The sequence below is a fragment of the Rhodococcus sp. AH-ZY2 genome, from assembly GCF_030916465.1.
GTDB classification, from domain to species: Bacteria; Actinomycetota; Actinomycetes; order Mycobacteriales; family Mycobacteriaceae; genus Rhodococcus; species Rhodococcus ruber.
On sequence record NZ_CP126458.1, the window covers coordinates 3,083,598 to 3,195,610 of the forward strand.

The window sequence follows — 112,013 nt, forward strand, 5'->3', positions numbered from 1 at the left end:
CGGCGACGAGTTCGTCGACCGGCCGGCCGGACAGCGCGGCCTGGATGGTGAGCAGGTTGCTCACGCCGGGCTTGTTCTCGGGGTCGAAGCGGATCTCGCGCTCGTTGTCCGTCACCGCCGACTTGATCTTCTTGGCCGACACCTTCGGATCGTCGAGCAGGTTGATCAGGCCGGCCGGGGTGGCCGCGGACTTGCTCATCTTCGCCGTGGGGTTCTGCAGGTCGTAGATCTTGGCGGTGCCCTTGATGATCTGCGGCTCGGGAACGACGAACGTCTTGCCGAACCGGGTGTTGAACCGCTGCGCGAGGTCACGGGTCAGCTCGAGGTGCTGACGCTGATCCTCCCCCACCGGCACGCGCTGCGGCCGGTACAGCAGGATGTCGGACGCCATCAGCACGGGGTAGGTGAACAGACCGACGCTGGCGTGCTCGGTGCCCTCCTTGGCGGACTTGTCCTTGAACTGCGTCATCCGGCTCGCCTCACCGAAGCCGGTGATGCAGCTCAGCACCCACGCCAGCTCGGCGTGCTCGGGTACCTGGCTCTGGACGAACAGCACCGACCGGTCCGGATCGATGCCGACGGCGAGCAGCTGAGCGGCCGCGCGCAGAGTGCGCCGTCGCAGCCCCTTCGGATCCTGCGGCACGGTGATCGCGTGCAGATCGGGGATGAAGTAGTAGGCGTCGAATTCGTCCTGCAACGGAACCCACTGCTGCAGCGCGCCGAGGAAGTTCCCGAGATGGAACGAATCGGAGGTCGGCTGGATACCCGACAGCACCCGCGGCCGGGCGGTCGGCGTGGTGGTGTTCTGTTCTGCAGTGCTCGCCATGGTTGTCGATACTTTCACGTGCGTGGAGGGACACTCCCGGGAGGTCGGCTCCGATCGCGGGGTCCGCCCGGGTCAACGGAACTGCACGGTGACCGGGGCGTGGTCCGACCAGCGCTCGGCATAGGTGGCGGCCCGCTCGACGCGGGCCTCCTTCGCCCGGGCGGCCAGCCCGGCCGTTGCGAGGTGGTAGTCGATCCGCCAGCCGGCGTCGGTGTCGAACGCCTTGCCGCGGTAGGACCACCACGAATACGGGCCGTCGACGTCCGGGTGCAGGGCGCGCACCACGTCGACCCAGCGGCCTTCGGCGAGGAGGGCATCGAGCCAGGCGCGCTCGCCGGGCAGGAACCCGGACTTCTTCACGTTGCCCTTCCAGTTCTTGATGTCACGCTCGGTGTGGGCGATGTTCCAGTCCCCGCACACCACCATGTGCCGGGCCGCGGCCTCGGCCTCGGCGGCGCGGTGGTTCAGGTGCGCCGCGAACGACGCCATGAACCGCTCCTTCTCCTCCTGCTTCGGGGTGCCGGCCTCCCCGGTGGGCAGGTACAGACTGCCGACGGTCAGATCGCCGAAGTCCGCCTCGACGTACCGTCCGGAGGCGGCGAACTCGTCCTCGTCGAACCCGACGCGCGAGGAGTCGGCGGGGCGCCGGGACAGGATCGCCACCCCGGCACGGCCCTTGACCTCCGATTCGGCCGACACGACGTACCACCCGGCATCGAGGGCCGGCGCGATCGCCGCGTGGAACTGCTGCTCGGTGGCGCGCACCTCCTGCAGGCACACGATGTCGGCGGGCTCGGTGGCCAGCCAGGCGAGCAGACCCTTGCCGGCGGCGGCACGGACACCGTTGACGTTGACGGTGGAGACGACATGAGGCACGCCGGTCACCGTAGCGGACGGTCCCGACCCGGAACGACGACGGGACGCCCCCGGCAGGGGCGTCCCGTCGTGTGCGGTCCGTGCGTCAGGCGCGGGCCTTCTGGAGGTTCTCGTCGAGCGCGGCGAGGAACTCCTCGGTGGTCAGCCATGCCTGCTCGGGCCCGATGAGCAGGGCGAGGTCCTTGGTCATCTGGCCGGCCTCGACGGTCTTGATGACGACGTCCTCGAGCTGCTGGGCGAACTCGATCACCTCGGGGGTGTTGTCGAGCTTGCCGCGGTGCTCGAGACCACGGGTCCAGGCGAAGATCGACGCGATCGGGTTCGTCGACGTCGGCTTGCCGGCCTGGTGCTGCCGGAAGTGCCGGGTGACGGTTCCGTGCGCGGCCTCGGCCTCGACGGTCCTGCCGTCCGGGGTCATGAGCACGGAGGTCATCAGGCCCAGCGAACCGTAGCCCTGCGCGACGGTGTCCGACTGGACGTCACCGTCGTAGTTCTTGCAGGCCCAGACGTAGCCGCCCTCCCACTTGAGCGAGGAAGCGACCATGTCGTCGATGAGACGGTGCTCGTAGGTGAGTCCGGCGGCGTCGAACTCCGCCTTGAACTCCTCCTCGTAGATCCGCTGGAACTCGTCCTTGAACATGCCGTCGTAGGCCTTGAGGATCGTGTTCTTGGTCGAGAGGTAGACCGGGTAGTTCTGCTGCAGGCCGTAGGACAGCGAGGCCCGCGCAAAGTCCTGGATGGACTTCTTGTAGTTGTACATCCCCATGACGACGCCGCCGTCCTCGGGAATCCGGCACACCTCGTGCTGGATCGGCTCGGAGCCGTCCTCCGGCGTGAAGGTGATGGTGACGGTGCCCGGGCGGTCGACCTTGAAGTCGGTGGCGCGGTACTGGTCGCCGAAGGCGTGACGGCCGACGATGACCGGCTTGGTCCAGCCCGGCACCAGGCGCGGCACGTTCGAGATGATGATCGGGGCACGGAAGATGGTGCCGCCCAGGATGTTACGGATCGTGCCGTTGGGCGAGCGCCACATCTTCTTCAGGCCGAACTCCTCGACCCGGGCCTCGTCGGGAGTGATGGTCGCGCACTTGACGCCGACGCCGTGCTTCTTGATGGCGTTGGCCGCATCGACGGTGACCTGGTCGTCGGTCGCATCGCGGTGCTCGATGCCGAGGTCGTAGTACTCGAGATTCACATCCAGGTAGGGATGGATCAGCTTGTCTTTGATGAACTGCCAGATGATGCGGGTCATCTCGTCGCCGTCGAGTTCGACGACCGTTCCTTCAACCTTGATCTTGGACATGTGCGCTTCGCGTCCTCCTAGGAAGTGTCCCTGGTCCCAAGTCGATCCCACTTTGTGGGTGCGATCGTGGTCGGCTCAATGAACCATTTATGGCGTGCTCACACGTGCGGAACACGGTCCAAACAAGACGAGCGTACTGCTATCGCCCCGGTCCGCCAAGCGCACCCCCGGCTACCCGCGGGTAACTTTCACCTGCTCAGGCGCCCTCTCCCGGCAGGCACGGGTCGCCTACCGAAGCGTCCGTCCGAGCCGCTAGACTCGCGCCAGGTCATGAGTACCAGCGTGAAGCCCCGGCTTGCTGGTCGGCAACCCTCCGGCCAGGGTGGGGTGCTCCGGGTGATGACCCGGTCGTCCGGCGACACGCCGCACGACAAGCCGGTCCGATGGAGGTATTCGTCATGAGGGTTGTGATCATGAGCTGTCGTCACTAGCCGCCCCGACCTCCCGACCACGGCCAGTAAGGACATCATGACCGACAGCGAGAACACCCGGCGCGAAGACGGCTGGAGCTTCGAGACCAAGCAGATCCACGCAGGACAGCCCGCCGGCGGCGACACCCGCGCCCGCGCCCTGCCGATCTACCAGACCACCAGCTACACCTTCGACAACACCGACCACGCCGCCGCCCTGTTCGGCCTCACCGAACCCGGCAACATCTACACCCGCATCATGAACCCCACCCAGGACGCGGTCGAACAACGCATCGCCGCCCTCGAGGGCGGCGTCGCCGCCCTGCTCCTCGCCTCCGGCCAGGCCGCCGAGACCTACGCCATCCTCAACCTCGCCGCCGCCGGCGACCACCTCGTCGCCAGCCCCTACCTCTACGGCGGCACCTACAACCTGCTGCACTACACCCTGCCCCGCCTCGGCATCGAGGTCACCTTCGTCGACGACCCCGACGACCTCGACCAGTGGCGCGCCGCCGTCCGCCCCACCACCCGCGCCTTCTACGGCGAAACCATCGCCAACCCCAAAAACCACCTCCTCGACATCCCCGGCGTCGCCGCCGTCGCCCACGAGCACGCCCTGCCGCTGATCGTCGACAACACCGTCGCCACCCCCTACCTGATCCGCCCCCTCGAGCACGGCGCCGACATCGTCGTGCACTCGGCCACCAAATACCTCGGCGGCCACGGCACCGCCATCGCCGGGGTCATCGTCGACGGCGGCACCTTCGACTGGACCGCCGCCGGACCCGACGGCACGGCCCGCCACCCCCAGTTCACCACCCCCGACCCCAGCTACCACGGCGTGGTCTACGCCGACCTCGGCGCCCCCGCCTACGCCCTCAAGGCCCGCGTGCAACTGCTGCGCGACCTCGGCGCCGCGGTCTCCCCGTTCAACGCCTTCCTCATCGCCCAGGGCCTCGAGACCCTGAGCCTGCGCATGGAACGCCACGTCGCCAACGCCGGCAGGGTCGCCGACTTCCTCGCCCGCCGCCCCGAGGTCACCGCCGTCGCCTACGCCGGCCTCGACTCCTCCCCCTGGCACCAGCGCGGCCGGGCTCTGGCCCCGCGCGGGACCGGCGCGATCGTCACCTTCGAACTCGCCGGCGGCGTCGACGCCGGCAAGAAGTTCGTGAACGCGCTGACCCTGCACAGCCACGTCGCCAACATCGGCGACGTGCGCTCGCTGGTCATCCACCCCGCCTCGACCACCCACTCCCAGCTCACCGCCGCCGAACAACTCGCCGCCGGCGTCACCCCCGGCCAGGTCCGCCTCGCCGTCGGCATCGAACACATCGACGACATCCTCGCCGACCTCACCACCGGCCTCGAGGCGGTCGCGTCTTGACGGCGCGCGTCGACCGGCGCCACGTGGAACTGCCGCCGGAGGACGGCCGTCTCGGGACCGTCGACATCGGGCCGCTGACGCTCGAGTCCGGCGCCACCCTGCCCGACGTGACGGTGGCGGTGCAGCGATGGGGCCGGCTGTCGCCGTCACGCGACAACGTCGTCCTCGTCGAACACGCCCTCACCGGGGACTCGCACGTGACCGGGCCGGCCGGACCCGAACACCCGTCGCCCGGCTGGTGGACCGGGATGGTCGGTCCGGGCGCGCCGATCGACACCGACACGTGGTGCGTTGTGGCGACGAACGTGCTGGGCGGCTGCCGCGGCACCACCGGACCGGGTTCGCCCGCCCCGGACGGCAAGGCGTGGGGCTCCCGGTTCCCCGGCATCACGGTGCGCGACCAGGTCGCCGCCGAGGTCGCGCTCGCCGATGCGCTCGGCATCGACAGGTTGGCGGCCGTGACCGGCGGGTCGATGGGCGGCATGCGGACGCTCGAGTGGATCATCGGGTATCCGGAACGGGTGCAGGCGGCCCTCGTCCTTGCCGTCGGGGCCCGCGCCACCGCCGACCAGATCGGCACCCAGACCACGCAGATCGCCGCCATCACCGCCGACCCGGACTGGCAGGGCGGGGACTACTACGGAACCGGACGTGTGCCGCGGACCGGGCTGGGCATCGCACGGCGGATCGCGCACCTGACCTACCGGACCGAGGGCGAACTCGACACCCGCTTCGCGAACTCCCCCCAGGGAAGCGAAAACCCCTGGAACGGAGGGCGATACGCGGTACAGAGCTACCTGGAGCACCAGGCCGACAAACTCGTCGCGCGGTTCGACCCCGGTACGTACGTCGCGCTCACCCAGGCCATGAATCGGCACGACGTCGGACACGGGCGGGGCGGTGTGGCCGCGGCACTCGGCTCCACCCCGGTACCGACGATCGTCGCCGGTGTGGATTCCGACCGCCTGTATCCGCTGCGCCTGCAACAGGAGATCGCCGACGGCCTGCCGGGCTGCGACGGGCTGCGCGTCCTCGAGTCCCGGGACGGTCACGACGGTTTCCTCACCGAGGCCGGCGCCGTCGCCAAACTCCTGACCGAGCTCGTCACCCTCGCACGAGGCTGAGGGCCGCGCGCCGCCGGGCCGCCGCGGCCCGGCGGCTCATCCGGTGCCGAGCGGATCGATCGAGACCGCCAGCGCGATGACGAGTCCGCCCACGACGAGGAGCGCGGACACGTCGAAGGCCCGGCTGCGCACGGCGAGCACCCCGACCTCGTCCTCGGGGACCCACAGGCGCAGCAGACCGGCGAGCAGGGTGGCGCTGCCGAAGACGAACGCGCCACGACGCCACCGGTCCGCCACCACGAGGATCACCGCCGCAGCGATGACGACCGTCACCGCCAGCAGCGGCAGGTTCCGCCGGGCCAGCCGCAACCAGCGCTCCGCGCCGGCCAGGTGCACCACGGGCTCAGCGGCCGGCGAGCTGTTCGGCTCGCTCGACCACGTTCGCCAGCAGGAACGCACGGGTCAGGGGTCCGACGCCACCGGGGTTGGGCGAGAGGAACCCGGCCACGTCGCCGACGTCGGCGGCCACGTCGCCGCGCAGGCCCTCCGGGGTCCGGCTCACCCCCACGTCCAGGACCGCCGCACCCGGCTTGACCATGTCCGCGGTGATCAGTCCCGGCACACCCGCAGCGGCGACGACGATGTCCGCACGCCGCACCTCCGCCGCGAGATCCTTCGTGCCGGTGTGGCAGAGGGTGACCGTCGCGTTCTCGCTGCGGCGGGTGAGCAACAACCCGATCGGGCGGCCGACGGTGACGCCGCGGCCCACCACCACCACGTGGGCACCCGCGATCGGGACCTCGTACCGGCGCAGCAGATGCACGATGCCGCGCGGCGTGCACGGCAGGGCCGCCTCCTTGCCGAGAACCAGGCGGCCGAGGTTGATCGGGTGCAGACCGTCGGCGTCCTTGTCGGGATCGATGCGCTCGAGCGCGGCGTTCTCGTCCAGGTGCTTCGGCAGCGGCAACTGCACGATGTAGCCGGTGCAGCCAGGGTCGGCGTTCAGCTCGTCGATCACCGCGTCGAGCTGCTCCTGCGTCGTGTCGGCGGGCAGGTCGCGGCGGATCGAGTTGATGCCGACCTTGGCGCAGTCGTTGTGCTTGCCGCGCACGTACGCCGCGGATCCCGGGTCGTCGCCGACGAGCACGGTGCCGAGCCCGGGGGTGATGCCCTTCGCCTTCAGCGCGGCCACGCGGGCCTTCAGGTCCTCGAAAATCTCGTCGCGGGTCGCTTTGCCGTCCAGGATCGTCGCAGTCACGACCACCATTGTCTCAGGTCGCCCGGCAACGTCGGACGCAGCCTCACCGGCGGAGGTGCTCGCGTACCCGGACAGCCGCGCGTCCGGCACCGCACGGCCGTCCGCCCCGGGCGTGGACGGTCCCCGGCGGCACCGCCGGAGGTGCGGCTGGCAAGCTGAATCGGTGTTCCGAGTGATGTTCTACGAGCCGCGCATCCCACCCAACACCGGTAATGCGATCCGCATGGTGGCCGGGACCGGCTGCGAGCTGCATCTGGTGGAGCCGCTCGGATTCGATCTCTCCGAGCCGAAACTGCGGCGTGCGGGCCTGGACTACCACGATCTGGCGTCGGTGAGCGTGCACGAGGACCTCGAGACCGCGTGGGCCGCGCTGCGGCCGGAGCGGGTGTACGCATTCACCGCACATGCGAGCGTGTCGTATGCCGCGCTCGAGTACCGGCCCGGCGACGTGTTCCTCTTCGGGCCGGAACCCACGGGACTGCCCGACGAGGTGCTCGCCGATCCCCACGTCACGACCCGGGTGCGGATTCCGATGCTGCCGGGCCGGCGCTCGCTGAACCTGTCGAACGCGGCGGCGGTGGTCACGTACGAGGCGTGGCGTCAGCACGGTTTCGCGGGGGCCGTCTGAACCGGCCGGGCAACGGACCCATCCACGCCGGGGACGGCCCCGAATCCCCTTCGACGCCGCGCGGAGCCTCGTCGTGGGGAAACGCCGCAACTGTGGGAACGTGGAACGGGGAGGTGGAGACGTCGTGACTCTTGTCGTGCTGGTCGACCGCGACGGTCGGGAAGTGGGAACGGCCGAGAAGGTGGCAGCCCACCGCCCTCCGGCTCCGCTGCATCGCGCATTCTCGGCGTTTCTGCTCGATGCCGACGGCAACGTCCTGCTGCAGCGCAGGAGCCTGGACAAATACCACTTCGCCGGCCTGTGGGCCAACAGCTGCTGCGGGCATCCGCTCCCGGGTGAGAGCGTGCTCGAGGCCGCGGCCCGGCGCAGCTGGGAGGAACTGGGTGTGCACCCGTCGGGCCTGCGAGAGGTGGCCTCGGTCGTCTACTCCGCCCACGATCCGGGTTCGTCGCTCATGGAGCACGAATTCGACCACGTCGTCGTCGGACGCGTGCACACGGCGCCCCGTCCCGTCCCGAGCGAGGTGGCCGAGGTGCGGTTCCAGTCCCTCACCGAGGTCGTGCGCGACGTGGAGCAGTCCCCCCAGGTGTTCGCGCCGTGGATGCCGCACGTCCTCGGCGCGGTGCTACCGTCGCTGGCCCGGTAGGCCGGCGGCTCCGTCCCGGGCGACGGCCCGGACGTCGGTGTCCCGCCTCTCGTTGCGCTGCACGAAGAACGGACTCCGCATCGAATCGTTATACGTCGTTATCATTTCGTGATTTTCCCGCGTCGGCCGTGACACCGGCGCCGGGGACTCTCGGTATCCGGACCGATTCCGGGGCACCCGGCGACGCGCTCGCCGCCCGGCAGTCGGACGAACGACTCGGAGAACAGACATGGCGGCACCACATCTTCCCCACCGTCCGAAGAATCCGTCGGCACTGCTCGAGGATCCACACGCAGGCGTCGCCCTCACGGGCGTCCTCACGGTCGTGGGTGCGCTCGTCGCCGTGGCCATGGTCGGTTCCGCGCTGCTGGCCGTCGCCCTCGCCGCCATCGTGGCAGGCGCCGTGGCGATCGTCGCCGCCGCGATCTGACGGCAGGCCGGACGCTCCCGTGCGAGCGCGCCCGGTCAGACCCCGACTTCCACGTCGCGGCCGGACTGCTGCCAGGCCACGGTTCCGCCGGTCACCGACACGGCGTTGATGCCACGTCCGACCAGATAGCCGGCGGCCTGCGAACTGCGTCCACCGACCGCGCAGATCACGTAGACCGTGTCCGCGTCCGGAATCTCGTCGGCGCGGGCGACGAACTCGCTGAGCGGGATGAGCGTCACCCCGGGCACCCGCACCTGCAGGTACTCGTCGCGCTCACGGACGTCGATGACGGGGGCACCGGCGGCGAGCGCGGTGTCCAGGGTGGCCAGGCCGACCTCACGCATCCTGGTCGTTCCTCTCCGGGTTCGGGACTGGTTCCGGTCTGCCCCGCCGCGCGACGAGCCGGACGACCACGTAGACGACGGCTGCGCACACGGCGAGAAACCCCACCCACGGTAACGCGACCCCCAGAGCGACCACCGACCCGGCCAGCGCCGAGCGCAACGCACCCCATCCGGCGAGGACCCCGTCCACGAAACTGTCCCGGTCCGCCCGGCGCTCCGCCGAGATCTCCACGGTCAGCGTGGACAGCTCGATCTGGTCGGCGAGGTAGCGCTGCTGGGCGACGAGACCGTCGAGTTCGCTCTGACGCTGCGCCAGCGCGTTCTCTGCCTCGATGAGGTCGGCGGTGGTCGCGGCCGAGGCCATCAGCGCGCGCAACCGGTCCACCGACGACTGCAGGGCCGCGATCCGCGCCTCGAGATCGGTGTACTGGAGCGTGACGTCCTCGCGGGTGGTGGTCAGGCTGGTCACGTCGCCGAGCCCGCGGATGTCCTCGATCGTCCCGGTGAGCCGGTCCGCCGGCACCCGGACGGTCAGCACACTGGCGGCGCCCGGCTGCTCGGTGACCGAGTCCACCCGGCCGCCGGCCGCCTCGACGAGCGTCACCACCTGTCGTCCGGCAGCGACCGGATCGCCGGCACGCAGCACCAGGTGCCCGGTGACGATCTCCTTGCGCGAAGTGGGCTGCGCGTCCGCAGGTGCCGATTCGCGGGTGCCGTCGGACAGGGACGGCTGCGGTGGTGCGGCCGCGGTTCCGTCACCCGCCCCCTCGCCGCCTCCGGCGCATCCGGCGAGGAACAGCAGGGCGAGCAGGATCACCAGCGGGCGTCGCATGCCGCAGGATGCTAACGGAAGTCGCGGGACTTTCCGGTGATGCGCAGATCCATGCGCTGCAACCGGTCCGCGACCACCGTCACCGCTCCCTCCGCGTTCTGCACCCGTCCGCGTACCAGCAGCGCCGGTGCGGTGTGCGCGAGCGTGCGGTACCGCGCCCACAGCCCCACGGAACACACCACGTTCACCATCCCGGTCTCGTCCTCGAGGTTGAGGAAGGTCACGCCCTCGGCGGTCGCGGGTCGCTGCCGGTGCGTGACCGCGCCCCCCACGAGCACCCGCGCCCCGTCGGCGACCTGCAGCAGCTGCGCCGCCGGCACGACGCCGAGCGCGTCGAGCTGCGGGCGCAGGAACTGGGTGGGATAGCTGTCCGGGGAGATCCCCGTCGCCCACACGTCCGCGGCGGCCAGCTCGACATCGCTCATGCCGGGCAGTGCGGGGGCCTGCGTCGACGCGCCGACGCCGGGCAACCGGTCCGGCCGTTGCGCCGCAGCCGCGCTCGCCGACCACAGCGCCTCCCGGCGGGTGATACCGAGGCCCCCGAGGGCTCCCGCCGTGGCGAGGGCCTCGGCCTGGACGGTGCTCAGCTCGACCCGCCGGGACAGTTCCGGGAACGACGCGTAGGGGCCGTGCGCCGTGCGCTCGGCGACGATCCGTTCGGCGAGCGCGTCACCGAGGTGGCGGACCGCGCCGAGGCCGAGACGCACGTCCCGGCCGCGGTTCTCGGTGGTGGCATGGGCGAGGCTCACGTTCACATCCGGTCCGTGGACCACGACACCGTGACGGCGGGCGTCGGCGACGAGGGACTGCGGGGAGTAGAACCCCATCGGCTGCGCGCGCAGCAGGCCCGCACAGAATGCCGCCGGATGATGCAGCTTGAACCACGCCGAATAGAACACCAGGGCCGCGAAGCTCTGCGAATGACTCTCGGGGAAACCGAAATTCGCGAAGGCATAGAGCTTCTCGTAGATGCGGTCGGCAACGTCGCCGGTGATGCCGTGCCGCTCGCGCATGCCGTCGTAGAGCCGGCCGCGCAGCCGTTCCATCTTCGCGGTCGAACGCTTGGCCCCCATCGCCCGGCGCAACCGGTCGGCCTCGGCCGCCGTGAACCCGGCGGCGTCGACAGCCATCTGCATGAGCTGCTCCTGGAACAGCGGCACCCCGAGGGTGCGTTTCAGGGCCTTCTCGAGGCAGGGATGGTCGTAGGTGACGGGTTCGAGCCCGTTGCGGCGCCGGATGTACGGGTGCACGGACCCGCCCTGGATGGGACCCGGCCGGATGAGCGCCACCTCGACCACCAGGTCGTAGAAGACGCGTGGCTTCAAGCGCGGGAGGGTGGCCATCTGCGCGCGGGACTCGACCTGGAAGACCCCGACGGCGTCGGCGCGGCGCAGCATCTCGTACACCCCTTCCTCCGCGAGATCGAGACGAGCGAGATCCACCGTGACTCCTTCGTGCTCGGCGACGAGGTCGATCATGTAGTGCAGCGCGGACAGCATGCCCAGCCCGAGCAGGTCGAACTTCACCAGTCCCGCGGCGGCACAGTCGTCCTTGTCCCACTGCAGCACGGTGCGGCCCGCCATCCGGGCCCATTCGACCGGGCACACGTCGGCGACGGGACGGTCGCAGATCACCATCCCGCCGGAATGGATGCCGAGGTGGCGCGGCAGTCCTTCGACCTGTGCGGCGAGTGCGAGGACGGACGGGGGGATGTCGGTGTCGGTCTCCTGTTCCACGCCGTGCCACCTGGTGACCTGGCGACTCCAGGCGTCCTGCTGGCCCTGCGCGTAGCCGAGGGCCCGCGCCATGTCGCGGACGGCGGACTTGCCGCGGTAGGTGACGACGTTCGCGACCTGAGCGGCGTGGGTCCGCCCGTACTTGGCGTAGACGTGCTGGATGGCCTCCTCCCGCCGGTCGGACTCGATGTCGATGTCGATGTCGGGGGGTCCGTCGCGTTCCGGGGACAGGAAGCGTTCGAAGAGCAGCTCGTTGCGGACCGGGTCGACGTTGGTGATGCCGATGGCGTAACAGACGGCAGAGTTGGCGGCCGAACCTCGCCCCTGGCAGAGGATGTCGTTGTCCTTGCAGAAGGTGACGATGTCGTGCACCACGAGGAAGTAGCCGGGAAAGTTCAGCCGGCCGATGACATCGAGTTCGTGCTCGATCTGCCGGTAGGCCGCCGGATCGTCCTCGGGGGTGCCGTAACGGTGCCGCGCCCCGTGCAGGGCGAGTTCGCGCAGCCGGCTGAGTTCGGTGTGCCCCTCGGGTACGTCGAACGGGGGCAGGTTCGGGGCGATGAGCCGCAGGTCGAACGCACAGTCCCGGGCGAGTTCGGCGGCCCGGCGGACCGCACCGGGGTGGGCGGCGAACAGGTGCGCCATCTCCGCGCCGGAACGCAGGTGGGCGCCCCCGGTCGGGAGGAGCCGGCCCGCGGCTTCGTCGAGACTCTGCCGGTCGTGGATGGCGGCCAGCGCTGTCGCCAGTCGCCGGCGGTCCGGCGTGGCGTAGTGGGCCGCGGTGCTGGCGATGCACGAAAGACCTCGGCGATCGGCGAGTTCCGCGAGCAACGCGTTGCGTTCGCCGTCCTCGGGGAGGCCGTGGTGCGTGAGCTCGACCGTGACCCGGTCGGCGCCGAAGCGCTCGACGAGGTCGCACAGGGCCGTCTCGGCCGCCTCGGGGCCCCCGACCTCGAGGGCTCGGCGGACGTGCCCGCGGCGGCAGCCGGTGAGGATCTGCCAGTGCCCGCCGGCCGCATCGGTGAGCGCGTCGTAGTCGTAGCGCGGCCGGCCCTTCTCCCCACCGGTCAGATGCGCGGCGGCGATCTCGCGGGACAACCGCCGATACCCCTCCTGCCCGCGCGCGAGGACCAGGAGGTGCGTCTCGTCCGGCGCTCCGGCGGCGAGGGAGAGTTCGGCGCCGAACACGGTGCGCATCCCCAGTTCGCGGGCAGCTTCGGCGAAGCGCACGACGCCGTAGAGACCGTCGTGGTCGGTGAGCGCAACGGCTTCGAGGCCGAGACGCACCGCCTCCTCCACGAGTTCCTCGGGACCGGAAGCACCGTCGAGGAAGCTGAACGCCGAGTGGGCGTGCAGTTCGGCGTAGGGCACGACGGGCCCGTCGGGCGGCCGGACGCGCGGTTCGTACTCTCCGCGGGTGCGCGACCAGGCGGGACTGTCGCTGCCGTCACCGGGGAATTCCACGTCGCGCCGGGGCCGGCCCGACAACACGCGTTCGAGCTCCGACCAGGTCGGCGGCCCACTCCCCCAGCCCATCCCCGCACCGCCTTCGGCTCGACCGTCCTCGCTCATCGTACATATGTTCGAATTGCGCGGCCCGCCGGGCGGGACGGTCACCGCCGCAGTTCCGCCGACGTTCCCAGCCGCCCCAGCTTGTGGGGGTTGTTGACCGCGTAGAGGCGGGTGATCCGGCCGTCCTCGACCACCAGACTCACCGCAGCGGCTGCGCCCTCCACCTCGAAACGTGCGCCCGGCATCCCATTGAGCCAGGCACCGGCCGCCACGAAGCCCGGGGCCTGGGCGAGGCGGATCAGCAGCGCCGCCAGCTTCTCGGCTCCGGCGATCGGCTTCCGGGCCGCCGGCACCACCCCGCCGCCGTCGGCGATCGCCACCACGTCCGGGGCGAGCACCTCCATCAGGCCCTGCACATCGCCCGTCGCGAGGGCCGTCATGAACTTCTCGACCACCGCCAGCTGCTCGGCCGGCTCCACCCGCATCCGCGGTCGCCGCGCCGCGACGTGCCGGCGGGCACGGTGGGCGATCTGCCGGACCGCGGCCGGGGTCTTGCCCACCGCCTCGGCAATCTCGTCGTAGGGCGTATCGAACATCTCACGCAGGACGAACACTGCCCGCTCGACCGGACCGAGGGTCTCCAGCACGGTGAGCATCGCGATCGAGACGCTCTCGGCGAGTTCGGCGTCCTCGGCCACGTCGGGAGTCGTGAGCAGCGGCTCGGGCAGCCATTCCCCGACGTACTCCTCGCGTTGCCGCGCCAATGCCCGCAGCCGGTTGAGCGCCAGCCGGGTGACGATCCGCACCAGATAGGCCCGCGCGTCCCACACCTGCGTCCGGTCCACGTCCGCCCACCGCAGCCACGTCTCCTGGACGACGTCCTCGGCGTCGGCGGCAGAGCCGAGCATCTCGTAGGCGACGGTGAAGAGCAGGTTGCGGTGGGCGACGAACGGGTCGTCGGTCACGACTTCGACGCTACGGCGAGCGGCTCGAGATTGCAGGCGGCGGACAACCCCTGCGACTCGATGCCGAACGCGGTGTTGGAGCGGGTCATGAAGTTCGTCAGCGCGATGTAAGCGGTCAGCTCCACCATCGCGGCCGGGCCGAGTGCCTCCAGCAGCCGGGCCGACAATTCGTCGGTGACCGTCGGCGGCGTCTGCGTCATCGCCTCGGCGTACTCCATGACGTCGCGCTCCAGCGGCGTGAAGACATCCGACTCACGCCACCGTGGCACCTCACGCGCCTTCGCCACGTCCAACCCCTTGTTGTGGGCATGGAAGTAGCCGAGATCCAGGCAGAAACTGCACCCGACCAGGCTGGCCACCGCCATATGGGCGAACGACTTCAGGTTCTCGTCACACCGGTCCCACTTCTGGATCCGGCGACCGACCCCGAAGCCGAAGTTCAGCACCTTCCGGTTGTGCCACATCACCCCCACCCCCTCGGGCACGTCCCCGAGCATCTTCCGGGACATCCGCTCGACGAGCGCGCCGTAGATGCCGGTCAGCTCCGCCTTCGGGATCCTGGTGCTGCTGGTCATGATTCCTCCTTCGGTTGCTTGCTCTCTCGGCATGGAGACACCGGCCACGAATCGAATGTGACATTCGAGCCGGCAGCCACTCCGGCCGCTGCGAATCCGCCGTCCGAGGCTCCCGCGGTCGGGCGCCCGGCCCAGCAGCGCGCGATCCGGACCCGACAGCAGATCCTTCTCGCCGCCGCGCGGTTGTTCGCCGACAACGGCGTGCACGGCACGGCCCTCGCCGAGGCCGCAGCCTCGGCCGAAGTGACCAAGGGAGCGCTGACCTTCCACTTCCCCACCAAGGACGCCCTGGTGCAAGCGTTGATCAGCGAACAGCAACAGCGCACCCGTGCCGCGATCGGCACCGTCCTGCACGCCGACGGCCCCGCCCTCGAGCAGCTGGTCGCGCTCACCCATGCGCTCGGACGGTTGTTCAGCGAAGATCTGATCGTCCAGGCCGGACTGCGGCTGACCGGCGAGTACGAACGCGCCGACCGCGAGGCCTACCGAAGCTGGATCACGGTGTTCGAAGCCCTGTTCCGGCGTGCGTCGGACGAAGAGGAACTGAGCGCCCGACTGGACCCGGCCGCGCACGCCCGGTTCCTCGTCTCCTCCGTCGCGGGGGTGTACCTGCTGTCGATGGTTCTCGCCGACCGCGCGGACCTCGAGGCCCGCCTCGACCAGATGTGGGAGCTGTTGCTCCCCAGCATCGTCCGGGCCGATCGGCACGATCGGATCCCGGCGATCCGCTCTGCGCGCTGACGGGTCCCCTGCCGGTTCGCGACGAGAAGGCGGTTCCCGCGGCACCGGCCGAGCCTCGGGCCCGGCAACCACCCGCTCGTCAGAGGAACCCCCCCGTTCGGTCCGCCGGGAGCACCCGCGCACACCGGTCCTTTCGGGGTTGTCCCCCAGTCCGATTTCCGGTGTGTGCCCGGATGTGCCGCCCCGCCCGCCGCAGCAGTATCGATCTCGTGAAGCGGGTCCTGCTGCAACTCTCCGGCGCGCTCGTCGCCGTGATCGTCGTCCTCACGGCGATCGCGGGCGGCCTCGTCGCGCACGCGTGGAACTCGGCGGTGGTCGACACCACCGGCCGGGTCACCTTCGACCGTGCGCTGCGCATCCCGCCGCTCGCGACGAGCACGATCGCACCCGACGGGGTCCGCGTGTTCGACCTGACCATGCAGCGCGGCACCACGGACCTCGGGCACGGTCCCGGCACCCGGACCTGGGCGTGAACGGGTCGTACCTCGGGCCGACGCTGCGTGCCGGCCGCGGCGAACAGGTCCGGGTGAACGTCACCAACGAGCTCGACGAGGCGAGCACCCTGCACTGGCACGGCATGCACCTGCCGGCCGCCGTGGACGGCGGCCCGCACCAGCCGATCGCCCCGGGGGCGACGTGGAGTCCGCAGTGGACAGTCGACCAGCCGGCCGCGACGCTGTGGTACCACCCGCACCCGCACGGCACCACCGCCGACCACGTCTACCGCGGGATCGCCGGACTGTTCCTGCTCGACGACCCGGCCGGCGGTCCACCCCTGCCCGACCGGTACGGGATCGACGACATCCCACTCGTGGTGCAGGACAAGCGGTTCGACCGTGACCAACTCGCCACCGACGGCGCGATGTTCGCCGCCGTCGGCCTCCTCGGCGACGAGATCGTCGTCAACGGCACCCCGCGGCCCTACCTCGACGTCACCGCCGAGCGGATCCGGCTGCGGTTGCTCAACGCCTCCAACGCTCGCGTGTACAACTTCTCCTTCGACACCGGTCTGCCGTTCCTGCTCGTCGGCACCGACGGCGGCCCGCTCACGAATCCGGCACCGATGCGCCGCATCCAGCTCTCCCCCGGTGAGCGCGCCGAGATCGTCGTCGCGCTGCCCGCGGGCGCGACGACCGTGCTCCGCAGTACCCCGCCGGACCTGGGTGCGGACTTCTGGCAGACCAGGTTCTCCGGCGGTGACGACGAGTTCGACATCCTCGAGCTGCGCGCCGCGCGCACGCTCACGCCCAGCACGCAGGTGCAGGGGGAACCGGTCACCCACGAGGATCCCGGTCCCCCCGCCGTCACACGGCACCTGGACCTCACCGGCTCCGGCACCATCGACGGCCGCGAAACGGACATGTCCCGGATCGACCAGACCGTCGCCGCCGGCGCCACGGAGGTGTGGGAGGTCCGCAACAGCAGCGGCACGATCCACAACTTCCACGTCCACGGGACGAGCTTCCGCGTTCTCGGTGACGGCCACCCCGCCCTGTCCGGCCCGAAGGACACCGTCTACATCGCACCGGGGCGCACCGTCCGGCTGCTGATGCGGTTCACCGGTCACCCCGATCCCGCGGCGCCGTACATGTACCACTGCCACCTGCTCCGGCACGAGGACGACGGCATGATGGGGCAGTTCGTCGTCGTCGACCCGGGTGCGGCGCCGCCACCCGAACCGCCCGCCCACACCGCCGTCCACGAGTAGCGTGCGTCCCATGACGTCCGCGATCCGGATCGAGGGACTGGTCAAGCGATTCGGACGCTTCACTGCGCTCGACGGCCTGGATCTGGAGGTCGCCGCGGGCGAGGTGCACGGCTTCCTCGGCCCCAACGGGGCCGGCAAGTCCACCACGTTGCGGGTCCTGCTGGGTCTGCTCCGGCCGGACGCCGGGCACGTCGGGCTGCTCGGCGGCGACCCCTGGCGCGACGTGGTGAGCCTGCACCGACGGCTCGCCTACGTGCCGGGCGACGTGAGCCTGTGGCCCGGAATGACCGGCGGCGAGGCGATCGATCTGCTCGGCCGGTTGCGCGGCGGACTCGACCGGCGGCGCCGCGCGGCCCTGCTCGACCGGTTCGAACTCGACCCGACCAGACGCGGCCGCACCTATTCGAAGGGCAACCGGCAGAAGGTGGCGCTCGTCGCGGCCCTGGCCTCGGACGTGGAACTGTTGCTGCTCGACGAGCCGACCTCGGGGCTCGACCCGGTCATCTCCGCGGTGTTCCACGACGAGATCACCCGGGAGAAGCGGCGCGGGCGGACGGTCCTGCTGTCGAGCCACGTGCTCAGCGAGGTCGAGACGCTCGCCGACCGGATGAGCATCATCCGCGACGGCCGGGTCGTCGAGACCGGCACGCTCGAGGACATGCGTGCGGATCTGCGCTCGACGATCGACGCTGTCCTCGCCGCCCCCGTGGCCGACCCGGCGGCACTGACCGCGCTGCCCGGGATCCACGACGTGCGCATCGACGGCCCGCGCGTGCACTGCGCGGTCGAGCACGGCCACGCCGGCCCGGTGCTCGCGGCTCTGGGCCGCAACGACATCCGCAGCATCACCGTCTCGCCACCGTCCCTCGAAGAGTTGTTCCTGCGGCACTATCACCGGCACGGCCGCGACGGGCAGGCCCCGACGTGAGGGCCTCGTGGGCGGGGATGCGGCCGCTGCTGCGGGCCACCGCCGAGCAGGACCGCGGCAACGTCGCGCCGTGGATCGTGCTCGTCACGGCGCTGTCGGTGTCGTCGGTCCTCGCCTACGGCTGGGTGTTCCCGGACGCGGCGAGCCGCCGCACCCTCGATGCCACCCTCGGCGCGAACCCGGCGCTGCGGGTCGTGTTCGGCCCGGCGCGCGACCTGACCTACGCGGACGGATTCAACGCGTGGCGGGCCGGGGCGCTCGGCGCGTTCTTCACGGCCCTGATGGCGATCCTGGCCGTCATCCGCAACAGCCGCGCCCACGAGGATTCGGGTCAGGCCGAACTCGTCGCCTCGGGCGTCGTCGGCCGCCAGGCCCGGCTGGCGACGGCCGTCGCGTGGTCGTCGCTGGCCTCCGTCGCGCTCGGTGTCGTCTGTGCGGGCGCGACGATCCTCGTCGGCGGCGGTGTCGCCGACTCGGTCACGCTGGCCGCGACGTTCACCGCGTCCGGGCTGGTGTTCGGCGCGCTCGCCGCGGTCACCGCCCAGCTGGGGTCCTACGCGCCCACCGCCACCACCCTGGCGATCGGGGTGCTCGGAGCCTGTCTGCTGGTCCGCGCCTACGTCGACGTGGTCGCCCCCGACGGGTGGGCGATCTGGACGACCCCGCTGGGCTGGGTGCAGCAGGTTCGCCCGGCGGCGGGAAACGACTGGTGGCCCCTGGCGGCCTGCCTCGTGCTGACCGCGGTACTGCTGTTGATCGCGTTCGTCCTGCAGGCCCGGCGCGATTTCGGGGTCGGTGTGATCGCGCCGTCGCCGGGGCCCGCAGAAGGCGGGGCGGGAACGAACGTGTGGGGCCTGGCGCTGCGTCTGCACCGCGGCGCGCTCGCCGCGTGGACGACGGTGTTCGTGGCGCTCGGGGTGGTGTTCGGTTTCATGTCCACCACGTTCACGGAGGTCTTCGCCGACAACCCGGCGCTCGGCTCGCTGCTCGGGAGCGGACGCGGCTCGCTCGTCTTCGGTTTCGTGGTGACGATGCTGCAGCTGATGGGCATCGTCGCCGCCGTGTTCGGGGTCCAGGTGATGATGCGGCTGCGCGCCGAGGAACTGGCGCTGCGCGTCGAACCGGTGCTGGCCGGGGCCCTGACCCGGACCCGGTACTTCGCGTCGCACGCGGGAATCGCGCTGCTCGCCCCCGCGGCGGCGCTGCTCGTGGGGGCGACGCTGTTCGCGTACGTCTCGTCGGCGCGGGGTGGACGGATCGCGGCCGGGGATCTGATCCGCCAGGCGCTCGTGACGATTCCCGCGGTGTGGGTGCTGGTCGGGTTCGCGGTCGCGGTGATCGGCGCCCGGCCCCGGGCGCGGATGCTCGGCTGGCTCGGTGTGGTCGCCGCCTTCGCGCTGACGATCCTGGGCCCGCTGTTCCGGTTGTGGAACTGGATTCTGGGAATCAGTCCGTTCCGGCACGTGCCCGTGGTGACGGCGGCACCACCGCAGTGGCTCGGGCTCGCCGTGCTCACCGCCGTGGCCGCCCTGTTCGCCGCGGTGGGGTTCGCGGGGTTCCGGCGCCGGGACGTCGGCTGAGGACCGGTCGCACTACAGTCGCGGAGCATCGGGTCGTCACCGGGAACGGAGCACCGCATGAACCGTTGGGCCGCATTCGTCGTCGACCGGCGCTGGTGGGTGCTCGGGTTGGCGGTCGTCGTCGTCGTGCTCGCGGGCGTCTGGGGCACCGGGGTGTTCGGCCGACTCTCGCAGGGCGGGTTCTACGACCCCGGCAGCGAATCGGCCGAGGTGCAGCGCATCGTGGACGACAATTTCGGTCCCCAGACCGCCGACATCATCGCGATCTACACCCCGCCACCCGGGCGCACCGTCGCCGACATCGGACCCGAGGTGACCGCGGTGCTCGATCGGTTCGCGGCCGAGGTACCCACCCGTTCGGTCGACTCCTACTGGTCGGCCACGCCACCGGCGAAGCAGCTGCTGCTGTCGAAGGACGGCGGCAGCGCGGCGGCGGCCGTCACCCTCGAGCCCGGCTCGGAGATCACCGTCACGACGTTCCAGGGTCTGCTCCCGAGACTCGAGGTCCCCGGTGTCGACGCGCAGTTCGCGGGGAACTCGGTCGTCGGCGTCGCGTTCACCACCCGGCTCGAGCGCGATCTGCTCTTCGCGGAGGCGATTGCTCTTCCGGTGACGCTGGTGCTGCTGGTGTTCATCTTCGGCGGTCTCGTCGCGGCGGCGGTCCCGGTGTTCGTCGGGGTCCTCGCCGTCCTCAGCGCTCTGGCGACGCTGCGTCTGCTCACGATGTACACGGAGGTGAGCTCGTTCGCGCTGAACGTCACGTCGCTGATCGGTCTGGGCCTGGCGATCGACTACGGCCTGTTCATCGTCAGCCGTTTCCGGGAGGAACTCGACTCCGGCGCCGACCCGGCCTCCGCGACGCGTCGCACCGTGCTCACCGCGGGCCGCACGGTCATGTTCTCGGGGCTGTTGCTGATGTGCGCCTTCGCCGGAATGCTCGTGTTCCCGCAGGCACTGCTGCGGTCCCTGGGTCTCGGTGCGATCGCCGCCGTGCTCAGCGCGGCGGTGCTCTCGCTCACCGCGATTCCCGCGCTGCTGGCGATACTCGGGCACCGCATCAACGCGCTGACGTGGCGTGAGGGCGCCGCGCGGCGGGGCGAGGCCCGGGCCCGGCGCTTCTGGGGGTCGGTGGTGACGAAGGTGATGCGCCGGCCGGCCCTGGTGGCGGTGACGATCACCGCCGGTCTGCTGCTGCTCGCCACGCCGCTGCTGCGCGCCTCCTTCGGCGAGATCGAGTACACCGCCCTGCCCGCGGGTGACCCGGCGCGTGCCGCCACCCAGACACTGCTCGACGAGTTCCCCTCCACCGGCAACGGCGTCACGCTCGTGCTGCGGGGCGACGACGGTTCCGCACCCGCCGCGGTCGCGGTCACGGCGGTATCCCGCGCGGCGGCGGACGTGGACGGCGTCGCGCAGACCGTCACCGTCGCCGCGCGGAACGACGTCGTGGTCCTGCAGGCGCTGTACGCCCAGGGGGTGGAGGAGACGCCGCAGGCGAGCGAGATCGTCCGGGAGCTACGGGATCTGCCGCCCCCGCCGGGCACCGACCTGCTCGTCGGCGGCGGCCGGGCGATGGTCGACGACAGCAATGCCGCGATCGCCCGCTCGATGCCCGCGATGATCGCGGTCATGGTGCTCTCCACCCTGGTGCTGCTGTTCCTGGCATTCGGGTCCGTGGTGCTCCCGCTCAAGGCGGTGGCGATGGCGGGTCTGAGCCTGGCCGCCACGTTCGGCGTGCTCACCTGGGTGTTCCAGCTCGGCAACGGAGCGGAGCTGCTCGGCGTGACCCCCAGCCCGCTGGAGCCGAGCTTCGTGGTGCTGATCCTGGCGGTGGTGTTCGGCCTGTCCACCGACTACGAGGTGTTCCTGATGTCGCGCATGGTGGAGGCCCGGGCCGCCGGGGCGAGCACGGAGGAGGCGGTACGGTTCGGCACCGAGCGCACCGGCCGGGTGGTGACCTCGGCGGCGTTGCTGCTGATCGTGGTGACCGGCGCGTTCACGATCTCGGGACTGTCGATCATGCGGTTCCTGGGGGTGGGGATGATCCTCGCGCTGATCATCGACGCGACCGTGGTGCGGATGCTGCTGGTGCCGTCGCTGGTCAAGCTGATGGGCGAGGCGAACTGGTGGGCGCCGGCGTGGATGAAGCGGGCGCACGCGAAGGTCGGCATCGGACACTAGAATCCGTTCTTACCTTGCAGTAGGTTCGGGTCATGGCCACGTACCTCGTCACGGGCGGGACCGGTTTCCTCGGCACGCACGTGCTCGGCCGACTGCTCGGGACCCGGCCGGACGCCGACATCCATGTGCTGGTCCGGCCGGCGTCGCTGCCGAAGTTCGAGGCCCTCCGCAGGCGTCTGGACGGTGGGTCCCGGTTGCACGCGCTGCTCGGCGATCTCACCGAACCGGGACTCGGACTCGACCCCGCCACGGTGCCGCCGGCCGAGCACGTCCTGCACCTCGGCGCGATCTACGACCTGACCGTCGGCGAGGAGCAGGCGACCACGAACGTCGCAGGTACGCGCGCGGTGATCACGCTCGCACTGGAACTGGGCGCGACCCTGCACCACGTCTCGTCCGTCGCTGTCGCCGGTGATCACCGCGGCACGTTCGCCGAGGACGACCTCGACCTGGGCCAGCGCTTCCCGTCGCCGTATCACCGCACCAAGTTCGAGGCCGAGAAGGCGGTCCGGGCGAGTCCGGTGCGCCGGCGCATCTACCGGCCGTCGGTGATCGTGGGCAGTTCCACCACCGGCGAGATCACCAAGATCGACGGTCCCTACTACTTCTTTCCCGCCCTGGCCGCGCTGGCGGCGCTGCCGTCCCGGCTGCCACTGGTCCTGCCCGACCTCGGCGACACCAACCTGGTGCCGGTCGACTACGTCGCGGCCGCGATCGTCGAACTCATGCACCGTCCCGGATCGGACGGGCGCACCTTCCACCTCGTCTCGCGCCCACAGCCGGTGCGCGAGGTGTTCGCGGCGCTGGCCGCCGCGGCGGGAGCCCCCGTTCCCGTCGCCGGTGTGCCCGGCGCGCTGGTGCGTCCGCTGTTGTCGAGCAGCGCGCTTCCCGGCCTGGACGCCGTCCGTCGTCTCGTGCTGCGCCGGGCGGGCATCCCCTCGGTCGTGCTCGACCAGCTGACCTTCCCGAGCCGGTTCACCGACCGGAACACCCGGGAGGCCCTGCGCGGCAGCGGGATCACGCTGCCCGAGTTCGCCGGGTACGCCCCGCTGCTGTGGCGCTACTGGCGCGAGCACCTCGACCCCGACCGGGCCCGCCGCGACGATCCGCGCGGACCGCTCGTGGAACGGCACGTGCTGATCACCGGTGCCTCCTCGGGGATCGGACGCGCCACCGCGATCGCCGCGGCCCGCGAGGGTGCCGTGGTCTTCGCCCTCGCCCGTCGCGCCGAGGAACTCGACGCGGTCGTCGCCGCGATCCGCGCGGACGGCGGCAGTGCGTACGCCTATCCGTGTGACGTCACCGACTCGGCTGCGGTCGAGCACACCGTGCAGGCGATCCTCGCCGAGCACGACTGCATCGACATGCTGGTCAACAACGCGGGCCGCTCGATCCGGCGCGGGCTGTACCACTCGACGGACCGACTGCACGACTTCGAACGCACCATGGCGGTCAACTACATCGGCGCGGTGCGGGCGACCCTGGCCCTGCTGCCGCACATGCGGGCGCGCCGCTTCGGACACATCGTGAACATCAGCACCGCGGGGGTACAGGCCCGCACCCCGCGATACGCGGCGTACATCGCCTCGAAGTCCGCGCTCGAAGGATTCGCGGACGTCGCCGCCTCCGAGACGCGGGACGACGGAATCACGTTCACCACCCTCCACATGCCTCTCGTGCGGACCCCCATGATCGAGCCCACCGGGTCGTACAACCCGGGACCGGCGATCAGCCCGGAGGACGCCGCGCAGATGGTGATCCGGGCCCTCGTCGAGCGGCCCAAACGCATCGACGTGCCGATCGGCACCGTCGGTGAGTTCGCCGGTCTCTTCGCCCCGGCTCTGCGGGATCGGATGTTCGCGCTCTACTACCACGCCTACCCCGACGCGCCCGCCGCACGCGGCGAGAAGTCCGACACGCCCCCGCAGCTGCGGACGCTGCCCCGTCCGATGCTGCCGAACCCCGCGGTGCTGCGCCGGGTCGGCCGGTTGCTGCCCGGCGTGCACTGGTGAGGCGGCTGCGCCGCCGGTGTGCCGTTTGGGCGGCTGGGACCGCCCAAAGGGCACACCGCTAGAGAATCGCCACCAGTGGTCGCACCGGCTTCGGATCGGCGCCGCAGCTGACCGGGCGTGGCGGCAGTTGCCGGGCCTCGACCCGCACGCGCCAGTGACGGCCGTCGCGGTGCCGCACCACCGTTGCGGCGTCGCTCTCGTCGACGACGAACGCATCGGCGTCCGCGGTCACCCGTTCGCGCACCGCGATCTCGGCGACCTGCCCGGCCGCGGACCAGCTGCTGCGCCCCCGCAGCCCCGGCAGGTACACCTCGCCGCGGGCGGCGGCCGCCATGGCGTCCCGGCTCTGCGCGACGTCGAGCCGGCCGTAGGTGTAGCCCGTGGGCAGCAGGATCAGCGAGGGTGCGAACCGGTGCCCGCCGGTGTGCGAACACTCCCACACATCCTCGCCGAACTCCGCGGCCAGCGCCGCCGCCACAGGACGCCCCAGCACGGCGCAGCACCGGTCCCGCTTGCCGTGGGCGCACACCAGCGCGACGGGCCGGCTCACCGCGCGGCCGAGGCCGGGTGCCGGACCGGCGACGACGCGCGGGATCAGATCGAGCAGTTCCTTCGGTTCCCCGACCTCGAGCCGCTCACACCAGCTGCTGCCCGGATCGGACCGGGCCAGGAACACGGTGCGGGCGCCGCCGGGACGCGACGTGTCGCGTCCGGGTCGCCGGATGAACAGCAGCCGCACGCCGGCGGCGTCGGCCGCGGCCGAGAACTCGCCGGCGAGGTCGGGACCGAGAGCGGTACCGTCGAGGACGTCGCGCCCCCAGCCGGACGGCATCTCGAGGCACACCCAGCCCGGAGCGGTGGCGGCGGTGCCGGGCAATGGCTCGTCGAGCGCAGAGGCCGCGGAGCAGGTGGGAGGAAATGCAGGGCTCACCCGCTCATTGTGTCCGTCCGGGCTGATCGTGGAAGCGACGGCCCTCGGCAAGTTGCCGCACGAAGGCCTCGATGCGGCGTGCACGGGTCTCCGGGCGCTTCGCGGCCTGCAACCGATAGACGATCGCGTAGCGGTTGCGACCGTCGAGCGTGTCGTAGAAGGCCCGCGCGGCGGGATTGCCCGCGAGGGCGTCGAGGAAGTCCTGCGGCATCTGCGCGGTCGCCTGGCCGGGGTAGGCGCGCTCCCAGCGACCGTCTGCGCGGGCGCGGGCGACTTCCGCGGCCCCGGCTGCGCTCAGCCGGCCCTCGGCCTCGAGGCGCTCGACGAGTTCGCGGTTGCGCTGCGACCACGGGCTGCGGGCCCGGCGCGGCGTGATGCGCTGGAGGCGGAAGTCGTCGTCGAGCCTGCGCGCCTGACTGTCGATCCAGCCGTGGCACAGCAGTTCCTCGACCACCTCGGCGTAGCTCACCGACGGATGCGCCGATCCCTTCTTGGCGAGCGCGACCCAGATGCCCGGCGAATCGGTGTGGTGCTCACGCAGCCAGGTGGCGAAGGACTCCCGGTCGGGGAAGTACTCGACGGGCAACTCGTCGGCCATGGTCATCTCCCCAGCCGGCGCAGGCCGGACCGCGTCCACAGACCGAGGAAGCTCTGGGAGAGGTAGGCGAGAGAGCCGAGCGCGAGCACCCACTTCACGGTGCTGACCGTTGTCGCCGCCCGGACGGTGGTGTCGGTGATGCGGTCCCGGTGGTCGAGCAGGTACAGACCCGCGACGTTCTCGACGTAGTCCGCGGACGCGGCCACCGCCGGGGCGAGGGCGAGGGCGCGGCGGATGCGCGCAGGAACGGGCCGGTGGTCGGCGAGCGATCGCGCCCCGGCCCGCAGTGCGATGGCAAAGATCAAGGGATGCACCAGGTCCCAGTAGTAGTGTCGGCGATACCGCGCGACAGCGTCCGCATCGAGTCCGTCGAGAACCCGGCGGTACGCCGCTGCGGAGAAGGCGGTCTGGATCCGTCCGACTGCCGGCGCGGCGGGGCCGAGCACTCGGGCGATGTTGGCCTGCGACACCGCGAATACCGCTGCGGCGACCAGCAGGCGACGGTCGTGCGCGGTCCGTGCCATGCGGCGATCCTAACGTCCGGCCGGCAGCGCGGTGCCCGGTCGGACCGCTCGATCGGTCCGGCCGGGCACCCGCTTCACGTGGTCGGCGCTCAGCGCGCTCGCGCTGCGGGGGCATCCGTCACAGGCCGGCGGAGCCGCTGGTGATCGGGTTGCAGCCGCGGATTGTCGTCTGGTGCCACGTGCCGATATCCATGTAGTCCTGCTCGGGCCCGAGGATCATCCGGTACTTCACGACGTGCGAGTCCGCCAACGGATTCGGCAACGTCGGAAGCTGCTCGACAGTACCGAGCCGCACGTTGTGGGTGACGGTGCCATTGGGGACGGACTTCAGTCCGGCGAGGCGACCGGTGGGCCCGGTGCCGTAGTCCGTGCCGGTGGGCACCTCGTCGTCGACGACGAAGTCGATGGTGAAGTTCTCGAGGGCCGTGTCGTTCTCGATCGTGAAGTCGACGGAGCAGTCGTCCTTACCGTCGGCCCAGTACCGCACCGGCCCATCGTGCTTTCCGCCCTCGGGCGCGGCCGCGGCCACACCGCCGCCGAGCCCCACGCCGACACCTTCAGCGATCACGGTGGCAGCGAGTCGTTTCGTCGTGCTGCGCATGTGCGCTCCTCTCGTCGAAGAAGTAGGTGTTTCGGACGGTATCAATCATCTTCGGCCGTGCAACCCGTCGTTGCCAATCGCCGCCGGAGCCGGGGGGACGGCAACCAGACACCATTCCCGCCGTCCGCGGGAGTCAAACCGTTGTCGGCGAACCGACACCGCAACGATGCCTCGACAGCGTCCTGTCCTGCGGATTCCGTGCCGCCGGTGGCGCAGCCGGCACCCCGGAGGACGCGACTGTGATTTGCATCACACTGACTGCGTCTGCACTTCACCCGGCCGACGGCTCGTGGGTGCCCCGTCCCCGCCCTCCCCGATTCGGATCAGCACGTGGTGATGAACCGTGCCGGCGTGCACCGTGTCCTCGTGCGTCGTGCAGGGCTGCTCCGTGTGCGGGACTCGAACCCGCTGCGCTGCCCTCCGCGCGCCGGAGGATACAGACGGGTCGATTCACCGCGACCCACGGCGTGTGCTCGCTTCCGATCCGGGTACCTGCTGCCCACGATCACTCGTCGATCAGATCGACCTCCCAGTTCACGCGCTGGATCTCGAGGTCCACCCGCCGGATCCGGCGAGCCAGATCGTCGGCGGTGCGCCGCAGGTCCCGGACCGACAGCGCCGAGACGTATGCCAGTTCGGACCGGAGCTGTCGCCCGTATCGATCCTTGCCACCCGAGGCCGCGTCCGCGGCCGCGGTCAGCGCACGGTGCCGCGTCTGCAGAGCGTCCCGTTCGGCCAGGGCATCGGTGAGGGTCCGGTCTCCGACGGGGGTGGCGGTGTTCGTCTTGTTGATCCGGGCGATCAGCAGAGCATGCCGATCGACGGCGTCGGTGAGTTGTTCGAGAAGCTCGCCGGCATTCTCGGCGGGCTCCTCCCCTTCCTGATATCGGGCATTGGCCACGATCCGGGCGCCGAGCTGCTCGATCCGCCGTTTCAGCTCGCCTCGTTCGGCGAGTGCCTCCGCCAGCCGCATGACGTCGAATCGTAGACGAGCGATCGAGTTCATGCGTACCCGGTTTCCGGCACCGCCGAGACCACCCATCCGGGCGGAAAAACCGTGTCCCACGTCCCGGTCCGCGAACGGCTCTGCCACGTCGGCGTGCCCGCGGGTGAGCTGCGGTACAGGCCCCGGGCGGCGGCAAGGGTGCGGTCGTACTGGGTCGGCCAGCCGATGTCGGCGGCGAGCTGCTCGAGAACGACGCGATCCCGGCTCAACGCCCGTTCGGTGTGGGCGAGTGCGGGCAGCGAGTCCCGCTTGTCGGTGTTGCACCTTCCGCAGGCGAGTACGAGATTCGCCAGTCCGTCGAGGGGTACCCGGGACCACGGTAGCACGTGGTCGACCGGGCTACCCTCGGAAAGTATTGCCGCACAATAGAAGCAAGTCGCTCCGAACGCCTCACGAAGCGCCACCCGGGGCTTCGTGAGCGAGACGCGCTCGCGACCGAACAGGTGCCCCGCAATGTCGGGAACGTCGAGAAAGGCGTTGTACCGGCGCACGTCCTGTACCCACAGGATCTCCAGAGTCGGAGTGAGCAGACCGGACAGGCGCGCCAGGGCCGCCGCAACTCCCGGAAACAGACGGATCGCGCCGCCGTGCCGGACGATCGCCGCCCGGGTGATCCCGGAGTGCAGCCAGGAGTCGTCGTAGAGGAACGGTTCACCGCGTCCGCCCGGCACCCGCTGCAGCCGGTACAGCGGCTGTTGCGCGAGCGTGAGCGCGACCTCCGCGACGGTCTCGCGGTACAGGTCCGGCTTCCGCGATCTCGCGCGGGACAGACCGGCCACCCCGTCGGCGTTCACGGCGCCGCGCAGTGCCTCCACGGCCGTCAGGATCCGAGCCCTGGGCTGCGACGACTGCCGGAGCCGATGCCCGTCGAACGGGCGGACCTGGGGCCAGTACAGGTCGATCACACGCTCGGCGAGCGCGTCGATCGGCACGTCGAGTGCCGCGGCCGGGTCCGCCGGCAGGTGTTCGACGCAGAAGCCGACCAGCGCCGACAGGACAGCCAGCTTGTAGGTGGCGGTGCGCGCACCGGTCTCGAGGACGGCGACGACGCGCTGACCGAGCGCGAGAGGATCCGTCGGTGGTCCGGTACCGTCCACCCCGCGACGGTAGCGCAGCGGAAGGAACCACGATGGGCAAGCTGGTCCGCGACCGGATTCCCGAGATCATCGAAGCCGACGGTCGGGTGGCGCACACTCGGATACTCGATCGGGACGAGTACCGCTGCGCCCTGCTCGACAAACTCGTGGAGGAAGCGCACGAACTCCGGCACGCGCGGGGCGACGACGAGCGGCTCGGCGAACTCGCCGACATGCACGAGGTGTTCACGGCTGCGCTCTCCGCATTCGGGATCACCGCGGACGAGGTGGTTGCCGCGGCTGCCGCCAAGCGCGCCGAACGCGGCGGCTTCGATCGCCGCATCTGGCTGGAATAGCTCTGTCGTTGCGGAACGAGTGCTCAGGTGAGGAACGGCAGCACAGTGGCCTCGAACTCGCGGTGCCGGTCGCGGTGGATGCTGTGGCCACAGGTGAAGTCGTGGACCGCGACGTCGCCGAGGACGTCCACCGCGGCCGTGAGCCGGGTCGGATCGACCATGCTGCCGGGCCCGCCCCGCAGAATCAGCGTCGGCGCGGTGATCTGCGCAAGACGTTCCCACCACATCGGATTCGGCGCGCGGAACTGGGTGATGGCCGAGCCGGTCATGGAGCGGTCGAAGGCGAAGGTCGCGCGCGGATTGCGCAGCAGGCTCGTCGAGGCGTGCCACAGTTCGCCCGGCGACGGCAGACGCCCACCGAGCACCGGCGGCGGATCGCCCGGACGCAGCGGCAGCGGGGCCTCCTCGAGCACGAGCCGGCGCACCAGGCCCGGGCGCTGCTGCGCGACGAGGGATCCAGTGTGCCCGCCGAGGGAGTGCCCGACGAGGTCGACCGTCTCGAGGCCCAGGTGCTCGCAGAGTCCGAGCACGTCGGCGCCGAACTCGTCGAAACGGTAGGACGCGGCACGGGCACTGCGTCCGTGGCCGCGCAGGTCCACCGCCACGACCCGCCGGCCGGCCGCGAGCAGTGACCGGGCGAACCGGTCCCACGTGCGGCCGTCGCCGCCCATCCCGTGCACCAGCAGCACCGGCACGGGGTGGTGGCCCGTCCTGGGAGCCGAATCCCGGTAGGCGATCGCCACCCCGTTCGGCGCGGCCGTCAGCACACTGGTCTCCACGTCCATCGAGCGTACTCACTCGTAGACGCCCTCCACATGCCAGTGCTCGTCGACGTGGATCACCAGCAGGGCCCGGGACTCCTCGAGCCGCACCTGCAGCCGTGCCACCGCCCGCGCCGCCGCCGGATCCCACCAGTACTCGTCCACCGGCCACGGCCCGGCCCACCCGCGCACCCGCCAGCTGCGGCTGCCCCAGCTCAGCCGGTCGGGATCGCCGCTGAGCAGACCACGCTCGGTCACCGTCACCGGGGTGCCCGCCGCATCCTCGAGCGCAACGGGAGGCAGGGTGGTGAGCACCACAGCCGGGGCGGGCGGCGGTAGCCGGCCCGGCCACGGCGCCGACGGATCCGTCGCCGGCACCGACTCCTCCCCCAGCGGCACGAGGGTCACCCGTTCCACCGGGCCACGTCCACCACTGAGCACCCCCACCAACACGGAATCGGCACCGAGCAGTCCCTGCACCCGCACCAGGGCGCGCCGGGCCCGCTCGTCCTCGTCGCCGACCCCGCCCCACAAACCCAGCTGCAACGATCCCGCCGCCACCACCTCCACCGGTTCGAGCCGCAGCAGGACGATCCCGGCGGTGGGGCGGGCCGCACTGTGCCCGGTGAGCCAGCCGTCGAGTTGCCAGCGCACCCGATCGGCGGTGCCGTCCGGGGTCAGCGGCTCGGCGCAGCGCCACGTCCGGGCCAATTCCTCACCGTTGCCGGTGCGGGCGGCCACCAGCAGCCGGGTGCAGGCCACGCCCGCCGCGGCCAGCCGGGTGTGCAGCACCGCGGCAAGTGCCCGGCCGGCGAAGGCGGCCGAGTCGACCCGTTCGAGCGGCGGATCACAGGGACGTTCCACCACCAGATCGGGCGGCAGGGCACGACCGGACGGCGGCCGTTGCGGCCGTGCCCGTGCGTCGCGGTGCGCGGCGACGGCGTCCGGGCCGAAGCGGGAGGCGACGTCGGTCGGCGACAGCGCGGCGAACGCCCCGATCGTGCGCAGACCGAGCCGTTTCAGCAGGTCCACCAGGTCGACGCGCTCAGGGGCCGCCAGGGACGGCTCCAGACAGATCTCCGAAATACCCAGAGGCGCAAGGAATTCCTCGTCCCCTCCGGGCGGGACGAGGCGGGCGTGGCGGGCGGCGAGCACCGCGGTGAACAACTCGTCGGCGATCCCGACCTGGCATTCGACGCCGGTGGCGGCCACCTCGTCGATCAGCCGCTCGGCCGCCGCCTCCTCGGAACCGAACCAGCGCACGACGCCGCGCGCGGCGAGCACCACCAGACCGGGACGCAGCACCTCCACGCCCGGCGCCGTCGCATCGATCGCCGCCGCCACCGGTTCGAACAACCGCGCGTCGCGACCCGGATCATCCTGGGCAACATACAAATCCGGACACCGAGCCTGAGCCTCCCGGCGCCGCAGGCCCCGTCGCACGCCGGCGGCCCGGGCCGGTGCGGAACAGGCCACCACCCGGTTGGCCGAGATCACCGCCACCGGTGCCGTCGGCGGCAGGTCGGCGGCCGCGGCGGCAGCGATCGCCGGCCAGTCCGGGCACCACAGGGCCACCACCCGGGCCGGGCGGGGTTCGCTCACAGCGCCACCTCGGCAGGCCGGGGACTGCCGACCTGCGCCGGTCCGCCCGGCCGCCACTCCACCCCGGTTCGACCGGCGCACAGGTCCATTCGCGCCGACCGAGGCTGGAAGGACCGTCCCTGGGCACGCACGGAGAACCTGGTACCGCACAGTCTGCCCCGGGCCGGGGCCGACAGCCCCCGGTAACCGTGCACCGCAGCCTCGAGCCGCACGTGCGCTCCGTCCCACCGGCCGTCGGTGACCACCAGGGCTGCACCCTTGCTCCGGGCCCGAGCCACCACCGCCCGGGCCCGCGACGGCGGCACCACGACGCCCCCGAGACCGAGAACGACGAGGTCCATGCCGTCGAGCAGGACGGCGGCCACCTCCACCGGATCCGGCCCCGGGTGGGGGATCAGCGCGATCCGGCTCAACTCGGCCCCCATCTCGGCGGCAGCCAGCAGACCCAGGCGGCGATGGCCGACGACGGCGGCATGCCCACCGGCGGCGGTGGCCGAGGCCAGCACACCGAGCAGCAAAGACGTTGCTCCCGAAAAGCTTACGACGGATCCACGAGTCAGGCCGCCGTCCGGGAGCAGCCGGGCGAGAGGCTCGGGCACCGGGAGCAACCGATCGGCCGGCACCGGAGACGCGGCGGGTTCTGCCGGGCGGGGACGGGCGCTCTCCCCCCTCGCGGGGATCGCGGCGATCTGCCGACGCAACGCCTCGAGCCGTTCCTGCCGGGAAGGACCCACCGGATCCTGCGACCCACCCTCGACCCGAAACTCGGCCACCTCGCCCACACGAACTCCCCTCGCCCTGCGCCGGCCGCGTATAACACGGCCCACCGACAAACCGCGGGGAAGACGCGGTTGTTCGAACATGTATTCGAACAGCTTCAGTAGACCCGATTCCGGGGGCGCCCGTCAAGCGCTGTCCCCCGCGGCATCCACTACCCTCGTGAAGGTGTCGGAACAGGAGCGAGCGGCAAGCGTCGTCGGCCCGGATCACTTGGTGGCCGGACGTTATCGGCTCGTCTCCAAACTCGGCGGCGGTGGCATGGGGGCGGTCTGGCTCGCCCACGACACCCTGCTCGATCGGGACGTGGCCGTCAAACAGGTCACCTCGACCGTGGGCCTGCCCACGGGGGCCGCCGAGGAGATCCGCCGCCGCACGCTGCGTGAGGGCCGGATCGCCGCCCGCCTCACCCACGAGCACGCGATCGCGATGTACGACGTCGCCCTCCATTCCGGCGAGCCGTGGCTGGTCATGGAGCATCTTCCCTCCCGCAGCCTCGCCCAGGTGATGAACATCGCCGACACCCTGCCGCCGCTCGAGGTGGCGCAGATCGGCGCACACGTCGCCGATGCGCTCGCCGCCGCCCACGCAGCCGGGATCGTGCACCGCGACATCAAGCCGGGCAACATCCTCGTCGCCGAGCGCGGCCGCGAGCTGGGCACGGTCAAGATCAGCGACTTCGGCATCGCCCGCGCGAAGGGCGACCACGACCGGTCCGGCGTGATCACCGGCACCCCTGCCTTCTTCGCACCCGAAGTGGCCCGCGGTAGCGATCCCACCGAGGCCAGCGACGTCTTCTCCCTGGGCGCGACCCTCTACACCGCGATCGAGGGTCAGCCGCCGTTCGGCATCGATCCCGACTCGATCGCCCTGTTGCACCGTGTCGCCCGCGCCGAGATCATCCCGCCTACCCGCACGGGCCCACTGACCGACGTCCTGCTCGCGATGCTGGAACCCGACCCCGCCCGTCGCCCGACGATGGAGCAGGCCCGGGATCGTCTCGCCGCGGTCGTCCTCGGGGCCGACGCCGACCCGGAACTGCTCCGCGGCCGTCCGATCCTGTCCGCCGACGGAACCGTCCCCGTGTGGGCGCGGCGCGCCACCGCCCCCGTCGTGGGATCCCGGCGCACCGCGGGCGCCGGCGGCACCCTCACCGGATTGCCCGCCGCTCCCCAGCCCGTCTCGCTGCGGGGCGTACCCCGCCCCGCGGAGTTGCTGCGCCGGCTGCAGCCCACCGGCCCCCCGCCGCGCACCACACGGGAGAAGGTCGTCGCGTTCGCGCCGATGGCGATGGCGGTCATGGTGGCCGTGATCGTTCTCGCGCTGATCGTGGCCCTGATCGTCGCGGTCGCCGTCAGCTGAGCTTGACCTTCGGGTCGGCCGAAGCTCGATGATGGTGCCGTGACCCCCTCCCCAGACCTGATCACGATCGGCATCATGGCCCGGCTCAGCGGGCTCACCCCCGGAGCGCTGCGGTTCTACGGCGACTGCCGGCTGCTCGTGCCCGCCCTGGTCGATCCCGTCACCGGCTACCGGTACTACACGGTCGACCAACGCGAACGAGCGGTGACGATCCGTCAGCTCCGCGAACTCGACGTCCCGCTCGAGGATGTCGGCCGGATCCTCGACGGCGATGCCGAGTCCGGTGCCGCGCTGCTCGACGAACACGTCGCCGAACTGCATCGCCGGGCCGAGCGCGCGACCCGGCTGGCCTCCGACGTCAAGTCCCGCCTCACCGCCTTCGCGGCACCGCCGGCGGTCGTCGTGCCGGGCCGGCTCCTCGCCGGCACCGTCGAACGCGTTCTTCCGTCCGTCGCCATGGATCCGGAAATTCCTTGCCTGACAGGCGTTCTCGTCGAGGTGGAGGCCGGGGCGGTGGTCCTGACGGCGACGAACCATTACCGGCTGACCACCGGCTCGGTGACGGCCGCGGCCCGCACCGGGGACCCGTTCCGCACCGTCGCCGACAGCTCCGTGCTCCGCGGGACCGCCACGTGGCTGCGGGAACACGAGAACGTCGGCCTGGCTCTCGACGACTCGGGCGCGCTCACCCTCACCGGCGCCGACGGTGAGCGGCACCGCTGCCCGGCCGTCGACGGAACCTTCCCCGACTACCGCAGCATGCTCGGCGCCCTCGCCCCGCCGGTCACGCGGGCGATCGTGCACCGCGACGCCCTGGCCGGGGCCGTGCGCGACGCTGCGGCCGGCCCGATCGACCTTCGCGTGCGGGCGACGGCACTCACCGTCGGCCACCGGGGGCACGACCGCGTGCTGCCCGCCGACGTCACCGGCGCCGACCTGGATCTCGCCTTCGACCGGGACGGGCTGGGAGCCGCCCTCGACACCGCCGTCGGACCGGAGGTGCTGCTGGACATCGCCTCCTACGACCGGCCCGTCGTGATCCGCTCCGCCGCGGCCGGGGACCTGACCACGCTGGCCATGCCCGTCCGCCGGGAGGAACGGCCGTGACCACCGATCCCGACCCGATCATGGCCGCCGTCACCGAGGCGGTCACAGCCGCCCGCTCCGGCGACGACCCCACCGCCCGGACTCGGCTGGTGGCCTTGTGGGCGAGCGTGGGGCCGCACGGCGATCCCCTGCACCGCTGCGCCCTGGCCCACTACCTGGCCGATCTGTACGACGATCCCGCCGTCTCCCTCACCTGGGACCTCCGCGCCCTCGACGCGGCCGCGGCCCTCGACGACGACCGGCTCGCCCGGCACGACGCCGCGTTGCAGGTGCGGGCCTTCCAGCCGTCGCTGCACCTGAATCTCGCCGACGACTACCGGCGTCTCGGGTCCTTCGCGGTAGCCACGGAGCACTTGACGGCGGCCCGCGACTGCGTCGACATCCTGCCCGAGGACGGGTACGGCCGCACGGTACGCGCGGGGATCGAGCACGTCGCCGCGGCACTCGCGACCGGCTCGACCGCGCGGCTGCCCACGCACTGAACTCCGGTCAGTCGATCCGCCGCCGGTGCGCCCACCGGGTGAGGGCGTTGCGGTTGGACTGCTGGGTCTTGCGCAGCACGTTCGACGCGTGCGTTTCGACGGTCTTGACCGAGATCACCAGTTCCTCGGCGATCTCGCGGTAGGTGTAGCCGCGCGCGAGCAGGCGCAGCACCTCGAGCTCGCGAGGGGTGAGGGAATCGAGTTCGGGGTCGAGCGGCGGCTCCGGCACGCTCGAGCGGCCGGTGAACGAGTCCAGGACGAAACCGGCCAGACGCGGGCTGAACACCGCGTCCCCGCCGGCGACCCGTCGCACCGCGTCGGCCAGTTCGGCTCCCGAGATGGTCTTGGTGACGTACCCGCGGGCGCCGGCCCGGATCACGGCGATGACGTCCTCGGCGGCGTCGGACACGCTCAGCGCCAGGCACACCGGCCCGTCGGCGATCCGTCCGAGCACCGCCACCCCGCCCCCGTCGGGCATGTGGACGTCGAGCAGGACCACGTCGGGGCGGGTGGCGTCGATTCCCGCGACCGCTTCCGCGACGGTGCCGGCCTCGCCGACGACCTCCATGTCGCCCTCCCGCCCGAGCTCGGCGCGCACCCCCGACCGGAACACGGCGTGGTCGTCGACCAGGAACACACGGAAACGGCGGGGGGCGTCGAGTGACGTCAAGTGGGCTGCTCCTCTGAACGGGCGTCGGTGCCCTCCCACTCTAGGGTCGTCGTGCGCTCCGCCCCGGTACCGGCACGGGGCATGTGGATGCGGATCTCCGTGCCCTTGCCGGGGTTCGAGCGCACGACGACCCGGCCGCCGCGACGCTCCACCCGGCCCCGGATCGAACGGGCCAGGCCCTGCCGGTCCTCCGGAACCGCGGATTCGTCGAAGCCGACGCCGCGGTCCCGGACGAAGACACTCACCTGTTCGGGTTCGACCTCGACGAACAGGTCCACGCTGTCCACCCGCGCATGCTTGGCCGCGTTGACCAGTGCCTCCCGGGTGGCACCGAGCAGGGCGGTGAACGACTCGGCGGTGAGGTCCTCGTCGTCGCCGGGTACCGCGTCGCCGACGATCACCGGCGCCACCGACACCCCGTACTGATCCTCCACCTCGCCGGCGATGGTGCGCAGCGCCTCGGCCAGGCTGGTGTGCGGGGTCTCGCCACCGCCGAACAGCCAGCGGCGCAACTCGCGCTCCTGGCTGCGTGCGAGGCGCAGCACCTCCTGCGAGTCGTCCGCCTGCTTCTGGATCAGGGCGAGCGTCTGCAACACCGAATCGTGCAGGTGCGACGCGATCTCCTCGCGTTCCTCGTTGCGGACGCGGGCGGCGCGTTCCGCCTCCAGCGCGCGCCACATCCGCACCCACAGCGGGACCGACAGCAGGCCGGCCCCGACCAGTGTCACCAGCACCGCCAGCACCGACGAGCGCAGGGCCGCCACGTCGACCTGCGCGAGGATCACGACGCCGAGCCCGAGCACGATGAGCGAGGCGCCGCCGACCACCCGCGCCCAGGTGAGCACGGTCGGGCGCGCGGGCAGGCCCAGCACCGAACGCGGTCCCTCCGCGTCGAACTCGCGCCAGACCAGCGCGGCGCCCACCGCCACCACGACGACGGGTGCGATCACCGAGCCCACGCCCCCGTTGAGCAGCCACGAAAGCCCCACGGCCAGGCCCACTCCGATGACCGCAAGGCCCAGGGCCCGGCGCCGTTCGGTCGGTGACGGCGGTTCGGTGTCCGAGCCCTGCGGTGTGAGGACCCACAGCAACCCGTAGGCGACGATGCCCAGGCCGGCGAGCGCGGCCAGCACCGTGAACGCCACCCGCACCTTGAGTACGTCGACCCCGAGATGGTCGGCGAGACCGCCGGCCACGCCGCCCACGACCCGGCCACCGACCCGGCGCTCGAGGCGGGGGGTGGGCAGGGGTGGGTAGGGAACCGGCTGCATACCTTCGATACTGGCACGCCTACCCCGTCCCGGGCATCGGGGACGAACCCTGAACCGGCGACCGCCCACCGGCGCGGAAATCAGGGTCGGTCCCTGATGCGCGACGGGGCGGCGGTCCAGAAGGATGTGGTTCATGAACACGCGAAGCTTCCCCGAGCAGCTCTCGGACATGTGGCGCACCCGTCCGGTCCGGCTGCCACGACAGGGCCACGTCGCCGGGGTGTGCGCGGGCATCGGCGTGCGATACGACGTGGATCCGGTGCTGATCCGCGTGGCGTTCGTCGTGTCCACCTTCTTCGGCGGTGCCGGCCTGGTGCTGTATCTGGCGGGCTGGCTGCTGCTGCCGCGCTACGGCGATCAGGTCTCCCCCGCCGAATCCCTCGTCGGCCGCGGCCAGAGCTCCGAATCGAGCACCAAGGTCGTGGTGCTGCTGGTGGTGCTGGCCGTCGCGGCGAGTGCCTTCGGTCCGCTGGGCGCCGGGGTGGGCGGCTCCGGATTCGTCAGCATGGTGCTGATGCTCGGCGGTCTGTGGCTGCTGTACCAACGCCGGCCGGAACCACCGGTCCTGCCCGGGGCACCGCAGCTGTTCCCCCAGAACCCCTTCCAGGCGCCGTTCCAGCAGAGTCAGTACCAGCAGAGTCAGTACCAGCAGAGTCAATACCAGCAGGCGCCCTTCGCGCAGCACACCGGCGCCCCCGGGCCCGCACCGGCGGACCCGGACTTCTGGACGAAGCCGGAACCGGAATCACCCCGGACCGGTGCGCAGTCCCCCGGGCCGGAACCGGCACCCCCGCAGGATCCGTTGCTGCAGCGCCCCACGCCACCGTCGTGGGATCCGCTCGGTGTCGCACCGTTCGCATGGGACCTGCCCGAGCCGACGCCCACGACGGCCGTAGTGCCCGCGAAACAGCCGCGTTCCCGGCTGACCACGACCGTGCTGGGCCTGGCGGTGCTCGCCGCGGCGGCCGCAGGCGCGGTGGCGTCCGCCGGCGAGGTCGCGTGGCTCACCCCCGCGCGGATCGGTGCGATCGCGCTCGCGGTGATCGGACTCGGCCTGCTCGTCGGGGCGTTCCTGCACCGCGGTTACGGACTGCTGGTGGTGACGGGTCCCCTGCTCGGGTTCGTGGTGCTCGCCTCCCTCGTCGGACCGATCGACACCTCGTCGTGGGGGGAACAGTTGTACTCGCCCCGCACCGCCGCGGAACTGCAACCGGCGTACTCGGTGCAGATGGGCGCTCTGCAACTGGACCTGCGTGGACTCGAACTCACCGAGGACGAGACCGTCTCCGTCGAGACCCGATTCGGCGCCACCGAGATCCTGCTGCCGCAGAACCTCGACGTCGACGTCGTCTGCACCGAGCAGGCTTCGAACCCGTGCACGATCCAGGGCCTCGACGGCGGCGACGACGGCGTCGGCGGACCGGTCCTGACCCTGAATCTCGACACCGCATTCGGCAACTCGGAGGTGCGCCGTGGCTGACACCGACTACACCGACCCCACCGAGCCGACGTCCGGCGCCCGGCGACGGGGCCCGTCGATCCTGATGCTGCTCTCCGCGATCGCGGCGCTGGCCGTCAGCGCATGGGCGCTGATCGGGCCGTTCTCCCTCGAGCCGCTCGCGAACGTCGAGTTCCGCTGGCTGCTCGTCGCGCTCGCCGTGGTCGTCGGCGCCGCCCTGGTGTTCGCGCCGGGCAAGAAGAAGCGCTGACCGCACCGTCCCGGAACGCACTGCGCCCTTCGGATCCGATCCGAAGGGCGCAGCCGCGTCTCACTCCCACTCGATGGTGCCCGGCGGCTTGCTCGTGACGTCGAGGACGACGCGGTTGACGTCGGGCACCTCGTTGGTGATGCGGGTGGAGATGCGCTCGAGGGCCTCGTACGGCAGGCGGGTCCAGTCCGCGGTCATCGCGTCCTCGCTGGAGACCGGGCGCAGCACGATCGGGTGGCCGTAGGTACGGCCGTCGCCCTGGACGCCCACGCTCCGCACGTCGGCGAGCAGCACCACCGGGCACTGCCAGATCTGCTTGTCGAGACCGGCGGCCGTGAGCTCCTCCCGGGCGATGGAGTCGGCGCGACGCAGGATCGCGAGCCGTTCGCGGGTGACCTCGCCGATGATGCGGATGCCCAGGCCCGGGCCGGGGAAGGGCTGGCGGCCGACGATCTCCTCCGGCAGGCCGAGTTCGCGCCCGACTGCCCGCACCTCGTCCTTGAACAGCAGCCGCAGCGGCTCGACCAGCGCGAACTGCAGATCCTCGGGCAGGCCACCGACGTTGTGGTGGCTCTTGATGTTCGCGGTGCCGGTGCCGCCACCGGACTCGACGACGTCCGGGTACAGGGTGCCCTGCACCAGGAACTCGACGGTGTCGCCGTGGGCGGCGTTCTCTCCGAGCACCTCCGAGACGGCACCTTCGAAGCTGCGGATGAACTCGCGGCCGATGATCTTGCGCTTGGTCTCCGGATCCGTCACGCCGGCCAGTTCCCGCAGGAACGTGTCGGCGGCGTCCACGGTGACGAGCCTCGCCCCGGTCGCGGCGACGAAGTCCTTCTCGACCTGCTGTCGTTCGCCCTCGCGCATCAGGCCGTGGTCGACGAATACACACGTCAGCCGGTCGCCGATGGCGCGCTGCACCAGGGCTGCGGCGACCGCGGAGTCGACCCCGCCGGACAGGCCGCAGATGGCGCGCCCGTCACCGACCTGCTCGCGGATCTGTTCGATCAGGGCCTCGGCGATGTTCGCGGCCGTCCAGGCGGCGGGGATACCGGCGATGTCGTGCAGGAAGCGGCTGAGCACCTGCTGGCCGTGCGGGGAATGCAGGACCTCGGGGTGGTACTGCACGCCGGCGAGCCGGCGCGCGCGGTCCTCGAACGCGGCCACGGGCGCGCCGGGGCTGCTGGCGGTCACCTCGAAGCCGTCCGGCGCGGCGGTGACTCCGTCGCCGTGGCTCATCCACACGGGCTGCGTCGCGGGCAGTCCGTCGTGCAGGACACCCCCGGTGACGGACATCTCGGTGCGCCCGTACTCGCGGTTGCCGGTGTGTGCGACGGTGCCGCCGAGCGCCTGGGCCATGGCCTGGAAGCCGTAGCAGATGCCGAACACCGGGACGTCCAGGTCGAACAGTTTCGGGTCGAGTTGCGGTGCGCCCTCGGCGTAGACGCTGGAGGGGCCGCCGGAGAGCACCACGGCGAGCGGGTCGCGGGCCGCGATCTCCTCCACCGGCGTGGTGTGCGGCACGACCTCGGAGTAGACCTTGGCTTCGCGGACGCGGCGGGCGATCAGCTGCGCGTACTGGGCTCCGAAGTCGACGACGAGGACCGGCCTGGACTGCTGGGTTTGCGACACCCGAACAGTCTAGAGGTCCGGTCCTCGTCCAACGAACGGCGGTTCGGGTCAGGCGACGCCGGACGCGGACCCGGTGCGAACCTCGACGATCGGCAGCGACAGCGCGCCCGGAGCGCCCGCCGGCACGACCGGCTTGTTCGGGGCGATCGGGTCCAGCCGGCGGTAGCCCTCCCCCTGGCCGGGACGCAGGTCCTGCTCCCCCTTGTTCGGCCACAGCGCCGCCGCGCGCTCGGCCTGCGCCGCGATGGTCAGCGACGGATTGACCCCGAGGTTGGCCGAGACGGCGGCCCCGTCCACGACGCTCAGCGTCGGGTATCCGTACACGCGGTGGTACGGGTCGATGACGCCGTGCTCGGGATCGGTGCCGATCACGCAGCCACCGAGGAAGTGCGCGGTGAGCGGGACGTTGAAGATCTCCCCCCAGGTGCCGCCCGGGACGCCGTCGATCTTCTCGGCGATCCGGCGGGTGGCCTCGTTGCCGACGGGAATCCACGTCGGGTTGGGGTGCCCGTGGCCCTGCCGGCTGGTGACCTTGCGGCGACCGAACAAGCCCTTCTTGGTGTAGGTGACGATCGAGTTGTCCAGGTTCTGCATGACCAGGGCGATGATGGTGCGCTCGCTCCAGTCCTTGACGCTGAGCATCCGGGCCATCTGGACCGGGTTCTTCACCACCTGGCCGAGGAACTTCAGCCAGCGTGGGGTGCGGCCGCCGCCGTCGGTCATCAACGTCTGCAGCAGACCCATCGCGTTCGAACCCTTGCCGTAGCGGACCGGCTCGATGTGGGTGTCGGCAGTGGGATGGAACGACGACGTGATCGCCACACCGCGGGTGAGGTCGAGGTCCGGGTCGACGCTCATCTTCCCGGCGCCGACGATCGACTCGGAGTTGGTGCGGGTCAGATGACCCAGCCGGTCGGACAGTTCCGGCAGGGCGCCGGTGTCCTTGAGGTGGTGCAGGAGATGCTGGGTGCCCCACGTGCCGGCGGCGAGGACGACGTGCCCGGCCGTGTAGGTACGACGGTTCTTCCGCTTCCACGCGCCGGTGCGCTCGGTGTCGACGTCCCACGTGCCGTCGGGGGCCTGGCGCAGGCCGGTGACCGTGGTGAGGGGGACGATCTCGGCGCCGGCCCGTTCGGCGAGCCCGAGATAGTTCTTCAGCAGTGTGTTCTTGGCGCCGTGCCGGCATCCGGTCATGCACTCGCCGCATTCGATGCAGCCCGTGCGGTCGGGGCCGACACCGCCGAAGTACGGGTCGGCGACGGTACGCCCGGGCTCCCCGAAGTACACCCCCACCGGGGTCTGGATGAAGGTGTCGCCCACGCCCATGTCCGCGGCGACGGACTTGACGATCTCGTCCGCGGGGGTCATGTGCGGGTTCTGCACCACGCCGAGCATGCGACGTGCCTGGTCGTAGAAGGGGCTGAGCTCGTCGTTCCAGTCGGTGATGTGTGCCCACTGGCCGTCTTCGAAGAACGGAGCCGGCGGCTTGTAGAGGGTGTTGGCGTAGTTGAGGGAGCCACCGCCGACGCCGGCTCCGGCGAGGATGAGGACGTCGTGCAGCAGATGGATCCGCTGGATACCGAAGCACCCCAGCTTGGGTGCCCACAGGAATCGCTTGAGATCCCAGCTGGTCTTCGCGAAGTCGGCGTCGGCGAAGCGCCGGCCCGCTTCGAGGATGCCGACCCTGTACCCCTTCTCCACGAGCCGCAGGGCCGTCACACTTCCACCGAACCCCGATCCGACGATGAGGACGTCGTAGTCCGTCGCGCGCTGCTCACCCACCGAAACACCTCCATGAAGCTGGTTGTTACTCACCAGTATGCACGGGCTTGCTGTGACCATTGCCACAAGGGTGCCCTAACTGTAACCATGAGTTCCATAAACCGCAGGTGAGGGCTGGAAACGGCTGTGGCCGAATGTCACACCGCTTCGATCGAATCGACGCGATGTGACATTCGGCCACAGCGGGTAAGGGGGTAGCGGCGGGTCAGGCGCGGACGGTCAGGCCGACCTTCTGGAACTCCTTGAGGTCCGAGTAACCCGACTTCGCCATCGCACGGCGCAGACCGCCGACCAGGTTCAGCGAGCCGAACGGATCGTCGGACGGACCGGTGAGCACGCGGTCCAGGCTCGGGCGCTCGTCGTAGGCGACCTGCAGCAGCGCGCCGCGCGGCACGGACGGATGCGCACTCGCCGACGGCCAGTACCAGCCCCGGCCCGGAGCCTCGGCCGATACCGCGAGGGGGGCACCGAGCACGGCGGCGTCGGCACCGCAGGCGATGGCCTTGGCCAGGTCGCCCGAGGTCTCGATGTCGCCGTCGGCGATGACGTGGACGTACCGGCCACCGGTTTCGTCCAGGTAGTCGCGACGGGCGGCGGCCGCGTCGGCGATCGCCGTCGCCATGGGCACTCCGATGCCCAGTACCTCGCTGGTGGTGGTGGCGCCCGCTGTCGAGCCGTAGCCGACGACGACGCCCGCCGCTCCGGTACGCATCAGGTGCAGCGCGGTGCGGTGATCGCTCACACCACCCGCGACGACCGGCACGTCCAGCTCGGAGATGAACGTCTTGAGGTTCAGCGGCTCGCTCTCACCGTGCGCCACGTGCTCCGCGGAGATGATGGTCCCGTGGATGACCAGCAGGTCGAGGCCGGCCTTCACCAGGTGCGGAGTCAGCGCCCGCGCATTCTGCGGGCTGACCCGCACGGCCGTGGTCACGCCGGCATCGCGCACCTGCGCGATCGCGGCAGCGAGTAAATCGGGCTGCAGCGGGGCCGCGTGGAGCTTCTGCAGGTGCGCGATCGCCGCTGCCGGGTCCGGGTCGGACTCGGCGATGCCGACGAGGCGTTCGATCTCGGCATCGACATCGGCGTGCCGGCCCCACAGGCCCTCACCGTTGATGACGCCGAGGCCACCGGCCTTGCCCAGTTGCACCGCGAAGGACGGCGAGACCAGCGCGTCGGTGGGATGGGCGAGCAGCGGGATGTCGAATCGGTACGCGTCGAGCTGCCAAGCCGTCGACACCTCCTTCGAGGAGCGCGTCCGGCGGGACGGCACGATGTTGATGTCGTCCAGCTCGTAGGTGCGTCGGGCGGTTCGCCCCATGCCGATTTCAACCAGGTCGCGCACGCGCGTCCCTTTCTTCTCAGGTAGATGCCCCCACCGGACACTCCGGCGGGGGCCGATCGCGGACTCTTGCTCTACCGAACCACTGCTCTACCGAACCACGTAGTTCGGCGCTTCGGCCGTGATCGTGATGTCGTGGGGATGGCTCTCCTTCAGACCCGCCGCCGTGATCTGCACGAACTGCGCCTCCTGCAGTTGTTCGATGGTGGCGGCACCGGCGTAGCCCATCGCTGCCCGCAGGCCGCCGATCAGCTGGTGCGTGACCTGCTGCAGCGGACCGCGGAACGGCACACGACCTTCGATGCCCTCGGGCACCAGCTTGTCCTCGGAGAGCACGTCGTCCTGGAAGTAACGGTCCTTCGAGTACGACTTGCCCGCGCCCCGGCTCTGCATCGCGCCGAGCGAACCCATGCCGCGGTAGCTCTTGAACTGCTTGCCGTTGACGAGGATCAACTCACCCGGCGATTCGGCCGTGCCGGCCAGCAGGGAGCCGAGCATGGCCGTGGAGGCGCCGGCGGCGAGCGCCTTGGCGACGTCGCCGGAGAACTGCAGGCCGCCGTCGGCGATGACCGGGACGCCCGCGGGCTTGGCGGCGGCGACGGCCTCGAGGATGGCGGTGATCTGCGGCGCGCCGACGCCCGCGATGACGCGGGTGGTGCAGATGGAGCCGGGACCCACGCCGACCTTCACGGCGTCCACACCGGCCTCGATGAGCGCTGCGGCACCCGCCCGGGTCGCGACGTTGCCGCCGATGATCTGGACCCGATCGCCGACCTCGGCCTTGAGCTTGGCGATCATCCCGAGAACACCCGCGGAGTGACCGTGGGCGCTGTCGACCACGAACACGTCCACCCCGGCGTCCGCCAGGGTCATGGCCCGGGACCACGCGTCGTCGCCCACGCCGACCGCGGCACCGACGAGCAGGCGACCGTCGCGGTCCTTGGTGGCGTCGGGGTGCTGCTCGGTCTTGACGAAGTCCTTGACGGTGATCAGTCCGGTCAGGCGACCCTGCCCGTCGACGATCGGCAGCTTCTCGATCTTGTGACGGCGCAGCAACCCGAGGGCGGCTTCGGCGGTGACACCCTCCTGGGCGGTCACCAGCGGCGCCTTGGTCATGACCTCCGCGACCGGGCGGTTCTGGTCGACCTCGAACCGCATGTCCCGGTTGGTGATGATGCCGACGAGCTGGCCCTCGTCGTCGGTGACGGGCAGCCCCGAGATGCGGAAGCGCGCACACATGGCGTCGACCTCGGCGAGGGTGGCGGTCGGCTTGCAGGTGACCGGGTCGGTGACCATGCCCGCCTCGGACCGCTTCACGGTCTCGACCTGCGCGGCCTGCGCCTCGGCGGACAGATTGCGGTGCAGGACGCCCATACCCCCGGCGCGGGCCATCGCGATGGCCATGCGCGACTCGGTGACGGTGTCCATCGCGGAACTGACCAGCGGAACCCGGAGACGGATGTCCCGGGTCAGCTGGCTCGACGTGTCCACCTGGCTCGGGATGACGTCCGACGCGGCCGGCAGCAGCAGCACGTCGTCGAAGGTCAGACCCAGCATGGCGACCTTGTCCGGGTCGTCACCGCCGGTATGCACGTGCCCTCCGGTACTCCTCATGCGGTTCGGACCCTCCATGACGCGTCGATACGGTGCGGGCGGGTGGCCCCCGGCCCGGCATCGGTGATTACGGAACACAATGTCGTGAAAGACAATGGTGCGAGCGGTGCGCACCGTTCCCCGGACGCTCCGAACAACGATGCCCTGCTCGTGAACTATCGTATCGGTTCACCGGGACCGGCACACACGCGCATCCGCACGCGTACACGAAGGTCCGCGGGAAGTCCACGGTGTGACGGCTGGCGCGGACCCCGTCGGACTGCGTACCGTGGAGTCGTGCGTGATCAGTTGCCTCCCGGTCTGCCACCGGACCCATTCGCTGGAGATCCCGACGATCCGTCCGCCGCACTGGACGCCATCGAGCCGGGTCAGCCGCTCGACCCTGCCGAGCGGCTGGCCGTCGAGGAGGATCTTGCCGACCTCGCGGTGTACGAAGCGCTGCTGTCGCCGCGCGGCGTCCGCGGCCTGGTGGTGTGCTGCGAGGACTGCCATCAGGATCACTACCACGACTGGGACATGCTGCGGGCGAACCTGCTGCAGTTGCTTGTCGACGGTACGGTCCGGCCGCACGAGCCGGCCTACGATCCCTCCCCCGATGCCTATGTGACATGGGACTACTGCCGCGGCTACGCGGATGCGTCGATGAACGAGGCGCTACCGGTCGACCCGTACGGCCTCGACTCCTAGAAGAAGCCTCCGCACCAGAAGAAGCCTCCGCACCACGGGAAGGGCCCGCCGGGACACACGTCCGGCGGGCCCTTCTCGTCACGTCTACTCCGAAGGTGCGGGCACCGTGTACTCCGAAGGTGCGGGCACCGCGGTGATCGTCTGGCTGATCGACTGCTGCTCCAGCGAGGTGGACGGCGCCGGTGCCGACGCCGACGGGGTCGTGGTCGGCGCAGCGGTCGGCGCGGTGGTGGGCTCCGGCGTCACCGGTGGGCTCGTCGGTCCGGTGGACGGGGGCGGAGTGACGGGGGACGGTTCCGGACTGGGTGCCGGCTGCGACGACGGCGGCACCAGATCGACGCCGGGTGCCTCAGTGGACGTCGCCGGGGGGACCGTTCCCGTACCGGGTGTCGTACCGGCGATGGTGGGGTCCACGGTCGACGGGGTCGTCGGAGTGGTCGGCACCGGCGCGGGAATCACCTGCGTCGACTGGACCGGGGGCGCGGGCAGCACGGGCGGAGGCGGGGGCGGAAGGAGCTTGCTCAACTCGGTGGTGAGCCGCTGCACCCAGTCACCCAGCTGGTCCCGCTGGCCGGCGTCGGTGACCGATCCGGACCGCTGCTGCGCCGACTGGATCAGTTCCTGCGCGCCTTCCGTGTCGCCGACGGCGAGCCGCTGCTCGGCCTCCTGCAGCGTGGAGGCGGTGTCGATCCGGGCGACCGTCGACTCGGCCTGCTCACTGAAGACGACCTGCTTGACACTCCACAGCGGGTCGCCGGGTTCGGCCTGGTAGGACACGGCGGTCGCACCACCGACGGCGATGGCGATCAGGGCGGCGGCGCCGGCGATGGGCCGGATCAGGCGGAGCTGGGTGCGGGCGCGGGAGCGGCGCTCGGCGAGTGCGTCGCGGGCACCGATCTCCCGGTTGACCGCGGCGACGATCTCGTCGAGATCCGGCTCGGAAGGAAGCGGATCGGCCAGGATCTCGGCACGCCAGCCCGCAAGAAGGGTGGCGAGCTCGTATTCCTCGGTCGTCTCGGTGGGCACCGGTCCGTCCCCGGAGATCGCGTCGATGAGGGCGTCGTCACGGCGCACGGCCGCAATGTCCACGGGGGTGCCGTCGTCGGCGAGATCGGCGAAGAAATCGTCATCCGCGCCGTGCTTCCTACCCATTTCTCTCACCTGCTCTCGTCACTTCCTTCTTCAGTCGGGCGATGGCACGGTGCTGCGCCACTCGAATGGCCCCTGCCGTACTTCCCACCGCTGCTGCCGTTTCTTCCGCGGACAGGCCCACCACGAGCCGCAGGACCAAGATCTCCCGCTGCTTCTCCGGAAGCGTGCCCAGCAGCTGCTTCATCTGCCGGCTCGTCTCCGCATTGAGCGCCTGCTCCTCCGGACTGTCGTCCAGCGACATCGACTCGGGTACCTCCGCGACCGGATCCGCCCGGTTGCGGGCGGCGCTGCGGTGCGCGTCGGCGACCTTGTGTGCCGCGATCCCGTACACGAATGCCATGAAGGGGCGTCCCTGGTCCTGATACCGCGGCAACGCCGTCATCACGGCCAGGCACACCTCCTGCGCTACGTCGTCCGCGGAGAGCTGGCCACGCTCCGCGGCTCCGACCCGTGCCCGGCAGTACCGGACGACCAAGGGCCGGATGGTTCTCAGAACCTGAGCGAGGGCCGTCCGATCTCCCTGCGCAGCCGCAGCGACAGCGGAGTCCAACTCCTCACCCATGACAGTCATCGATTGCGCAAGTCCTGGCGTTACAAAGTGACACGACCCCCCGGCCGGGTGTGCTTCCACTTGCAGTGGAACATCCCCAGACTAGCGACACGACCGGACGGAACGGACGCACGGATGGCTTCTAGACCCGGATCGTTGCGAATCTCCCACCGCGCCGGACGACGAGTGCCGCCGACTCGTCGCGCACGCGCCGAGCCGCCTCCCCGCCCCCGAGCCCGTCCCACAGCATCGCGGCCGCCCAGCGCAGCGGGACCAGACCGAGCGCGGTACTACGGTCGAGTACGTCGAGGCACAGGTCCCGGGCGGGCGTGAGATCGGACTCCCCGGTCCACGAGGCGGCCCGCAGCAGATCGGATTTGACCAGGTGCCGGACCGAGCCGCTGCGTTCGGCCTCGGCCGCGGCCGCAGCCGAACGCCGACGGGCGGTGGCGAAGTCCCCGGAGGCCAGGGCAGTCTCCGCGCAGACCCAGTGCAGGCGCACACGCTGGCGCCGGAACACCGCGCCGTGCACGCCTTCGGCGGCGTCGAGAGCGGCAGCGCAACGGTCCAGCAGCCGGACGGCCGGCCGGATCCGGCCGCACCCGAGCGCGTCCGCCGCCAGCCCCGTGAGGGCGTCGCACCGAGCCTCGACGGTCCACGAGGAATACCGCGGGGCGTCGGCGAGCGCCGCGGCCGCCCGTCCGTCGAGGACGGCGGCCTCGCGGTGCCGGCCGAGCTGACGCAGCAGCGACGCCTCGGTGCTCGCCGCCAGGGACGCGAGCGCTCCGTCCGGACCCGTGGCGCGGCGGAGCCGGGTCAGCTCCGCGCGGGCGGCGGCGTAGCGACCCTGACCGCCCAGGGCGACGGCCCGGTGCCACGACGCGACGCGATCCCCGCCGGGCGGGAGAGGGAACAGGTCCGGCCGGGCACCGAATGCCGCCGAGGCGAGCGTGGACGTGTCGGACGGCAGGGCGGTGACGGGCACGAGGCCATGATCGCACCCCTTCGCCTCCGTCCGGCGGGGAGGTGGAGTGCATTCCGAGAAATATGCACCGACGGCGCATCAATTACTTCCGTGCTTCGGCCGGTTGAACATCCGGTTTACGTTTTGTTAATTACAGACACGGTGTCGGTACGAAAGATGCGCACGCCGTGGCAATTTTCGGCCCCGGCGAACCGGACGGATGCCTTCCGGCACCCAGCGCAGGGCCTATAGTCCCTGATCGGGGCCATTCCGGGAACCGGAGGACGGCACGCACCGTGGAGGCGCACACCCTCAGGACACAATCACGGATCAGCCACGATGTAAATATTTCGGCGGTTAATTCTCGCAGATCGGGATATGGAAATTGCCACTCCGCGAAAGTGTTGACTCCATTTCCTCGCCACCTTTACGGTTACGAAGCCTGAACAACTGCTTTGGGGGGAAAGACCTTCCGCCCACGGTCCGCTCGCCTCGGGCGAGCACGCTGCAAAGGAGTACCCATGCCTGCACCACACCACTTGCCCGGACCGAACGCGGACGTCTGGGATTGGCAGATGCACGGACTGTGTCGTGGGGTGGACTCCTCGATGTTCTTCCACCCGGACGGTGAGCGCGGCCGGGCCAGGGCGCAGCGCGAGAGCCGGGCCAAGGAGATGTGCCGGCAGTGCCCGGTGCTCGTGCAGTGCCGGGAGCACGCTCTGGCGGTGTCCGAGCCGTACGGCATCTGGGGCGGCATGTCCGAGACCGAACGGGAGATGTACGCGCGGCACCGACGACGGCGGATCGCGGTCTGACCGGCCCGCCGGACGACACCACGAGACGACGAAGCCCCGCACGGATTGTTCCGTGCGGGGCTTCGCAGTTCCCGGGTACCCGGCCGACTCCGCGGCCGGGCACCCGGCTCGCTAGTGAGCGTGACCGTGGCCGTGACCGGCCTCGGGCGCCTCCTCCGGCTTGTCGACGACGGCGCTCTCCGTGGTCAGCACCATCCGCGCCACCGAGGACGCGTTGACGACCGCGGACCGGGTCACCTTGACCGGATCCACGACACCGTCGGCGAGCAGGTCACCGTAGGTGAGGGTGGCTGCGTTGAACCCGGACCCGGCGGGGGCCTCGGACACCTTGTTCACCACGACCGACCCGTCGAGGCCGGCGTTAGCGGCGATCCAGTACAGCGGGGCCGCGAGCGCGGCGCGCAGCACGGCGACACCCGTGGCCTCGTCACCCGAGAGCGAGTTCTCGAGCGCGTCCAGCTCCCGGGCGGCCTGCACGAGCGCCGAACCACCACCGGGCACGATGCCCTCTTCGACCGCGGCCTTGGCGGCGTTGACAGCGTCCTCGACACGGAACTTGCGCTCCTTGAGGTCGGTCTCGGTGGCTGCACCCACCTTGATCACCGCGACGCCGCCGGAGAGCTTCGCGAGCCGCTCCTCGAGCTTCTCCCGGTCCCAGTCGGAATCGGTGGCCTCGATCTCGCGACGCAGCTGCGCGACGCGGTTCTCGATGTCCTGTTGCGTACCGGCACCGTCCACGATCGTGGTGCTGTCCTTGGTGACCACCACCCGGCGGGCCGAACCGAGCAGGTCGAGACCGGCATCCTTCAGGGTCAACCCGACGTCGGAGTTGATGACGGTGCCGGCGGTGACGACGGCGAGGTCGTCGAGGAACGCCTTGCGGCGGTCACCGAAGAACGGCGCCTTGACCGCGACGGCCTTGAGGGTCTTGCGGATGGAGTTGACCACGAGGGTGGAGAGCACCTCCCCCTCGACGTCCTCCGCGATGATCAGGACGGGCTTGCCGTTCTCGGCGATCTTCTCGAGCAGCGGCAGGAAATCGGGCAGGGAGCCGATCTTGTCGCGGTAGAGGAGGATGACGGCATCCTCGAGCACCGCCTGCTGTGCGTCGATGTCGGTGATGAAGTAGGGCGACAGGAAGCCCTTGTCGAACTGGACGCCCTCGGTGACGACGAGCTCGGTCTGGAGCGTCGAGGATTCCTCGACGGTGACGACACCGTCCTTGCCGACGGTGCTCAGGGCCTCGCCGACCATGTTGCCGATCTCCTCGTCGCGCGAGGAGACGGTGGCGACCTGGGCGATGGCCTCCTTGCCCTCGACCGGGGTGGCGGCGGCAAGGAGCGCCTCCGACACCTTCTCGGCGGCCCGGCCGATGCCGTTGCCGAGTGCGATGGGGTTGGCGCCGGCCGCGACGTTCTTCAGGCCGGCCTTGATGATGGCCTGGGCGAGCACGGTGGCGGTGGTGGTGCCGTCACCGGCGACGTCGTTGGTCTTGGTGGCCACGCTCTTGACCAGCTGGGCGCCGAGGTTCTCGAACGGGTCCTCCAGCTCGATCTCCCGGGCGATGCTGACACCGTCGTTGGTGACGGTCGGGCCGCCGAACGCCTTGGCGAGCACCACGTGCCGCCCACGCGGGCCGAGGGTGACCTTGACGGCGTCGGCGAGCTGATCGACGCCACGCTCGAGTGCCCGCCGCGCGGTCTCGTTGAACTCGATTTGCTTGGACATGTTCTCCGACTACTCCTGGAACGAAGGATCCGGAACGGACTCCGCCCCGGGTCCGAGGCGGAACTCCGGGGCGGAATGCGTGCGGCTTACTTGGCGACGACGGCCAGCACGTCGCGAGCCGACAGGATCAGGTACTCCTGGCCGGCGTACTTGATCTCGGTTCCGCCGTACTTGCTGTAGATGACGACGTCGCCTTCCTTGACATCGAGGGGGATGCGCTTCTCACCCTCGTCGTCCCAGCGGCCGGGGCCGACGGCGACGACGGTGCCCTCCTGGGGCTTCTCCTTCGCCGTGTCCGGGATGACCAGGCCGGAGGCAGTCGTCGTCTCGGCCTCGTTGGCCTGGACGAGGATCTTGTCCTCGAGCGGCTTGATGTTCACGCTCGCCACGATGAGCCCTCCACTTTCAGGGGTTCGATGGTCCGAGGCCTCTTGTCGTCCTCGGACAGGGTTTGTTCAGTCACCACGGTGACTCCGCGCGTAGTCCCGTCGTCGCGGGTGCCGGAACACGCTCGGCGTCGACTAGCACTCTATACACGCGAGTGCCAGCGCTCAAGGGCAGAGGGTGCTGAATGCGCTCGTGTCGCCTCGGACGCACCACGACCGCGACGAGCGGGCCCCCACCCGGGCGACCTCCGCACGAGTGCACCCCGTTCGTCGGGCTCCGGACCCACCGCGGGCCGCCGACCCCGCACGTGCCCGTCGCGTCCGCAACCGAGGAGACCGAACTGTGACCATTCGTACCCGGAACCGAGCCGCGGGTGCTCCCCTGCCGAGATGACGTCCGTTCGGCACCCGTGCCCACGACGCTCCACTCGCGCCGCCCTCCGAGAGTACGGCTCCGAGCTGGGACGACAGCGGCCGAACGGACGAACCACCCGCGCCCGGCACCGACGTCGGGCGCGTGTGGCGGAACAGGGACGCCGCGCCGCCGCGCCGCCGGGCGGGCCGAGATCGGCGGTTTTCGGCGCGCGCCCGCACACCCCCGTCTGTTACGTTCGGATAACGGAGACCGAACGCGTGACCATTCGGTGACTTTGCGGCTCGACCGCGTCCCTGTCCGCCGGTCACGCACGGGAGGGGAACTATGCGCACGTCGCTGGGAATTTCCACCGGCGCTTCCGGAGTGGGCTCGGCCCTCGTCGTCGAGGGGCCGGGAGAGCACACCACCGAGTACCGATTTCTCGCCGCCGATCCCGAGACCGCCGGCGACCTGGGCGACCTCGTCATCGATGCCCTCTCCCTCATGAGCACCCAGATCGACGGACACGCCGTCCCCGACGCGGTGGCGGTGGCCTATCGAACCTCCGAGCACGCGGAGGCGATCCGCTCCGCGTCGGTGCGCGACGGCCACATCGTCCATCTGGTTCCGGAGACGACGGCCGTGCTCGCCTACCTGAACAGCACCGGGCTCGTCGACACCGCCGACACCCTCGCCGTCGCCGACCTGGGGGCGTCGGGATTCACCGTCTCCGTCGTCGACCGACGGTCCGGGTCGATGCTGCGCTCGGCCCGGACCGGGGACGTCGGGGGCGGAGCCGTCCGTGCCCGCGTCTACGACCACGTGCGCCGCCGGATCGGCCGTACCCGTGGCCGCATCCCGATCGACCCCGCCCTGCTGACGGTGCGCTGTCAGGGCGCACTCGAGGCCCTCGGAGAGGCGTCCACGACCCGGATCGAACTCGGTGACGCCGGACCGGCGGTGCCCCTGACCCGCACGGAACTCGACGAGATGGTGGCCGATCTCAGCGACACCGCGGCGACGTTCACCCGGCGGGTCTGCCACACCGAACCGCGGCCGCAGATGCTGGCGCTCGTGGGCGGCGCAGCGGCGATGCCGGCTCTGGCCGACGCCGTGACCTCGGCCTTCGCCGGCCCCGTCGCGGTGGTGCCGGAACCGGCCACCGCCGCGGCCCACGGCGCCGCGCTGCTCGCCGCGTCGTCACGACTGTCCTCCTATCCGTCGGTAGGTGCCTCGACCCCGACGGCGGGCACCCCCGGCGGCAAGGTCTCCGGTGCCCTCGCCGGGGCGCTCGTGATCGGTGCGCTCGTCGCGGGCTATGCGACCGACCAGATCGCGTCCGACGACACCGCCGTGTCCCCCGCCGGGACCAGCGGCCAGGCCACGACCCAGCCGGCGGCGGCCGTCCCCGACACCGGACACACGCAGATCCCCTCCGAGGATCCCCACGCCGCCGTCACCACGACAGCTGCCGACAACGGCTACGCACGCACGGACACGCCGGTGCCCTATCCCACTCCCACCGTGCCCGAGTCGTCGACGACCACGCCGGCGACGACCACGCCGCCCAGCACACCGGAATCGACGACGAGCGAGCGGCCCGAGTCGCCTGCGGACGTCCCCGGCACCGACCGGCCGTGGCAGTTGCCGGGAACCCTCCCGAGCGTTCCGCTGCCGACCGTCCCGCTGCCGACGCTGCCCGGCACGACGCCGTCCGAGAGCACGACACCGAGCTCGACGACGTCCGCGCCGCCGTCCGAGTTCGCACCACCCGAGACGACGACCGAGACCTCCTCGACCGCGGCCCCGGCGGAGGAGGCGACGAGCACGTCACCGCCTCTCATCGAACCGTCACCGGCCGCCTGATCGCGCCCGCCGATCCCCGCAGCGTCGGGTCAGGCAGGCACCTGGGCGATCTCGACCGGCAGGCCGGGATCGGTGCCGACGGTGAGCGCGGAGGGCTGGGCGCCCCCGGCGATCAGATGCGCTCCCAGCGCGGCGATCATCACCCCGTTGTCGGTGCACAGGCGCGGCCGCGGCACCCGCAGCGCGATCCCGGCGGCCGCGCAGCGCTCCTCGGCGAGCTCACGCAGGCGGGAATTGGCAGTGGCTCCACCGCCGAGGACCAGCGTGTCCACGCCCACGTCCTGCGCGGCCCGCACCGCCTTCATCGTCAGCACGTCGGCGACCGCTTCCTGGAAACCGGCCGCCACGTCCTCGAGCGGGACCGGCTCGCCGGAGCGCTCGCGCGCCTCGACGAACCGCGCGACAGCCGTCTTGAGCCCGGAGAAGGAGAAGTCGTGCCGGGCGTCGCGCGGCCCCGTCATCCCCCGCGGGAACACCACCGCGGTGCGGTCACCGTTCTGTGCGGCCCGGTCCAGCGCGGGACCGCCCGGGAAACCGAGTCCGAGCAGCCGGGCGACCTTGTCGAACGCCTCGCCGGCCGCGTCGTCGACCGTCGTGCCCAGCTCGACGATCGGCTGACGGCCGAGATCCTCGACGTGCAGCAGGTGGGTGTGCCCGCCGGAGACCAGCAGCGCCACGCACGGTGGCATCGGTCCGTGTTCGATGGTGTCCACGGCGACGTGCCCACCGAGATGGTTGATCGCGTAGAACGGCACGTCCCACGCCGCCGCATACGCCTTGGCTGCCGCGACACCGACGAGCAGTGCGCCGGCGAGACCGGGCCCGATCGTCACGCACACGGCGTCGGGCTTGGTGACACCGGCGGCAGCCAGCGCCCGTCGCATGGTCGGAACGATCGCCTCGAGGTGCGCGCGGGACGCGATCTCCGGGACGACGCCACCGAAGCGGGCGTGTTCGTCGACGCTCGAGGCCACCTCGTCGGCGAGCAGGTCGAGCGTGCCGTCGCCGACCCACCGGACGATGCCCACGCCCGTCTCGTCGCAGGAACTCTCGATCCCCATCACGATCACGACTGTGACTCCTTCCGCCGGTCCGGCCGGCACATGGTGTACGCGTCGGCCCCGCTCGGCTGGTAGTACCGCTTCCTCGTCCCGACGATCTCGAAACCCTCCCGGCGGTACAGCGCGATCGCTGCGTCGTTGTCGGTGCGCACCTCGAGGAACACGGGACCGCCCCAGGCGTCGGCCGTCCGCAACAGCTCGGCGAGCAACGCGCCACCGACGCCGCGGCGCCGCTGTCGTGGGTCCACCCCGATGGTGTGGACCTCCGATTCCGGATGAACCGCGGTGCCGAGACGCGCGAGACCGGCGTAGCCGATGAGCCGGCCTTCCTCGTCCCGGGCGGCGACGTAGTGGTTCTGCGGTGCCGCCAGCTCGGCACGGAACGCGTCGGCGCTCCACGGGTCGTCACCGGGGAACAGGATCCGTTCCAGCTCAGCGCACCGGGCGACGTCGGACGGCTGCAGCGCGTCGACGAGGGGACGAGGGTCGTGGGTGGTCATTTCTTCTTCCGGTCCGCCGTCTCCACCGCGTCCGGGCGGCGCAGGTACAGGGGCACCAGGGGCTCGGGCTCCACCCCGGCGAGCAGGTCCGCGACGGCCACGGCGACCAGCCCTGCCGGGGAGGGTGTGGCCACCGAATGCGCGGGCAGCTCGAACAGGTCGACGTGCGGGCGGGATCCCGCGATCCGCTGCGACGGCTCCGCCTTCAGATCCGCCGGCCTGCACACCCCCGGCCCCTCGAGGCGGACGCCGCCGGAGTACCGCGCCCAGTACACCTCGCGGCGACGAGCGTCGGTGACGACGAGAAGATCACCGGCACTCTCGCCGGCTCCCGGCCCCGTACCGTCGGCGTCCGCACCCAGGACGTCGGCCGCGATCGCGTCGAGACTGCACACGCCGTACACCGGCACGTCGAGGGCGTCGCCGAAGGCAGCGGCGGTCGCCATGCCCACGCGCAACCCGGTGAACGGCCCCGGGCCGACACCGACGACGACGGCGTCGAGATCGGCCGGCGTGCGCCCGGTGGACGACAGACACTCGAGGATCTGCGGGGTCAGTACCTCGGCATGGGCGCGTGGATCGTCCGTGACCCGCACGGCCAGCGTCTCGATGCCGGCGGTCCCTGGTTCACCGCGGTCGTCCACCCGGACGAGACCTGCGGTGACGGCGGGGGTGGCGGTATCCACGGCGAGAACGAGCACGAGTATCCAGAGTACCGCCGAGCGCGGCGGTCACCCCACCCAGGACCAGGTGGCGGTGCGCACGTCCGAGTCCGGTTCGCGGCGCAGCCGCACCCGCAGGTGCCGTTCGGTGAGCGCCTCGACCAGTCCCTCACCCCATTCCACGACGACCACGGCGGCGGTCAGGTCGGTGTCGAGGTCGAGAGCGTCGAGTTCGTCGAGGGCGTTCGGTCCGTCCCCGAGGCGGTAGGCGTCGACGTGGATCATGCCCACGGGTTCGCCCTCGGTGCGACCGCCGGGGCGATGCTCGCGGGCGATGACGAAGGTGGGCGAGGTGACCCGGCCCTGCACCCCGAGGCCTGCCGCGATGCCACGGGTCAGGGCGGTCTTCCCGGCGCCGAGCGGTCCGTCCAGCACTACGAGATCGCCGGCGTGCAGCTGTTCTGCCAGGCGCCGGCCCAGTGCCTCGGTGTCCTCGACCGTGGGCAGCTCGGCGCTGCGCTCGGTGTGCGTGCCGGCGGCGAGATCGTCACCCAATTGCGGCGCGCCTCCTGCCGGCGTCGTGGGCGAACCCGCGTTGGATCAGCCGGTCGAGCGCACCGACGACGACCTCGGGGAATTCGAGTTGCACCAGGTGCCCGGCGCCGCGGACCCGCTTGAGCTCGACGTCCGGGAGTGCCGCCGCGAGTTCCTCGGAGCCGGAGAACGGGATGATCATGTCGGCGTCCCCGCACAGCACGAGGGCGGGCACCCGACCCAGCACCGGCAGGGCCGCGGACTCGTCGTGCAGTTCCAGGGTGCGCAGGAAGTTCACGATGGTCAGCACCGAGGTTTCCGCCAGCATCCGGTCGGAGAATTCGACGAGCTTCGGGCTGACCACGGTCCCGTAGGACGCCGCGCGCAGGATCGGCGCGATGATCGCCTTGGCGGCACCGCGGGTGTACTGCACGAAGCCCGGCGCGGTGCGGGCCAGGTGCCGGAATCCGTCGATCACCGGGTTCTCGAGGTTGCGGCCGATGCCGGTCTTGGTCAGGCCGGCCGCGGTGGTGGCGAGCAGTCCGACGCCGACGATGCGTTGGTCGAACAGTTCCGGGCGCTGCGCAGCCAGCGCGATGGTCGTCATTCCGCCCATCGAGTGCCCGACCACGACCACCGGGCCGGTGGGGGCGACCGTGTCGATGACCGTCCCCAGATCGCGGCCGAGTTGGGCGATGGTGCAGGACTTCGACCTCGGCGCGCCGGACTCCCCGTGGCCGCGCTGATCGTAGAACACCATCCGCACGTCCTTGCCCCAGCGCTCCTGCAGGTGCCGCATCTGCAGGTGCCAGGACTGCATGCGCAGGCAGTACCCGTGCACGAACACGATCGTCAGCGGCGCCAGAGCCGAGCCGACCTCGCGCACGGCGAGTTCGACGCCGTCCTCGGTGCGGACGGTGCGCTTGGGCAGCGCGAGCATCGCATCGAAGTCTTCCTCGCCGTAGATCTCGTGCGCGGGCAGGCCCGCGGTGCGCACCGCGTACAGTCCCGCGTTCGAGCCGAGCGTGGCCAGGCTCGCACCCAACAGTCCCAGACTGCCCAACAGCGTCATCGCCGCTCGCCTCCTCCGCCACCGACGTAGGTGCGGACGGTGCGCCCGCCCACGCCGGTGACCACCTCGTAATTGATGGTGTCCAGCAGGTCTGCCCACTCCTGCGCGACAGGCTCGCCGTGACGACCGTCACCGAAGAAGAACGCGGTATCGCCTTCTTTTACTCCGTCCCCGTCCGGTCCGAGATCGACCACGACCTGGTCCATGCACACGCGGCCGAGCTGAGGGCGGCGACGTCCGCCGAGCTGCACCTCGAAGCGGCCGCTGAGATTGCGCCGGATTCCGTCGGCGTAGCCCATCGGCAACAGGGCCACGGTGGTGTCGACGGGCGCCACCCAGCGATGCCCGTACGACACCCCGGACCCTGCACGCACCTTCTTCACCAGCGCCACCCTCGTTCGCAACGTCATTGCGGGCCGGAACCCGAAGTCCCCGACCTCGGGGATCGGGGACAACCCGTACATCGCTATACCCGGTCTGACCATGTCAAAACGCAGGTCAGGACGCGTGACAGTGGCTGCCGAGTTCGACAGGTGCACCACCTCGGGTCTCATGCCGTGGCGGCTCAGATCCGCGACGGCCTCGCGCAACCGGTCCCGCTGGCAGTCGATCTCGGGGTGACCGAGTTCGTCCGCGTGTGCGAGATGGGAAAAGGCGCCGCGCAGCCGGATCGCGCCCTCGGCGCGGGCCCGGCCCAGGTCCTGCAGAAATTCCGGCCATTCGTCGCGTGCCACGCCGTTGCGGTTGAGTCCGGTGTCGATCTTCGCGGTGAGCACCGCGGTCACGCCCGTTTCCCGAGCTGCGGCAACGATCGACGCGAGATGCCGGGTCGACGAAACCCCCAACTCGACGCCGGCGGTGATCGCGGGTGCGAAATCGGCGTCGACGGTGTGCAGCCAGGACAACACGGGCACGTCGATCCCGGCGCGACGCAGTTCGAGTGCCTCGGTCAGGGTCGTCACCCCCAGCTCGCGCGCCCCGGCGGCCACGGCGGCCCGCGCGACCGGGACGGCACCGTGGTTGTATGCGTCGGCCTTGACGACGGCCATCACCGCCGCCTCCCCGGCGAACTCCTGCAGCCGCCGCACGTTCTCGGCCACGGCGTCGAGGTCGATCAGCGCCTCGGCCTGCGGCAGGTCGTGGTGGAGGTGGTTGCGGGGTCGGGGTTCGGCCGTGGTCATGGGTCCCGATCCTGCCACTGCGGGCGAAGTGGCCCGCAGCACGGTCGACGGTGTCGGGTCACGATTCGGCCATGCCCCGCAGACGGCGTACTGCCGTGGGCACCCGGTCGAGGATCGCACTCGCCGACGTCGGCGCCCCGGCGCCGTCGACGCCCCCGCGCGCGGCCGTGTCCGCCGCGAACGCATGGGCCCGCGCACCGGCCGCGGCGGCGAGGTCCGGGGCCATACCGGCGGACATCAGTGCCCCGATCATCCCGGACAGGACGTCGCCCGCCCCGGCGGTGGCGGCCCACGACCCGCCGGCCTCGTTGACGAACACGTGCCCGGCCGGGTTCGCGATCAGCGTCGAGCGGCCCTTGAGCAGTACGTGCACTCCCCAGTCGGCGGCCAGGGCTCGCACCGCCGTCACCCGGTCCGGCTCGGGCCGGCGGCCGGTGAGCCGCGCGAACTCCCCGGCGTGCGGGGTCAACAGCGTCGGGGCGTGTCGGCCGCGGACCAGTTCGGGCTGCCGGGACAGCAGCGTCAGCCCGTCGGCATCGACGAGGACGGGCAGATCCGTCGCCAGCACCTCGCGCAGGGTGTCGGCCGCCTGGTGATCGGTGCCGCCGCCGGGCCCGATCACCCACGCCTGGACGCGGCCCGCCTCGGCGAACGACGGCGCGGCCACCACTTCGGGGAACCGGGCCAGGACGACGGGCGCGGCGCTGCCGGCGTAGCGGACCATGCCGGACGTCGCGGCCACCGCCCCGCCGGCGCAGAGCACGCCGGCACCCGGGAACCGGGCGCTCCCGGCGACGATGCCCACGACGCCCTGGCTGTACTTGTCGTCGTCGGCGCCGGGCACCGGCCAGATCGCGCCGATCTCGGCCGGCTCGGCCGCCACCAGGTGCGCCGGGGACAGGTCGAGACCGATGTCGACGAGCTCGACCCGCCCACAGCGGGCCGGGGCGAGGACGTGGACAGGCTTGTACGCACCGAACGTGACGGTCACGGCCGCGGTGACGGCCGGTCCGTCCACGGCACCGGTATCCGGGTCCACGCCGCTGGGGGTGTCCACGGCGACGATCGGCGCGGTGATCTGCTCGACGACCGCCGCGGCCGCCGGGCGCAGCGGGCCCCGGCCCGAGATGCCGACGATTCCGTCGAGCACGAGATCCGGGTCACCGATCCGCCCGGGATCGGCCGGCACGAGGCGTCCCCCGGCGGCACGCAGCGCCGCGGCCCCCGCCTGATGGGCCCGCTCCGGGTCGAGGAGCAGCGCCGTGACCGCGACCCCGCGGCGACGCAGGAACGCGCCCGCCCACAGGGCGTCGCCGCCGTTGTCGCCCGATCCGACGAGCAGGCTCACGTGCCGACCGGCGACGGAACCGGTGCGCGCATGCAGTTCCGTCGCCGCGATCCGGGCGAGCCCGAACGCGGCACGACGCATCAACGTGCCCTCGGGCAGGGCTGCGAGCAGCGGCGCCTCCGCCGCCCGCACCTGCTCACACGGGTAGTAGCTGCGCATCGGGTCTCCCGCCGGGGTCGCTATTCCACCGTCACGGACTTGGCGAGGTTGCGGGGCTTGTCGACGTCGTAGCCGCGGGTCTGGGCGACCTCGGCGGCGAACACCTGCAGCGGCACGGTCGACAGCAGCGGCTGCAGCAACGTCGGCGCCGCCGGGATCTCGATGAGGTGGTCGGCGAACGGCCGCACCGCCTCGTCGCCCTCCTCGGCGATCACCACCGTCCGCGCGCCCCGGGCCTGGATCTCCCGGATGTTGCTCAGCAACTTCGAGTGCAGCACCGCCCGCCCCTTCGGCGACGGCATCACCACGATCACCGGCAGCCCGTCCTCGATCAGCGCGATCGGACCGTGCTTGAGCTCGCCCGCGGCGAAGCCCTCGGCATGCATGTACGCCAGCTCCTTGAGCTTGAGCGCACCCTCGAGCGCCACCGGATACCCCACGTGCCGGCCCAGGAACAGCACCGTCGACGACGACGCCAGCTCCCGCGCCAGCCGCCGCACCGGCTCGACCGTCTCGAGCACCCGCGCGATCAGGTGCGGCATCGCGGCCAGGTCGGCGTACTCGCGGGCCACCTCGTCCGGATACTTGGTGCCGCGGGCCTGCGCCAACGCCAACCCCACCAGGTAGTTCGCGGCGACCTGCGCCAGGAACGCCTTGGTCGAGGCCACCCCGATCTCCGGCCCGGCCCGGGTGTAGAGCACCGCGTCGGCCTCCCGGGGGATCTGCGCGCCGTTGGTGTTGCACACCGCCAGCACCCGCGCCTTCTGATCCTTCGCGTGCCGCACCGCCTCGAGGGTGTCGGCGGTCTCCCCGGACTGGGAGATCGCCACCACCAGCGTCGACCGGTCCAGCACCGGATCCCGGTACCGGAACTCGCTGGCCAGCTCCACCTCCACCGGCAGCCGCGTCCAGTGCTCGATCGCGTACTTGGCCACCAGACCCGAGTGGTACGCACTGCCGCAGGCGACGACGAACACCTTGTCCACATCGCGCAGCTCCTGATCCGACAGCCGCTGCTCGTCGAGCACGATGCGACCGCCGGCGAAGTGCCCGAGCAGCGTGTCGCCCACCGCGGCGGGCTGCTCCTCGATCTCCTTGAGCATGAAGTAGTCGTGGCCGCCCTTCTCGGCGGCCGCCAGATCCCAGTCGATCTCGAACGGCCGGGTCGCCACGTCGGTGTCCCCGTCGAAGTCCGACACCCGGTACCCGTCGGCGGTGATCACCACCACCTGGTCCTGCCCGAGCTCGACCGCGTGCCGGGTGTGCTCGATGAACGCCGCCACGTCCGAGGCCACGAACGTCTCCCCGTCCCCGACCCCGACCACCAGCGGCGTCGACCGGCGCGCCGCCACGATCGTGCCCGGATGCTCGGCGTGGGTGAACACCAGCGTGAACGCCCCCTCGAGCCGGCGCAGCACCGACAGCGCACTGGCCTCGAAATCCCCCGCGGTCGGCCCCTCGGCATACGCCCGGGCCACCAGATGCACCGCCACCTCGGTGTCGGTGTCGCTGGCGAACTCCACCCCGGCCTTCTCGAGCTCCACCCGCAACGGCGCGAAGTTCTCGATGATGCCGTTGTGCACCACCGCCACCTTCCCCGTCGCGTCCCGGTGCGGGTGCGCGTTCCGATCGGTCGGGCGACCGTGCGTGGCCCACCGGGTGTGGCCCATGCCGGTGGTCCCGGCGAAGTGCTCGGCCCCGACCTCGTCGAGCTCGGCCTCCAGATTCGCCAGCCGACCGGCCTTGCGCTCCACCGCCAGACCACCCGCGCCGTCCAGGACCGCCACCCCGGCCGAGTCGTAGCCCCGGTACTCCATCCGCCGCAGTGCCTCCACCACGACATCGAGAGCCGGGCGGTGCCCGACGTACCCCACGATTCCGCACATGGTTAGCAGGGTACTGGTCCGCGACCCGCCGGTAACAACTCGTCCGTGTCCCCGACGGGTGGCACGCGCGAAGCTGATCATCGGCTAACGTTCACGCCGTGGCGGCGAAACCGAAATCCTTGGCCCAGCGGCTCTCGAAACGCGGACCGCACACGGTATTGCGCGGCAACCTCGCTCTCGCAGGTCAGCCGGGCACCGTCTACACACCCGCCGAGGGGTTCGGCCTGCCCGCCGTCGCGTTCGGCCACGGCTGGATGACCGGCCTCGACAAGTACTCGAAGCTGTTCGAGCACCTGGCCTCGTGGGGCATCGTGGTCGCTGCTCCGAGTACCGAACGCGGACCGATCCCGTCGCACCTCGGGCTCGCCGCCGATCTCGGCACCACCCTCGACATCTGTGTGGGCGTGCGCCTGGGGACCGGCCGGATCAGTGTGCACCCCGATCGGCTCGGCCTGGTCGGCCACGGCATGGGCGCGGGAGCCGCGGTGCTTGCCGCGTCCCGGCGCGAGGTGGCGGCCGTCGCGGCGCTCTACCCGGCTCCGACGTCGCCCCCGGCCTCGGCCCTGGCCGCCCGGGTGCACGCGCCCGGTCTCGTGCTCGCCGCGGAGAAGGACCTCGGCTCGATGGGCAGCGACGCCGTCGCCGTCGCCCAGGCCTGGGGCGGCGAGGTGCTGATGCGGGTCGTTCACAAGGCCACCGACGACGGCATGATCGAGGGCCGACGCCTGCTCGCCTTCCTCGGCGTCGGGGGCGCGCAGCGGAACACCCAGAAGGTCACCCGCGCGCTGCTCACCGGATACCTGCTGTACCGGCTCGCCGGTGACAAGACCTACGCGCCGTTAGCCGATCCCGAGGCGGAGCTTCCCGGCTCCGAGGTGCTCACCGAGCCCGACGCGATCGACCGTGAACTCGGCACTCAGATCAACCAGCTTCTCGGACGGTAGAACTCCTCGTCGGCCGGCTCCGGCGCGCGCATCGTCCCGACCGGGAGCTCGTGCGGATCCCGGACGCACCGTAGGGTCTCGAGGCGGCACGCGACCGCCTCCCGGTGCTCGGCGACGATGCGCTCGAAGCGGCCGGTCACAGCGGCCGTCCCGTCACTGCAGCCGTCCGATCACAGTGGCCCCGCCTCGGCCAGGACCACCCCGTCGCCGGCCTCCTGCTCGGGGTTCGGGTCGGCGCCCTCGGCCCCGGCCGTCCCGGTCCGGCGGGCGGTGTCCGCCCGGGGTCCGGGTATCCCGGCCGGCGCAGGGGGCACACCGTCACCCGACGCACCCGCCCGCTGGGGATCGGGCGGCAGCGGTGCCGCCGACGTGTCGGGTCCCGAAGCGCCGTGTTCCGCAGTGTCGTCTCCCGCAGCGTCCTGCCCCGGAACGACGTGCCCCGGAACGACGTGTCCCGAATCGGCAACGGGTGTGGGCGGTTCCGGTTCCGTGGCTGTGGTCCCGGCCTGTGAGTCGGATGCGTGCGACGGCGCCCGTGCGGGATCCGGCGGCGCCGGTATGGCCGTCTCGACGGCCTCGGTCACCTCCTCCACCACCGTCGCGGCCAGATCGAGGACCGCGCCGGTGAGACCGCCCACAGCGGTCACAAGTCGTAGCCCCGCCGCGACCAGATCCGTGGATGCGCCCGGCGGCGCCCACGGGTCGGTCACCGGACCCACGTCCCGCACCGCCGGATCCGGTGGCGCGAGCATCGTGACGAGTTCGGCGAACACCGCCCGCACCGCGCGGTCGGTGTCGTCGCACAGGGCGAGGAAGGACTCGACCGCCGCCTCCACGCCGGGCCGGTACACCTCGTCACGCCACCGCGCGCACCAGTGCGTGACGGCGGCGCGGTCGAGATCCGGACCCAGCGCCGGATCCCACGCGGCGAGCTGGCGTGCCGTCGGACCGTCGCCGTCCGCGGCGCCGGCCAGGATGGCGTCGATCTCCTCGACGGTGCGTCCGCCGACGGTCGTGTCCGCGAATTCGGCGGCCGCGCGGGCCTTCTCCTCGACGACGGCGAGCACCGCGGCCGCGGCGTCGGTCAGCGCACGGTGGGCGGTGCCCAGCCCTGCCCGCAGGTCCTCCCCCGCTCGCACATGGCGGACGAGCGCGTCGACCGCACCCGCCGCTCCCCCTCCCGTCCACGCCGTCGCCAGGGCGTCGACACCGGAACGCTGCCGCGCGACCTCGGCATCCAGGCCGGTCTCGAGCCGGGCGAAGACGTCGGCGTCCACGAGCAGGACGGCCGGGTCCGTGCCGCGCTGCTCGTCGTAGCGTTCCTCCAGGTGCGAACAGGGCGGCAGGCCGGGAGCGTACCGCTCGGCGCGCGGAAGATGCTCGGCGAAGAAGCGCAACCCGACCCGTCCCCCGTCGAGCACCAGGTCGAGCCGCCGCTCGCCCCCGGTCACCGGGATGCCGTCGGCGGCATGTCGACGCCCCGCAGGACGGAGTCGGTCTCCTGGTCCAGCCACGCGTACCCCCCGGCCGCGCGGCGCAGCGCCGACGCGTGTGCGGCCGTCGCTGCCGACCACTCCACCACCGCGCGATGCAGTCGGTCGTAGCACGCCCGCACCGCTTCGGCCTCGGACCGGTAGCGGTCGTCGACCGCGTCCGGGCCGAAGCCGACGGTGTGGAACGCACGCGCACGGCAGTCCGCGTCGGTGGCCGAGTCCGCCAGTCCGTCGGCGACCGACCGGACCACCGCGCCGTCGAGTCCCATTCCGTCACGCACCGCGCCCCCTCCCTCGTCCCCCGGAGGATTGGACGCAGCGGGCGGCGGTTCGGTTCCCGGGCGGAGAAGCGCCTCAGACGGCGGCGACAGCTCCCGCGAGGCGATCGGCGAGCGCGCGGGCCAGTGCGTCGTCGGCGGCCTCCACCATGACCCGCACCAGCTGTTCGGTGCCGGACGGGCGCAGCAGCACCCGGCCGGACTCACCCAGTTCCCGTTCCGCGGCGGCTACCGCGTCGGCGACGGCCGGTGCCTCGGCAACCGCGGACTTGTCGGACACAGGGACGTTCACCAGCACCTGCGGCAGAGTGCGCATGACGGCGGCCAGGTCCGCGAGGGACGATCCCGTCGCCACCATCCGCTCCATGAGACGCAGACCGGTGAGCACCCCGTCACCCGTTGTGCCCAGCGCCGGCAGCACGATGTGACCGGACTGTTCGCCGCCGAGGCTGAAGGAACCGCGCCGCAGCTCCTCGAGCACGTAGCGGTCACCGACCCCGGCGGTGACGACGGTGATCCCGGCTTCGCGCATCGCCAGGTGCAGGCCCAGATTGCTCATCACGGTGGCGACGAGCGTGTCGTCGTGCAGTTCGCCGGCCTCCCGCATCCCGAGGGCGAGGATCGCCATGATCGCGTCGCCGTCGACGACGGCGCCCGTCGCATCGACCGCGAGGCACCGGTCGGCATCGCCGTCGTGGGCGAGACCGAGGTCGGCGCCGTGCTCGACGACCGCGGCCCGCAGACCCTCCAGGTGGGTCGAACCGCACCCGTCGTTGATGTCGAGCCCGTCCGGTTCCGCATGCAGCGCGACGACGGTGGCCCCGGCCGCGGCGTACGCGGCCGGTCCGACGTGCGACGCCGCGCCGTTGGCGCAGTCCACGACCACCGTCAGTCCGGTCAGCGGCGTACGCAGCGCCGACGCGAGGTGTGCGAGATAGCGATCGGCCGCGTCGGCGGCGGTCCGCACCCGGCCGACACCCGCACCGGTGGGACGTGCGACGACGCCCTCACCGTGCAGCATCGCCTCGATGCGGTCCTCGACGGTGTCGTCGAGCTTGTGGCCGCCGGCCGCGAAGATCTTGATGCCGTTGTCCGGCATGGGGTTGTGCGACGCGGAGATCATCACGCCGAGGTCGGCGTCGTAGGCGTCGGTCAGGAACGCGACCGCCGGAGTGGGCAGCACCCCGACCGACAACACGTCGACGCCGGCCGCCGCGAGACCCGCGGTCACCGCGGCTTCGAGCATCTCCCCGCTCGCGCGGGGGTCGCGGCCCACCACCGCGACGGGGCGCCGCCCCTCGGCACCGTTCGCCAGCACGGTCGCGGCCGCTCCGGCGAGTCGCATCGCCAGTTCGACCGTGAGCTCGGCGTTCGCCAAGCCTCGCACGCCATCGGTACCGAACATCCGACCCATCGAGCAAAGTCCTCCACGTCGAGAAATGCGGCCTGCGCCGCCTGCTGTCGCAAAAAGTACGTCAATGCACGAGAGCAGGCGTCCGGTAGCGAATTCTCTACCGGCGCCTGCTCTCGTGGTCGAACAGGTGCCGAGGCTGACGAGGTCAGCGTCGGCGGCACATCAGCGCTTGGAGTACTGCGGTGCCTTACGGGCCTTCTTCAGGCCGTACTTCTTGCGCTCGGTGGCACGCGGGTCACGCGTGAGGAAGCCGGCACGCTTGAGCGCGGGACGGTCCTCGGCGGTGACCTCGATCAGCGCGCGGGCGATCGCCAGGCGCAGGGCGCCTGCCTGACCCGACGGGCCGCCGCCGTGCAGGCGGGCGTGCACGTCGAACTGCTCGGTGCGCTCGACCGTGACCAGCGGCGACTTGACGAGCTGCTGGTGCACCTTGTTCGGGAAGTAGTCCTCGATGGTGCGGCCGTTGAGCACGAACTTGCCGGTGCCGGGCACGAGGCGGACGCGGACGACGGCCTCCTTACGGCGGCCGACGGTCTGCACCGGGCGGTCGAACACGATCGGCGCAGGAGCGACAGCGGCCTCCTCGGCCACGTACTCGTCCGCGGCGACCTCGACGTTCTCGGTGTCGGTGTACTCGTCGCTGTAGTTCTCGTTCACGTTCTCGGTCACTGCGCCACCTGCTTGATTTCGAACGGCACCGGCTGCTGCGCGGTGTGCGGGTGGTTCGGGCCCGCGTAGACCTTCAGCTTCTTCGCGATCGCGCGACCGAGCTTGTTCTTCGGGAGCATGCCGGTTACGGCCTTCTCCACCAGACGGTCCGGGTTCTTCTCCAGAACCTCACCGACGGTGCGGGAACGGAGGCCGCCCGGGTAGCCGGAGTGGTTGTACAGGAGCTTGTCCTGCTTCTTGTTGCCGGAGACGGCAACCTTGTCCGCGTTGATGATGACGACGAAGTCGCCACCGTCCACGTGGGGGGCAAAAGTGGGCTTGTGCTTGCCGCGGAGCAGGTTCGCCGCCTGCACCGCGAGGCGGCCGAGCACCACGTCGGTGGCGTCGATGACGTGCCACTGGTGGGTCACGTCGCCGGCCTTCGGTGTGTACGTAGACACAGATCTTCCTCGTCTATCGTGTCGCTGCTGGCCCGCGCGTCGTCGATGATCACCCTCGGCGGCCAGTTGGGACCCGAGAAGCGACGTTCGCCGCGCACGAAGCAACGACGACGTACGACACGCCAACGGGACACGATACCGGGGACGTGTCCGCCCGGTCAAAACAGCACTCGACCCGTTCGACACAGCATCCAGCCCGTTCGACACAGCACCCGGCCCGTTCGACACAGCACCCGGCCCGTTCGACACGGCACGACGTCCCGGCGGCCTCTCCACCACCGGGACGTCGCTCGTCACCCGGGTCGTCTCAGGCCTGCCACCTCCGTGCCAGCTCGGATTCGACGCTGCGCATCTCGTCGTTGCCCCGCGCCACGGCGACGGCGATCTGGTCGAGCAGCAGGTTCAGGTCGGCGGACGCCCGATCCCACTTCTGCTGGGTGACGTGGTACTCGGACCGGGCCTGCCCGTCCCAGGTCTGCACCAGCGGTTCGACCTGGGATCTGATCCGGTCGAGCGTGTCGTTCATGCCGCGCTGCAGCCCGACGACGCGCGCATGCAGGTCGTCGATGCCACCGAAGTCCTGCCGGATCACATCGGGTCCACTCATTCGTTCTCCTCGGGTCGGGTCGTGCGGACGGAATCGGGTCCGGTCGGTGCCGGACCTTCGGGGTCAGTAGGTGCCGTGGAGGCTGTCGCCGAGGACGTTCAGCGACTGCGCCTGGGCCTCGACGGTGCCCTCGTACGCCCGGCCGTTGGTGCGGATGCCGGCGACGATCGCGGCCAGCGCCTCGTTGAGCTGAAGGGCACTGCGGTCCCATCGCGACATCACGTCGGTGAACGCCATTCCCGACCGGCCCTGCCACACGTCCGGCGACGACGAGACCGTGGTACGCAGCGCCCCGAGCAGTTGTTCGAGCTCTCCGTGGGAGTCCTCGATCTGCCGCGCCGCCGTCTCCATGGTCGCGACGTCGGTCGCCACCCGATTCGAACTGCCCTGCCCTGGTTGCGTCACGCCTGTCTCCTCTGCAGTTCCGCGTTCCGTGTCCCTTCGGACCCCCGTGGCCGAAGCGGTTCGCGCCTACACCGATTGGACGCAGTGCCGGGCCGTCAGGTTCCCTTCTCGGCGAACGAGGCGATCCGCTACGCGACCGTCACCGTGTGCACGGCCTGCTCGCATTCGTTCTTGATGCCCGACCATTCGCCGGTGAGGAATTGGCATCCGACCGCGACCTGGATGCCGGACTCGACCACGACGAACCAGCGCACGAGCGAGAAGTCGTCCGGCGCCTCCACATAGGCGATCACCGGACGGTCCGCGAAGGTGGTGTCGGCGTCGAGGTCGCGGATCACCTCGCCTCGTTCGGCCGCGCGGCGGGCCAGCACCTCCCCCACGCCGGCCAAGTCCAGATGACGACGAAGAATGCTGTGCACCAGCACTATTCGGCGATCACTCCCGCCCACCGGGACGAGTTCGGCACGGTCGGCACGGGCCGGGCCACGAAGCGCCCACCCCTCCGGCAGCTCCAGCCGGACGGGCCCGAGCACGTGCCGCACCGAAGGAGCCCTCGGCGTGGGAGATCTCGTCCCCGGGGTCACGCCGCCCGCGTCGCCCGCGGCGGGATCGTTCACGATTTCCTCGTGCAGGTCCGCACGGTGCCCGGAAGTCCACACCAGGCCGACAGCTGCCACGGCTGCCACGGCGGCCACGACTGCGACGACTGCGACGACGGCAACGCCCCGACGCATCCGGCCGACCGGCCGGGACGCCGGCTCGGTGTGCAGCCAGCGCGGTGCCGCCGCCGCGTCCGCCGGCGGCTCGGGGCCGGGATCCGGCACCGCGGCCAGCATCTCGGACGCTGCGACCGGTAGCACCCGGATGCCACGGCCGAGCCGCTCGGCGATGCGCTCGCACAGCGGCATTCCGGGTGGCTCGCCCGGACTGCCCGTCACGAGGACGACGTCCGGATCGACGGACCCACACACGTTCCGTATCAGCTCGTCGAGCCGGCGGGCCCCGGCCGGAGAGTCCAGCAGCCCCTCGTCCAGGTCGGAATCCCGGGCGAGCCGGTCGACCTCGCCGTCGGGGGTGGTCAGCGCCGTCGTCGTCACACCGGCGCCGTCGACCTCCACGACCGCGTACCGCTCGCCGTCGCCCGGCGGCGCGGTGCGGCGCGCGGCGACCGCGGCGGTCACGAGGACGGCGTGCCGCGCGACCTGCCGCGCGGCCGTGTGCAGCTGCGCTCGACGACGTTCGCCCCACTCGGTGGGATGCACCACCGTCACGGTGTCGAGATCGTCCGGTGCCCCTGCCGTCGCCGCCGCGTACCCGAGCAGGGCGGCCGGGTGCGCATCGTCGTCCGAACGGGGCTCGGGCGCCGCGGCGGGAATCGTCACGGTCCGATCGGCCCACCGTGCGTGGATCCGTCCCGGGACGACCTGCATATGCAGCGTGCGGACGTCGCTCATTGCGGGGGCAGCCAGGCCGTCTGCACGAGCGTCTCCCCGTCGCGCTGCACGAGGATGCCCCGCCCGGGCGGCATCGGACGCGGACGCGCGGTACCCACGAGTGCACCCTCCTCGCGGTTGCCGCTCATCACGAGACCGGCCGACGACAGTTCCCGCAGCCGCGCGATGACCGGTTCGAAGAGTGCCCGCCCGGCCCCTCCGGAGCGGCGTGCCAGGACCAGGTGCAGCCCGACGTCCTTGGCCTGGGGCAGGTATTCGAGCAGGGGCGTCAGCGGCGACTGGCTCGCGGCGGAGACGAGGTCGTAGTCGTCGACGACGACGAAGACCTCGGGTCCCGACCACCAGGAGCGTTCCCGCAGCTGCTGCTGGGTGACGTCGGGACCGGGCATCCGCCGCTCGAACACCGCCGCTAGGTCGCGGGACATCGCCGACAACGTCACGGCGGACGGTGCGTATCCGCCGAGGTGGTCCCCCTCCACGACGCCGAGCAGGGTGCGCCGGTAGTCCCCGACGATGATGCGGGCCTGCGCCCCCGTGCGGGACTCCAGGAGGCTGCGGCAGATGCCGCGGAGCACCGTCGTCTTCCCGCAGCCCGAATCGCCGAAGACGAGCAGGTGAGGCTGTTCGGCGAAGTCGATCCCCACGGGGGCCAGTTCGGCCTCGTCGATGCCGAGCGGCACGAACAGCCGCCGTTCCCCGGCCGCGCCGCCGCCGGCGGCCCACCGGTCGCCGAGGGCGGCCAGGACGTCGGCGCGATCGACGAGGTCGGGCAGCATCCGGACGACCGGGGCGGGGCGACCCGGTGCGGCCGCGGCGACGGCGGCCACGGCGTCCGCCAGTCCCGCGGCGAGATCGACGGTCTCGGAGCTGCCGTCGACCCGCGGCAGCGCGGCCAGTACGTGCAGCCCGTCACGGTCGATGCCCCGGCCCGGCCGGCCCTCGGGTACCGCCGCCGCCTTCTTACGGCCGTACTCGGAGTCGGCGGGATCACCGAGGCGCAGCTCGAGACGGGTCCCGAGGTGGTCCCGCATCGCCGGTCGCACGTCACCCCAGCGCGGCGCGGTGAGCACCACGTGGATGCCGAAGGACAGCCCCTGGGCGGCCAGCACCGCGACCTGCGGCTCCAGGGCCTCGAAGTCCTGCCGGATGCTGGGCCAGCCGTCGATCACGAGGAACACGTCGCCGAAGGCGTCCACGTCCGCACCCGGCCCGCCGCCGGCCCGGCGACGGCGCAACTCGGCCATCGATTCGAGGCCGAGTTCGCCGAATCGGCCCTCCCGGCGCCGCAGCAGGGCGGTCAGCTCGGCGATCGTCCGGCGGACGCGGTCGGCGTCCAGCCGGTTGGCGACCGAGCCGACGTGCGGGAGGCCGGCGAGGCCGGCCAGCGCCCCGCCGCCGAAGTCCAGACAGTAGAACTGCACCTGTTCGGACGTGTGCGTCATCGCCATCGACAGGACGAGGCTGCGGAGCATCGTCGACTTGCCGGAGCGCGGTCCTCCGACGACGACCACGTTGCCGGCCGAGCCGGAGAGGTCCACCACCAGCGGATCCCGCCGTTGCTCGAAGGGGCGGTCCACGATGCCGATCGGCGTGCGCAGGATGCTCCGCGGCAGCACGTCACCGGTCAGCAACGACCGGGGAAGGAGCCGGTCCAGGCTCGGCGCCGCATCGAGAGGCGGCAGCCAGACCTCGTGCGCGGGTGCGCCGTGGCCGCGGACCTGCGCGACGAGGACATCGAGCACGGAGCGGCTTTCCTCGGCAGGGAGGGGATCGTCGCCGGGCTCGACCGGCTCGGGAACGGGTTCGGGCTGCGCCAGGGGCACTTCCGCGGTGGTGAACAGCCGCGGCCGGGCGGCTGCAGTGCCGTGCCGGGTCACCGACCGGTCCGAGCGGCGACGCTCGTAGGGCCCCGACACGTAGGCGGCAGCGAACCGCACGATCTCCGCCGAGTCGCACTTGAGGTATCCGGCTCCCGGCGAGGGCGGCAGGTGGTAGGCGTCGGGGACGCCGAGAACACTTCGGGATTCGTTGGCCGAGAAGGTTTTCAGTCCAATGCGGTACGACAGATGACTGTCGAGTCCGCGTAACCGGCCCTCGTCGATTCGCTGACTGGCGAGCAGCAGATGCATGTGCAGGGACCGCCCCAGCCGGCCGATCGCGGCGAACAGGTCCGCGAAGTCCGGCTGCTGCGTGAGCAACTCCGAGAACTCGTCCACGACGACGACCAGCGCCGGCAACGGTGCCAGCGCTGCACCGCCGGCGCGGGCGCGTTCGTAGTCGCCCACGTTCGCGAAGTTACCTGCCGCACGCAGAAGCTCCTGCCTGCGGTTCATCTCGCCCTCGAGGGCATCCTTCATCCGATCGACCATGGCCAGCTCGTCGGCGAGATTGGTGATCACCGCCGCGACGTGCGGCGCCGACTCGAGTCCGAGAAAGGTTGCGCCGCCCTTGAAGTCGACGAGAACGAGATTCAGCGACTCGGGGGCGTGCGTCGCGATCAGACCCAGTACCAGGGTTCGCAACAGCTCCGATTTTCCCGAGCCGGTGGCGCCGATGCACAATCCGTGCGGGCCCATGCCACCCTCGGCGGCCTCCTTCAGGTCCAGTTCGACCGGTGTGCCGTCGGTTCCGATTCCGATCGGGACCCGCAACCGGTTGCGCCCCCGCCGCGCCGACCATGCCCGGCCGGGGTCGAACTGTGCGACGTCGCCGAGCCCGAGCAGCTCCTCCCACCGGTCCGGCCGATTCTCACCGGCACCGGACTCGGCGGCCCGGTGGGTGGCTCGGTACGGCGCCAGTCGCCGCGCCGCCGTCTGTGCCTGCGCCACGCTTGCTCCGTCCGGCACCGCGAAGGTCTCCACCCGCTCGCCGGCGCGGGCACCCAGGCGTCCCGGACCGACAACGAGTTCGAGTCCGCGGGAGGCCGCCGCGACGGGCATCGACGCGCACAGGTCCAGGATCGTGACGGAGTCGAGTCCGTCGTCGAGGATCCCCGAACCCGAGCCGTGTACGCCCCCGTCGATCACGATCACCAGTTGGGGCACACCGTCGACCGGGGCCGCGTTGCGGGCGAAGCGCCCGCGCCCCGTCAGGCGGTCGGCGAATGCGGCCTCGAGATCGCGGACCGACCCGAACACGGCGCGGGCGCTACCCGCCCCGTCGACGATCTCGTGGTTCTGCACGTGCGGCAGCCACTTGACCCAGTCCCACTCGTCAGCCGTGTCCGGCCCGCACACGACGGCGATTCGCAGGACCTCCGTGCTGTGGAAGGTGCACAGTTGCAGGAGCATCGCGCGTACCAGATCGCGTGCCGTGCGGCGGTCGCCGCCGAACGACACGGCCGCGAACCCGCGCAGCGACACCGCGGTCGGCAGAGCCGGCACGACCGAGTGCGCGCGCACGAACCGCCGCAGCGACACGGCTGCCACCGGTTCGAGGTCCTCGACGGGACCGGTGTCGGGAGCGATCAGCCGGGTCGCGAGACGTTGGCCGCTGAGCCCGACCCGGACGTGGCAGAAGTCGGCGTCGGTGCCGCCACGTTCCCACATGCGTACCGTCCCCGCGAGCGTCCACAGCACGGCCGGGTCGGGATGCGTCCATTCGAGGGCGCGCCGCTGCCGGTCCGCGGTGTCGTGGACCTCCCGCCGGAGACCGTCGAGATACCGCAGGTAGTCCTTTCGATCCTCGTCCGCCTCCGCCGCTTTCGCTCCGCCTCCGCGGCTGCCCGCGAACATGCCGACCATCGAGACGACCATCATGAGCGGGAAGACGAGCGACATCGGGCTCCGCGCCGCCCCGGAACCGAACATCAGCGCCACCATGCCGATCATCGCCGCGACCATCACGACCGGCAGCAACTTCGCCAGGAGATTGCCCGGCGTCGAGCGCGGAATCTCCGGCGGGGCCTGCATTCCCACCTCGCCCACCGGTACGCGCGGCACCTCGCGCCGCGGCCTGCGCACGAACCGCACTGTCCCCACGAACCGCACTGTGCTCACGAACCCACCCCCACCGCCCCACCACGGCAGCCGTCCTCGCGACGGCCGTCCCCCCACGGTCGACGAAGGGTAACGCACACCGGATGGATCGGCATGCAGGCGGACGCGACGGCGTCTGCGCGAGGCGATGTCGTATCGTCTCCGCGAGGTCCGGGCGGGCGGGCGAGCCCGTCCGGACCGAAGCACGGTCGGGGGACGACGGGGGGATGGACGATGACGGCTGCGCATACCGAACCGGGGCGGATCGACCCACCCGAACTCTGCCGGGTGACCGTGCTGGCACGGCACACACAGGTCGATCTCGCCCTGCCCGGCGACGTGCCCGTCGCCTTGATCGTGCCCGGCGTCGTCGACCTCGTCGCGAGTCACCGCGCCGTCAACGACTTCGACCCCTCCGTCGAGCGGGTCGAGCCCGAAGCATGGGCGCTGGCCCGCCTCGGTTCGTCGCGGCTCGCGGCGGCACTGAGTCTGCACGAGCAGGGCGTCCGCGACGGCGATCTGCTCGTGCTCGAGGACGCGTCGGCACCGGCGCCACCCCCGCTGTTCGACGACGTGACCCACAGCGTCGCGACCGCCGACGAGGCCGGGACGGGCCGCTGGTCGCCGGGCGCGGCGGCGACGGTCGCGGCAGCGGTCACCCTGTCCGCGACGGCGGTCGGTGCGGGGGCTCTGCTGCGCCTTTCCGCGCCGGAGGGACGGCTTGCCGCCGGGGCCGGCTGCGGCGCACTCGCCGTCCTGCTCCTGCTCGCCGGGATCCTGCTCGGCCGGGCCCGCGACGACCGTCGCCCCGTGGCGCTGCTGTGCGCCTGCGCGGTGCCGGCCGCCTTCGTCACCGGAATCCTCGTGGTGCCGGGGGCCTTCGGACCGGCACACTCGATGCTCGGTGCGGTCCTGTCGGGGGCCGCGGCAACCCTGGTCCTGGTCTCGGCCGACGTCGGACGGGTGCCCTTCACCGCGGTTGCCGCCGTCGCCGCGGTGGCGGCGGCCGCCTTCCTCGTCGCCACCTCGGGAATCCCCGCGTCCGCGGTCGGAGCCGGAGTCGTCGTCACGGCGATGCTGACCGTGACGTTCGCTCCCCGGCTCGCCATGAAGCTCGCCGACCTGCCGCTGCCCCCGGTACCCGGCCCCGGCGCGGGAGCACCCCGGATCGAGGACGGAGAGGACGGCCCGGACGGCGAGGACCGGTCCCTGCCCGATCGGGGCGAGCTCGCGGCGGCCGCCGCGCGGGCACGCGACCACCTCACCGGTCTCGTCGGTGCGGGAGCCGTTCTGACCGTCGCCGGTGCGTGGTGCGCGGCAGCCCCGCTGTCCGGGGACGACCCCGTCGGACCGGGCACCGCCCTGGCGCTCGCCGCTGCGGCGGTGATCATGCTGCGGGGCCGCACCTATACCGACGCGCGCCAGGCGACGCTGCTGGTGGCAGGCGGCGCATCCGTGCCGGTAGCCCTGCTCGCCGCGGCCGCGATCAGCGGATCCGTGCCGCCCGTCGCGGTCTTCGCCCTCGCCGCGGGCGTCGCGGCCGCAGCGCTGGTGTTCGGCGTGGCCGCCCCGCGTCGCTCGTTCACTCCGGTGCAGCGGCGCGCCGCCGAGCTCGTCGAGTACGCGACGATCGCGACGGTCCTGCCGCTGGCCTGCTGGGTCACGGGGCTCTACGCCGCCGTCCGCGGGATCTGACGTGGCCCGCGGGGCACGTCTCTTCCTCGTCGCTCTGGTGCTGACGACCTCGTCCTTCGGCACGGCCCCGTTCGCCGGGGCGCAGCCCCCGCCCGCCGATGCCGGGAGCCTGCCTCCCCCCGCGGCGCCCGGCCCCGTCGACGATACCGCGCAACGTTCGCCGTGCACCACCGTCGCCACCGTCGACGACACCGCCTCGATCCCGGAACCGCAACGCCTCCTGGATTTTCCGGCCGTGTGGCCGTTGACGCGCGGCGCGGGCCAGCTCGTGGCGGTGATCGACACCGGAGTGGGCCGGAACGCCAGGCTGCCCGGGCTGGTCCCCGGTGGGGACTACGTCTCCTCGGGCGACGGGACGCAGGACTGCGACGCCCACGGGACCCTGGTGGCGGGACTCGTCGCGGCCCGCCCGGTCGCCGGGTCGGGATTCGCCGGCGGCGCCCCGGACGCGCGGATCCTCACCGTGCGCCAGTCCAGCCGCCACTTCTCGGCGCACCGGCCGGACGCCGACGACCAGGATGCGCGCACGTCACCCGGCTACGGCAACGTGCGCACGATGGCGATGGCGGTGCGCCACGCCGCGGATCGCGGCGCCACCGTCATCAACATCTCCGAGGTCGCCTGCGCTCCGGCCGCAGAAGGGATCGACGACCCCGAACTCGGGGCGGCGGTGCGGTACGCGACGGAGGTGAAGGACGCCGTCGTCGTCGCCGCCGCCGGGAATGTGGAGGAGCGCTGCCGGGGGTCGAATCCGCACGGACTCGATCCGCTCCGCCCGGGCGAGGATCCCTGGCGTGCGGTCACGACCGTGGCCTCGCCGGCCTGGTACGACGACTACGTACTGACGGTCGGTTCGGTCGAGCCCGACGGCTCACCGTCGAGCTTCAGCCTGCCGGGACCGTGGGTGGATGTCGCCGCACCCGGCAGCGGTGTGGTCTCCCTGCATCCCACCGCGGACGGCCTCGTCGACGCCTATCGGGGAGCACAGGGACCGATTCCGGTGTCGGGCACCAGTTTCGCGGCGCCACTCGTATCCGCGACCGTCGCGCTGGTACGGGCACGATTTCCGCATCTCGATGCCCGCGCCGTCGCGCTGCGGATCGAGGCCACGGCGCACGCGCCGGCCGAGGGCTGGAATCCGCGGGTGGGACACGGCGTCATCGACCCGTTCGCGGCGGTGACCGCCCCGTGGACGGAAGAGCGTCCGCAGGTGCCCCGTTCGGTGGCCGTCGCATCCCCGGCACCACCGGCGCCGACGGATCAACGGCCCCGGAACGTCGCGGTCGTCGCGGCGACTGTGGTGCTCGTGATCGTGGGAGCGACAGCGTCGCTGCGACGCCGGCGTCAGCTGCCGGCGCCGACCGGCGCCGGGTCCGGATCGGGTGCGACGCCGTCGTGAGCGACGAGCGCCTCCGCCCGCCCGAGTGCCGGTCCCGGCGCGAACAATTCGACGATCTGCCACGGCGCGGGCACGGGTTCGGAGAATCCCAGGGCGGTCGCGGCGTCCGCGTCGACGATGCCGTACCGCACGCCGGTGTCGGCGACGTAGAAGAGGGCGCCGCGCCGCGCACTGTCCGGCGCGACGGAGGTGGTCTGCACGAACGCGCCGCGGCCGGGCGCGAGGTACGCGCTGTCGGCCTCGGGCCCGCCACCGTCCGCCTGAGCCAGGGACACCGGCACCGCCCCCTCGGGTAGCGGCAGTGCCGAGCCTGCCGACACCTCGACGACGGACCGCGACTGTCCGTCCGCGGCGGCCTCCGGGGTCCACGTCAGGCATCCGACGGGGCGGTCGCCGGCATCGACGACCGTGGGCACGGTCGTGGGGAAGGTGTCCACGTCGAGACCCCGCACGGCCGGCGCGTCCCGTAGCAGATCCGGCGGGACGGCAGGGATCTCCGCGGCGCCCTGCGAATCGGTGAAGTGGACGATCTGTGCCGTCGCCTCGGACACCTCCTGCACACCGTCGCGCAGCACGACGTAGAACTTCTTCCCGTCCGGCACTGCGACGCGGACCACCGAACCGACGGTCAGCGAGCCGATAGGATAGCGGGGCTCGTCGCCGGCGCCGGGGATCCGCGGAGCCTCGAGCCGCGGCACCTCCGGGATGGCGGCGAGCAGGGCCGGACCGACGGGACGCGCCATGCCGGCATCGAGGCCGAGAACGCGGGTGAGCGCGCGGTCCGACAGGTCGACTTCGGCGCGCGATCCGCGGTACACCAGATGGTGCCTGCCGTCGGCCGCGACGAGCAGGGCCTCGTCGTCGGTGAGCGGTCGTGCGCGGTCGCCGTAGGCGGGCTCCCCGGCGGCGACAATTGTGGTGACCGAGCGGCTTCCGTCGGAGGCCACGGTGTCGCACACCGTCCACGACAGCGGTTCCGCGACGTGTGCCAGCGCCGACGGCGCACCGGGGATGCCGACGAGGGAACCCCGTGGGCGCGTCTCGAATTCCTCGTCGGCGACGACGGTGGGCTCGTCGGGCCGCCCGAGCACCAGGCGGGCGGAGGCCAGGTTGAGCACCGGATGGAAGGTGCCGTCGATCGCGACCAGCATCGCGCCGGATTCGCGACCCACCACGATGGTGGCATCGCCGATCTTGTCCTGCGGGCGGAACAGGGCGAGTGCGGCGCAGCCCGCGAGTCCGACACAGGCGAGGACGGCACCCACCGCCAGCGCGCGTGACTGCGACCGCATCGGGTCGTGGATCATCCGCACGTCCCGCCGCACCAGTGCATGCTCCATGCGGCGCACCAGAAACCGGTAGCCGTTGACCTGCCAGCGCGTGGTCGGCTGCGCTCCCATCGATCCTCCCCCGTACGACGCCCCCTCCGCCGCAACACAGTACAGTTCCGGCGGGGAACATCGGGGGGACCGGGCCGTCGCTCGGGGGGAACGGGGGAATCGTCGTGCAGCATGGGGTTTTCCGGCGGCCACGGCGCCGCTCCGCGGCCGGGGTCGTGCGGGCGCAGTGTGCAGCGCTGATCGGGTGGACGATCGCGGCGGCCGCCGGCGCCCCGCTTCCCGCTTCGGTGGTCGTGGCGGCGCTGGCCGCGGTGTCGGTGGTGGTCCCGGTCCGGGGGCGCGACGCCGTCGACTGGTCGCGGGAATGGTGGCGATTCCGGAACCGTCCGATCCGTACCGCCCCGGTGATCGTCGACGTCGCCGCGGCCGGCGACGGACCTGTCGGGGTGTGCTGGGACGGCTCGGCCGTCGTCGCGGTCGTGGAGCTGGTGCCGACGGGCGGCGACCTCACCCGGCTGACACGCGACCGGGCAGATCCCCTGCGCCGGCTTCCGCTGGCGGCGATCGCCGCGTGCCTCTCGCGGCACGACGTCGAACTCGACGGGATCGACGTCGTCGCGCACGGCCGCCGGGCGTGCGACGAGACCGTGGCCGGCGAGGCATACGGGAGCCTGGTCGGTCCGCTGCCCGCCGCCGCGACCCGCACGGTGTGGCTCGCGCTGCGGTTCGACGCCCTCGCCTGCCCGGCCGCGGTGGCGCGCCGGGGCGGCGGGGCCGAGGGCGCGGCACGCGCCGTGAGCATCGCGGCGCGCCGGGTCGTGCGGGCGTTGGCGGAACAGCACCACGCCGCGCGGATCCTCGACGCGGGAGAGATCACCCGGGCGGTGGAGTCCGTCACCGGATGCGCGGATCCGCTACTGCTCGAGGAGGATCGCGACGCGGTACGGCTTCCCGGCGGTCTCAGCCGGGCCTCGGTCGTCGAACCGGGTCACCTCGACCGGGCGACCTTGACCCGCGTCTGGTCGGAGCCGCTGTCGTCGGCGACGATCACGGTGCGCCTGCGACCCGGCACCGAGCCCGGAACCGTGCGGGTGGGGGCGGTGCTGCGCGGAACGAGCCGGTCCCCCGAGCCGAGCCGCCGGATGCCGGGCACTCGGCGGTTGTGGAGTCGCGAACTGGACGGGTTGCTGGCGTCGACGCCGACGGCCGCGGCGGGGCTCGAGGATCTGGTCCCCCTGCGCACCGTGCAGCTCGGCGACGCCGACGCCCTGACCCTGCCGGTGACAGGATGCGGGCAGGTGGTCGGGGCGGACGAATCCGGAGCGGCCGTGTCAGCTCGCGTGACCGGCCGGGGCGTGCGCACCGTCTACGTCGCCGGGGAGCTGTACCTGGCGCAGCAGCTGGTGTTCCGGTCGGTCGCGATCGGCGCGCGGGTGGCGATCCACACCGATCGCGCCTCGGCCTGGCGCCCCCTGCTCGCCGCCGCGGGACCGGACCGGTTGCGCCTCGGTGGCGACGAGCGGGGTTTCGACACGATCGTGTACGACGGTGTGCGCCCGGCGGCGGTTCCCGCCGGGGCGACCGCGATCCACGTGCACGTGGATCCGGATCGGTGGCCGCGTGAGCGCCCGGACGTGTCGATCCTGCAGCCCGGAGCGGCCGGGGATCGGGTGGTGCTCACGGCTGGGGGCCGCCGGGTGTCGTTGTCGCTGGTGAGTGTCGGCGCCGAAGCCGCGTTCCTCGGTCGTCCGCGCGCGGGTGGGCGCAGCCGGGTTCCTCAGCCCGGGTAGGGTTCGGCGCTCTGTCCGGCGCGCACGGTCCGTGCCCACCAGGCGAGCTGGGTCAGCATCCGCTGGGCCGCATCGGCGGCGGCGCCGTCGGTGGTGGTGCCGTCGGCGGCGAAGGCGTGCTTGACGCGGTGGAAGCTGACCGATTCGCGCACGGGAACCATGTGCACCTCGACGACGACCTGCCGGAGTTGTTCGACGGCGCGCAGACCGCCGGAGAGCCCGCCGTAGGAGACGAATCCGACCGGCTTGGTGCGCCATTCGTGTTTGACGGTGTCGAGGGCGGTCTTCAGTGCGGCCGGATAGCCGTGGTTGTACTCGGAGGTGACGACCGCGAACGCGTCGGCCGCACCGATGCGCCGGGTGAACGCCTCGGCCTCCCGGCCGCCGGACAGATCCTGCGGCAGCGGGGTGTCGGCGAGGTCGAGCACGCCGACGTCGAACTCGCGGCGTTGCCGCGCGGCGGCGGCGAACCAGTCGGCGACGACGGGCGCGATCCGCCCGGCCCGCACGCTGGCGACGACGATCTCGAGACGAATCGGGGCTTCGGCGTCCATGGCCCGATGGTAGGCGGGTCAGGCGGTGAGGCCGTGGGTGAGCAGGGCGGCGAGTTCGCGGTAGGCCTGGGCGTCCGGCAGGCCGATGGCCTCGGCGACGTGGCGCTGCTGGATGCGGACCATGACGGCGGCGACGACGTCGGCGACGAACGCGGCGTGCACGTCGCGCAGTTCGCCGGTGGCGACTCCGACGGCGATGAGGTCGCGGACGCGTTCGGCGGCGAGCCGGGTGTTGCGCTCGTAGACCTCACGGGCGGCGGGGGCGGCAGCCATGTCCTCCATGAACTGCGCGGAGGCGGGTTCGAGTTGCCGGCCGACGGCCTCGAGGTAGCCGCGGATGCGGTCGACGGCGCCGCTGCGGCCGTCGAGCTCGGCTTCGACGCGCTCGGTCGCGCCGCGGAAGAAGTGCACGGTGGCGGCCCGGACGAGGCGGTCCTTGCTCTCGGCGAGGGCGTACAGGGTCGACTTGGAGCAGTGCAGGCGGGCGGCGATGTCGTCGAGGGTGAAGCGGGCGAAGCCCTCGGCGAGAAACAGCGCGACGAGCTGGTCGAACAGTTGCGCCTGCCGCGCCGTGCCGCGCCGGGTTCCCGCTCTTGTCATACTGCAGATAGTACTGCAGTATCGTTCTCAGTACTATTTTCCGAGCGAGGAGTCACCGTGCCCGTCGAGCGCCTGCTGCCCACCCCCGAGGCCTACGACCTCATCGAGCTGACCCGCGACGTCGCGGACAAGGTTCTCGCGCCGCGGGTCGTCGAACACGAGCGCAACGAGACGTTCCCCGAGGGCGTGTTCCCCGCCCTCGGCGCGGCGGGACTGCTGAGCCTGCCGTACCCGGAGGAGTTCGGCGGCGGGAATCAGCCGTACGAGGTGTACCTGCAGGTGCTCGAGGAGCTCGGCGCCCGCTGGGCGGCCGTCGCGGTCGCGGTGAGTGTGCACGGCCTGTCGTGCTTCGCGCTGGCCACCCACGGCACCGAGGAGCAGAAGGCCCGGTGGTTGCCCGCCATGCTCGGCGGCGAGACGATCGGCGCCTACAGCCTGTCCGAGCCGCAGGCCGGGTCCGATGCCGCGGCCCTGACCTGCCGCGCGACAGCCGTGGACGGCGGCTACCGGATCTCCGGATCGAAGGCGTGGATCACCAACGGCGGCAAGGCGGACTTCTACACGCTGTTCGCCCGGACCTCCGACGCCGGCTCCAAGGGGATCTCCTGCTTCCTCGTGCCCGCCGGAACCGAGGGCCTCAGCTTCGGCAAGCCCGAGGAGAAGATGGGCCTGCATGCCATCCCCACCGCGACCGCCCACTACGACGATGCGTTCGTCCCCGAGGAGCGCCGCATCGGGGCCGAGGGGCAGGGCCTGCCGATCGCGTTCAGCGCCCTCGATTCGGGCCGCCTCGGGATCGCGGCCGTCGCGGTGGGTCTCGCGCAGGCCGCGCTCGACGAGGCCACCGCCTACGCCAAGGAGCGCAAGGCGTTCGGCAAGAAGATCATCGACCATCAGGGCCTCGGATTCGTCCTGGCCGACATGGCCGCGGCGGTGGACTCGGCCCGCGCCACCTACATCGACGCCGCGCGCCGCAAGGACGCCGGTCTGCCCTACTCGCGGCAGGCGTCGGTCGCCAAGCTCGTCGCGACCGACGCGGCGATGAAGGTGACCACCGACGCCGTGCAGGTACTCGGCGGCTACGGCTACACCCGGGACTTTCCCGTCGAGCGCTTCATGCGGGACGCGAAGATCACCCAGATCTTCGAGGGGACGAACCAGATCCAGCGGCTGGTCATCGCGCGGCACCTGGCGGGCTGACGGTGTGAACTCCCGGCCGCGCCGGGCGCGAACTCCCGGCCGCGCCGGGCGCGAACTCCCGGCCGTGCCGGGTGTCGAAGTCCCGGTCGAGCCGGGGCGCGGGCCCGCAGCGGTGCCGGGGCGCGCGGCCGTCCTCCCCGGCGGCACGCGCACCCCGGCACTGCCGGGATAACTCGTGCCGCGGAATCTGAAACATCCTCCTGTCAGATTTCGCGAACCGCCTGCTACCGTGCGCCGGTGGACAGACATCGTCGACGGGGTCGCAGAGCCGTGGACCGAGTGGAGAGGGCGGCCGACGCCGCGGAGACGGTGGCGACACTCGCCGAGCTCGGCGTCCTGTTCCTGCGGGTCCTGACGCTGCCGTTCCGCGCGCTCGCGGCGCTGCTCCGGATGATCGCGGACTGACCTCGGAACCCTCGTCGTGCCCCGGTATCCTGCGTCACATTTTCTGGGCAAAGCGGACATCCTGTACTTAGATCTTGGTTGGACGTACGTCCAGGATTTGTCCATCGACATCGGAGGTAATCCCCATGCTGCTCGGCTCCCTCGGCTCCCTGGTCGACCACGTGCTCTCCTTCCTCAGCTGGCTGATCTGAGAGAAGCCTCGACGCGCGTAGCGAAAGGGGCGAGGTCACCCGACCTCGCCCCTTGCCGTTTCCGTCGCTCGTGCCGGGCCGCGCTACGCGCCGATCGCCTCGGCGAGAATCGGCCAGGACTCGTGCAGCGCATCCTGCCAGTATCCCCACGAGTGCGTGCCCTCTGCCGCTGTGCTGAAGGTCGCCTCGATCCCGAGTTCGTCGAAGGTCCGTCGCAGCCGCTCGGTGCACTGTGCCGTAGCCGCCTCGATGGATCCGAGGACGAGTAGGTCGACCGGATCCACCTGCCCGCCCAGGGCCGCCTCGTGCGGACCCGGCAGGCCACCGCCGGAGGAGATGTACAGCGTCGTCCCGCGCAACTTCTCCGCGTTCAGCGCCGCGTCGTTGGCAATCCACCCCGGCCCGCCGATCGGGCCCCACATGTTCTCGACCTCGCCGCCCCCGATCGTGACGACGGCTTCGACGTAGCTGCGCCCAGGATCGCTGCTCGTCTGCGCGCACCCGCTGTAGGACGCCACCGCCTCGTACAGTCCCGGCGACTGCTGCGCGAGGGCCAGCACCGAACTGCCCGACATCGACATCCCCGCCACGGCGTTGCGACCGTCGGCGCCCAGTGCCGCGTCCACGACCGGCGGCAGTTCCGACGTCAGGAACGTCGCCCACCGGTGCCGGCCGAGCTTCGGGTCGTCACGGACCCAGTCCGTGTAGTATGAGAAGGCCCCGCCCACCGGGGTGACGACGTTGACGTTCTTGCCGTCGAAGAACTCGCGGACGTCCGTCTGCTCCCGCCAGTTCGCGGCGTCCTCGCCCCCACCCGCTCCGTTGAGCAGGTAGAAGGTCGGCCGGGCAGCGGAAGTGTCGGCGGGCCGGATCACCTCGACCGGGATCACCCGGTCCATGGACGGTGAGTACACGTGCAACACCCAGTCGCGCGCGGTTCGCTCCTCCACGTGATCGACGTAGGCCTCGGCCGGAGCCGGCTCGGCGGCCGCCGGTGCCGTCAGCAGGGACGCCGCGGCGAGCAGGGCCGCCGCGACCGTCGCGCCTCGCCGCCGGATCGCGGGCAGGTCGAGCACTGTGCCTCCCTCTCACATGCCGATCCCCCGGCCGGGCCGGCCGGGGGACGTGCTCGTCGGAACATATCACCGGCGGGTTCGGCCGCGGGTCAGCAGCAGCCGGGACCGACGGGCCCACGTACCTCGCGGGTGGCCGCGTTGCGTGCCGCGAGTTCGTCGTCGGGGGGATAGTCGACGCCGACGAGGCTGAGTCCGTGCGCCGGAGCCACGGCCACGGCCGCGGCGCGCTGCCGTTCGTCGAGCAGCGCGGTCGTCCACTCGACACTGCGCCGCCCCTCCCCTACCGCGAGGACCGCCCCGACGAGGCTGCGCACCATCGACCAGCAGAACGCGTCCGCGCTCACGTGCGCGGTGAGGATGTCCCCTGTGCGCGTCCAGTCGAAGCGTTGCAGTTCGCGGACCGTCGTCGCACCGTCGCGCCGCTTGCAGAAGGCGGCGAAGTCGTGCAGGCCCAGCAGCGACCGCGAGGCGGCACGCATGGCGTCGACGTCCACCGGTTTGGGCCAGGCGACGGTGTCGCGGGCCCGCAGCGGCTCGGCGCCGTAGACGGCGGTGGTGAGCCGGTACTCGTAGTGCCGGCGGACCGCCGAGAAACGGGCGTCGAAGTGGGGCGGGGCGACGGAGATGCCGGTGACGCGGACGTCGCGCGGCAGGAACCGCGCGAGCCGCCGCACCAGGCGGGCGAGGTCGTCCGGAAGGGCAGCGGTGGGGACGTCGACGTGCGCGACCTGACCGGACGCGTGCACCCCGGCGTCGGTCCGCCCGGCGACCGTGAGCTGGACCGGAGTGCGTACGACCGCCCCGAGCTTCTCTTCGATCTCCCCGCACACCGTCCGTCGTCCGGGCTGCCGTGCCCAGCCGGAGAAGTCGGTGCCGTCGTAGGCGATGTCGAGCCGCAGCCGGGTGCTGTCCTCGCCGGCGGCGGACGGGTTCTCGAAAGCAACGGGCCCGCCGCCCCGGTGGGGGGCGACGGGCTCGTTCGCTTCAGCGGATGCCGAAACCAAGTGGACTAGTCCTTCTTGGCCTCGTCGGCGTCCTTGGCGTCGGCCGCGGTGGCGGTCTCGTCCTCGATCGCGTCGACGACGGCGTCCGCGTTCTCGACCTGCGCGTCGGAGGCGTCGGCCTCGACGGCCTCGACGACGTTCTCCTCGGCCGGGGCCTCGGTGGCCGGCGCGCTCTGCGAGGCGGCGACGCGACGGGCGCGGTCGGCCTCGGAGGTGACGGTCTTCTCCTTGACGAGCTCGATGATCGCCATGGGAGCGTTGTCACCCTTGCGCGGCATCGTCTTGACGATGCGCGTGTAGCCGCCGTTGCGGTCCTCGTAGAACGGGCCGATCTCCGCGAACAGCGTGTGGACGACGTCCTTGTTGCGGATGACCTTCAGCACCTCACGACGGTTGGCCAGCGTGCCGGCCTTCGCGTGCGTGACGAGCTTCTCGGCGTAGGGCCGCAGGGCCTTGGCCTTGGCCTCGGTGGTGGTGATGCGGCCGTGCTCGAAGAGCGCGGTGGCCAGGTTGGCCAGCAGCGCCTTCTGGTGCGAGGCCGACCCGCCGAAGCGGGCACCCTTCTTGGGCTTGGGCATGATGAATCTCCTAGTAACGGACCGTGAGCTGCTACAGCTGCTCGGTCTCGGCGTAGTCCTCGTTCCCCTCGGCGTCGCCGAAGGAACCGGCGTCCGTGTCGCTCCAGGTACCGGTCGCGGCGTCGTAGCCGGCGACGGTGCTCGGGTCGAAGGACGCGGGGCTGTCCTTGAGGGAGAGGCCGAGCGAGTGCAGCTTGACCTTCACCTCGTCGATGGACTTCTGACCGAAGTTGCGGATGTCGAGCAGGTCGGACTCCGTGCGTGCCACGAGCTCACCGACGGTGTGCACACCCTCGCGCTTGAGGCAGTTGTAGGACCGGACCGTCAGGTCGAGATCCTCGATGGGGAGTCCGAAGGAGGCGATGTGGTCGGCCTCGGCGGGCGAGGGACCGATCTCGATGCCTTCTGCTTCGACGTTCAGCTCACGAGCCAGACCGAAGAGCTCCACCAGGGTCTTGCCCGCCGAAGCGAGCGCGTCCCGCGCGGTGATCGAGTTCTTGGTCTCCACGTCGAGAATCAACCGATCGAAGTCGGTGCGCTGCTCGACGCGGGTCGCCTCCACCTTGTAGGTCACCTTGAGCACCGGCGAGTAGATCGAGTCGACCGGGATGCGGCCGATCTCGGCGCCGGACGCCTTGTTCTGAACGGCGGGGACGTAGCCGCGGCCGCGCTCGACGACGAGCTCGATCTCCAGCTTGCCCTTGTCGTTCAGGGTGGCGATGTGCAGGTCCGGGTTGTGGACGGTGACACCGGCCGGGGGCACGATGTCACCCGCGGTCACGGTGCCGGGGCCCTGCTTGCGGACGTACATGGTGACCGGCTCGTCCTCTTCCGAGCTGACCACGAGGCCCTTGAGGTTCAGGATGATGTCGGTGACATCCTCCTTGACCCCGGGAACCGTGGTGAACTCGTGGAGCACGCCGTCGATGCGAATGCTGGTGACGGCCGCGCCCGGAATCGAGGACAGCAGGGTGCGACGAAGCGAGTTTCCGAGGGTGTACCCGAAGCCCGGCTCGAGGGGTTCGATGACGAACTTCGAGCGGTTGTCGGCGATGACCTCTTCGCTGAGGGTGGGTCGCTGCGAGATGAGCATGGAGTGCCTCCTTGTGGGCGTCCGCCATATGACGCCCTGGTCGGGATGTGGTGTCCCCCCGGTCCTCGGGAGGACCGGAAGGACACCACGGCGCGAAGCGCCTTACTTCGAGTAGTACTCGACGATCAGCTGTTCCTGCAGCGGGATGTCGATCTGCGCGCGCTCGGGGAGCTGGTGGACCAGCACCCGCAGACGCGGGCCGACGACCTGCAGCCAACCCGGGATCGGACGATCGCCCTGGGTCTCACGGGCCACCTGGAAGGGCAGCGTGCCCAGCGACTTCTCGCGGACGTCGATGATGTCGTACTGCGAGACGCGGTAGCTGGGGATGTCGACCTTCTTGCCGTTCACCAGGAAGTGACCGTGGCTCACCAGCTGGCGGGCCTGACGGCGGGTCCGGGCGAGACCGGCACGGTAGACGACGTTGTCCAGACGCGACTCGAGGATGGTCAGCAGGACCTCGCCGGTCTTGCCGGGCCGGCCGGCGGCCTCCTCGTAGTAGCGACGGAACTGCTTTTCCATCACCCCGTAGGAGAAGCGGGCCTTCTGCTTCTCCTGCAGCTGGAGCAGGTATTCGCTCTCCTTGATCCGCGCGCGGCCGTGCTGGCCGGGCGGGTAGGGGCGACGCTCGAACGCCTGGTCGCCTCCGACGAGGTCGACACGCAGACGACGCGACTTACGGGTAACGGGACCGGTATAGCGAGCCATGATTCAAACCTTCCTTTCCCGTTAGACGCGACGCCGCTTGGGCGGACGGCAGCCGTTGTGCGGCTGGGGGGTGACGTCGGAGATGGTGCCGACCTCGAGGCCCGCGGCCTGGAGGGAACGGATCGCCGTCTCGCGGCCCGAGCCCGGGCCCTTCACGAAGACGTCGACCTTCTTGACACCGTGCTCCTGCGCCTTGCGGGCAGCGTTCTCGGCGGCGAGCTGCGCGGCGAACGGGGTCGACTTGCGCGAACCCTTGAAGCCGACGTGGCCGGAGGACGCCCAGGAGATGACGTTGCCGTTCGGGTCCGTGATGGACACGATCGTGTTGTTGAAGGTGCTCTTGATGTGAGCGGCACCGTGCGGGACGTTCTTCTTGTCCCTGCGGCGCGCCTTCTGGGTCTTCTTGGGACCGGTGCTGCGTGACTTGGGAGGCATTACTTCTTCTTTCCTGCGACGGTGCGCTTCGGACCCTTACGGGTGCGGGCGTTGGTCTTGGTGCGCTGTCCACGCACGGGCAGACCACGACGGTGTCGCAGGCCCTGGTAGCAGCCGATCTCGATCTTGCGACGGATGTCCGCCTGGACCTCGCGGCGGAGGTCACCCTCGACCTTGTAGGTCTCCTCGATGAACTCGCGCAGCTTGGCGAGATCCTCGTCGGAGAGGTCCTTGCTGCGCAGATCCGGGCTCACGCCGGTGGCCTCGAGGATCTCCTTCGAGCGGGTACGGCCGATGCCGTAGATGTAGGTCAGTGCGATCTCCATCCGCTTTTCGCGGGGAAGATCGACACCTGCGAGACGTGCCATGTGGCATTCCTATTCGGTGTGCGGAGGTCTGCTCCCAGCCCGTCCCCTGCGTCGTGAAACTGTGTGGTCCCGCGGCCCGGCCGAAGCCGGAACGCCGGTAGTCCGAAACACAGTGGGGCCCCGGCCTCCGAACCGGGGGTGTATCGCGCGGCTCCCCGACGAATCGGGAATCGTGACCGAACGACTGGTACTGGAAGGTCTTCTCTAGCTTGTTGCCAAGCCGATCCTTCGAAGAGCGGGTGGTCTAGCCCTGGCGCTGCTTGTGGCGCAGGTTCTCGCAGATCACCATGACCCGGCCGTTACGGCGGATCACCTTGCACTTCTCGCAGATCTTCTTGACGCTCGGCTGAACCTTCACGGTGCGTCTGATCTCCTGTGTGTACGCCTGCGGCAGGGCACGAGGCATGCTGCAGACATGGTTCTCCCCGACCGTGCGGCCGGGGAAGCTCTTACTTGTAGCGGTAGACGATGCGCCCACGCGACAGGTCGTAGGGCGAGAGCTCTACGACAACCCGGTCCTCGGGCAGGATGCGAATGTAGTGCTGACGCATCTTGCCGCTGATGTGAGCCAGGACCTTGTGACCGTTCTCGAGCTCAATGCGAAACATCGCATTGGGCAGCGGCTCGATCACGCGACCCTCGACCTCGATGGCTCCGTCTTTCTTGGCCATATCCTCCGCGATCCGTGTTGTTCGGCGTGTGGTTGCATCGGTGTCCGTTACCGTGACGCTCGGCGTGACCGGACTGCGGACACCCGCAGACCGGCGCGCAGGGCGCACCATCGATCTATGTTACGGGAACTTTCCCACCAGGGCCAAATGCCGACATACAGGAGGACAACCGTGCGGGCGTTGGTTCAGCGGGTGACGGGTGCCGCGGTCGCGGTCGACGGCCGCGAGGTCGCGCGGATCTCACCCCCGGTCGGCGGACACGGGCTGCTCGTGCTCGTCGGGGTGACCCACGACGACGACGCGGCCAAGGCCGCGGCGCTGGCCCGGAAGGTGTGGACGATGCGGATCCTCGAGGACGAGAAGTCGGCGTCCGATCTGGCGGCCCCGATCCTCGTGGTCAGCCAGTTCACGCTCATGGCCGACACGCGCAAGAGCCGGCGGCCGTCCTGGTCGGCGGCCGCGCCCCGCGCGGCGGCCGAGCCGCTGGTGGACGAGTTCGCGGCGGCCCTGCGGGAGCTGGGCGCCGACGTGCAGACCGGAGTCTTCGGGGAGCACATGGAGGTGAGCCTCGTGAACGACGGTCCGGTCACCCTCCTGGTCGAGGTGTGAACCGGAGTCGGCGGCCCGGGCGACGATCCCGTTCGGCTTCTCGGGCAGCGAGCGGTGCATTCGCTCGCCGCCACCGCCGCGCTACTCCGGGCGCGGGGTGAGGATGCGCGGGCCGTCCTCGGTCACCGCGACGGTGTGCTCCCAGTGCGCGGCGCGGCTGCCGTCGGTCGTGACGACGGTCCACTTGTCGTCGAGCACCTCGGTCTCGTAGGTGCCGAGCGTCAGCATCGGTTCGATGGCGAGCACCGATCCCACCACGAGGCGGGGGCCCTTCCCGGGCTCGCCCTCGTTCGGCAGGAACGGGTCCATGTGCATTTCGCGGCCGATGGCGTGCCCGCCGTATCCGTCGACGATGCCGTAGTGCCGGCCGTGTACCCGCTCCGCCTCGCGGGTGCCGGTCTCGATGGCGTGCGAGACGTCGGTGAGCCGGTTGTCCGGCAGCATCGCCGCGATGCCCGCCTCCATCGACAGCCGTGTCGCATCGCTGAGATCGACGTCGGCGGCGGCGAGTTCCCCGACGCCGAAGGTCCACGCCGAGTCGCCGTGCCAGCCGTCGAGGATCGCGCCGCAGTCGATCGACACGAGATCGCCCTCGGCGAGGATCTCCGTCGCCGAGGGGATTCCGTGCACCACGCGGTCGTTCACCGACGAGCAGATCGAGCCGGTGAACCCGTGATAGCCCAGGAAGGAGGGGACGGCCCCCGCGTCACGGATGACCGCCTCCGCCACCTGGTCCAGTTCCAGGGTGCTCACGCCCGGCTTCGCCGCCTTGCGCACCGCCACGAGTGCGGCGCCGACGACAGCGCCCGCCGCCGCCATCGCATCCAGTTCACCGGCGGTGCGGAACGGAACCACCTTGCGCTTGCGCCCGAAACCCATTGTCTTGCTCCTGCGTCCTTACTTGCCGAGAGCCGCGAGGGCGCGGGCGTTGATCTCGTCGACCTCGCCGACGGCATCGACCGTGACGAGCACATCGGCGTAGTAGTCGAGCAGCGGCGCCGTCTCCTCGCGGTACACCCGGAGCCGGTTGCGGATGACGTCCTCGGTGTCGTCGGCGCGGCCGCGGGCGAGCATCCGCTCGACCACGACGTCCTCGTCGATGTCGAAGGAGAGGACGCCGTCGAGCTTCGTGTCCAGGTCCTTCAGGATGGACTCGAGTTCGCGGGCCTGCTCCACGCTGCGGGGGAAACCGTCGAGCAGGAAGCCGTCGGCGGCGTCGGGCTCGGCGAGACGGGCGCGCACCATGTTGTTGGTGATCTCGGCGGGTACGAGCTCGCCGGCGTCGATGTACTTCTTGGCTTCGACACCGAGCGGGGTGCCCTGCCCGATGTTGGCCCGGAACAGATCCCCGGTGGAGATCGCGGGGACGCCGAGCTTCTCCGACAGGATGGCGGCCTGCGTGCCCTTGCCGGCACCGGGCGGACCGAGGAGTACAAGTCTCACTTGAGGAACCCTTCGTAGTTGCGCTGCATGAGTTGACTTTCGATCTGCTTGACAGTGTCCAGCGCGACACTGACGAGAATGAGCACCGCGGCGCCACCGAAGATGCTGGTGGCGGTCTGGCTGCCGGAGAGGAAGAAGTTGGGCAGCGTCGCGATGAGACCCAGGTACAGCGAACCTGGCACCGTGATGCGGTTGAGGACGTAGCTGAGGTACTCGGCGGTGGGGCGTCCCGGCCGGATACCCGGGATGAAGCCGCCGTACTTCTTCATCTCGTCGGCCCGTTCCTCCGGATTGAAGGTGATGGCGACGTAGAAGAAGACGAAGAAGACGATCAGCCCGAAGTAGATCGCGATGTAGACCGGGTTGTTCGGATTCACCAGGTACTCGTTGATGATCCGCTGCCACCAGCTCGGGTCGGTGGCCGAGGTGGCCCCGGTCAGCTGCGCGATGAGGTTCGGCAGGTACAGCAGCGACGACGCGAAGATCACCGGGATGATGCCGGCCTGGTTCACCTTCAACGGCAGGTACGTCGAGGACCCGCCGTACATGCGCCGGCCCACCATCCGCTTGGCGTACTGCACCGGGATCCGGCGCTGGCCCTGCTCGACGAACACCACGCCGGTGATGACGACCAGCGCGACGACGAGCACGATCGTGAAGACCAGCCCGCCGCGGGACTCGAGAATGGTGCGACCCTCGGACGGCAGCCGCGAGGCGATGCCGGCGAAGATCAGGATCGACATGCCGTTGCCGACGCCGCGCTCGGTGATGAGCTCACCGAACCACATGACGAGGGCCGCGCCGGCCGTCATGACCAGCACGATCACGACCATGCCGAAGATGCTGTCGTCGGCCAGGATCGGTTCGGAACAGCCCTGCAACAGCTGACCGCGGGCCGCGAGGGCGACGATGCCGGTGGACTGCAGCACGGCGAGCGCCACCGCGAGGTACCGCGTGTACTGCGTCATCTTGGCCTGCCCCGACTGGCCTTCCTTGCGCAACTCCTCGAAGCGCGGAATGACCACCGTCAGCAGCTGGACGATGATGCTCGCGGTGATGAACGGCATGATGCCGATCGCGAACACCGACAGCTGCAGCAGGGCGCCACCGGAGAACAGGTTGATCAGCGAGTAGATCCCGGCGGAGTCCCCGCCGCTGAGCTGATCGATGCAGGCACGCACGTTGCCGTAGTCGACGCCCGGAGACGGCAGCGTCGCGCCGAGGCGGTACAGGGCCACCAACCCGAGCGCGACGAGGATCTTCCGCCTCAGGTCCGGGGTCCTGAGGGCCGAGACGAAGGCGGAAAGCAAAGATCCTCCTGGCAGGGCGAAACGGGAGACTGTGGATCGACGCGCGGGGTCCGACGGTCGACAACTCTTGAACTCTAGCAGCGCGCCCGGAACCGGTGCCGTGGCGCCGGGTCGGGGCCGGCCGTCCACGCGGCAGCCGGATGCCACTGCGCGGTGTCCGGCAGGGCGGGAACGCCGAACGGCCGCACTGCAGCACGTGCTGCAGTGCGGCCGTTCGTGTGCTGTGCGTCACGCACGAGCGAACCGGTCAGGCCAGTTCGGTCGCGGTGCCGCCGGCAGCGGTGATCTTCTCCTTGGCGGAGCCGGAGAACTTGTTCGCGGTCACCTGCACGGCCACCGTGAGCTCGCCCTCGCCGAGGACCTTCACGAGCTGGTTCTTGCGAACCGCGCCCTTGGCGACGAGCTCGTCGACGCCGACCTGCCCCCCCTCGGGGAAGAGACGGGCGATGTCGCCGACGTTGACGACCTGGTACTCGGTGCGGAAGGCGTTCTTGAAGCCCTTGAGCTTCGGCAGCCGCATGTGCAGCGGCATCTGGCCACCCTCGAAGGCCGCCGAGACGTTCTTGCGCGCCTTGGTGCCCTTCGTACCGCGACCGGCGGTCTTGCCCTTCGAACCCTCACCGCGACCGACGCGGGTCTTGTCCGTCTTCGCGCCCGGAGCCGGGCGGAGGTGATGCAGCTTGATTGTCACTTGGAGGCCTCCTCAGCAGTGACTTCCTCGACAACGACGAGGTGACGCACCACGTTGATCAAGCCGCGGTTCTGCGCGTTGTCCTCGCGGACCACGGACTGGCGGATCTTCCGCAGACCGAGGGTGCGCAGGCTGTCGCGCTGGTTCGACTTGGCGCCGATGGTGCTCTTGACCTGAGTGATCTTCAGCTCTGCCATTACTTCACGCTCCCAGCGGCCTGTGCCCGGGCGCGCAGCATGCCCGCAGGTGCGACGTCCTCGAGGGCCAGACCGCGGCGAGCCGCGACTTCCTCGGGGCGCTGCAGCTGCTTGAGGGCGGCCACGGTGGCGTGCACGACGTTGATGGCGTTGTCGCTGCCGAGCGACTTCGACAGGATGTCGTGGATGCCCGCGCATTCGAGCACGGCACGCACCGCACCACCGGCGATCACACCGGTACCCGGCGAGGCGGGGCGCAGCATGACGACGCCGGCCGCGGCCTCACCCTGCACCGGGTGCGTGATCGTGGAGCCGATGAGCGGGACGCGGAAGAAGCCCTTGCGAGCCTCCTCGACACCCTTCTGGATGGCCGCGGGAACTTCCTTGGCCTTGCCGTAGCCGACGCCGACCAGGCCGTTGCCGTCGCCCACGATCACCAGTGCGGTGAAGCTGAAGCGACGGCCGCCCTTGACGACCTTCGACACACGGTTGATCGAGACGACACGCTCGATGTAGTTCGACTTCTCGGCGGCACCGCCGCCGCGCGAGTCGCGATCGCGGCGGTCGCGACCACCACGCTGGTCCCCGGTGTTGGGGCCATTCTGTCCGGCGGGGCCGTTGCCGCCGTCACGCCGCTGACGTCCCGGCATCAGGCGTTCCTTCCGTTCGAAGAGATGGTCATCAGAACTTCAACCCGCTTTCGCGAGCCGCGTCTGCGAGGGCCGCGATCCGGCCGCTGTAGGTGTGGCCGCCACGGTCGAAGACCACAGCCTCCACGCCGGCGGCCTTGGCGCGCTCGGCGAGCAGCTGGCCGACCTTGGCGCCGCGCGCCTTCTTGTCGCCCTCGAGCGCACGCACGTCCGGCTCGACGGTCGAGGCCGCCGCCAGCGTGGTGCCCGTCAGGTCGTCGACCAGCTGGGCGTGAATGTGGCGCGAGGACCGGTTCACGACGAGACGGGGACGCTCGGCGGTGCCGGCGACCTTCTTGCGCAGACGGAAGTGCCGACGCTGCTTCGACAGCCGACGCCGGGTGGACGCGTCCTTGCCGAGCGGAATCCGCTTGGCCTTCTGGTTCTCGGTCTGGCTCATGATCACTTACCCGTCTTTCCGACCTTGCGGCGCACCTGCTCGCCCTCGTAGCGGATGCCCTTGCCCTTGTACGGGTCGGACTTGCGCAGCCGGCGAATGTTGGCCGCGATCTGGCCGACCTTCTGCTTGTCGATGCCCGAGATCGAGAACTTCGTCGGCGACTCGACCGCGAACGTGATGCCCTCGGGGGCCTCGATCGGGACCGGGTGGCTGTAGCCGAGCGAGAACTCGAGGTCCTTGCCCTTGAGCGCGACGCGGTAGCCGACGCCGTGGATCTCCATCTTCGTGGTGTACCCCTCGGTGACACCCACGATGAGGTTCTGCACGAGGGTGCGCGACAGACCGTGCAGCGCGCGGCTGCGGCGCTCGTCGTTCGGACGGCTCACGTTGAGCGCGCCGTCCTCACCCTTGGCGATGGTGATCGGCTCGGCGATGGTCAGCGAGAGGTTGCCCTTGGGGCCCTTCACTGCGACGTCCTGGCCGTCGATGGTCACCTCGACGCCCGAGGGGACGGTGACCGGAAGCTTTCCAATACGCGACATTGTGGTGGCCTCCCTTACCAGACGTAGGCGAGGACTTCCCCGCCCACTCCCTGCTTGGCCGCCTGGCGATCGGTGAGCAGGCCGGAGGACGTGGAGATGATCGCCACGCCGAGGCCGCCCAGGACCTTGGGCAGGTTGGTGGATTTCGCGTACACGCGCAGGCCGGGCTTCGACACGCGGCGCACACCGGCGAGGCTGCGCTCACGGGACGGGCCGTACTTGAGGTTGACGACGAGGGTCTTGCCCACCTCGGCATCCTCGGTGCGGAAGTCGGCGATGTAGCCCTCACGCTTGAGGATCTCGGCGATGTTCGCCTTGATCTTCGAGTGGGGAAGCTTCACCTCGTCGTGGTACGCCGTGTTGGCGTTACGCAGACGCGTCAAGAAGTCTGCGATGGGGTCGGTCATGGTCATGGCTGACCTGTTCACCTTTCTCGTTGCGGTTCCCATGCAACACCGGCAGCGGCGACGAACGTGTCGCCGGCGCGGACCGGCCGTGGGCCTACGACGAACTTGGTTTCATGCGGACCGGACGCGGTTGCGACCGGCCCCTGACAGGAGTGACGGTGGACGACCGTGGGTCGCCCACCGTTCACGTCACCAGGAGCTCTTGTGAACTCCCGGAAGCTGACCGCGGTGTGCCATGTCACGCAGGCAGATGCGGCAGAGTCCGAACTTGCGGAAGACCGAGTGGGGGCGCCCGCAGCGCTGGCAGCGGGTGTAGGCGCGCACCGCGAACTTCGGCTTCTTGTTGGCCTTGTTGACCAGTGCCTTCTTAGCCATGGGCTCAGTTCTCCTTGAACGGGAAGCCGAGGTGCTTGAGCAGGGCACGGCCTTCTTCGTTGTTGGTGGCGGTCGTGACGACGGTGATGTCCATGCCGCGCGGACGGTCGATCTTGTCCACGTCGATCTCGTGGAACATCGACTGCTCGTTCAGGCCGAACGTGTAGTTGCCGTTGCCGTCGAACTGGTTGCCGTTGAGGCCGCGGAAGTCCCGGATACGGGGCAGCGCGATGGAGACCAGGCGGTCCAGGAACTCCCACATGCGGTCGCCGCGCAGCGTGACGCGCGCGCCGATCGGCATGCCCTCACGCAGCTTGAACTGGGCGATCGACTTGCGGGCCTTGCGGATCTCCGGCTTCTGACCGGTGATCAGAGCGAGGTCGGCGACGGCGCCGTTGATCAGCTTCGCGTCGCGGGCGGCGTCACCGACACCCATGTTGACGACGACCTTCACGACGCCGGGGATCTGCATGACGTTCGCGTAGTCGAACTCCGCGTTCAGCGCGTCGCGGATCTCCTCGCGGTACCGGGTCTTCAGACGCGGTGTGGTCTTGTTCTCGGTGGTGGTCATGTCAGATGTCCTTCCCGTTCTTCCGGGAAATCCGAACGCGCTTGCCGGTTTCCTCGTCGGACCGGTAGCCCACGCGGGTGGGGTTGCCGTCCGAGTCGATGACAGCGACGTTGGAAACGTGGATCGGGGCCTCCTGCGTCACGATGCCCCCGGAGGAGGCGCCGCGCTCGTTGGCCGAGACCGCCGTGTGCTTCTTGATCCGGTTCACGCCCTCGACGAGGACCCGGTTCTCCTTCGGGTAGGCCGCGATGACCTTGCCCTTGGCACCCTTGTCCTTGCCCGAGATGACGAGCACGGTGTCGCCCTTGTGCACCTTCATCACAGCACCTCCGGAGCGAGCGAGACGATCTTCATGAACCGCTTGTCGCGCAGCTCGCGGCCGACGGGGCCGAAGATGCGGGTGCCGCGCGGGTCGTTGTCACCCTTGATGATGACGGCGGCGTTCTCGTCGAACTTGATGTACGAGCCGTCCGGCCGGCGGCGCTCCTTGGCGGTGCGCACGATCACGGCCTTGACGACGTCACCGCGCTTGACGTTGCCACCGGGGATCGCGTCCTTCACGGTGGCGACGATGATGTCACCGATACCGGCGTAGCGACGGGACGAGCCACCGAGAACGCGGATGCAGAGGATCTCCTTGGCACCCGTGTTGTCGGCGACGCGCAGTCGCGACTCCTGCTGGATCACTTACTTCTCCTTGACCTGGATTGGTGTGTGCGTCAGATTTCCGACCTGGACGCACGCGGTCGTCGGTCGCCCACGGCGCACGCGCGCAAGACACACGGGTCCCGTGAGGCAACCCGTCCAGGGTAGGCGATATACCTCATGCAGGGCAAATCCGCGAACCGTGAGGTCGCTCCCTACCCCGGACCCGGGCGTGTCGTTCCCGGGATCGTCCCGGAACGACCGACGGCACCCGCACCGGCGCACGAGGCGAACGGTGTGGGTGCCGTACTCGATCGTCGTCGACGATGCGAGGAGGACCTACTTGGCCTTCTCGAGCACCTCGACCAGACGCCACCGCTTGGTCGCGGACAGCGGACGGGTCTCCATCAGCTGCACGCGGTCGCCGATGCCGGCCACGCCGTTCTCGTCGTGCGCCTTCACCTTGGTGGTACGGCGGATGATCTTGCCGTACAGCGGGTGCTTCACCCGGTCCTCGAGCTCGACCACGATCGTCTTCTCCATCTTGTCGGAGACGACGTAGCCGATGCGGACCTTGCGGCTGGCGCGCTCTTCCTTCTGGGTCACTGCCTTTTCCTCACTCATGCCGCGTCACCCGCATCCGGGCCGGAGGCCAGGCCGAGCTCGCGCTCACGCAGCACCGTGTAGATGCGGGCGATCTCGTTGCGCACGACGCGCAGCCGGCGGTTGTTGTCCAGCTGGCCGGTGGCCATCTGGAAACGAAGGTTGAACAGCTCTTCCTTCGCCTCGCGGAGCTTGGTGACCAGCTCTTCCTCGGTCAGCTCGCGGAGCTCTGTGGCGGGGGTTCCGGTAGCCATCAGAACTGCTCCTCCCTCGTCACGATCCTGCACTTGCACGGGAGCTTGTGCATCGCGCGCCGGAGGGCTTCGCGGGCAATCTCCTCGTTCGGGTAGCTCATCTCGAACATCACCCGTCCGGGCTTGACGTTCGCGACCCACCACTCGGGCGAACCCTTACCGGAACCCATGCGGGTCTCGGCGGGCTTCTTGGTGAGGGGGCGATCCGGGAAGATGTTGATCCAGATCTTGCCGCCACGCTTGATGTGCCGGGTCATGGCGATACGAGCGGACTCGATCTGCCGGTTGGTGATGTAGGCCGGCTCGAGAGCCTGGATGCCGTAGTCACCGAAGGTCACCTGGGTCCCACCCTTGGCGGCACCCGAGCGGCTCGGGTGGTGCTGCTTGCGGTGCTTGACCCGCCGTGGGATCAACATGCGTCAGCCCTCCTGATTCTCGGTCGGAGCGGGTGCATCGGCGGAGGCGGCGCGGCCGGCGTCGGTGCTCGTCGCGGTGGTGCCCGAGGCACCGGAACGACGGGGACGGCTCGGACGCTCGCGACGGGGGCGGTCGGCCGGGGCGGCGGCGGCAGCGGCCAGCTCACGACGGCCACCGACGATGTCGCCCTTGTAGATCCAGACCTTCACGCCGATGCGGCCGAAGGTGGTCTTCGCCTCGTACAGGCCGTAGTCGATGTCCGCACGCAGCGTGTGCAGCGGGACGCGGCCTTCGCGGTAGAACTCCGAGCGGGACATCTCGGCGCCGCCGAGGCGGCCCGAGCACTGCACCCGGATGCCCTTGACGTTGGGCTGACGCATGGCCGACTGGATGGCCTTGCGCATCGCGCGACGGAACGCGACACGGTTCGAGAGCTGCTCGGCGACGCCCTGCGCCACCAGCTGGGCCTCGGACTCGGCGTTCTTGACCTCGAGGATGTTCAGCTGAACCTGCTTGCCGGTCAGCTTCTCGAGCTCGGCGCGGATGCGATCGGCCTCGGCGCCGCGGCGGCCGATGACGATGCCCGGACGCGCGGTGTGGATGTCCACACGCACACGGTCACGGGTGCGCTCGATCTCGACCTTGGCGATGCCGGCGCGTTCGAGGCCGGTGGCCAGGAACTTGCGGATCGCGACGTCTTCCTTCACGTACTCCGCGTACTGCTTGTCGGCGTACCAGCGCGACTTCCAGTCGGTGGTGATGCCCAGACGGAAGCCGTGCGGGTTGATCTTCTGGCCCACTACTGAGCTCCCTTCCGGCGGTTACGGTTTCCAGCAGACGCAGGCGCCTTGCTCTCGACGATCACGGTGATGTGGCTCGTCCGCTTGCGGATGCGGAATGCACGGCCCTGGGCACGCGGCTGGAACCGCTTGAGGGTCGCGCCCTCGTCGACGTACGCCGTGGCGACGACGAGCGTGCTCGGGTCGAGGTCCAGGTTGTTCTGCGCGTTCGCGGCGGCGCTCGCGATCACCTTGGCGACCGGCTCGGCCGCGGACTGCGGCGCGAACTTCAGGATCGACAGAGCCTCGTCCACGGTCTTGCCCCGGACGATGTCGACGACGCGACGCGCCTTCATCGGGGTCACACGCACGTGGCGCGCAACAGCCCGAGCGCTCTTGTTTGTGGTTTCAGTGCTCATCGACGCTTGCTCTTCCGGTCGTCCTTGATGTGGCCCTTGAACGTACGGGTCGGCGCGAACTCGCCGAGCTTGTGGCCGACCATCGACTCCGAGACGAACACCGGCACGTGCTTGCGACCGTCGTGGACGGCGAATGTGTGACCGATGAAGTCGGGCAGAATGGTGGAACGGCGCGACCAGGTCTTGATGACCTGCTTGGTGCCCTTTTCGTTCTGCGTATCGACCTTCGCCAGGAGGTGGTCGTCGACGAACGGGCCCTTCTTGAGGCTGCGTGGCATTCTCTAACTCCCTCCTTGACTAGCGCTTCTTGCCGGTACGGCGACGACGGACGATGAGCTTGTCGGACGCCTTGTTCTTGCGGGTGCGGCCCTCGGGCTTGCCCCACGGGCTGACCGGGTGGCGACCACCGGAGGTCTTGCCCTCACCACCGCCGTGCGGGTGGTCGACCGGGTTCATGACCACACCACGGACGGTCGGGCGCTTGCCCTTCCAGCGCATGCGGCCGGCCTTGCCCCAGTTGATGTTCGACTGCTCGGCGTTGCCGACCTCGCCGACGGTGGCGCGGCAGCGCACGTCGACGCGACGGATCTCGCCGGAGGGCATACGCAGGGTGGCGTAGGTGCCTTCCTTACCGAGCAGCTGGATGCTGGCGCCGGCGGAGCGGGCCATCTTGGCGCCGCCGCCCGGACGCAGTTCCACCGCGTGGATGGTGGTACCGGTCGGGATGTTGCGCAGCGGCAGGTTGTTGCCGGGCTTGATGTCGGCCTGCGGGCCGGACTCGACCGGAGCACCCTGCACCAGGCCCTTGGGGGCGATGATGTAGCGCTTCTCGCCGTCCACGTAGTGCAGCAGGGCGATGCGGGCGGTGCGGTTGGGGTCGTACTCGATGTGAGCGACCTTGGCCGGGATGCCGTCCTTGTCGTTGCGGCGGAAGTCGATCAGGCGGTAGGCACGCTTGTGTCCGCCACCCTTGTGCCGGGTGGTGATGCGGCCGTGCGCGTTGCGGCCACCGCGGCCGTGCAGCGGGCGAACCAGCGACTTCTCGGGCGTCGAGCGGGTGATCTCGGCGAAGTCCGAGACACTCGCGCCGCGCCGACCCGGGGTTGTCGGCTTGTACTTACGAATTGCCATGAGTCTTCTCGTCCTCTATCTCTCGAGTCCCGGCCGCCTAGGCGACCGGCCCTCCGAAGATCTCGATGGGCTTGCTGTCGGCCGACAGGGTCACGAGCGCGCGCTTGGTGTCCTTGCGCTTGCCGTAACCGAACCGGGTCCGCTTGCGCTTGCCCTGACGGTTGGCGGTGTTGACGCTGGTCACCTTGACGCCGAAGACCTTCTCGACGGCAATCTTGATCTGCGTCTTGTTCGAGTCCGGGTGCACCAGGAAGGTGTAGGTGCCCTCCTCCATCAGCCCGTAGGACTTCTCGGAGATGACCGGAGCCAGCAGGATGTCGCGCGGATCCGCGATCGTGCTCACTTGCTCTCCTCCTTCTCTGCCTGGGCGGACTCGGCCGGCCCGTGGATGAACGCGTTGAGCGCCTCGACGCTGAACACGACGTCGTCGCTGTAGAGCACGTCGTAGGTGTTCAGCTGGTCCGGAGCGATCGCGTGCACGTTCTGCAGGTTCTGCACGCTCTTCCACGCCGCGAGATCCTCACGGCCGACGACGAGGAGCAGGTTCTTGCGATCGGTCAGCTCCGCGAGGAAGGTACGCGCGCCCTTGGTGGACGGCGCCTGCCCGGCGACGAGCTCGGTGATCACGTGGATGCGCTCGTTGCGAGCCCGGTCGGAGAGGGCGCCGCGGAGGGCGGCAGCCTTCATCTTCTTGGGCGTGCGCTGGCTGTAGTCGCGCGGCTGCGGGCCGTGGACGGTGCCACCGCCGGCGAACTGCGGCGCGCGGGTCGAGCCCTGGCGGGCGCGGCCGGTGCCCTTCTGGCGGTACGGCTTCCTGCCACCGCCGCGGACCTCGCCGCGGGTCTTGGTGGCGTGCGTGCCCTGGCGAGCCGCGGCGAGCTGCGCGACGACCACCTGGTGGAGCAGCGCGATGTTCGCGGGGGCGTCGAAGATCTCGGCGGGGAGATCGACGGTGCCGTTGGTCTGGCCGCCGGGGGCCTTGACGTCGAGCGTCAGCTTGGTTGCGGTCTCGGTGCTGGTCATGCCCGTGCACCACCCTTCACTGCGGTCTTGACGATCACGACGCCGCCCTTGCGGCCCGGGATCGCACCCTTGATCAGCAGCAGGCCGTTCTCGGCGTCCACCTTGTGGACCGAGAGGTTCTGCGTCGTGACGCGGTCGCTACCCATACGCCCGGACATGCGGGTTCCCTTGAACACGCGGCCCGGCGTGGCGCAGCCACCGATGGAGCCCGGACGACGGTGCACAGCCTGCGCACCGTGCGAGGCGCCCTGACCGGCGAAGCCGTGACGCTTCATGGTGCCGGCGAAGCCCTTGCCCTTGGAGGTGCCGGTGACGTCGACGAATGCGCCGTCCTCGAAGACCTCGGCGGTGAGCTCCTGGCCGATCTCGATGCCGTCGGTGTCGTCGACACGCAGCTCGACGATGTGGCGCCGAGGAGTGACGCCCGCCTTCGCGAACTGGCCGGCGACCGGCTTGGTGACCTTGCGCGGGTCGATCGCACCGTAGGCGAGCTGCACGGCGCTGTAGCCGTCGCGCTCCTCGGTACGGATCTGGGTGACCACGTTCGGTCCGGCCTTGACGACGGTGACCGGAACGACCCGGTTGTTCTCGTCGAAGACCTGGGTCATGCCGAGCTTGGTGCCCAGGATTCCCTTGATCTGGTTAGTCATGTGTTGTCTCCGCTGCGTCTTCTACAAGCTCGCTGGTCTCGAAAGTCACTGAATGTTGACGTCGACGCTCGCCGGGAGGTCGATGCGCATGAGCGCGTCGACGGTCTTGGGCGTCGGGTCGAGGATGTCGATCAGCCGCTTGTGAGTCCGCATCTCGAAGTGCTCGCGCGAGTCCTTGTACTTGTGCGGCGAGCGGATGACGCAGTACACGTTCTTTTCGGTGGGCAACGGCACCGGGCCGACCACGCGAGCGCCCGTACGGGTCACCGTCTCGACGATCTTGCGCGCAGATGCGTCGATCGCCTCATGGTCATAGGCCTTGAGCCTGATGCGGATCTTTTGTCCCGCCACGCTTATGTGTCCTTTTCTTGCCGCGTTTCGTAGCACCCGAGCGAATCGGGAACCACCTCGTCTGCACAGTTCCGCCCGAACGGCGACGGCGAACAGCACTCTCCACACCTCGTGACCGGGCGCACCCGATCCGCATGCCGCTGTTCATCTGTCATTGTTCTCCGGCACACGCGGTCGGGCGTGTCGCCCTACTGCTCGCTCCGCAGCGTCGAACCGATGCTCGACACCACGGACCGACCTGCCGGATGTACCCGTACGGGTACAGGGAGGTACTGCTTCCGTCTTGCATGTGGCCGCGACCAGGCCGTCAGGCTCGATCCGCGACTGTCACTCGATCTCGTTCCGAGCCGCGGAAAACCGTGACCCGGTCAAGGCAACCCGACCAGTATGCAGGACCGCCCCGGCATTCTCAACTTCGCGTCGGCAGGACGGCCGTCACAATCCTCCGGTCGACAGGGTCGCCGGCGTCCGCACCGGCGCCGCCGCCCCGAGCGTATTGGTCGGATCGGGACCCGGGCCCGGAACCGTCGGCGTGACCACCGGCAGTTCCCGCGCCGCCGGCGCGACCGTCGGCACCTCGCGCCACACCGGCAGCGCCTCCTGCAGGGCCAGCCCCACCGAGATCAACCCGGATTCCTGCCACGGCAGCGCACCCAGCTGGACGCCGAACGGCAGCCCGGTCACCGCCGAGCGGCCGACGGGGAACGAAACAGCCGGGGCGCCGGTGTAATTGGCCCACTGGACGTCGCCGGCCACCCCGGACAGCACGCTCAGACCCGCGAACGCATCGCGGGGACAGCCGTCGTCGAGCGCGCCCGGCAGGGCGATCACGTCGAGCTCGTGGTCGCGGAACATGGCGTTGTACTGGTGCTGATAACGCAGCCGGTCCTGCTCCAGCGAGAAGTAGTCGGCGACGGGCAGCGCCAGAGAGGCCACTGCGGCACTGACGAGCGGCGCGAGGTCGATGCGGTACTCGCCGATCCGGTCGGCGAACTGCCGGTGGTAGGCGCCCATCTCCGCGGTGTCACCGGCCAGGAGCGACTCCGGCGGGTGGGGCATCGACACCGGAACGAGCTCGGCACCCAGTGCGCGCGCCGTCGCGAGGAACTCGTCGAACAGCCGCCGCAGCTCCGGTGCCAACCGGTCGGTCGCGCCGTGCGGGAGGCCGATACGGACGCCCGCGAGCGGGGTCGCCCCGGCGGGCGGTGTCAGCGGGTAGCCCCCCTCGGGCACGCCGGGGCCGCCGGCCGTCACCGGGTCGTCCGTCTCCTCGCCCGCGAGGACACCGAGCAGCAGCGAGGCGTCCGCGAGGCTGTGCCCGATGGGGCCGGGATGGTCCCTGGTCCAGGTGAGCGGGATCATCCCGTGCGAGGTGACCCGCCCGTACGTCGGCTTGATCGTCGAGACGCCGCACGCGCTCGCCGGCAGCCGCAGCGAACCGCCGGTGTCGCTCCCGACGGACAAGGGGGCGAAGCGGGCCGCCACCGCGGCCGCGCTGCCGCCCGACGAGCCGCCCGGGGAGTACCGCGGGTTCCACGGGTTCGCCACCTGTGGGGTCACGACACCGATCGCGAACTCGTCGGTGTGCACGTGACCGAGCAGGACCGCCCCGGCGTCCCGCAGCCGGCGCCACACGCCGGAATCCCCGGCGGCGACGTTGTCCCGGAGCACGTTGCTCGACGCCGTGAGCGGAAGCCCGCCCACCGCGAACAGATCCTTGAGCGCGATCGGCAGCCCGCACACCGGCGAGACGGGCTCGCCCGTCGTCCGGGCGGCGGTGAGCCGGGTGGCCGCCGCGTCGGCGGCGGCATAGGCGAGGTCCGGATAGAGGTGGATCCACGCGCCGACGCCGCCGTCGTGGTCCCGGGTACGGCGCAGGTACGCATCGAGGAGTTCGCGCGGATGCAGCTGTCCGGACTGCAGCAGACTGGCCGCCTCGACCGCGCTCAACATGGCCGGATCGGTGGCCGGGACGGTCGCCGGGTCGGGAAGACGAGACACCGGCCGGGCCTCGGCACGTACGCCGGGGAGCAATCCGAGTCCGACGACGCCGCCGGCAGCGGTGCCGAGGAATCGGCGCCGAGACGTTCGGTGACTCACCGGCTCGACGTTAGTGCCGGCTTCGCATACCCGCAGGGCGAGCACACCGAGCCACCCTCCCCCACGGCGGGTGACCGGTGCGCGATAATCCGTCGGACGGAACCGACCGGTATACCGGAACGCAGGACTGTAGGGAGTGCCGATGACGTCTTCTGCCCAGTCCCGGGCGTCCGGGGGCCGGCCGCTGCGCCGCAGGCCACAGCTGTCGGACGACGTGGCGGTGCACGTCCGCAACCTCATCATGTCCGGCGGGGTCCGGCCCGGTGACTTCATCCGGCTGGACGAGACCGCCGCCGAACTCGGCGTGAGCGTCACCCCCGTGCGTGAGGCATTGCTCACACTGCGCGGCGAGGGACTCGTGGAGCTCGTTCCACACCGCGGTTACGTCGTCGCGCCGTTGAGCCGGGGCGACATCGACGACCTGTTCTGGCTGCAGGGACAGATCGCGGAGGAGCTCGCGCGCCGGGCGGCGGCGGCGATCACCCCGGAGACCGTCGCGGAACTCTCCGACCTCAACGAACGTCTCGCCGAGGCGGTGCGCGGCGGTGACGGGGCGCGGATCGAGGACCTCGAATTCGCGTTCCACCGCACCCTCAACCGCGTGACCGGCGCGCGGAAACTGTCGTGGTTCCTACTCAACGCCACCCGCTACACCCCGGTGCACTTCTATTCGTCCGACCCCGCCTGGGGCGCCGCCGCCGTCGCGTCGCACCGCCGCCTGATCGACGCGCTCGGCCGCGCGGACACCGATTCCGCAGGTGAGGAGACCCGCCGGCACTTCACCGACGGGGCCCGGCGCCTGGTCCGGCACCTCGACGAGATCGGCGTCTGGAGCTGACGCGGCCGCCGCGCGGCACTCGCAGGCCACCCGGACCGCACGGGGCGGCCGGTAACATCGCGGCGTGACGGCGGGATCTACTCGTCGACGGGTCCGCGAGCGGCCGACCGAGAGTTCCACGGCGGAGAGTGATGCTGAGATACCACGACGAAGCGGTCCTCGTCGACGACCTGCACAAGTCGTTCGGCGACGTCCATGCCCTCAAGGGCATCACGTTCTCCGCCCCGCGCGGCTCGGTCCTCGGCATTCTCGGTCCCAACGGCGCCGGCAAGACCACGACGGTGAAGATCCTGTCCACACTGCTGCGCCCGACGAGCGGGCGCGCGGTGATCGCGGGACACGACGTGGTCGCCGACCCGGCCGCCGTGCGCCGCTCGATCATGATGACCGGGCAGTACGCCGCCCTCGACGAGACGCTGTCGGGCCGGGAGAATCTGATCCTCTTCGGCCGTCTGATGGGTCTCGACCGCGCGGCCGCCCGCCAGCGCGCCGACGATCTGCTCCGCGAATTCGACCTGGTCGACGCCGGCAAACGGGCGGTGCGGCACTACTCCGGCGGCATGCGCCGCCGCGTCGACATCGCGTGCGGTCTCGTCGTGCGCCCCGAGGTGGTCTTCCTCGACGAGCCGACCACCGGTCTCGATCCCCGCAGCCGGCAGGGCGTCTGGTCCCTGGTCGGCGCGCTCAAGAAGCAGGGCATCACGGTGCTGCTGACGACGCAGTACCTCGAAGAGGCCGACCTGCTCAGCGACAACATCATCGTCATCGACCGGGGCACCGTCGTCGCCGAGGGCACGGCCAACCAGCTCAAGGCCTCGACCGGAGGCAGCTACTGCGAGATCGTCCCGGCCGATCCGAAGGCCCTGCCGTGGGTGGTGCACGCACTCGGCAACCTCGTCCCGGGCGACGTCCGGGCGGAACTGGCCGCGTCCGACTCCAACGACCGGGTCTCCATCCCGGCGCCGCACGGTCCGGCGACCCTCGCCGAGGCCCTGCGCCGGCTGGCACCCACCCGGATCGAGCTGGCCGACATCGGTCTGCGCCGGCCGTCGCTCGACGACGTGTTCCTCAGCCTCACCGGCCACACGGCCGGCGCCGATGCCCAGGAACCGACGACGGGAGAGCCGGCGTGACCGTGCACACCAAGAGCATCAGCGCCCAGCGGGTGCGGCACGACGCGAAGATCACCCTCCCGGAGAAGCGGGTCGGTTCGCACCGACGGGCCGACCCGACGGTGCTCAACCAGTGGAGTGCGCTCACGATGCGCACCGTTCGCACCATGGCGCGGTACGGCGAGCTCGTCGTCGCCGCGATCACCCCGGTCGTCTTCGGCCTCGGTTTCTACCTGCCGCTGAAGTTCGTCATGTCGCTGCAGGGCATCGACTACGCGCAGTACCTGATGCCGATCATCGTCCTGCAGGCGATGGCGTTCACCGCCATCTCGGCGGCGCAGCTGTCCTCGGGCGAGGCGATGACGGGCCTGACGAGCCGGTTGCAGACCATGCCCGTGTTCAGCGCGGTCCCGCTGCTCTCCCGGATGTCGAGCGCGATGTTGCGGTCCGTCGTGTCCCTGGCGGGGGCGCTGCTGTTCGGGTACGCGATCGGGTTCCGGTTCTCGGCGGGATTCGCCCAGGCGATGCTGTTCTGTGCCACCGCCCTGGCGATCAGTCTCGTCCTGGCGCTGGGCGCCGACGCGATCGGCACGCTGTCGAAGAGTCCCGAGGCCACCGCGCAGGCCCTGACGCTGCCGCAGCTGATCCTCGGCATGCTCTCGTGCGGCTTCGTCCCGGAGGAGGGCTTCCCCGAGTGGATCCGGCCGTTCGTCCGCAACCAGCCCATCTCGCAGTTCTCGTTCGCCATGCAGGACATGGCGGAGGGCGGCGTCACCTGGCAGGTCCTCTTCCCCACCGTGGCCTGGTGCACGGGTCTCGCGCTCGTGTTCGCGCCGCTCGCCGTGTGGGCCAGCACGAGGCGGGGGTGATCCGCAGATGACCGGAACGCCCGACGCCCGGCCCGTCGACGCCGACGGCGCCGCATTCGCCTTCCTGGACCCCACGCGCGCCCACCCGGAGCGATCGTCGGCGGCGCTGTGGGAGCACAGCCGAATCCAGTGCGGGCGCCTGCTGCTGCGCTGGGCGCGCGATCCCGCGACGATGATCCAGGCTCTGCTCTACCCCGCGCTGACCCTGCTGATGTTCCGGGTCGTGCTCGGCAACACCGTGACCGCCGCGACCGGTCAGCCCGCGATCTACGGCACGGTCCCGATGATCATCCTCGTCGGTGCCATGTTCGGCTCGGTGGTCAGCGCCGTGGGTCTGCGTACGGAGCGGCAGACGGGACTGCTCGGCCGCTTCTACACCCTGCCGATCCACCGGGCGGCCGGGCTGTTGGGCCGGATGTTCGCCGAGGCGGTCCGGGTGCTGGCCACCACCATCGTCATCCTGGCGGCCGGGGTGGCTCTGGGGTTCCGGTTCACGCAGGGATACCTCGCCGTGCTCGGGATTCTGGTGATCCCGATCCTCTTCGGGATCGGGTTCGCCCTCATGGTCACCGTCCTCGCCACCATGTCGAGCAAGCTGCCTCTCGTGGAACTGGTGTCGATCGGGTGCACCCTGCTGATGTTCTTCAACTCCGGGTTCGTCCCGGTGATGGCCTACCCGAGGTGGCTGCAACCGATCGTGGAGAACCAGCCGATGTCGTGTGCGATCGACGCGATGAAGGCGCTGGCGATGGGCGGTCCGCTCGCCGAACCGCTCGTCAAGACACTGCTGTGGTTCTTCCTCGCCGTCGCCTTGTTCACGGTGCCGGCCATCCGGGGCTATCGGCGCGCGGCCGAGGAGGGCTGATCGCGGCGACCCCGAGCGGCCACCCCCGGCTGTTATCCTGTCCGCCGACCGCGGCCGCACAACGGCTGCAGCAAGCAGCCGAGGCACTGTCACCCAGTGCGGCCCACGGAGGAATGCCGATGAAGTATGCCCGCCGGATCACCGTCGCCGTGATGGCGGCCGCCCTGGCCGCCGCCGGGCCGGCACTGCCCACGGCTGCCGCGGAGCCCACGACTGCCGCGGAGCCCACGTCCTTGCCGGCGCTGCTCGACTCGATGGGGCCGAGTCCCGCCGGAGCGAACGACCTCGACTGTGTGCCCTCCCCCGAGCATCCCCGGCCGGTTGTTCTCGTCCACGGGACGAGGATGGACATGACCGGCACGTGGGCCGTTGCAGCCCCGCAGCTCGCCGATCTCGGCTACTGCGTCTACGCCCTGAACTACGGCGGCATCCGCTCGCTGGTCGACCCCGAACTCATGGTCTGGGGGGTCGGGAGCATCGAGGACTCCGCGAAGCAGGTCGGCGAGTTCGTCGATGCGGTGCTCACTCACACCGGAGCGGACCAGGTCGACCTCGTGGGGCACTCGCAGGGTGGACCGGTCTCCCGCCAGTACCTGCGGTTCGAGGGCGGCGCGGACCCGGCGGACCCGGACCGCAACAAGGTCGACAAACTGGTGATGCTCGGCGCCACCAACCACGGAACCACGTTCAACGGGCTGCAGCAGCTGTACTCCCTGTTCGCCCGTCTCGGACTGGGGAACCAGGAATGGGCCACCGAACGCCTCGCGCAGATGGTCTTCGGTATCGCCGGACATCAGCAGCTGACCGGATCGCGCGTGCTGGCCCGGCTCAACTCCGGGGCCGAGACCCTGCCGGGAATCGAGTACACCTCGATCGCCACCCGTCAGGACACGGTCGCCACGCCACCGGAGAATGCCTTCCTGCAGCCCAGCGAGAACAGCGTGGTGCACAACGTGTGGCTCGAGGACGCGTGTCCGACCAGCCCGGCCGATCACCTCGCCCTACTCGAACTGCCCGAGTCGCTGCACCTGGTGAAGTCGGCTCTCGATCCGCAGTACGCCGAGACCGTGCCGGCCCCGTGCACGGCGCCTCCCGCCGGCTAGACAGTCGCGGCACGCGAACGGCCCCTCCCGGCGGGAGGGGCCGCTCGCGTGTGCACGAGTGATCCGAGGACCGGAGATCAGATCCCGAGGGCCCGCTGCAGCACCGGCCACGAGTCCTTCAGGTCGTCCTGCCAGTAGCCCCACGAGTGGGTTCCGGACTCGCGGAAGTTGTAGGTGGCGGGGATGCCCAAGCTGTCGAGCCGGTTCTTCAGGTTGTGGGTGCAGTAGTTGGTTGCGGCCTCGATCACGCCGCCGACCACGATCTGATTGGCCAGCACTCCCGCGTCACCGTCGATCTCCGGGCCGGTCAGCGTGTCGTACGGACCGGGCAGGCCGCTGCCGTTGGAGATGTACATCTCGAGCCCGCGCAACTTCTCCGCGTTGACGTACGGGTCCTTCTCCGCCCACGTCGGGTCGTCCGCCGGTCCCCACATGTTCTCGGTGTCGCCGCTGCCCCACGTCTCGACCGTGATCTTGACGAACTGCTGGCCGATCGGGTCGGACGTCTGTGCGCATCCGCTGTAGGCAGCGACACCCCGGTACAGCCCCGGCGCGGCCATGGGCAGCTGGAACACCGAGGTGCCCGAGGTGGAGATGCCGGCGACGGCGTTGACTCCGGTGGTGCCGAGGGCCCCGTCGACCAGCGGCGGAATCTCCTTGGTCAGGAAGGTCTCCCACTTGTTCACACCGAGCTGCGGATCGGGGTTCTTCCAGTCGGTGTAGTAGCTGAACATGCCGCCGATCGGCGAGACGACGTTGACGTGCTTGTCCTTGAAGAACTCGATCGCGTCGGTACGGCCCCGCCAGGTGGCCATGTCCTCGCCGCCGCCGGCGCCGTTGAGCAGATACAGCGTCGGTGCGGGCTTGCTGGTGTCGGCGGGACGCCACACGTCCAGCAGGATCTCCTCGTCCATGGACGCCGAGTACACCCAGATCAGAATCTGCTGGGGTGCGTAGTTCTCGATCCTGGTGATGTACGACCCGTTCTCGGACGTAACAGCCGTGATGGGCTGCAGCGTGTCGGCCACCGGGTCGGCCGACGCGAACGAGGCGCCCGTGAACAGCGGCAGTGCGAGTACCGCCGCCGAGATCGCGGCTGCTCCCATCCTCCGAGCGCGGCTCCGCGACTCGACAACACTCATTCCGTCAACCTCCTCAGGCCCGGCAGGCGGGCATCCCCAGCCCCGGCGGACCGGGGTGCGCCCTGCGGCGCAGCATGTACTGAATCGACAGCACGCGGTCGAACGTTACCTTGCGGACGGCAGGCCCATAAACCTCACTGACCACATCCGTCACATCGATCGCATCACGATCTTTCGGAGCCCTGGACGGGTTCGGTTCGTCCCTCATCCCGGCACTTCTCCTCGTCGAGGTGCCGAGCGAGCACAGGACCGATGATCGCAAGAGACTCCGGGGTGGTCATGTCGGCATGCGTGCCTGGAACGGACACGTCGACGATCTTTCCCTCGACGAACTCCGACCAGCGCTGCGCCGGATCGTCCACACCGGGCAGATGCTCCGTGGCGCTGAAGTACAGCAGGTTGCCCCGGAACATGCCAGGCGTGTGCGAAGCAATGAGCTCCGCGGACCTGATCGCGCTGGCGTAGATCCGCCGCACTCGCTCCAGATCCAACGCGGGCCCACCGACCACCATGGTCTCGAACAATTGCTCTGCATTCTCGGTCGACATATTCGAGATGTCGGCGTCGCCCAAGTCGATCCCCACTTCGGCCAGGGCTTCGCGCACCGCGTCGTGGAATTCGGATACTTCCAGATTGTGATGGCTGTCCAACATTGCCAGGGTGGCTACCTCTTCCCCCGCGGACTGCAGTTCGACGGCGATGATGTGCGACAGCACACCGCCGAGGGACCAGCCGAGCAGGTGGTAGGGACCGTGCGGCTGGATCCGTCTGATCTCGTCGACGTACCGGAGCGCCATGTCCTCCAGGGAGCCCGGAAGCGCCTCGTCCTCCGACAGAGCCGGAGACTGCAATCCGTAGACGGGACGATCCTCTGCGAATCGCGTCAGACCGGAGTAGCACCACGACAACCCGTACATCGGGTGCACACAGAAGAGCGGTTCGCGAGCTCCCTTCCTACGGATGGGCAGCACGACGGCCATGGCGACATCCTGTGTCACGTCGTAGTCGAGTTCGGAGGTCGCCGCCTCGAGGAGGCGCCCGGCCAGTCCCTCGACCGTAGGGTCGGCGAAGAACCACTGGATGCGAACGTCGATACCCGTCTTTGTACGCAGTCGGTTCGCCACTTGGGTGGCGTTGAGCGAGTTGCCCCCCAGAGCGAAGAAGTCGTCGTCCAACCCGACCCGTTCCACACCGAGGACCTCAGCGAACACCCCCGCCACGATCTCCTCGGCCGGAGTCGTCGGCGCCCGGAACCCCCGCGACTCGAACACCGGCTCCGGCAACGCCTTACGATCGAGCTTGCCACTCGCATTGAGCGGGAAGGCCTCCAGCACCACCAGCGCCGACGGCACCATATACGACGGCAGCACCACCCGGACCCCGTCGAGAACCCGCGCACCCTCGACCGTCGCACCCGGCGCAGCAACCACATACCCGACCAGCTGCTCACCGGTATGCGGATCGTTGTGCAAGATCACCACCGATTGTTCGACGCCCGGTTGGGTGAGCAGCGCCGCCTCGATCTCCCCCAGCTCGATCCGCTGACCACGGAGCTTGACCTGGAAATCGGTACGACCGAGATACTCGAGTTCGCCGCCGACGGTCCACCGCACCAGATCACCGGTGCGATACATCCGCTGCC

Annotated in this window: 117 protein-coding genes, 1 pseudogene and 1 riboswitch (2 of these 119 cut by a window edge); of the genes and pseudogenes, 32 read left to right on the top strand and 86 right to left on the bottom strand. The window is 70.7% G+C overall.

Features of this window, described 5'->3' with window-relative positions:
• From trpS to QNA09_RS15290, 3 genes are all read right to left on the bottom strand, one after another.
• Positions 1 to 826 carry the 5' portion of a tryptophan--tRNA ligase gene (gene trpS, locus QNA09_RS15280; RefSeq protein ID WP_040272418.1) on the bottom strand. It extends 215 nt beyond the left edge of the window, so 826 of the gene's 1,041 nt are visible here — the first part of the coding sequence; its start codon is at positions 824 to 826; the stop codon falls past the left edge of the window.
• 72 nt (positions 827 to 898) lie between these two features.
• Complete coding sequence (locus QNA09_RS15285; RefSeq protein ID WP_208643849.1) at positions 899 to 1,702, bottom strand: exodeoxyribonuclease III; 804 nt, start codon at positions 1,700 to 1,702, stop codon at positions 899 to 901.
• Between the two features lie 85 nt (positions 1,703 to 1,787).
• Positions 1,788 to 3,005, bottom strand: coding sequence for an NADP-dependent isocitrate dehydrogenase (locus QNA09_RS15290; RefSeq protein ID WP_010594845.1), 1,218 nt, complete (start codon positions 3,003 to 3,005; stop codon positions 1,788 to 1,790).
• A gap of 266 nt (positions 3,006 to 3,271) precedes the next feature.
• A riboswitch (SAM riboswitch) is annotated at positions 3,272 to 3,387 on the top strand.
• 86 nt (positions 3,388 to 3,473) lie between these two features.
• Between QNA09_RS15290 and QNA09_RS15295 the strand changes: the two genes are divergently transcribed.
• Both QNA09_RS15295 and QNA09_RS15300 read left to right on the top strand, forming a co-directional pair.
• Positions 3,474 to 4,799 carry a bifunctional o-acetylhomoserine/o-acetylserine sulfhydrylase gene (locus QNA09_RS15295; protein WP_308071964.1) on the top strand — a complete coding sequence of 442 codons (1,326 nt, stop codon included), beginning with the start codon at positions 3,474 to 3,476 and terminating at the stop codon, positions 4,797 to 4,799.
• 23 nt (positions 4,800 to 4,822) lie between these two features.
• Positions 4,823 to 5,923, top strand: coding sequence for a homoserine O-acetyltransferase (locus QNA09_RS15300; protein ID WP_029540125.1), 1,101 nt, complete (start codon positions 4,823 to 4,825; stop codon positions 5,921 to 5,923).
• 36 nt (positions 5,924 to 5,959) lie between these two features.
• Here QNA09_RS15300 and QNA09_RS15305 read toward each other — a convergent pair whose 3' ends face one another.
• Positions 5,960 to 6,262, bottom strand: a complete 303-nt coding sequence (locus QNA09_RS15305; protein ID WP_010595525.1) for a DUF3017 domain-containing protein — start codon at positions 6,260 to 6,262, stop codon at positions 5,960 to 5,962.
• Between the two features lie 4 nt (positions 6,263 to 6,266).
• Positions 6,267 to 7,121 carry a bifunctional methylenetetrahydrofolate dehydrogenase/methenyltetrahydrofolate cyclohydrolase gene (locus QNA09_RS15310; RefSeq protein WP_010595526.1) on the bottom strand — a complete coding sequence of 285 codons (855 nt, stop codon included), beginning with the start codon at positions 7,119 to 7,121 and terminating at the stop codon, positions 6,267 to 6,269.
• Between the two features lie 163 nt (positions 7,122 to 7,284).
• Here QNA09_RS15310 and QNA09_RS15315 point away from each other — a divergent pair, with 163 nt between their 5' ends.
• The 3 genes from QNA09_RS15315 (at position 7,285) to QNA09_RS15325 (ending at position 8,825) form a co-directional block, all read left to right on the top strand.
• The gene (locus QNA09_RS15315; RefSeq protein WP_010595527.1) at positions 7,285 to 7,749 is read left to right on the top strand and encodes a tRNA (cytidine(34)-2'-O)-methyltransferase; all 465 of its coding nucleotides are present in this window, start codon (positions 7,285 to 7,287) and stop codon (positions 7,747 to 7,749) included.
• 124 nt (positions 7,750 to 7,873) lie between these two features.
• Positions 7,874 to 8,395 (top strand): isopentenyl-diphosphate Delta-isomerase, encoded by a 522-nt coding sequence (gene idi / locus QNA09_RS15320; RefSeq protein WP_040272413.1) that lies wholly within the window; start codon positions 7,874 to 7,876, stop codon positions 8,393 to 8,395.
• A 229-nt stretch (positions 8,396 to 8,624) separates the two neighbouring features.
• A complete protein-coding gene (locus QNA09_RS15325) occupies positions 8,625 to 8,825 on the top strand; it encodes a hypothetical protein (RefSeq protein WP_010595529.1) in 201 nt (66 codons plus the stop codon).
• 35 nt (positions 8,826 to 8,860) lie between these two features.
• Here QNA09_RS15325 and QNA09_RS15330 read toward each other — a convergent pair whose 3' ends face one another.
• The 5 genes from QNA09_RS15330 to QNA09_RS15350 form a co-directional block, all read right to left on the bottom strand.
• Positions 8,861 to 9,169, bottom strand: coding sequence for a rhodanese-like domain-containing protein (locus tag QNA09_RS15330; protein ID WP_010595530.1), 309 nt, complete (start codon positions 9,167 to 9,169; stop codon positions 8,861 to 8,863).
• A complete protein-coding gene (locus QNA09_RS15335; RefSeq protein WP_010595531.1) occupies positions 9,162 to 10,001 on the bottom strand; it encodes a DUF4349 domain-containing protein in 840 nt (279 codons plus the stop codon). Before QNA09_RS15335 ends, QNA09_RS15330 begins: the two co-directional genes overlap by 8 nt.
• Before the next feature lie 11 nt (positions 10,002 to 10,012).
• Positions 10,013 to 13,273 carry an error-prone DNA polymerase gene (locus QNA09_RS15340; protein WP_040272411.1) on the bottom strand — a complete coding sequence of 1,087 codons (3,261 nt, stop codon included), beginning with the start codon at positions 13,271 to 13,273 and terminating at the stop codon, positions 10,013 to 10,015.
• A gap of 77 nt (positions 13,274 to 13,350) precedes the next feature.
• Positions 13,351 to 14,214 (bottom strand): RNA polymerase sigma-70 factor, encoded by an 864-nt coding sequence (locus QNA09_RS15345; RefSeq protein ID WP_040272409.1) that lies wholly within the window; start codon positions 14,212 to 14,214, stop codon positions 13,351 to 13,353.
• Positions 14,211 to 14,789 carry a carboxymuconolactone decarboxylase family protein gene (locus tag QNA09_RS15350; protein WP_040272407.1) on the bottom strand — a complete coding sequence of 193 codons (579 nt, stop codon included), beginning with the start codon at positions 14,787 to 14,789 and terminating at the stop codon, positions 14,211 to 14,213. Before QNA09_RS15350 ends, QNA09_RS15345 begins: the two co-directional genes overlap by 4 nt.
• A 57-nt stretch (positions 14,790 to 14,846) precedes the next feature.
• On the opposite strand from QNA09_RS15350, the gene QNA09_RS15355 reads away from it, so the two are divergent.
• From QNA09_RS15355 to QNA09_RS15380, 6 genes and pseudogenes are all read left to right on the top strand, one after another.
• Positions 14,847 to 15,530, top strand: coding sequence for a ScbR family autoregulator-binding transcription factor (locus QNA09_RS15355; protein WP_052455294.1), 684 nt, complete (start codon positions 14,847 to 14,849; stop codon positions 15,528 to 15,530).
• 173 nt (positions 15,531 to 15,703) lie between these two features.
• Positions 15,704 to 17,238 (top strand): annotated as a pseudogene (locus QNA09_RS15360) (multicopper oxidase family protein).
• Positions 17,239 to 17,248: 10 nt separating this feature from the next.
• Complete coding sequence (locus QNA09_RS15365; protein ID WP_040272405.1) at positions 17,249 to 18,166, top strand: ABC transporter ATP-binding protein; 918 nt, start codon at positions 17,249 to 17,251, stop codon at positions 18,164 to 18,166.
• Positions 18,163 to 19,746 (top strand): ABC transporter permease, encoded by a 1,584-nt coding sequence (locus QNA09_RS15370; RefSeq protein WP_234420099.1) that lies wholly within the window; start codon positions 18,163 to 18,165, stop codon positions 19,744 to 19,746. The genes QNA09_RS15365 and QNA09_RS15370 overlap by 4 nt, the downstream gene beginning before the upstream one ends.
• Positions 19,747 to 19,803: 57 nt before the next feature.
• Positions 19,804 to 21,927, top strand: coding sequence for an MMPL family transporter (locus QNA09_RS15375; protein ID WP_308071965.1), 2,124 nt, complete (start codon positions 19,804 to 19,806; stop codon positions 21,925 to 21,927).
• A gap of 32 nt (positions 21,928 to 21,959) precedes the next feature.
• Entirely contained in the window at positions 21,960 to 23,939 is a 1,980-nt protein-coding gene (locus tag QNA09_RS15380; RefSeq protein ID WP_308071966.1) for an SDR family oxidoreductase, read from the top strand.
• A gap of 58 nt (positions 23,940 to 23,997) precedes the next feature.
• On the opposite strand, the gene QNA09_RS15385 is transcribed toward QNA09_RS15380, so the two are convergent.
• The 6 genes from QNA09_RS15385 to QNA09_RS15410 form a co-directional block, all read right to left on the bottom strand.
• Positions 23,998 to 24,870, bottom strand: coding sequence for a sucrase ferredoxin (locus QNA09_RS15385; protein WP_026137513.1), 873 nt, complete (start codon positions 24,868 to 24,870; stop codon positions 23,998 to 24,000).
• Between the two features lie 4 nt (positions 24,871 to 24,874).
• Positions 24,875 to 25,468 (bottom strand): YdeI family protein, encoded by a 594-nt coding sequence (locus QNA09_RS15390; protein ID WP_010595543.1) that lies wholly within the window; start codon positions 25,466 to 25,468, stop codon positions 24,875 to 24,877.
• 2 nt (positions 25,469 to 25,470) lie between these two features.
• Complete coding sequence (locus QNA09_RS15395) at positions 25,471 to 25,992, bottom strand: hypothetical protein (protein WP_010595544.1); 522 nt, start codon at positions 25,990 to 25,992, stop codon at positions 25,471 to 25,473.
• A gap of 118 nt (positions 25,993 to 26,110) precedes the next feature.
• On the bottom strand, positions 26,111 to 26,593 hold the full coding sequence (locus QNA09_RS15400; RefSeq protein WP_308071967.1) for a hypothetical protein: 483 nt from the start codon (positions 26,591 to 26,593) through the stop codon (positions 26,111 to 26,113).
• Positions 26,594 to 27,098: 505 nt separating this feature from the next.
• Positions 27,099 to 27,566, bottom strand: a complete 468-nt coding sequence (locus tag QNA09_RS15405; protein WP_203011895.1) for a DIP1984 family protein — start codon at positions 27,564 to 27,566, stop codon at positions 27,099 to 27,101.
• Between the two features lie 29 nt (positions 27,567 to 27,595).
• Positions 27,596 to 28,696: an HNH endonuclease gene (locus tag QNA09_RS15410; protein ID WP_017679639.1), complete on the bottom strand. Its 1,101-nt coding sequence runs from the start codon at positions 28,694 to 28,696 to the stop codon at positions 27,596 to 27,598.
• A 32-nt stretch (positions 28,697 to 28,728) separates the two neighbouring features.
• Here QNA09_RS15410 and QNA09_RS15415 point away from each other — a divergent pair, with 32 nt between their 5' ends.
• Positions 28,729 to 29,031, top strand: a complete 303-nt coding sequence (locus QNA09_RS15415) for a nucleoside triphosphate pyrophosphohydrolase (protein ID WP_017679640.1) — start codon at positions 28,729 to 28,731, stop codon at positions 29,029 to 29,031.
• A 23-nt stretch (positions 29,032 to 29,054) separates the two neighbouring features.
• Here QNA09_RS15415 and QNA09_RS15420 read toward each other — a convergent pair whose 3' ends face one another.
• Genes QNA09_RS15420 through QNA09_RS15430 form a run of 3 tightly spaced genes read right to left on the bottom strand, consistent with a single transcriptional unit; the run spans position 29,055 to position 32,176 of the window.
• Positions 29,055 to 29,810, bottom strand: a complete 756-nt coding sequence (locus tag QNA09_RS15420; protein WP_026137515.1) for an alpha/beta fold hydrolase — start codon at positions 29,808 to 29,810, stop codon at positions 29,055 to 29,057.
• 15 nt (positions 29,811 to 29,825) lie between these two features.
• On the bottom strand, positions 29,826 to 31,394 hold the full coding sequence (locus QNA09_RS15425; protein ID WP_059174396.1) for a DNA polymerase Y family protein: 1,569 nt from the start codon (positions 31,392 to 31,394) through the stop codon (positions 29,826 to 29,828).
• Positions 31,391 to 32,176, bottom strand: a complete 786-nt coding sequence (locus QNA09_RS15430) for a hypothetical protein (RefSeq protein WP_026137516.1) — start codon at positions 32,174 to 32,176, stop codon at positions 31,391 to 31,393. Before QNA09_RS15430 ends, QNA09_RS15425 begins: the two co-directional genes overlap by 4 nt.
• A 163-nt stretch (positions 32,177 to 32,339) precedes the next feature.
• On the opposite strand from QNA09_RS15430, the gene QNA09_RS15435 reads away from it, so the two are divergent.
• The 3 genes from QNA09_RS15435 to QNA09_RS15445 are packed head-to-tail and all read left to right on the top strand — an operon-like array spanning position 32,340 to position 35,122.
• Positions 32,340 to 33,533, top strand: a complete 1,194-nt coding sequence (locus QNA09_RS15435) for a serine/threonine-protein kinase (protein WP_026137517.1) — start codon at positions 32,340 to 32,342, stop codon at positions 33,531 to 33,533.
• 39 nt (positions 33,534 to 33,572) lie between these two features.
• Positions 33,573 to 34,640, top strand: coding sequence for a MerR family transcriptional regulator (locus tag QNA09_RS15440; protein WP_308071968.1), 1,068 nt, complete (start codon positions 33,573 to 33,575; stop codon positions 34,638 to 34,640).
• Positions 34,637 to 35,122: a hypothetical protein gene (locus QNA09_RS15445; RefSeq protein WP_010595554.1), complete on the top strand. Its 486-nt coding sequence runs from the start codon at positions 34,637 to 34,639 to the stop codon at positions 35,120 to 35,122. The genes QNA09_RS15440 and QNA09_RS15445 overlap by 4 nt, the downstream gene beginning before the upstream one ends.
• A 7-nt stretch (positions 35,123 to 35,129) precedes the next feature.
• Here QNA09_RS15445 and QNA09_RS15450 read toward each other — a convergent pair whose 3' ends face one another.
• Both QNA09_RS15450 and QNA09_RS15455 read right to left on the bottom strand, forming a co-directional pair.
• Positions 35,130 to 35,792: a response regulator transcription factor gene (locus QNA09_RS15450; RefSeq protein ID WP_064066065.1), complete on the bottom strand. Its 663-nt coding sequence runs from the start codon at positions 35,790 to 35,792 to the stop codon at positions 35,130 to 35,132.
• Positions 35,789 to 37,063: an ATP-binding protein gene (locus tag QNA09_RS15455; protein WP_010595556.1), complete on the bottom strand. Its 1,275-nt coding sequence runs from the start codon at positions 37,061 to 37,063 to the stop codon at positions 35,789 to 35,791. Before QNA09_RS15455 ends, QNA09_RS15450 begins: the two co-directional genes overlap by 4 nt.
• Positions 37,064 to 37,196: 133 nt before the next feature.
• Here QNA09_RS15455 and QNA09_RS15460 point away from each other — a divergent pair, with 133 nt between their 5' ends.
• Both QNA09_RS15460 and QNA09_RS15465 read left to right on the top strand, forming a co-directional pair.
• Positions 37,197 to 38,543 (top strand): PspC domain-containing protein, encoded by a 1,347-nt coding sequence (locus tag QNA09_RS15460; RefSeq protein ID WP_203010886.1) that lies wholly within the window; start codon positions 37,197 to 37,199, stop codon positions 38,541 to 38,543.
• Positions 38,536 to 38,772 carry a hypothetical protein gene (locus QNA09_RS15465; protein ID WP_010595558.1) on the top strand — a complete coding sequence of 79 codons (237 nt, stop codon included), beginning with the start codon at positions 38,536 to 38,538 and terminating at the stop codon, positions 38,770 to 38,772. Before QNA09_RS15460 ends, QNA09_RS15465 begins: the two co-directional genes overlap by 8 nt.
• A 60-nt stretch (positions 38,773 to 38,832) precedes the next feature.
• On the opposite strand, the gene guaA is transcribed toward QNA09_RS15465, so the two are convergent.
• The 4 genes from guaA to guaB all read right to left on the bottom strand — a co-directional run bounded on the left by guaA (position 38,833) and on the right by guaB (position 45,142).
• Positions 38,833 to 40,404 (bottom strand): glutamine-hydrolyzing GMP synthase, encoded by a 1,572-nt coding sequence (guaA, locus tag QNA09_RS15470; protein WP_010595559.1) that lies wholly within the window; start codon positions 40,402 to 40,404, stop codon positions 38,833 to 38,835.
• Between the two features lie 48 nt (positions 40,405 to 40,452).
• On the bottom strand, positions 40,453 to 42,186 hold the full coding sequence (locus QNA09_RS15475; RefSeq protein ID WP_017679645.1) for a GMC oxidoreductase: 1,734 nt from the start codon (positions 42,184 to 42,186) through the stop codon (positions 40,453 to 40,455).
• A gap of 205 nt (positions 42,187 to 42,391) precedes the next feature.
• Positions 42,392 to 43,531, bottom strand: coding sequence for a GuaB3 family IMP dehydrogenase-related protein (locus tag QNA09_RS15480; protein ID WP_010595561.1), 1,140 nt, complete (start codon positions 43,529 to 43,531; stop codon positions 42,392 to 42,394).
• An 87-nt stretch (positions 43,532 to 43,618) separates the two neighbouring features.
• Positions 43,619 to 45,142 carry an IMP dehydrogenase gene (gene guaB / locus QNA09_RS15485; protein WP_029540128.1) on the bottom strand — a complete coding sequence of 508 codons (1,524 nt, stop codon included), beginning with the start codon at positions 45,140 to 45,142 and terminating at the stop codon, positions 43,619 to 43,621.
• A gap of 276 nt (positions 45,143 to 45,418) precedes the next feature.
• Here guaB and QNA09_RS15490 point away from each other — a divergent pair, with 276 nt between their 5' ends.
• The gene (locus QNA09_RS15490; RefSeq protein ID WP_003938028.1) at positions 45,419 to 45,829 is read left to right on the top strand and encodes a DUF5319 domain-containing protein; all 411 of its coding nucleotides are present in this window, start codon (positions 45,419 to 45,421) and stop codon (positions 45,827 to 45,829) included.
• A gap of 84 nt (positions 45,830 to 45,913) precedes the next feature.
• On the opposite strand, the gene QNA09_RS15495 is transcribed toward QNA09_RS15490, so the two are convergent.
• From QNA09_RS15495 to QNA09_RS15505, 3 genes are all read right to left on the bottom strand, one after another.
• The gene (locus tag QNA09_RS15495) at positions 45,914 to 46,981 is read right to left on the bottom strand and encodes an anti-sigma-D factor RsdA (RefSeq protein ID WP_010595564.1); all 1,068 of its coding nucleotides are present in this window, start codon (positions 46,979 to 46,981) and stop codon (positions 45,914 to 45,916) included.
• Entirely contained in the window at positions 46,974 to 47,552 is a 579-nt protein-coding gene (locus QNA09_RS15500; protein ID WP_010595565.1) for a sigma-70 family RNA polymerase sigma factor, read from the bottom strand. Before QNA09_RS15500 ends, QNA09_RS15495 begins: the two co-directional genes overlap by 8 nt.
• Before the next feature lie 121 nt (positions 47,553 to 47,673).
• The gene (locus tag QNA09_RS15505; protein ID WP_010595566.1) at positions 47,674 to 48,516 is read right to left on the bottom strand and encodes a hypothetical protein; all 843 of its coding nucleotides are present in this window, start codon (positions 48,514 to 48,516) and stop codon (positions 47,674 to 47,676) included.
• Between the two features lie 500 nt (positions 48,517 to 49,016).
• Between QNA09_RS15505 and QNA09_RS15510 the strand changes: the two genes are divergently transcribed.
• On the top strand, positions 49,017 to 49,310 hold the full coding sequence (locus tag QNA09_RS15510; protein WP_010595567.1) for a WhiB family transcriptional regulator: 294 nt from the start codon (positions 49,017 to 49,019) through the stop codon (positions 49,308 to 49,310).
• Positions 49,311 to 49,421: 111 nt separating this feature from the next.
• On the opposite strand, the gene groL is transcribed toward QNA09_RS15510, so the two are convergent.
• Positions 49,422 to 51,038: a chaperonin GroEL gene (gene groL, locus QNA09_RS15515; RefSeq protein ID WP_048773469.1), complete on the bottom strand. Its 1,617-nt coding sequence runs from the start codon at positions 51,036 to 51,038 to the stop codon at positions 49,422 to 49,424.
• An 86-nt stretch (positions 51,039 to 51,124) separates the two neighbouring features.
• Positions 51,125 to 51,427, bottom strand: coding sequence for a co-chaperone GroES (groES, locus tag QNA09_RS15520; RefSeq protein WP_003938034.1), 303 nt, complete (start codon positions 51,425 to 51,427; stop codon positions 51,125 to 51,127).
• A gap of 697 nt (positions 51,428 to 52,124) precedes the next feature.
• On the opposite strand from groES, the gene QNA09_RS15525 reads away from it, so the two are divergent.
• Positions 52,125 to 53,645, top strand: coding sequence for an Hsp70 family protein (locus QNA09_RS15525; RefSeq protein ID WP_225223063.1), 1,521 nt, complete (start codon positions 52,125 to 52,127; stop codon positions 53,643 to 53,645).
• A 29-nt stretch (positions 53,646 to 53,674) separates the two neighbouring features.
• On the opposite strand, the gene tsaD is transcribed toward QNA09_RS15525, so the two are convergent.
• The 8 genes from tsaD to glmS are packed head-to-tail and all read right to left on the bottom strand — an operon-like array spanning position 53,675 to position 62,048.
• A complete protein-coding gene (gene tsaD, locus QNA09_RS15530) occupies positions 53,675 to 54,715 on the bottom strand; it encodes a tRNA (adenosine(37)-N6)-threonylcarbamoyltransferase complex transferase subunit TsaD (RefSeq protein ID WP_010595570.1) in 1,041 nt (346 codons plus the stop codon).
• Complete coding sequence (gene rimI, locus QNA09_RS15535; RefSeq protein ID WP_010595571.1) at positions 54,712 to 55,206, bottom strand: ribosomal protein S18-alanine N-acetyltransferase; 495 nt, start codon at positions 55,204 to 55,206, stop codon at positions 54,712 to 54,714. Before rimI ends, tsaD begins: the two co-directional genes overlap by 4 nt.
• Entirely contained in the window at positions 55,203 to 55,907 is a 705-nt protein-coding gene (tsaB, locus tag QNA09_RS15540) for a tRNA (adenosine(37)-N6)-threonylcarbamoyltransferase complex dimerization subunit type 1 TsaB (protein WP_017679650.1), read from the bottom strand. The genes rimI and tsaB overlap by 4 nt, the downstream gene beginning before the upstream one ends.
• A 30-nt stretch (positions 55,908 to 55,937) precedes the next feature.
• The gene (gene tsaE, locus QNA09_RS15545; protein WP_010595573.1) at positions 55,938 to 56,423 is read right to left on the bottom strand and encodes a tRNA (adenosine(37)-N6)-threonylcarbamoyltransferase complex ATPase subunit type 1 TsaE; all 486 of its coding nucleotides are present in this window, start codon (positions 56,421 to 56,423) and stop codon (positions 55,938 to 55,940) included.
• Positions 56,416 to 57,474, bottom strand: a complete 1,059-nt coding sequence (locus QNA09_RS15550; protein ID WP_010595574.1) for an alpha/beta fold hydrolase — start codon at positions 57,472 to 57,474, stop codon at positions 56,416 to 56,418. The genes tsaE and QNA09_RS15550 overlap by 8 nt, the downstream gene beginning before the upstream one ends.
• Complete coding sequence (gene alr, locus QNA09_RS15555) at positions 57,471 to 58,655, bottom strand: alanine racemase (RefSeq protein WP_010595575.1); 1,185 nt, start codon at positions 58,653 to 58,655, stop codon at positions 57,471 to 57,473. Before alr ends, QNA09_RS15550 begins: the two co-directional genes overlap by 4 nt.
• 58 nt (positions 58,656 to 58,713) lie before the next feature.
• A complete protein-coding gene (locus tag QNA09_RS15560) occupies positions 58,714 to 60,162 on the bottom strand; it encodes a bifunctional ADP-dependent NAD(P)H-hydrate dehydratase/NAD(P)H-hydrate epimerase (RefSeq protein WP_040272370.1) in 1,449 nt (482 codons plus the stop codon).
• A 20-nt stretch (positions 60,163 to 60,182) separates the two neighbouring features.
• Complete coding sequence (glmS, locus tag QNA09_RS15565) at positions 60,183 to 62,048, bottom strand: glutamine--fructose-6-phosphate transaminase (isomerizing) (RefSeq protein ID WP_017679652.1); 1,866 nt, start codon at positions 62,046 to 62,048, stop codon at positions 60,183 to 60,185.
• A gap of 98 nt (positions 62,049 to 62,146) precedes the next feature.
• Here glmS and QNA09_RS15570 point away from each other — a divergent pair, with 98 nt between their 5' ends.
• Entirely contained in the window at positions 62,147 to 62,992 is an 846-nt protein-coding gene (locus QNA09_RS15570; RefSeq protein WP_040272368.1) for a dienelactone hydrolase family protein, read from the top strand.
• Positions 62,993 to 63,162: 170 nt separating this feature from the next.
• On the opposite strand, the gene QNA09_RS15575 is transcribed toward QNA09_RS15570, so the two are convergent.
• From QNA09_RS15575 to eccCa, 9 genes are all read right to left on the bottom strand, one after another.
• The gene (locus QNA09_RS15575) at positions 63,163 to 64,443 is read right to left on the bottom strand and encodes a hypothetical protein (protein WP_308071969.1); all 1,281 of its coding nucleotides are present in this window, start codon (positions 64,441 to 64,443) and stop codon (positions 63,163 to 63,165) included.
• Positions 64,440 to 64,766, bottom strand: a complete 327-nt coding sequence (locus tag QNA09_RS15580; RefSeq protein WP_228287067.1) for a hypothetical protein — start codon at positions 64,764 to 64,766, stop codon at positions 64,440 to 64,442. Before QNA09_RS15580 ends, QNA09_RS15575 begins: the two co-directional genes overlap by 4 nt.
• 73 nt (positions 64,767 to 64,839) lie before the next feature.
• Positions 64,840 to 66,177: a phosphoglucosamine mutase gene (gene glmM, locus QNA09_RS15585; protein WP_010595581.1), complete on the bottom strand. Its 1,338-nt coding sequence runs from the start codon at positions 66,175 to 66,177 to the stop codon at positions 64,840 to 64,842.
• A gap of 162 nt (positions 66,178 to 66,339) precedes the next feature.
• Entirely contained in the window at positions 66,340 to 66,846 is a 507-nt protein-coding gene (gene rpsI / locus QNA09_RS15590; protein WP_003938048.1) for a 30S ribosomal protein S9, read from the bottom strand.
• The gene (rplM, locus tag QNA09_RS15595; protein WP_010595582.1) at positions 66,843 to 67,286 is read right to left on the bottom strand and encodes a 50S ribosomal protein L13; all 444 of its coding nucleotides are present in this window, start codon (positions 67,284 to 67,286) and stop codon (positions 66,843 to 66,845) included. Before rplM ends, rpsI begins: the two co-directional genes overlap by 4 nt.
• A gap of 307 nt (positions 67,287 to 67,593) precedes the next feature.
• Positions 67,594 to 67,893, bottom strand: coding sequence for a WXG100 family type VII secretion target (locus tag QNA09_RS15600; RefSeq protein ID WP_225223062.1), 300 nt, complete (start codon positions 67,891 to 67,893; stop codon positions 67,594 to 67,596).
• Between the two features lie 63 nt (positions 67,894 to 67,956).
• On the bottom strand, positions 67,957 to 68,298 hold the full coding sequence (locus QNA09_RS15605; RefSeq protein WP_228287068.1) for a WXG100 family type VII secretion target: 342 nt from the start codon (positions 68,296 to 68,298) through the stop codon (positions 67,957 to 67,959).
• Positions 68,299 to 68,426: 128 nt separating this feature from the next.
• Positions 68,427 to 69,752, bottom strand: a complete 1,326-nt coding sequence (locus tag QNA09_RS15610) for a type VII secretion-associated protein (protein WP_010595584.1) — start codon at positions 69,750 to 69,752, stop codon at positions 68,427 to 68,429.
• The gene (eccCa, locus tag QNA09_RS15615) at positions 69,749 to 73,732 is read right to left on the bottom strand and encodes a type VII secretion protein EccCa (protein ID WP_308072470.1); all 3,984 of its coding nucleotides are present in this window, start codon (positions 73,730 to 73,732) and stop codon (positions 69,749 to 69,751) included. Before eccCa ends, QNA09_RS15610 begins: the two co-directional genes overlap by 4 nt.
• Before the next feature lie 231 nt (positions 73,733 to 73,963).
• Here eccCa and eccD point away from each other — a divergent pair, with 231 nt between their 5' ends.
• Together eccD and mycP are read left to right on the top strand one after the other, a co-directional pair.
• Positions 73,964 to 75,424, top strand: a complete 1,461-nt coding sequence (gene eccD, locus QNA09_RS15620; protein ID WP_010595586.1) for a type VII secretion integral membrane protein EccD — start codon at positions 73,964 to 73,966, stop codon at positions 75,422 to 75,424.
• 1 nt (position 75,425) lies between these two features.
• Positions 75,426 to 76,823 (top strand): type VII secretion-associated serine protease mycosin, encoded by a 1,398-nt coding sequence (gene mycP, locus QNA09_RS15625; RefSeq protein WP_040272358.1) that lies wholly within the window; start codon positions 75,426 to 75,428, stop codon positions 76,821 to 76,823.
• Here mycP and eccB read toward each other — a convergent pair.
• Positions 76,769 to 78,223 carry a type VII secretion protein EccB gene (eccB, locus tag QNA09_RS15630; RefSeq protein ID WP_064066058.1) on the bottom strand — a complete coding sequence of 485 codons (1,455 nt, stop codon included), beginning with the start codon at positions 78,221 to 78,223 and terminating at the stop codon, positions 76,769 to 76,771. The genes mycP and eccB overlap by 55 nt on opposite strands.
• Positions 78,224 to 78,327: 104 nt before the next feature.
• On the opposite strand from eccB, the gene eccE reads away from it, so the two are divergent.
• Complete coding sequence (gene eccE, locus QNA09_RS15635; protein WP_029540132.1) at positions 78,328 to 79,953, top strand: type VII secretion protein EccE; 1,626 nt, start codon at positions 78,328 to 78,330, stop codon at positions 79,951 to 79,953.
• Here eccE and QNA09_RS15640 read toward each other — a convergent pair.
• Both QNA09_RS15640 and QNA09_RS15645 read right to left on the bottom strand, forming a co-directional pair.
• Positions 79,941 to 80,507 carry an NADPH-dependent FMN reductase gene (locus QNA09_RS15640; protein WP_040272351.1) on the bottom strand — a complete coding sequence of 189 codons (567 nt, stop codon included), beginning with the start codon at positions 80,505 to 80,507 and terminating at the stop codon, positions 79,941 to 79,943. The two genes, eccE and QNA09_RS15640, sit on opposite strands and share 13 nt — an antisense overlap.
• An 18-nt stretch (positions 80,508 to 80,525) precedes the next feature.
• Positions 80,526 to 81,107 carry a TetR/AcrR family transcriptional regulator gene (locus QNA09_RS15645; RefSeq protein ID WP_064066056.1) on the bottom strand — a complete coding sequence of 194 codons (582 nt, stop codon included), beginning with the start codon at positions 81,105 to 81,107 and terminating at the stop codon, positions 80,526 to 80,528.
• A 57-nt stretch (positions 81,108 to 81,164) separates the two neighbouring features.
• Between QNA09_RS15645 and QNA09_RS15650 the strand changes: the two genes are divergently transcribed.
• Both QNA09_RS15650 and QNA09_RS15655 read left to right on the top strand, forming a co-directional pair.
• The gene (locus tag QNA09_RS15650) at positions 81,165 to 82,307 is read left to right on the top strand and encodes an acyl-CoA dehydrogenase family protein (RefSeq protein ID WP_010595593.1); all 1,143 of its coding nucleotides are present in this window, start codon (positions 81,165 to 81,167) and stop codon (positions 82,305 to 82,307) included.
• Positions 82,308 to 82,577: 270 nt separating this feature from the next.
• Positions 82,578 to 82,712 carry a hypothetical protein gene (locus tag QNA09_RS15655; RefSeq protein ID WP_263623492.1) on the top strand — a complete coding sequence of 45 codons (135 nt, stop codon included), beginning with the start codon at positions 82,578 to 82,580 and terminating at the stop codon, positions 82,710 to 82,712.
• Positions 82,713 to 82,986: 274 nt separating this feature from the next.
• Here the strand turns inward: QNA09_RS15655 and QNA09_RS15660 are convergent, their stop codons facing one another.
• The 9 genes from QNA09_RS15660 to infA all read right to left on the bottom strand — a co-directional run bounded on the left by QNA09_RS15660 (position 82,987) and on the right by infA (position 88,836).
• Complete coding sequence (locus QNA09_RS15660; RefSeq protein WP_308071970.1) at positions 82,987 to 83,979, bottom strand: alpha/beta hydrolase family protein; 993 nt, start codon at positions 83,977 to 83,979, stop codon at positions 82,987 to 82,989.
• An 89-nt stretch (positions 83,980 to 84,068) separates the two neighbouring features.
• A complete protein-coding gene (gene truA, locus QNA09_RS15665; RefSeq protein ID WP_119699892.1) occupies positions 84,069 to 84,983 on the bottom strand; it encodes a tRNA pseudouridine(38-40) synthase TruA in 915 nt (304 codons plus the stop codon).
• A gap of 5 nt (positions 84,984 to 84,988) precedes the next feature.
• Entirely contained in the window at positions 84,989 to 85,561 is a 573-nt protein-coding gene (rplQ, locus tag QNA09_RS15670) for a 50S ribosomal protein L17 (RefSeq protein ID WP_003938063.1), read from the bottom strand.
• Positions 85,562 to 85,592: 31 nt separating this feature from the next.
• Entirely contained in the window at positions 85,593 to 86,654 is a 1,062-nt protein-coding gene (locus tag QNA09_RS15675; protein WP_003938064.1) for a DNA-directed RNA polymerase subunit alpha, read from the bottom strand.
• A gap of 102 nt (positions 86,655 to 86,756) precedes the next feature.
• Positions 86,757 to 87,362: a 30S ribosomal protein S4 gene (gene rpsD, locus QNA09_RS15680; protein WP_003938065.1), complete on the bottom strand. Its 606-nt coding sequence runs from the start codon at positions 87,360 to 87,362 to the stop codon at positions 86,757 to 86,759.
• 21 nt (positions 87,363 to 87,383) lie between these two features.
• Positions 87,384 to 87,797: a 30S ribosomal protein S11 gene (gene rpsK / locus QNA09_RS15685; protein WP_003938066.1), complete on the bottom strand. Its 414-nt coding sequence runs from the start codon at positions 87,795 to 87,797 to the stop codon at positions 87,384 to 87,386.
• Positions 87,797 to 88,165 carry a 30S ribosomal protein S13 gene (gene rpsM / locus QNA09_RS15690; protein ID WP_003938067.1) on the bottom strand — a complete coding sequence of 123 codons (369 nt, stop codon included), beginning with the start codon at positions 88,163 to 88,165 and terminating at the stop codon, positions 87,797 to 87,799. Before rpsM ends, rpsK begins: the two co-directional genes overlap by 1 nt.
• A gap of 244 nt (positions 88,166 to 88,409) precedes the next feature.
• Positions 88,410 to 88,523 carry a 50S ribosomal protein L36 gene (gene rpmJ / locus QNA09_RS15695; RefSeq protein WP_003938068.1) on the bottom strand — a complete coding sequence of 38 codons (114 nt, stop codon included), beginning with the start codon at positions 88,521 to 88,523 and terminating at the stop codon, positions 88,410 to 88,412.
• A 91-nt stretch (positions 88,524 to 88,614) separates the two neighbouring features.
• Positions 88,615 to 88,836 (bottom strand): translation initiation factor IF-1, encoded by a 222-nt coding sequence (gene infA, locus QNA09_RS15700; RefSeq protein ID WP_003886926.1) that lies wholly within the window; start codon positions 88,834 to 88,836, stop codon positions 88,615 to 88,617.
• Positions 88,837 to 89,007: 171 nt separating this feature from the next.
• Here infA and dtd point away from each other — a divergent pair, with 171 nt between their 5' ends.
• Positions 89,008 to 89,445, top strand: coding sequence for a D-aminoacyl-tRNA deacylase (dtd, locus tag QNA09_RS15705; RefSeq protein ID WP_119699893.1), 438 nt, complete (start codon positions 89,008 to 89,010; stop codon positions 89,443 to 89,445).
• A gap of 81 nt (positions 89,446 to 89,526) precedes the next feature.
• Here the strand turns inward: dtd and map are convergent, their stop codons facing one another.
• From map to QNA09_RS15830, 25 genes are all read right to left on the bottom strand, one after another.
• Positions 89,527 to 90,324 (bottom strand): type I methionyl aminopeptidase, encoded by a 798-nt coding sequence (gene map / locus QNA09_RS15710; protein ID WP_010595597.1) that lies wholly within the window; start codon positions 90,322 to 90,324, stop codon positions 89,527 to 89,529.
• Between the two features lie 18 nt (positions 90,325 to 90,342).
• Positions 90,343 to 90,888: an adenylate kinase gene (locus QNA09_RS15715; RefSeq protein ID WP_010595598.1), complete on the bottom strand. Its 546-nt coding sequence runs from the start codon at positions 90,886 to 90,888 to the stop codon at positions 90,343 to 90,345.
• Positions 90,885 to 92,198 (bottom strand): preprotein translocase subunit SecY, encoded by a 1,314-nt coding sequence (gene secY / locus QNA09_RS15720; protein ID WP_010595599.1) that lies wholly within the window; start codon positions 92,196 to 92,198, stop codon positions 90,885 to 90,887. Before secY ends, QNA09_RS15715 begins: the two co-directional genes overlap by 4 nt.
• Before the next feature lie 247 nt (positions 92,199 to 92,445).
• Entirely contained in the window at positions 92,446 to 92,889 is a 444-nt protein-coding gene (rplO, locus tag QNA09_RS15725) for a 50S ribosomal protein L15 (RefSeq protein ID WP_003938073.1), read from the bottom strand.
• Positions 92,886 to 93,086, bottom strand: a complete 201-nt coding sequence (gene rpmD, locus QNA09_RS15730) for a 50S ribosomal protein L30 (protein WP_006947165.1) — start codon at positions 93,084 to 93,086, stop codon at positions 92,886 to 92,888. Before rpmD ends, rplO begins: the two co-directional genes overlap by 4 nt.
• A complete protein-coding gene (gene rpsE, locus QNA09_RS15735) occupies positions 93,086 to 93,736 on the bottom strand; it encodes a 30S ribosomal protein S5 (protein WP_003938075.1) in 651 nt (216 codons plus the stop codon). The genes rpmD and rpsE overlap by 1 nt, the downstream gene beginning before the upstream one ends.
• A gap of 31 nt (positions 93,737 to 93,767) precedes the next feature.
• On the bottom strand, positions 93,768 to 94,175 hold the full coding sequence (gene rplR / locus QNA09_RS15740; protein WP_010595600.1) for a 50S ribosomal protein L18: 408 nt from the start codon (positions 94,173 to 94,175) through the stop codon (positions 93,768 to 93,770).
• Between the two features lie 2 nt (positions 94,176 to 94,177).
• A complete protein-coding gene (gene rplF / locus QNA09_RS15745; RefSeq protein ID WP_010595601.1) occupies positions 94,178 to 94,717 on the bottom strand; it encodes a 50S ribosomal protein L6 in 540 nt (179 codons plus the stop codon).
• 14 nt (positions 94,718 to 94,731) lie between these two features.
• Positions 94,732 to 95,130, bottom strand: coding sequence for a 30S ribosomal protein S8 (gene rpsH, locus QNA09_RS15750; RefSeq protein WP_003938078.1), 399 nt, complete (start codon positions 95,128 to 95,130; stop codon positions 94,732 to 94,734).
• Positions 95,131 to 95,313: 183 nt separating this feature from the next.
• Positions 95,314 to 95,499: a type Z 30S ribosomal protein S14 gene (locus QNA09_RS15755; RefSeq protein ID WP_003938079.1), complete on the bottom strand. Its 186-nt coding sequence runs from the start codon at positions 95,497 to 95,499 to the stop codon at positions 95,314 to 95,316.
• A gap of 4 nt (positions 95,500 to 95,503) precedes the next feature.
• On the bottom strand, positions 95,504 to 96,070 hold the full coding sequence (rplE, locus tag QNA09_RS15760; RefSeq protein WP_003938080.1) for a 50S ribosomal protein L5: 567 nt from the start codon (positions 96,068 to 96,070) through the stop codon (positions 95,504 to 95,506).
• 1 nt (position 96,071) lies between these two features.
• Positions 96,072 to 96,389 carry a 50S ribosomal protein L24 gene (gene rplX / locus QNA09_RS15765; protein ID WP_010595602.1) on the bottom strand — a complete coding sequence of 106 codons (318 nt, stop codon included), beginning with the start codon at positions 96,387 to 96,389 and terminating at the stop codon, positions 96,072 to 96,074.
• Complete coding sequence (gene rplN / locus QNA09_RS15770; protein WP_003938082.1) at positions 96,389 to 96,757, bottom strand: 50S ribosomal protein L14; 369 nt, start codon at positions 96,755 to 96,757, stop codon at positions 96,389 to 96,391. Before rplN ends, rplX begins: the two co-directional genes overlap by 1 nt.
• Positions 96,758 to 97,054: 297 nt before the next feature.
• Positions 97,055 to 97,339 (bottom strand): 30S ribosomal protein S17, encoded by a 285-nt coding sequence (gene rpsQ, locus QNA09_RS15775; RefSeq protein ID WP_026137932.1) that lies wholly within the window; start codon positions 97,337 to 97,339, stop codon positions 97,055 to 97,057.
• Positions 97,336 to 97,572 carry a 50S ribosomal protein L29 gene (gene rpmC / locus QNA09_RS15780; RefSeq protein WP_003938084.1) on the bottom strand — a complete coding sequence of 79 codons (237 nt, stop codon included), beginning with the start codon at positions 97,570 to 97,572 and terminating at the stop codon, positions 97,336 to 97,338. Before rpmC ends, rpsQ begins: the two co-directional genes overlap by 4 nt.
• Positions 97,572 to 97,988 (bottom strand): 50S ribosomal protein L16, encoded by a 417-nt coding sequence (rplP, locus tag QNA09_RS15785; RefSeq protein WP_006947154.1) that lies wholly within the window; start codon positions 97,986 to 97,988, stop codon positions 97,572 to 97,574. The genes rpmC and rplP overlap by 1 nt, the downstream gene beginning before the upstream one ends.
• Positions 97,989 to 97,991: 3 nt before the next feature.
• Entirely contained in the window at positions 97,992 to 98,789 is a 798-nt protein-coding gene (gene rpsC / locus QNA09_RS15790; protein ID WP_003938086.1) for a 30S ribosomal protein S3, read from the bottom strand.
• Complete coding sequence (gene rplV, locus QNA09_RS15795; protein WP_026137933.1) at positions 98,789 to 99,187, bottom strand: 50S ribosomal protein L22; 399 nt, start codon at positions 99,185 to 99,187, stop codon at positions 98,789 to 98,791. Before rplV ends, rpsC begins: the two co-directional genes overlap by 1 nt.
• Positions 99,184 to 99,465: a 30S ribosomal protein S19 gene (gene rpsS / locus QNA09_RS15800; protein WP_003938088.1), complete on the bottom strand. Its 282-nt coding sequence runs from the start codon at positions 99,463 to 99,465 to the stop codon at positions 99,184 to 99,186. Before rpsS ends, rplV begins: the two co-directional genes overlap by 4 nt.
• 19 nt (positions 99,466 to 99,484) lie before the next feature.
• Entirely contained in the window at positions 99,485 to 100,318 is an 834-nt protein-coding gene (rplB, locus tag QNA09_RS15805; RefSeq protein ID WP_003938089.1) for a 50S ribosomal protein L2, read from the bottom strand.
• Between the two features lie 37 nt (positions 100,319 to 100,355).
• Positions 100,356 to 100,661, bottom strand: a complete 306-nt coding sequence (rplW, locus tag QNA09_RS15810; RefSeq protein WP_003938090.1) for a 50S ribosomal protein L23 — start codon at positions 100,659 to 100,661, stop codon at positions 100,356 to 100,358.
• Positions 100,658 to 101,341 carry a 50S ribosomal protein L4 gene (rplD, locus tag QNA09_RS15815; RefSeq protein WP_003938091.1) on the bottom strand — a complete coding sequence of 228 codons (684 nt, stop codon included), beginning with the start codon at positions 101,339 to 101,341 and terminating at the stop codon, positions 100,658 to 100,660. Before rplD ends, rplW begins: the two co-directional genes overlap by 4 nt.
• Positions 101,338 to 101,991, bottom strand: a complete 654-nt coding sequence (rplC, locus tag QNA09_RS15820; protein WP_003938092.1) for a 50S ribosomal protein L3 — start codon at positions 101,989 to 101,991, stop codon at positions 101,338 to 101,340. The genes rplD and rplC overlap by 4 nt, the downstream gene beginning before the upstream one ends.
• A gap of 45 nt (positions 101,992 to 102,036) precedes the next feature.
• The gene (rpsJ, locus tag QNA09_RS15825) at positions 102,037 to 102,342 is read right to left on the bottom strand and encodes a 30S ribosomal protein S10 (protein WP_003938093.1); all 306 of its coding nucleotides are present in this window, start codon (positions 102,340 to 102,342) and stop codon (positions 102,037 to 102,039) included.
• A 435-nt stretch (positions 102,343 to 102,777) separates the two neighbouring features.
• A complete protein-coding gene (locus QNA09_RS15830) occupies positions 102,778 to 104,442 on the bottom strand; it encodes an amidase (RefSeq protein WP_040272334.1) in 1,665 nt (554 codons plus the stop codon).
• Positions 104,443 to 104,584: 142 nt separating this feature from the next.
• Between QNA09_RS15830 and QNA09_RS15835 the strand changes: the two genes are divergently transcribed.
• The 5 genes from QNA09_RS15835 to QNA09_RS15855 all read left to right on the top strand — a co-directional run bounded on the left by QNA09_RS15835 (position 104,585) and on the right by QNA09_RS15855 (position 109,229).
• Positions 104,585 to 105,280, top strand: coding sequence for a GntR family transcriptional regulator (locus QNA09_RS15835; RefSeq protein WP_026137935.1), 696 nt, complete (start codon positions 104,585 to 104,587; stop codon positions 105,278 to 105,280).
• Positions 105,281 to 105,411: 131 nt separating this feature from the next.
• Entirely contained in the window at positions 105,412 to 106,413 is a 1,002-nt protein-coding gene (locus QNA09_RS15840) for a daunorubicin resistance protein DrrA family ABC transporter ATP-binding protein (protein ID WP_010595606.1), read from the top strand.
• The gene (locus QNA09_RS15845) at positions 106,410 to 107,261 is read left to right on the top strand and encodes an ABC transporter permease (RefSeq protein ID WP_017681444.1); all 852 of its coding nucleotides are present in this window, start codon (positions 106,410 to 106,412) and stop codon (positions 107,259 to 107,261) included. Before QNA09_RS15840 ends, QNA09_RS15845 begins: the two co-directional genes overlap by 4 nt.
• Before the next feature lie 7 nt (positions 107,262 to 107,268).
• On the top strand, positions 107,269 to 108,126 hold the full coding sequence (locus QNA09_RS15850) for an ABC transporter permease (protein WP_017681445.1): 858 nt from the start codon (positions 107,269 to 107,271) through the stop codon (positions 108,124 to 108,126).
• A gap of 119 nt (positions 108,127 to 108,245) precedes the next feature.
• A complete protein-coding gene (locus tag QNA09_RS15855) occupies positions 108,246 to 109,229 on the top strand; it encodes an alpha/beta fold hydrolase (protein ID WP_119699894.1) in 984 nt (327 codons plus the stop codon).
• 77 nt (positions 109,230 to 109,306) lie between these two features.
• Here the strand turns inward: QNA09_RS15855 and QNA09_RS15860 are convergent, their stop codons facing one another.
• Positions 109,307 to 110,335 (bottom strand): alpha/beta hydrolase family protein, encoded by a 1,029-nt coding sequence (locus QNA09_RS15860; RefSeq protein ID WP_059174389.1) that lies wholly within the window; start codon positions 110,333 to 110,335, stop codon positions 109,307 to 109,309.
• Positions 110,336 to 110,535: 200 nt separating this feature from the next.
• Positions 110,536 to 112,013 carry the 3' portion of a non-ribosomal peptide synthetase gene (locus QNA09_RS15865; RefSeq protein ID WP_308071971.1) on the bottom strand. The gene runs 10,780 nt beyond the window's last position, so 1,478 of the gene's 12,258 nt are visible here — the last part of the coding sequence; the start codon falls outside the window, past its right edge; its stop codon occupies positions 110,536 to 110,538.

What these genes read in the sequence shown, in the direction of transcription:
- rplR (WP_010595600.1), bottom strand. Translation starts at nt 94,175, where the DNA reads ATGAGCCAGACCGAGAACCAGAAGGCCAAGCGGATTCCGCTCGGCAAG.
- QNA09_RS15755 (WP_003938079.1), bottom strand. Translation starts at nt 95,499, where the DNA reads ATGGCTAAGAAGGCACTGGTCAACAAGGCCAACAAGAAGCCGAAGTTC.
- QNA09_RS15840 (WP_010595606.1), top strand. Translation starts at nt 105,412, where the DNA reads ATGCTGAGATACCACGACGAAGCGGTCCTCGTCGACGACCTGCACAAG.
- glmM (WP_010595581.1), bottom strand. Translation starts at nt 66,177, where the DNA reads ATGGGTCGGATGTTCGGTACCGATGGCGTGCGAGGCTTGGCGAACGCC.
- rplF (WP_010595601.1), bottom strand. Translation starts at nt 94,717, where the DNA reads ATGTCGCGTATTGGAAAGCTTCCGGTCACCGTCCCCTCGGGCGTCGAG.
- QNA09_RS15295 (WP_308071964.1), top strand. Translation starts at nt 3,474, where the DNA reads ATGACCGACAGCGAGAACACCCGGCGCGAAGACGGCTGGAGCTTCGAG.
- QNA09_RS15675 (WP_003938064.1), bottom strand. Translation starts at nt 86,654, where the DNA reads ATGCTCATCTCGCAGCGACCCACCCTCAGCGAAGAGGTCATCGCCGAC.
- map (WP_010595597.1), bottom strand. Translation starts at nt 90,324, where the DNA reads ATGGGTTTCGGGCGCAAGCGCAAGGTGGTTCCGTTCCGCACCGCCGGT.
- rplD (WP_003938091.1), bottom strand. Translation starts at nt 101,341, where the DNA reads ATGACCAGCACCGAGACCGCAACCAAGCTGACGCTCGACGTCAAGGCC.
- QNA09_RS15375 (WP_308071965.1), top strand. Translation starts at nt 19,804, where the DNA reads ATGAACCGTTGGGCCGCATTCGTCGTCGACCGGCGCTGGTGGGTGCTC.
- rplB (WP_003938089.1), bottom strand. Translation starts at nt 100,318, where the DNA reads ATGGCAATTCGTAAGTACAAGCCGACAACCCCGGGTCGGCGCGGCGCG.
- QNA09_RS15365 (WP_040272405.1), top strand. Translation starts at nt 17,249, where the DNA reads ATGACGTCCGCGATCCGGATCGAGGGACTGGTCAAGCGATTCGGACGC.
- alr (WP_010595575.1), bottom strand. Translation starts at nt 58,655, where the DNA reads ATGACCACGGCCGAACCCCGACCCCGCAACCACCTCCACCACGACCTG.
- QNA09_RS15500 (WP_010595565.1), bottom strand. Translation starts at nt 47,552, where the DNA reads ATGACTGTCATGGGTGAGGAGTTGGACTCCGCTGTCGCTGCGGCTGCG.
- rpmC (WP_003938084.1), bottom strand. Translation starts at nt 97,572, where the DNA reads ATGGCTACCGGAACCCCCGCCACAGAGCTCCGCGAGCTGACCGAGGAA.
- rpsQ (WP_026137932.1), bottom strand. Translation starts at nt 97,339, where the DNA reads ATGAGTGAGGAAAAGGCAGTGACCCAGAAGGAAGAGCGCGCCAGCCGC.
- QNA09_RS15415 (WP_017679640.1), top strand. Translation starts at nt 28,729, where the DNA reads ATGGGCAAGCTGGTCCGCGACCGGATTCCCGAGATCATCGAAGCCGAC.
- rpsS (WP_003938088.1), bottom strand. Translation starts at nt 99,465, where the DNA reads ATGCCACGCAGCCTCAAGAAGGGCCCGTTCGTCGACGACCACCTCCTG.
- guaB (WP_029540128.1), bottom strand. Translation starts at nt 45,142, where the DNA reads ATGAGGAGTACCGGAGGGCACGTGCATACCGGCGGTGACGACCCGGAC.
- eccD (WP_010595586.1), top strand. Translation starts at nt 73,964, where the DNA reads ATGACGGCTGCGCATACCGAACCGGGGCGGATCGACCCACCCGAACTC.
- rplE (WP_003938080.1), bottom strand. Translation starts at nt 96,070, where the DNA reads ATGACCACCACCGAGAACAAGACCACACCGCGTCTGAAGACCCGGTAC.
- rplC (WP_003938092.1), bottom strand. Translation starts at nt 101,991, where the DNA reads ATGACTAACCAGATCAAGGGAATCCTGGGCACCAAGCTCGGCATGACC.
- QNA09_RS15860 (WP_059174389.1), bottom strand. Translation starts at nt 110,335, where the DNA reads ATGGGAGCAGCCGCGATCTCGGCGGCGGTACTCGCACTGCCGCTGTTC.
- QNA09_RS15610 (WP_010595584.1), bottom strand. Translation starts at nt 69,752, where the DNA reads ATGAGCGACGTCCGCACGCTGCATATGCAGGTCGTCCCGGGACGGATC.
- QNA09_RS15560 (WP_040272370.1), bottom strand. Translation starts at nt 60,162, where the DNA reads ATGCGCAGCTACTACCCGTGTGAGCAGGTGCGGGCGGCGGAGGCGCCG.
- QNA09_RS15350 (WP_040272407.1), bottom strand. Translation starts at nt 14,789, where the DNA reads ATGACCAGCAGCACCAGGATCCCGAAGGCGGAGCTGACCGGCATCTAC.
- QNA09_RS15510 (WP_010595567.1), top strand. Translation starts at nt 49,017, where the DNA reads ATGCCTGCACCACACCACTTGCCCGGACCGAACGCGGACGTCTGGGAT.
- QNA09_RS15455 (WP_010595556.1), bottom strand. Translation starts at nt 37,063, where the DNA reads ATGCAGCCGGTTCCCTACCCACCCCTGCCCACCCCCCGCCTCGAGCGC.
- infA (WP_003886926.1), bottom strand. Translation starts at nt 88,836, where the DNA reads ATGGCCAAGAAAGACGGAGCCATCGAGGTCGAGGGTCGCGTGATCGAG.
- QNA09_RS15550 (WP_010595574.1), bottom strand. Translation starts at nt 57,474, where the DNA reads ATGACGCTGTTGGGCAGTCTGGGACTGTTGGGTGCGAGCCTGGCCACG.
- rpsH (WP_003938078.1), bottom strand. Translation starts at nt 95,130, where the DNA reads ATGACCATGACCGACCCCATCGCAGACTTCTTGACGCGTCTGCGTAAC.
- glmS (WP_017679652.1), bottom strand. Translation starts at nt 62,048, where the DNA reads ATGTGCGGAATCGTGGGGTACGTCGGGCACCGCCCGGCTCTCGATGTC.
- QNA09_RS15380 (WP_308071966.1), top strand. Translation starts at nt 21,960, where the DNA reads ATGGCCACGTACCTCGTCACGGGCGGGACCGGTTTCCTCGGCACGCAC.
- rpsM (WP_003938067.1), bottom strand. Translation starts at nt 88,165, where the DNA reads ATGGCACGTCTCGCAGGTGTCGATCTTCCCCGCGAAAAGCGGATGGAG.
- QNA09_RS15460 (WP_203010886.1), top strand. Translation starts at nt 37,197, where the DNA reads ATGAACACGCGAAGCTTCCCCGAGCAGCTCTCGGACATGTGGCGCACC.
- QNA09_RS15525 (WP_225223063.1), top strand. Translation starts at nt 52,125, where the DNA reads ATGCGCACGTCGCTGGGAATTTCCACCGGCGCTTCCGGAGTGGGCTCG.
- QNA09_RS15335 (WP_010595531.1), bottom strand. Translation starts at nt 10,001, where the DNA reads ATGCGACGCCCGCTGGTGATCCTGCTCGCCCTGCTGTTCCTCGCCGGA.
- groL (WP_048773469.1), bottom strand. Translation starts at nt 51,038, where the DNA reads ATGTCCAAGCAAATCGAGTTCAACGAGACCGCGCGGCGGGCACTCGAG.
- rpsD (WP_003938065.1), bottom strand. Translation starts at nt 87,362, where the DNA reads ATGGCTCGCTATACCGGTCCCGTTACCCGTAAGTCGCGTCGTCTGCGT.
- QNA09_RS15640 (WP_040272351.1), bottom strand. Translation starts at nt 80,507, where the DNA reads ATGGACGCCGAAGCCCCGATTCGTCTCGAGATCGTCGTCGCCAGCGTG.
- QNA09_RS15395 (WP_010595544.1), bottom strand. Translation starts at nt 25,992, where the DNA reads ATGGCACGGACCGCGCACGACCGTCGCCTGCTGGTCGCCGCAGCGGTA.
- QNA09_RS15390 (WP_010595543.1), bottom strand. Translation starts at nt 25,468, where the DNA reads ATGGCCGACGAGTTGCCCGTCGAGTACTTCCCCGACCGGGAGTCCTTC.
- QNA09_RS15400 (WP_308071967.1), bottom strand. Translation starts at nt 26,593, where the DNA reads ATGCGCAGCACGACGAAACGACTCGCTGCCACCGTGATCGCTGAAGGT.
- QNA09_RS15495 (WP_010595564.1), bottom strand. Translation starts at nt 46,981, where the DNA reads ATGGGTAGGAAGCACGGCGCGGATGACGATTTCTTCGCCGATCTCGCC.
- rpsK (WP_003938066.1), bottom strand. Translation starts at nt 87,797, where the DNA reads ATGCCTCCCAAGTCACGCAGCACCGGTCCCAAGAAGACCCAGAAGGCG.
- QNA09_RS15850 (WP_017681445.1), top strand. Translation starts at nt 107,269, where the DNA reads ATGACCGGAACGCCCGACGCCCGGCCCGTCGACGCCGACGGCGCCGCA.
- QNA09_RS15645 (WP_064066056.1), bottom strand. Translation starts at nt 81,107, where the DNA reads ATGACAAGAGCGGGAACCCGGCGCGGCACGGCGCGGCAGGCGCAACTG.
- QNA09_RS15835 (WP_026137935.1), top strand. Translation starts at nt 104,585, where the DNA reads ATGACGTCTTCTGCCCAGTCCCGGGCGTCCGGGGGCCGGCCGCTGCGC.
- rplX (WP_010595602.1), bottom strand. Translation starts at nt 96,389, where the DNA reads ATGAAGGTGCACAAGGGCGACACCGTGCTCGTCATCTCGGGCAAGGAC.
- rplV (WP_026137933.1), bottom strand. Translation starts at nt 99,187, where the DNA reads ATGAGCACTGAAACCACAAACAAGAGCGCTCGGGCTGTTGCGCGCCAC.
- eccB (WP_064066058.1), bottom strand. Translation starts at nt 78,223, where the DNA reads ATGGGAGCGCAGCCGACCACGCGCTGGCAGGTCAACGGCTACCGGTTT.
- QNA09_RS15855 (WP_119699894.1), top strand. Translation starts at nt 108,246, where the DNA reads ATGAAGTATGCCCGCCGGATCACCGTCGCCGTGATGGCGGCCGCCCTG.
- QNA09_RS15600 (WP_225223062.1), bottom strand. Translation starts at nt 67,893, where the DNA reads ATGAGTGGACCCGATGTGATCCGGCAGGACTTCGGTGGCATCGACGAC.
- rpmD (WP_006947165.1), bottom strand. Translation starts at nt 93,086, where the DNA reads ATGGCAGAGCTGAAGATCACTCAGGTCAAGAGCACCATCGGCGCCAAG.
- rpsE (WP_003938075.1), bottom strand. Translation starts at nt 93,736, where the DNA reads ATGCCGGGACGTCAGCGGCGTGACGGCGGCAACGGCCCCGCCGGACAG.
- rplP (WP_006947154.1), bottom strand. Translation starts at nt 97,988, where the DNA reads ATGTTGATCCCACGGCGGGTCAAGCACCGCAAGCAGCACCACCCGAGC.
- rimI (WP_010595571.1), bottom strand. Translation starts at nt 55,206, where the DNA reads ATGACCACCCACGACCCTCGTCCCCTCGTCGACGCGCTGCAGCCGTCC.
- QNA09_RS15330 (WP_010595530.1), bottom strand. Translation starts at nt 9,169, where the DNA reads ATGCGTGAGGTCGGCCTGGCCACCCTGGACACCGCGCTCGCCGCCGGT.
- QNA09_RS15325 (WP_010595529.1), top strand. Translation starts at nt 8,625, where the DNA reads ATGGCGGCACCACATCTTCCCCACCGTCCGAAGAATCCGTCGGCACTG.
- QNA09_RS15340 (WP_040272411.1), bottom strand. Translation starts at nt 13,273, where the DNA reads ATGGGCTGGGGGAGTGGGCCGCCGACCTGGTCGGAGCTCGAACGCGTG.
- QNA09_RS15290 (WP_010594845.1), bottom strand. Translation starts at nt 3,005, where the DNA reads ATGTCCAAGATCAAGGTTGAAGGAACGGTCGTCGAACTCGACGGCGAC.
- QNA09_RS15405 (WP_203011895.1), bottom strand. Translation starts at nt 27,566, where the DNA reads ATGCGGCTGGCGGAGGCACTCGCCGAACGAGGCGAGCTGAAACGGCGG.
- rplQ (WP_003938063.1), bottom strand. Translation starts at nt 85,561, where the DNA reads ATGCCCAAGCCCAAGAAGGGTGCCCGCTTCGGCGGGTCGGCCTCGCAC.